Raw genomic sequence first — 110,447 nt, 5'->3', positions numbered from 1 at the left:
GTTCGCGTTGATAACGCTCTCAGCGAATTTCATTCCCGACCCGGCAAAGGGGCGTACCACGGCGACGGGGATGCCGGGGCGTACGGACCCGGAGCACCGTCTCGAACCGTCAGGCGCAAGCGCCTATCGTCCCGCAGCGACGACTGCGCCACGAAGCTTGAAAAATGCCACGAGGTCTCGCAGCGAACTCGACTGTTTCGCCATCGAATGGGCCGCCGCGCTCGCTTCCTCGACCAGCGCCGCGTTCTGTTGCGTCACCTGATCCATCTGCGCAACAGCGACATTGACCTGCTCGATGCCCGTATGCTGCTCCGACGATGCCGCCGAGATTTCCGCCATCAGATCCGCGACCTGCCTGACCGAATGCACCACGTCGTCCATCGTCTGGCCGGCTTCCTCCACCAGTTGCGAACCGGTCCGAACGTTCTCTGCGGAAGCGTCGATGAGCTCCTTGATTTCCCTCGCAGCCGTTGCGCTTCGTTGCGCCAGCGTGCGCACTTCGCCCGCGACCACCGCAAAGCCTCGCCCCTGTTCTCCGGCGCGTGCGGCCTCGACAGCCGCATTCAGCGCGAGAATATTCGTCTGAAATGCAATGCCTTCGATGACGTCGATGATGTCCGCCATTTTTGCGGAACTCGTGCTGATGTCCTTCATGGTGCCGACCACGCGGCTCACGACGGCGCCGCCGCGCGCCGCCACCTCCGACGCACTGGCCGCAAGCGTGTTGCCGCGGCGTGCATTCTCGGTGTTCTGCTTCACGGTGGACGTCAGTTGTTCCATGCTGGCCGCCGTTTCCTGCAACGAGGCCGCTTGCTCCTCGGTGCGCTGGCTCAGGTCCGTGTTGCCGGCCGCAATCTCGGCGGAGGCTGAGGCCACGCTCTCGCTGCCGTTTCGCACGCGGCCGACGAGGTCGCCGAGGCCCTCGTTCATCGTGTGCAGCGCGCGCAGCAACCGGCCGGTTTCGTCGTCTCCGTCGACGACGATCACCGACGTGAGATCGCCCTGAGCGACCGTGCTCGCAACTTCGAGCGAACGGCGTAGCGGCACCACGATAGAGCGTGTGATCAGCATGGCGGCGATGACGCTGAGTGCGATTGCGCCGGCGATCAATGCCGCGGTGAGAACGAGCGTCGTGCGATAACGGGAAGCCGCTGTGGCGGCGGCATGATCCGCACCCTGTCGGTTGAGCGTGACATCGCGCGTGACGATATCCGCAGCGGCCATGAAGCGTGGAGACGAATCGCCGCTCGCCAGCTTTCTTGCCGCTTCCAGTTGGTCGCCGCCACCCTGCGCTAACGCGTTGAGCCGGGTGTCGATGTCCAGATACGAGGACCAGGCGCCTTTAAAGTCGTTAAGCAATTGCACTTGTTCCGGCGACGAAACGACACGCTCATACTTGCCGAGCGCACTGTTTAGCGATGCAAGCGCGTCGTTTCGCCTCTGCGCGAATAATGCCTGGGTGTTCGCGTCCGACGCCATTGCCACGACCAGCGACGCGCGCCGGGCGTCATTCATGTATGCCCGGATTTCGCCCAGCGCCTGCACGCCGGGTAGCCACTGGTTTGCCAGTTCATCGGTTCCACGATAGATGCGCGACACTTGCAGCAGCGCGAGGCCGCCGATGAGACACAACGAAAAAATGGCGATTCCAAAGCCGATACTCAATTTGCCGGCGATACCGATGTTTCTCAGTCGCATTTCAGATTCTGTAGCGGTGATAATGCGCAGCAGCCTGCGCGCCCCGAAGATCTCAACGATGGCTACGCAAACCAGCGTGGGCAAGCGTAGCCGTCAACTCCGCACATTGCCCCGGTCTCAGGATTTTTCGTTTCCCGGTTTCAATGCCTGCGCCGCCGCGGTCTCCGGTTCGTCTTTCGTATGCACACCGGTGGCCCAATGCGCGCGAGGGACTTCGACGGCATAAACACTGATCGCCCCGTATGGCGCACCTAAGGTCTGATGCACTGCCTCCGCTACGGCTTTGATGCACGATTTGATGAGGTCGTCACTACGGCCCTCTAGAAGAGAGATTTGAACAAGCGGCATTGTTTTCTCCTGTTTAACAGGGGAAATCATGCTGCGACGCTTAATCGACGGTCCAATACCGTTTTAGTTAATCATCCATATCAAGCCGGCATCGAGAAAAAGGCCGCGGGTGAAATGCACATTCACCCGTGTAAATTGGAGAATTGAATTTTATTGGTAAATATCAATGACTTTGGCTCCTCGCCACTTAACCGCCCCGATTGTCGCGAATCACTTTTTCCGCCGCCGCTTGCGCTTCGCTCGCCATGCCGTCATGAACGCGCGTCGCCAGTGCGGCGAGCGGCGTCTCCGAATCGAGCAGATGCCCGTCGCGCTCGTGCGTATCCACGCGCACGCGCATCGACAATCCAATCCGCAGCGGATGCGCGGCCAGATCGCCGGGATCGATCGAAATCACCACGGGCACACGCTGCACGACCTTGATCCAGTTTCCGGCCGCGTTCTGCGGCGGCAACATCGAAAACGCACTGCCGGTCCCCGCGGAAAATCCTTCTACGCGTCCGCGATAATTGACCTTCGATCCGTAGATATCGGAATTGATCGTCACCGGCTGGCCGACCCGCATATTGCGAATTTGCCCCTCCTTGAAATTCGCTTCGATCCACAAGCCGTGCAATTGCACGATCGACATCAGCGTGAGACCCGGTCCGACCTGCTGGCCGATTTGTACGGTGCGCTGTCCCACCACGCCATCGATTGGCGCGACGATGGTGGTGCGTTTGAGATTGCGCCACGCCAGCTTGAATTGCGCGACGGCCTGAATCACGCCCGGATTGTCCTCGACGGCGAGGCGGCTGCCGAGCGCACGCGCTGCGTCCAGTTGAGCCTGCGCCGCGCCGAGCTGCGCCTGGGCGCCCGTCACGGCGGCTCGCGCACGCGCCAGTTCCTCGGGCGAGACGACTTCGACCGACGCGTGATCGCGCGCGGCCAACGCACGTTGTGCGAGATCGAGATCGGCTTGACGCGCCTTCACCGCTTCGGCGTACATCGTCGCGGAATAGCGCGCGTTGGCGGTTTGCCGCACGGCTTGCGCGAGTTGTGCCTTCGCTTGCGCATACGCGACCGAGGCTTCAGCATCGTCGAGTTGCACGAGCGGCTGTCCCGCGCGCACGCGTTGCGTATCGGCGGCGGCGACGTCGATCACCGTGCCGGCCGTTTGCGCGGCGATCTGCACGACATTGCCGGCGACGTAGGCGTCGTCGGTGTCTTCGCGAAAGCGCACGGCCATGAACCAGTACGTTGCCGCAGCGAGCGCGGTGACGGCGACGACCGCGCCGAAGATCGCGAAGCGTCGCCGCCGCGTCGCGCGCTTGCGTGCGAGCAGGGCGGCGTTTGCGGCGAGCGTGGCCGGATCGGGATGGAGGTTGGTGTGGTCGTGGTGCATTAGTCGACGCGCGCGCTGGTGAGTCGTTCGTTGGATCGATCCGTGAGCCGATCGTGGGAGGGGAAGACGACATCGAAATGCGAGATCGCGGGTCCGGGCAACGTGCGTTCGTCGAAGCCGCCGCCGAGCGCGCCGATCAGCGCAATGCGCAGCGTGCGCTGCTGCGATTGCAGGTCGATCAGTTGGGCGCGCTCGTCATAGAGCGTGAGCCTGGCCGTATTCACGTCCTTTTGCATCAGCAGACCGCGCCGGTGCCGCTCTTCGGCGATCGAGACGTAGCGTTGCGCGGCGTCGGCGGCGTCGCGCTCGCCGCTCACGAGGCGATCCACGGTCGAGAGCGAAACGAGCGTGCGCGCGACATCGCCCAGCGCCGTATCGACGGTCTTGTTGTAGAGCCCGATGGCGACGTCGGCATTGGCCGCGTCGCCCGAGAGCTTCGCCTTGAGGCGGCCGCGATCGAAAATCGGCAGCGATACCGCCGGGCCGACGGATCCCGCGAGCGCCTGGCGCGAGAACATCGCGCCAGGTGTCAGCGCGAGCAGGCCCGCGAAGCCAACGAGGTTCACGTCGGGATAAAACTCGGCGCGCGTGCCGTCGATCGCGGCGTAGGCCGCTTCGACGCGCAGTCGGGCCGCGACGATATCGGGGCGACGTCCGAGCAGATCGGCGGACAGGCGCGCGGGCAGCGGCTGGTCGGCGAGACGGGAGAGGCTCGCGGGACGCGGCCTGGCGAGCGCGAGGCCGCGCTCGGGGCCGCCGCCGGAGAGCACGCCCAGTTGCAGTTGCGCGAGGCGGATACGCTCGTCGGCGAGTTCGATCTGCGCGATGAGCTTGTTGCGGCGCACGGCGGCATCGTCGGCGTCGTAACCGTTATCGATGCCGCGCGCCGTGCGCTCGCGCAGCACGGCGGTAATCTGATCGCTCGCGTCGCGTTTCTCGACCCAGAGATCGCGCAACGCGTAGGCCTGATCCAGATCGCAATAGAGCGTGACGATCGCGATGGCGAGGGTGAGACGCGCCTGTTCCGCGTCGACGCGTGCCGCATCGCGCAGTGATAGCAGCCCGCGCGTGGCCGCCGCATTGCGTCCCCAGAGATCGAGTTGATAATCCAGCGCGACGAAAATTGAAGAGGGCGATTGAACAGGATTACCAAATAATTGTACGGGGATGTCGTAGCCGTTTGCGGAAACATTGGCGACGCCGTTTGATTGCGGCATGCGCGCCTTGTTGACGGTCGCGCCCGCCGTGGCCGTGAGTCCCGTCAACGACGAAAACTGCTGCAACTGCGATTGCGCGACGCCAATACGGGCCTTCGCGATTTGCAGATCGGGATTGTGCGCATAGGCTTCGGTCACGAGCTGGTCGAGCTGCGCATCGCCGAACTGGCGCACCCAGTCGGGCGCGGGCCACGCGGCGGCGCTGTTCGATTTCGGCGTATCGGACAGCGTGCGCGAGAGTGCATTCGCATCGGGCGTGTGCGGTTGCAAGGCTGGCGTGATTGTCGGCACACAGGCGCACGCGAGCAGCGTGGCGGTACCGAGCGCAAGCAGGCGCGTGATCGTGTGTGTCTTCATCCGCGACGCTCCTGCACGGTGGGGCGTGCGGTCCAGCGTGGATGCGAGATATCGAGCGGCCCGAGCTTTCCTGTGAGACCGTCGATCAGACCATAGAGAATGGCCTTGAGCTTGGCGCGTTTGTCCTGCTCGCCGAGCAGGACTTGCACGATTTGCCCAAGCGTGAGCAGATTCGGCACCCACGCAACCGGAAAGCGCGGGCCATATTGAAGGGCAATCTCCATCGCGTTGCGGGCGCTGTAGTAACGGCGCATCCACGGGTGATTCATGGTCGGGATATTGAGCGGGCCGATGCGTCTGCGCGCCTTGTTGCCGATGCGATGACGCAGCACGAGCGCGGGCACGAGATAGAGCGGCACGTTGTGCGCGAGCGCGCGAAAACAATACTCCGTATCGACGTGATCGATAAACAGCGCTTCGTCGAAACGGCCGAGTGCTGTATAAGCTTCGCGCGACACCAGGCTTCCCGACGAAATCAGAAACGCACAGCGGACCGGTTGCAGATCGGCTGTTTCGCCGATGTCGAGTTCGATGCGCCGCACGCCGATGCCGTTGGTCGCGAGCGCGGGGAGAAAGCGCCCGTCGTTTTCATCGAAGATGCGCGGCCCTGCAATGAAAGGCCGTCCAATCTGATGTTTTGCGAATGCGTGCATCGCCGGAAAATAGGCGTCGGGCACCACGGAATCCTGATCGAACAGCGCGACGGCATCGAGCTTGTCTTCGAGCGAAAACAGATGCGCGAGGCCCACGTTATACGCGCCCGCAATGCCGCCGCGATTGCCGTTCTGAATCAGCGTATAGCCGTCGCGTTGCGCTGCGTCGCGAGCGGCGTTGTTCGCGGCGTCCTTATAAGGCGTGTTGTCGACGACTACGAGTGCGTCGCACGCGTCGCGCAACGCGGCCAGCCGCGCGAGCTGTTCGCCGCTCGGGTGGTAGAGAATGACAAGTGCGCCTGATCGCATCGCGTGGTTCCTCTTTTTATCGTTCTGGTGTCAGTGCCCGAGGGTCATGGCGGCGCCCCGTTTGGGGCGCGTGAACCACATCATCGTGGCGAGCACGAGGCAGGTCACGGACGCCATGAAGAACATGTCGCTCGTCGCCATCATGTAGGCCTGATGCAGGGTCACCTGATGCAGTGCGCCGGCTTCGCGTGCGCCGCTGATACCCATCGCATGCAGCGTGGCGACGTAGTGTTGCGTGCCGCCCGATTCCTTCGTCACCGATTGCGCGAGGGTCGCATAGTGGAACGTCGCGCGGTGTTCCCAGAGCGTCACGCTCATTGCCGTGCCGAATGCGGCGGCGAGCGTCCGCAGAAAATTCGACAGGCTCGACGCGGCGGCAAGCTGATGATCGGGCACGCGAGAAAGCGTTGCCGCCGTCAGCGGGATAAAGAAGCAGGGCAGGCCGATGCCCTGAATCAGGCCGGGCGTGACGATCTGCGTGAACGACATGGTCAGCGTGAAATGCGTGTCCCACCACAGCACGGCGGCGAACACGAGAAAGCCGAAGGTCGTGAGCACGCGCGCGTCGAAACGATGTGAATAAAGACCGACGAGAATCGAAAACACGAGCGCGAGAATGCCGAGCGGTGCAGTCGCGAGGCCTGCGTGAAAGGCGTCGTAGCCCATCACTGCCTGAAGCCAGAGCGGGAACACCACGCCCACAATCGAAAAACTCGCCATGCCGAGCGAGATGATGAGCACGCAGAAGGAGAAGGTGCGATCGCGGAACAGGCTCAGGTCGATGACCGGTTGCGCTTCGCCCGCTTCCCAGAGTAACAGCGAGACCAGCGCGAGTGTGGCGACGATGGCGAGCGTGACGATCAGTGTCGAGTCGAACCAGCCCGCGTCGTGGCCCAGATCGAGCATCGCCTGCAATGCGCCCACGCCGACCACCAGCAGTGCGATGCCGATAAAATCCACTGGAACGCGTTCGCCGCGTTTCGCGTCTTTTCTCAACAGGGTTGCGCAGACAACGAACGAGAACAGGCCGATGGGCAGGTTGATGAGGAAGATCCATTCCCACGACAACGTGTCGATCAGGTAGCCGCCGACCACGGGGCCGAAGATCGGCGCGAGCAACACCGTCATGCCCCAGAGCGCAAGCGCGAGCGTGCGTTTCGCGGGTGGGAACGTGCGCAGGAGGATCGTTTGCGAAAGCGGCACCATCGGCCCGGAACAGAGTCCTTGCAGCGCGCGGCAGGCGACCAGTACATGCAGGTCGGCGGCGAGCGCGCACATCAGCGAGGTGAGCGTGAAAAGCAGCACCGCGCCGATGAAAAGGCGTGTTTCGCCGAGCCGTCGCGCGAGCCAGCCCGTGAGCGGAACGGCAATCGCCGCGGCGACGGAATACGAACTAATGACCCATGTGCCCTGGCTGTTGGCCACGCCGAGGCTGCCGGCGATCGCAGGCACGGCGACGTTGGTGACCGTCGAATCGAGCACTTCGATGAAGGTCGCGAGCGACAGCGCGAAAGTCAGCAGCGCGAGGCGAACGCCGCCAGGTGCACGCGCGGCGCTCGCGTCGGGGATCGTGAAGGGCGAGGCCGTGCTCATGCGCCCGCCACTTTGAGCAGGGGCGCGCGTGCCATCTCCTGCGCGGCGTGCGATGTGGCTTGCGGCACGAAGCGCTCGATAAAACGCGCGGCGTCGACGCAACCGTCGGGCGAGGTCGCGAGCTTGTTGCGTATCTGTGCGCAACGCGTGGCGATGCGTGGGTCGTGCAGGACCCGGGCGAGTGCACGGGCCAACGCGGCTTCCTTGATCGGTGCGTCGAGGCGCAGGCCGCAACCGGCGTCGGCGACACGTTGCGCGTTGTCGAACTGATCGTGCGCGAACGGCGTGACGAGTTGCGCGATACCGGCTTCAAACGCCAGCGATGCGGTGCCGATGCCGCCGTGATGCACGAGCGCGCGGCAACGCGGCAACAGCGCGCGCAGCGGCACGTAGCGGCGTTGCAGCAGGCGTTGGCGTGGCATATCGCGGCCGCGTTGCGCGTCGTCGAGTGTGAAGTCCGAGCCCAGCAGCAGGCCGCGTGTGCCGGTCGCACGCAATGCGTGCAGCACGGCGCGCGCATAGTGCTGGCCGTCGACGAGCGTCGACCCCGCCGTGAACACTACCGGCGGTTCGCCCGCGCTCAGGAACGCGTCGAGTTCCGCGTCGGGCGTGCCGTCGTCGAGATCGTTGAAGAGCGGAAAGCCGCATTGCCTGTGCTGCGCGGGCCAGTCCGGCTGCGGCGGGGCGAACCAGTCGGGGAAGAGGCAGAGCACGCCGTCGGTCGAATGGAGCCAGCGGCCCAGAATGCGTTTCGCGGGCGGCAGTGCGAGCGTCGCGCGCAATGCGTTCAGATTCGGCCCGCACACGGCGTCGAGCAGGGCGCGCTCGATCAGCGTCATCAACGCGGATTTGAACGCCAACGGCAGGCCGCGCGGAATCGTGAGACGCTTGTGCGCCGGTGGCGCGTGCGCGGAGAGCAGTGTCGACGGCGAGACCTGAATGGACACGTAAGGCGTGCCGTGCCGCTCCTGGAGCAGGCGCGCGGAGAACGCCCACAGCGTGCCGACGAGAACCGTGTCCGGGCCGCGCAGCGCGTCAAGGGTGGCGTAATGCGGTTGCAGCACGGGTGCGATCAAAGCCCACAACGTCTTGAACGACGTGCGCGGATGCCAGAGCGCAGGGTTCGCGAGCGCGGCTGCATAGTCTTCGGCAAGACCGATGGCGACGAACGTGAAACCCTCGCGGCGCGCGGCCGCTTCGAATGGCGGATGCGAATAGAACACCACGCGATGACCGCGCGCGGCGAGCGCCCGCCCGACGCCGAGCAGCGGGTGCACATCGCCAGCCGAACCTATCGCCGTGATGATGATTTGTGCCATCGGGCCGCCGTGCGTGTCAGTCGTTTATATGGTGTTCGCGACGTCAATAGATGCCGGGGATCAACGCCGCGACTTCGCGGCGGTAGCGCGCGTAGGCGTCGCCGAAATGCCCCGTGAGCCAGCTTTCTTCGATGCGCACCTTGAAGGCCAGCGACGCGAAGATCAGCACGACCCCAGCCACGCCGCGCCAGGTCTCGCCGATCAAGGCCGAACCGGCCAGCGCGATCAGGCATCCAGTATAGATAGGATGCCGAACGAGTGCATAAGGACCAGTTCGGATTAGTTCGTGACCTTCCTTGAGCGTCACCGAGACGCTCCAGTTCGTTCCCAGATGCACGCGTGCCCACACCGAAAACAGCAGGCCGGCAACGAGGACCGCGAAGCCGCCGAACTGCATTGCACCCAGGCGCGTCGGATCTGGCGAGAGCGCGTTCAATGTCGGGTCGGGCAGGATGAGGAGCGCGCCACCTGCGATCAATGGCAGCGACTGCCAGGTGCGCGCGCTGCGCGCTTCGCGGCGAGCGGTGGTCTTGACGGCCTGCGCCGTCGCGATCCAGTAAACCAGCCACGCGAGCCACGGCACGACAATGGCGATGCTTTGAGCGATATTCATGAAGAGATCTCGACGATGGAGAGGGAATGCGTGCGCGCGCGATTCGCGCATCTCACGACAGCGCGGGCACCTGGAACGGCAGACGCTGCGGCGTGCTCGAATTCGGTATCACGGCAAGCGACGCGTAGGTCTCGCGCTCGCCGCAGAAGAAGTCGCACAGCACGTTGCGCATCTGCTCCTGTTGTGTGCGCCCTTCGAGATCGAGGAAGTGTCCGGCACCATGAATCGTCGCGAACTCCGCGTGCCGCACGTAATCGCCCAGACGGCGCACGTCGGCGGCGGTGGTGTATTCGTCGAGATCGCCGTTGACGAATTTCACGTCGCAATCGATGCGGCGGAATTCGTCCAGATATCGCTCCGGCTTCATGGCAAGAATCTGGTCGACGTGAAACGCGACCTGATCCTGTTCGTCGCGCGGCAGACGCGTCAGGTAGCGATAGTTGTAGAGCTTCATGATGCGCGGCAGATGACGGCCAACGGTATCGTTGAGCAGTTGTGCCGCCTGGAGGTTCTGACCGGCCGCGATGTGGTCGCGCGCGCGCGTCACGTAATCGGTCATGGCCGCGTTGAGGAAGGGCGAGAACGACGCAATGGCGGCACGCCGTACGCTCTCGCAGCCGCGCGCGAGCGCGAATAGCGACGCCACGCCGCCCCATGACACCGACAGCAGATACGACGGGCGAAAACGATCGGCGATATGCATGAGAATGTCGATCTCGTCGTCCTTCGTGAGCGTGTAGTCGCACGCGTTGTGCTGGCGCGACTGGCCCGCGTACGGCAGATCGAAGCACAGCGCATTGACGCGTTCGCCCAGGTAACGGATGGTCTGGCCAAACGATGCCGTGGTCGCCAGCGCACCGTTGACGAGCAGGACGGTTTCGAACGATGGATCGAAGCAATGATGCTCGACGTAGACTTTCAGGCCACCCGGCAGTGGCAATAGCTGCTTCTCGACTGACATGAGACTTCTCCCCCGCATGTAGCGCTGAAAGACGAACGCACTCGCAGCCATCATGGTTGGTCCACGACTGACTGCACTCGATTTCGCCAGGGCCGCGCCGCGCATCGACGCGCGACGTTGCCGCCTATGTTGACCCGTGGCTTGAGGTGTCTCCTCCAGGCCATGTGTCGGCGCGGCGGTGAGACTGCCGCTTGCGCCTTGTATCGGCGCTCGCACGATTTGCTGCACTGCTTCTAATGCAACAGGTGTGCCATTCGACTGACGAATTCGCGAATCGGATCGCGAGGGCGGGCGAGGATCGTTGTGCAGCGGACTTCTTCAGGAGATGGTCGAGGCCGGTTTGTGCGGGCCCGGAAAATTCGATGTGCGCGCAGCGAACTGAGCGATGCGCGCGGCATCGTGCGTAACGTAATGGCTCATGTCGCTTGTTACGGAACACCGCGTAACGTTGCCGGCCTGTGTAATGCAATTCGAATTCAAAGCGAATTTTTTAAAGCAGCCGAAACAGGACGAACACGGCGATTCGTGTGTGAGCCGCGATCCATGGACCTGGATGACCTGCCAGTTTGGATAGGTTGCGTGTGTTTTGTGGCGTGTTAATGCCGCGCCGCTAGCGGCGTGTATGTCCGCGTTGAATCGTTGCTTCGATGAGCGGTCGTTTTTTATTCGTAGATGCGGGGCGTGCTGGTTGTGAACGCGCTTGAAAACTCGCTCAAGTCACGGCATCGGTCACGTTGCGAAACCTCGTAACAGACAAGTCGCGCGCCATTCCGCAAAGGAATAAGTCCTATCACCACCGCCTGCCTTCTTGGGGCGCGGCGTCTGCCCGATCATGTGTTCACCGTCAACCCACAGAGGAATCCACGATGAACACCTTCAACGCCTACACCGTCGAGACCGCACCGGCCGACTCGAAGCCCCTGCTCGAAGGCACGAAAGCCGCCTTCGGCTTCGTCCCGAATCTCCAGTCTTTCATGGCGGAATCGCCCGAATTGCTGGCCGGCTATTCGGCGCTCTGGGATCTGTTTTCGAAAAGCACGCTGACGCCGCATGAACAGCAGGTTGTCTATCTGACCTCGAACTTCGAAAACGACTGCCACTACTGCATGGCCGGTCACAGCACGCTCGCAAAGATGATCAAGATGGACCCGGCCGTGATCGACGCGCTGCGTGCCGGCACCGAGCTTCCGGACGCAAAGCTCGAAGCGCTGCATCGCTTCACGACCGTCGTGGTGCGTGAGCGCGGCTTCGCCACCGATGCCGACATCGACGCATTCCTCGCCGCCGGCTACACGCGCCGCAATGTGTTCGAAGTGATTCTCGGCGTGGCGACGAAGGTGATGAGCAACTACACGAATCACATCGTGCATACGCCTTACGACGCCTTCATGAAGGGCAACGAGTGGGTCAAGCCGCAGACGAGCGTCGCGGCCAGCGCCTGAGCGCAGGTTCTCACTCGATCACCCGATACAGGAGAAGGACATGTCACTGCAAGACAAACTCGACGCGTTCAAGGCGGACTTCAAGGGCGGCAAGCCGCCGTACTATGCACCGCCGGAGATTCACCCGATCATGGAGCGCGCCACCGCCGAACTGATCGCAAGCGGTCAGGCGACGCGCGCAATCAAGGCAGGCGAGCGTGCGCCCAGTTTCACGCTCAAGGATCAGGACGGCAACGACGTGTCGTCGGTCGAACTACTGCGTCGCGGCCCGCTCGTCATCACGTTCTATCGTGGCGTGTGGTGCCCGTACTGCAACATCGAGCTACAGGCGATCAATGACGTGCTTCCGCAGATCGAGGGATACGGCGCGAGCGTCGCGGCCATCTCGCCGCAGACCGCGGTGAACAGCCGCAAATCCGTGCGCGATAACAAGCTCGGCTTTCCGGTGTTGAGCGATACGAACGGCGAGGTCGGTGCTGCATTTGGCCTACGCTTCGCGCTGCCCGATTATCTGGTCGATCTCTACAAGGCCCTGAAAAACGATCTGCCCGCGTTCAACGCCGACCCTTCGTGGACGCTGCCGATGCCCGCGCGCTACGTAATCGGTCAGGACGGCATCGTGCTGTATTCGGAAGTGAATCCCGATTACACGCATCGTCCCGATCCGGTCGATATGTTGCCGGTTCTGGCGCGCGCGAACGCGGAGGTGTGAGCGGGCGCGCCCGTCATCGGCATCGCGCGATCGCACGCGGCGCCTCGATCGGCCAGGCTGGAATCCGATGGCCAGTTTTAGGTCTGTCCGGCAAACAGGCTTTCGACGAAGGCGACGAAGGCGCGCGCCTTCGTCGTTGCCATGCGCCCGGAAGGAAACACCGCCCATACGTCGATGCCCGGCAGCGTCCAGTCGGTGAGCGCGGCCTGCACGGAGCCGTCCGCGAGTTCCGGCGCGAACATCCATTCCGAGGCCACGGCCAGTCCCAGATCGGCGAGGACGGCGGCGCGCACGCCTTCGGCCGCGCTGACCCGCACGCGGCCCGACACCGTGACGGCCAATTCGGTGCCGTCCGCGTGTCCGAACGCCCACGCGTCTCCACCGCTGCGCATGGCGTGAACGATTGCCCGATGCTGACTGAGTTCCGCGGGCGTTTGCGGCACGCCATGCCGTGCGAAGTACGCCTTCGTGCCGACCACCAGACGCTTTCCGCTTGCGACGCGCCGCGCCGTCATCGCGGAGTCGTCGAGCCGGCCCATGCGCAACGCGACGTCGACGCCTTCCTCGAGCAGATCGATCGGACGGTCGTCCATCACGATCTCCACATCGAGTCTCGGGTGCTGTTCGAGGAACGCGCCAAGCGCGGGGATGACGTGCAGCCTCGCGAAGGTCACGGCCGCGCCCACGCGCAGCCTCCCGACCAGTCCCTCCGACGACTCGCGCACCGAATGTTCCGCGCGATCGGCTTCTTCGATCGCCAGACACGCGTGTTCGTAGAAGCGCTGGCCAGCATCGGTGGGGGTGAGGCCGCGGGTCGAGCGCAGCAGGAGGCGCGCGTTCAGATGCTCTTCGAGCTGCGCGATCGACTTCGATACGGCGGGTTGTCCGATATGCAGCCGACGCGCCGCCGCCGAGAACGAACCCGCCTCTACGACGGCGACGAAGGTTTCCATTGCGGCCAGGCGATCCATGCGGGCGGGGTCTCGGGAGTGGTAAAGGAGGGCGTCGCAGGGTTGCCGGATGCGCGCGATATCGCGTTCCGCACCGACGTCCGCGCAACTATACAGCAGCCATATTGAGCGAGCGCCGCGCGCCACGTTCGGCGAAGTGGCGCGTAGTCTCGACGACGATGGCGTTACACCGGCTTGATTTCGTTACGGATGACACCCACGCCGACAATGTCGGTTTCCATGATGTCCCCCGGTTTCAGGAATTCCGGCGGCTGACGGGCGAAACCGACGCCCGAGGGCGTGCCTGTCGCGATGATGTCACCGGCCTCCAGCGTCATACCGCGCGACAGTTCGGCGATGATGCGCGGGATCTTGAAGTACATCTGCTGGTAGCTGGCATTCTGCTTTTCGACACCGTTCACGCGGCAAATGACGCGTACATCGTCGAGCTTCACGCCGGCCGCCGTGACGATCCAGGGACCCATCGGGCCGTGGCCGTCGAGGCTCTTGCCTTTGAACCACTGGCCGCCGTGGCGTTTCTGCTGGATATCGCGCTCGGTCGTGTCGTTGAACGCCGAATAGCCGAACACGTAATTCATCGCGTCCGCCTCGGAGATATTGATGCCGGTGCGGCCGATGATGACGGCCAGTTCCGCTTCCCAGTCGGTGCTGGTGGAGTTCGCCGCATCGTAGGGAATCGGATCGAACGGCCCGTTCATGGTGTGCGTACCCTTGGTGAAGAAAACAGGGTGCGCGGGCAACGTACTGGTTTTGTTGTCGGTGCGCACGGCCTGTCCCTCCTCGAAGTGGTCGAGATAGTTCCAGCCGACACAGTAGATGTTGCGATCCGGGCGCGGGATCGGCGAAAGCAGTCGCACTGTTTCCAGCGACAGTAGCGTGGATCGCGGATGCTCGCTCAGCGTTCTGACCTGTTGCAGTGCCGGATCGCCGACCTTGATCAGCGAAAGCATCGAGCTTGGGTCGAACGCCAGCTTGAGGTGACGTGCGTGCGCTTCGGCCTTGAGATCGAGCAGGCGGCCGTCGTCGAGCACCACGCCGATGGACGGCTGCGCACCGACGCTATACGTGACGAGGCGCACGCCAGGCTGGCCCGTCAGAGGCGGAATCGATTCGATCTTCGTGCCCGCTTGCTGTTCCTGCGCGGCGAAAATGCGGCCGGAAAATACGCCCGTTGCCGTGGCGGTGATAGTGGCGCCAGCCTTCAGCCAATTACGACGACTCTTGTCCAATTTTTTATCTCCGATCCGGCAGCGCTTGTTTCGGGATTTTTGTGCGTGCGCTACCGCGCCATATTATGGCGGACTTGATTACCTCGGCGCAGATCGGCCATGAGTTTGAATGCGTTAATCAAATTGACAGTGTTTTGAAAGAACGAAAGAAGACGCGATGTCCCGCGAAACGGATCTGCACCGCTCGGTGCGATTCGCGCGCCCGGCCGCAACGTTGGCGCTACGCCGATCCCCAATCAAAGCTGCGAGTCGAGCAATTGAACCGCGCGTTCAAGCAGCTTTTCCCGCAATGGACGGTTGCGCCATGCTTCGAGCGTGATGCGTTTCGCGTGGCTGATGTCGCGATCGAAGATCGCCGTCTGTTGCCGCGCGAAGTCGCGATTGTAGACATTGAGATTGGCTTCGTCGTTGAGCCTGAAAGAGCGGCTGTCGAAATTGGTCGAACCGACCGACACCATATATTCATCCACGACCATGAGCTTGCAATGGAACATGGTGGGTTGATATTCGTACATCTCTACGCCGGCCTCCAGCAGCGGTCCCCAGCACGCGCGCGACGCTTCGCGCACGGTATGCGTGTCGATGTGTTTGCCTGGCGTAATGATGCGCACGGCCACGCCGCGCTTCGCCGCTTCAACGATTGCGTTGATCGTCAATTTGTCCGGCACGAAGTACGCGCTCGAAAGCTGTATCGAATGCGTCGCGGCCGTGATGGCCATCAGGTACATCAACTGCATGTCGTCGCTGCCGCCCGATGGCGAGCTGCTGAACATGTGGGCGAGCCCGTCGCCCGATGCGTCGATCTGCGGAAAATACGTGGGGCCGTGCAATACATTGCCCGTCGCCTTGACCCAGTTGTCCATGAATACGGCTTGCATCTGGCCGACCGCTGGTCCGTCGACACGAAAATGGGTGTCGCGCCAATGCTTGTCGTCCTGCGCGTCGCCGGTCCATTCTTCGGCGATACCCACGCCCCCTGTAAAACCGATGCGGCCATCGATCACGAGCAGTTTGCGGTGCGTGCGATCGTTCATTCTGCCGAGCCCGGTCCAGTGCGGCTTGTGATACTGAATCACCTGTGCGCCCGCTTCGCGCAACATGCGCAGATAACGCGGGTCCATCTTCGACGATCCGATCCAGTCGAGCAGCACATGGACCGCGATTCCGGCACGCGCTCTTTCGGACAGCGCCTGCGCAAGCTGCTCACCGATTGCACCGGACCAATAGATAAACGTTTCGAAGGTAATGGTGTGCTGTGCGGCGCGAATGCAGCCGAGCATGGCGGGGAAAATCCGGTCGCCGTTGACCAGCACTTCAAAGCGGTTGCCGCCGACAACCGGCGGCCCGAGCAAGAGCCCCATCGAGCGTGTGAATTGGGCATCGTCGCTGGCGTAAAGCCGCTCGATCTTGTGCTCGATCTTCTTCTCGCCGCTAGTGAGATTGGCGATCAGCAATACGACGATGAGCGTGAGTACAACGGCAAGGGCAACCAGGGCAGTCGTCGGCATGCGTGGTCCTCGCGTAGCAAACAGTCATTCGGACCGCCAAGTGTACGGTGTTTTTCAAACCGGAGTTGCACGCGGATGGGAAGCGAAGACGTTGTCCGCCAAGCGGTCTCAACGGGCGTGCTTCATACGGGGAAGGCTGTCCACGAGATACGCACAGTACGTGTAGACGCTATGGCCCAGGCAGACTGGCCACTTCTCGCGCCGTGGAAACAGCGGGTGCAGTCTGTGCGGGCACGGCGGATGCTCGCTTCGGATTTGCAGCAGACCCGTGCGCCATGAGGCGAACGCTCGCGGGCACAACGGACTGGGAGGCGAGCATGAACAGCAACTGGTTTTCCAGATTCTCCAGCAAATTGTCGAGTTTTGCCGGCCGTCCGGCGACGTTCGTTTTGGCCACCGCACTGGTGATCGTATGGGCGATCACCGGACCGGTTTTCCACTATAGCGACACGTGGCAACTGGTGATCAACACCTCCACGACCATCGTGACGTTTCTGATGGTCTTCCTTATCCAGAACACGCAGAATCGCGATACCGCTGCCATGCAGATCAAGCTGGACGAGCTGATACGCGCGCTCGCGGGCGCGCACAACGCGTTACTGGATCTGGAGGAACTCGACGAAAAGGAACTGGCGCGCTTCCGGCGCCACTATGAAAATCTTGCCGAGCGCGCGCGCGGCGAACTGCGTCTGGATCAATCCAGTGCTGCTCCGCCATTTGTCGGAGCGACCGGCGTCGACGTGTCCAGCGATGACTAGCGAACGAGGCGTTGTCGAAACGTGCGGCTTCCCAGTTTCAGGCCGCACATTCTGTATCGAGTTGCGGCACGATCGACACGCAGTTCCGCCCCAGTCGCTTCGCCTCGTATAGCGCCATATCGGCTGTTTTCAGCAGGGTGCTTGCGTCCGTCACTCGATCGACCGCCGTCGTCGACACGCCAATGCTCACCGTGAGCATGTGCAATGGCGCTTGCCGATGCTCGATCTGGAGATTGAATACCGCGCTCCGAATCTTCTCCGCCATCAAGGCGGCGCCGCGCGTATCCGTGTCGGGCAAGACGACGATAAATTCCTCGCCGCCATACCGCGCGGCGTGATCGCCGGGTCTGTCGAGACACGCGGCAATTCGCGTGGCCACGGATTTCAAGGCGACGTCGCCGGCTTGATGACCATATTGATCGTTATACGATTTGAACCGGTCGATATCGATAAACAACAGGGACAGTGGCTTTTCGTTTCGCCTTGCGCATTTCCATTCCCGGGCCAGCACGTCGTCGAACGTGGCGCGATTCTCCAGCCCGGTGAGCGGGTCGTGATGCGCCATGCGCTCCAGCGAGGCCTCGGCGCGCTGCCTGCGGCGAAGCTCGCGCACGAATAGCCAGGTCCCGGCTGCCTTGATGGCCGTGAACGCCAGAATAAGCGCGCCGAACCACGTCGCTCGCGCCCACCATTCGGCATAGACGGTGCTCATCGCGGGCGCAACGGCAACAATCAAAGGTAAATCGGGCAGGCGTTTATAGACGTAAAGCCGACGAACGCCATCGAGGTTCGGCGTGCCCACAAAGTGGCCCTCCGTGCCCGTCATCAAGCGCCGGAATATCGGGCTCTGCGCGAAATTCCGGCCGATATTTTCCGAACTGTCCGGCAAGCGGGAAATCAAGGTGCCATCCGTTTCGAACACGATGACCGAGCCGCGCTCGCCAATCGACAAGCCATTGGTCAGTTCCCGGAAGTACTCCATGCTGAGACTGCCCATGACCGTCCCCAGAAATTTTCCGTCGGGGCGATAGATCGAGCGGCCTAGCGGAATGGAGAACTGGGCGGGGTTCGTCGACGAATGGACAGGGCGGCCGATATAGAGGCCGTCCGGCGTCATCAGGTGGCCGGCGGCGTTCAGATCCGGCGCGGCGCGCTCGCGCCCGGCGGATCGGGGATCCGAGGTGGCGATCAGCGTGCCGTTCCCGGCGCTGATCGTCATCGGTCCCATATAGTGGGCCGTCGCGGCCCGGTCGAACAGGACCCGGTCGCGCAGGTTGGCCGGCAACGCCATCACCTGGCTGTCGGCCGCGCCGTCGGAGACCGCGCGCAACGAAAGGTCGTACAGATCGATGCTGCGCTCGATGTCGCGCTCGAGGACCAGCGTGAGATTGCGTGAATTCCGTAGCGCGTGGTTGAAGGCGTCGGTGCGGGACGTCATTAACATGGCGGTGCCGATGCTGAGCGTCGCCAGCCACAACACGATGCTGCAACCGAGGATGCCGGCCGGCGAGACCATGTTGCGGGCGATGACCTTCAGGATCTGCCGGAAGGCCTGTGCGGATTGAGTTTTCTGTCCGCGGAGATTGCTTGCGGCGGCATCGTGCGGCGTGCCTTTCCGTTTCACCATGAAATTGTTCGCCCGTATCTTCTTATTCTTTGAATGATAGCGGGGTTTATGCACGCTGAATGCCGCGCGCAAGCAACAGTGCGCAGTGGCAGTCACGTTTAGTGCGCGCAAGCGCGATCCGGTAAATAGTTGATCTAAGTCAATGGTGACGGAGGCGGGCGGTGCGCCACACGCTCGCCAGGGCTCAGGCGCGCTCCTTCGCGGTCGCGCGCGCCGGGATCAGCAACACCGGACGGCAGGCGCTGCGCAGCACGCGTTCGGCGACGCTGCCGAGTGCCAGCCGCTGCATGCCGCGGCGTCCGTGCGTGCCCATGACGATCAGATCGGCGTGCCAGTCGGCGGCCGCGCGTTCGATGCATTGCGCGATGTCATCGGCGCCCAGCTGGACTTCCGCCGTGCGCGGGGCGCCTCTCACGCCCGCGCCGGTCATGCGGTTCTGGGCATCGGCACCGAGGATCCGGCTCTCTTCGACGTATGCATCGCGAATGATCGACGGATCGAAGCCCGGCACGTCGTAGGCCAGCATCGGCATGTCGATGACGTACAGCGGCTGTAGTTCCGCGGCGCTGTCACGCGCGAGTTCGATCGCGGCATCGAGTGCTTTCGACGCGGTCTGGCTGCCGTCGAGTGCAACGAGAATGCGGGAAAACATGATCTGTCTCCGGGGCACGTGCGGTCGCGTGCGTTCGCTGCCGCTCAATGGGACATGAGCACGGGCAGCGTCATCGTGAGCAGAACCGAGCGCGTCGCGCCGCCAAGCACGGTTTCCTGCAAGCGGTAGTGACCATACGCGCCCATCACCAGCAGGTCGAAGCCGTTATCGGCCGCGTAGCTGAGCAGGGCGTCGCCCGTGGATTCCGAGGCGCTGCGGTCGAAACGCGTGATGTCGACGGTGTTCGCGCCATGGCGCGCGAGCATCGCGGCCAGATCCGAGCACGAGGCCGCCGAAGGCGCGGGCGTAAAGCTGCTGGAAACGGCGGCAATCGTGACATGTGCGGCGCGCGCGATGAACGGAATCGCATCGTGAACCGCGCGCGCTGCCTCGCGGCTGCCGTTCCAGCCAATCAGCACGCGTTCGCCTACCGATTCGAAGTGGCCGGTGTAGGGCATGACGAGCACGGGCCCGCCGGCGCCGAGCACGACCGATTCGACAAAGTGATTCGCCACATAGGCTTCCGGTTCGTCGAGATCGGTTTGGCCGACGATCGTCAGATCGGCGCTGCGGCTGCGCTGCATGACGGCGGCGACGGGTTCGCCCTCGGCGGCCACCCATGCGCCATTCACCTGCGCGCGCGCCAGCTCCGCATGGAACAGCCGCTCGATCGCGGCGCGCTGTTCCGCTCGCAGTCTGCGATGCGAGTCGTAGTAGTCCGCCGTGCCGGCCATGACGTGAAACTCGCGCGGGCTCGGTTCGAAAACCGCGAACAGACCGTCCAGGTGCGCGCCGTACGTGCGCGCGAGTTTCAACGCAAGCGCGAGGCGTGCGCTGGCGCGCGCACTGGTATCCAGATGAAGCAGCAAGGTCTTCAAACTCATGGCGGGGCTCCGGCGAGTGGGAACGGGCGATCGTCGCCCGGCTTGATGCAGGCCACGAATGAATTCGAGTCTACGAATGAGGACGGGCGCACGCTTGACTTAAGTCAAGCGTCCTATTCCGCCAAATCGGGCACTTCCGTGCAGCGTCGAGACGCGCTTCAGACACACGAGCATTGAGTTGGATCAATCGGGAAACGTCGCGGGTTCGTAGATTGAAGCTGATGCGCGCCCGGCGGCGATGTGCGGGCGCGCAAGGAGTGGGCATCTGCCCGCGCTGCCGCGCGGTGCGCGCAAGCGGACGGTGCGGCGAGTGACAGCTCAAAAGGAGGAATCGCGATGAGCAATCTGACACGTTACGACCCGTTTTCGGTCGAGCCGGTTTCCGATCTGTTTCAGGGGCTGTTCCGCCCTATGCGCGGCCTGCTCGCGTCGGAGGAGCACGATCTGGCGGCCATGAAAATCGACGTGACCGAGAGCGATCAGGCCTACACGGTCAAGGCGGAATTGCCGGGCGTGGACAAGAAAGACATCGACGTGAAGATCGACGGCAATGTGGTCTCGATCAGCGCGAAGGTCGAGCGCAAGGCCGAGCAGAAGGAAGGCGAGCGGGTCATCCGCCGCGAGCGTTATAGCGGCGCGTTTGCGCGCTCGTTCTCGCTGGGCGGCGATATCGACGAGAGCGCGTCGACGGCCCAGTATCAGGACGGCGTGCTGTCGCTGACGCTGCTGAAAAAGGCGCCGGCGGAGCAAAAGCGGATGCGCATCGAGTAAATCAGGCGGGCTTTGTGGGGAGGCGGCGCATCGATCCGTGCTGGCCCGCACGGGATGCGCCGGTCAGGCGCAGGGTACGCCCCTGCGCTTTTTTTCTCGCCGACGCCTGATGCGGCCACGGTGGGTCGTGCGGCAGACTGTTGAGCGCCTGGTCTTCGCGGCTGGGTGCAGCTTTCACTGAATTGATATGTGTCAACGGTTCCGCACTTCAAGACCCTATGCTGAATTCAGGCCGCCCCGTGAGCTGCGGGTGGCAGGCGAGGCAAGGAGATCTGGTCATGGACATTACGTTTCCGCCGTCGGTGCCGCAATACGACGCGCAATGCTACACCCTGGTGTTTCCGGTCTGTGTGGACGGCAAGCGGATCGAGTGCGGCATTACCGCCGAGGCGCTTGAGGATCATTTCGGCGCGCGATCGGTTCGCGAGACGGATCTCGTCGAAGCCTTCGACGAGCATCGCCACGCCATCGAGGACACGGCGGTCACGCTGATTCGGGCGACGCGCGGGGCGCCCGTGCTGCTGCACAGCGGCGTGTTTCGCGTTTATGGCAGCTGACACGCGCCGACGCGCGTGCCATTTCATTCTCAGCGACGTGCTAAACAGAGATCCGCATCATGACACTCAAGGGTACGGTCGACAGCGATACATGGATCGTGGAGGCGGTCACGTCGCCTGCGCCACAAGGCGGCTTCTCCTGCCATATCGCGATCAGGCAGCGCGCGCCGGAACAGGCGGTCTGCCACGCCTTCGATCATCATCGAACATTCGTCACCGAGACGGCCGCGATGCTCGACGGCCTGCGTGAAGGCATGCTCTGGATCGATCTCATGAATCGCCATGCATTCCACGTGCAGCGATGATCGGCGAGATGCGCGTGCACGCAGTCATGGGGCGTATGAAGAGAAGGGGCGCGGCAATGGGATTAGGCATGCAGATTGTTTATCTCGGATTCGTCGGGTCCGCCGCGATCGAGGCTGAGGCCGGTGTGCAGCTCCTGCGTCTGGAGCGGTACAGCGGTGTGCTGCAGGCGTGCCACCTGGCGATCGAGTCGATGCATATAACGGGCCCTGTTCAGACCTACGATGTGCGGCTCGATCTTCTCATGGCCGCCACAGGTCTCAAGCCCATCGTTCACTGCTCGGGCGACGATCCGCTCGTCGCCATCCGCCAGGCTTTCGATGCCGCCGAGCGTGAACTGCAACTCGCCGGTACGTCGCGCTACGCCGTTCACAGCGGTCCGGCGCGGCGCGGTCATTGAGGTGAGCATCGGGCGCGTCGCGGCGCGCTGATCTTTGCTTGCGTGTCTGACACGCACGAATGCGCACACGAAGCCGCCGCGCAGTTACTGACTCAGCACCCACTGGACGAGCGTGCGCGCGTCCTCGGCCGAAAGCGGACCGCCGCGATCGGCGGGCAACGGCATGGACATGTCGCCCCAGTGCACCTTGCCGCCATGCCGGAGTTTTTCCTCCAGCATCGTGCTGGCGTTGGGCTGGTCGCGATAGCGTTGCGCGATCTGGTGGAACGAGGGCGCGAGAAACGGGGCGTCGGAGGTGTGACAAAACATGCAATGCTGCTGATCGACGAGTTCGACGGGCTCCTGCGTTTGCGCGGCCGCGCCGGCGGCGTGCAGCGAAACGGCGACTAACACAGCCGCCTGTACGAGCAGGGCGCCTGACCGCGCGCGGCGCGATTCGCGCAGCGGTCGAATGGCAACGGCGGCGGGAAACGGTGCGCAGGCCATGAATGATCTCCTCGAGTGTCGGGCAGGCCGAAAGGCGCGCCGCCTTTGTTCATGCTGACATCGTCCGGCAGTATGGCGTTGATTTGAGTCAAGGCCAAAAGTGCGCCGCGGGAAGCGCTGCGGCGAGGGCGAAAAAACGCCCCCCGCCTGACGACCCGCGGCCAGCTTGCGGAACATTCACCCTGGATGGGTCGCGGGTCACACGCGCGCGAGACCCTGCGCATCGACGATGCGGATCTGCTTGCCGTCCGGCTCGACGAGCCCTTCCCGGTGGAAGCGCGAAAACATCCGGCTGACGGTTTCGAGTTTCATGCCGAGAAAACAGCCAATTTCTTCACGGCTCATCTTCAGGTTGAACTGCGCGCCCGAGTAGCCGCGCATGCGAAAACGGGCGGAAAGGTCGAGCAGGAAGGCCGCGAGCCGTTGTTCCGCCGTCATCGTGCCGAGCAGCATCATGAGGCTCGATTCGCGCACGATTTCGCCGCTCATCAACTGATAGAGATGATGTTGCATGCGGCGGCTTTCGCGGCACAGCGACTCCAGCTGGCCGAACGGGATGATGCAGACCGAGCTGTCTTCGAGCGCGATCGCGTCGCAATTGTGCGTACCGGCGCACACGCCGTCGAGGCCGAGCGGTTCGCCGGGAATCTGGAAGCCCGTGATCTGTTCATGGCCGTCGCGATGCATGACGACCGTTTTGAACGAGCCGGTGCGTACCGCGTAGAGGCTCTGGAAGGGATCGTGGGTGCGAAACAGCGTCTCGCCGCGCCGCACGATGCGCGTCGTGAGGACGAGGGTATCCAGTTGCTGGAGCTCCGCGGAACTGAGGTCGGCCGGCATGCAGACCGCGCGCAGCGAGCAGGTCGAGCAGCGCGAGGCGGGACGGCGCACAGCGGCCTCGCGCGCCGCGGGTTGCAGCGCGATCACCGGCCAGGGCGTGGGCGCAGGCATGGGAAGAGAGGGGTCGCAAACGGGCTCGGCATACATGAGAGTCTCCAATTCATCGCGCGAGGGTCGCGCGTTGTTTCGCAAGCGCTTCAATGGCATGGCAGGCGGCGTCGAATTCGGACGTCTTGTCGAAGAACAAGGCGGCGCCCGCCCGTTCGCAGGCGGCCTTGAACGGCGCCGCCGCATGGTTGGTCAGCACGATAGTCAGCACGCCCGGTTGTTCGCGCGACAGTCGGGCAATGAGTTCCATGCCGTTGCTCGCGTTCAGCCGCAGGTCGACGACCGCGACATGCGCTCCGCTCGTGGCGATGCCGTGCAGGGCCGTGACGGTGTCCTCGGCCTCGCCGACCACGCTCACGTCCGACAGGGCGGCGAGCGTCTCGGCGACTCTGCGGCGCACCGCCGTCGCCTCGTCGACGAGAAACACGTGCAGCGCGCGCGTGGTGGTATCGGCTGTCATGTAGCCAGTATTGGCGAGCGCGGCGCGAAAGAGAATCGGCGGCGATGGAAAGCGGCGTACGCGAAACGGAAGTTATGTAGGGCGATTCCTACAAACATGCGACGATGCGTCGCCGGGCAGGGCAGCGGAAGTTGGCTACAGCGACTGGCAACAGCGTCGGCTCAGGGTTCGTCCTGATCGTCGAGCAGCTTGTGGCGCAGCGCGTAACGCACGAGGGCGGCCTCGTGCGGCATTTCCATTTTTTCGAGGATGCGCACCTTGTAGGTGCTGATGGTCTTCGCGCTCACGCAGAGCGCCTGCGCGATTTCGCCGATGGTTTCGCCGTTGGCGAGGCGCCGGAACACTTCGAACTCGCGATCGGAGAGACGCTGGTGCGGCAAGGTGTCGCCCGGCTCGTTCAGGCTTTGCGCGAAGCGCTCGGCCATCGCCATGCTCACGTAGACGCCGCCGGCCGCCACCTTGAGCACGGCGTTCACCAGTTCCGCACTGGCGCTTTCCTTGGTGAGATAGCCCGAAGCGCCCGCCTTGAACGCGCGCACTGCGTATTGCTGTTCGGCATGCATCGTCAACACGAGAATGCGCAAGGCCGGTTTCTCTTCCTTGATCTGCTTGATGAGCTCCACGCCGCTGCGCCCCGGCATGGACAGATCGAGCACGAGCACCCTGGCCTCGCGCTCGCGCACGAGCGCAAGCGTGGTCGCGCCGTCGCAGCCTTCGCCGACGATGTCGAATTCCCGCGCGTCTTCGAGGATGCGCCGCAGACCGTCACGCACGAGCGTGTGATCGTCGGCGAGGATCACCTTGATCATGAAGCGGTCTCTGCTGGCAGGAGGGCGTCGAGCGCGAACGTGATGGCAATGGCGAATCCTTCGCCCGGCGCCGTGTCGATCTCGACTTCCCCGTTGAACATATGCGCGCGCTCGCGGATGCCGAGCAATCCGAACGACTTTTCGCGGCGTCCGTGCCGCTGCGGATCGCAGGCGGTGTGCTGCGCGCCGCGGCCGTTGTCCGCGATGCGCAGCGTGCAGTGCTGGCTGTCGACTTCGAGTTTCAAGGTGACGACGCTCGCTTCGGCGTGGCGCGCGACGTTGGTGAGCGCTTCCTGGATGATGCGAAAGAGCGCCGACGCCGCCTCGCCGGAAAACACCGTGTTGCCGGTGTGGATGGTCTGCTGCACGGCGATGCCGTAGCGGCTCGTGAAGTCGTTCGCGAGCCATTCGATCGCGGGCACGAGGCCCAGGTCGTCGAGCATGACGGGGCGCAGGTCGGCCGCGATGCGGCGCACGGCCCGCACGGTCGAGTCGATCAGCTTGCCCATGCCGTCGAGCCGCGTGGCGATGTCGTCGTCGACGGCGCCGCCGAGCCGGTTCTGGAGCGTGGAGAGATCGATTTTGAGCGCGGTGAGCTGCTGGCCGAGATCGTCGTGCAACTCGCGCGCGATACGCGTCTTTTCAGCCTCGCGCACGTTTTGCAGATTGGCGGAGAGTTCTCGCAATTCCTCGCGCGAACGCTTGAGCGAGTCCTCCGCGCGCAAACGCTCGGTGATGTCGCGCAACATGACCGTGAACAGCTTGCCGGATACATCGTGGATCTGCGAAATCGACGCTTCGATCGGGAATTCCTCGCCGTTGGCGCGCAGGCCGAACAGCGTGCGTTGCTGATGGCCCATCTGACGCTCGGTGACGCCGGTGGCGCCGAACTGGTCGACGTGGCGCGCGTGGGCCGGGCGGAAGCGCTCAGGAATGAAACGCGACAGCGGCGAGCCGATCGCTTCCATGGCGGACAGCCCGAAGACGAACTCGGCGGCGGGATTGAAGATGACGATGCGCTGCGCTTCGTCGACCGTGATGATGGCTTCCATCGACGAACGCACGATGCCCATCATGCGCGCTTCGTTCAGCCGTGCTTCGTTCAGCCGTGCGTCGGAGACCGCGGGCTCGGACGCGGGGAGACGACCGGGCGACGCGGCATTGGCCCGCGCGAGCCGATGGGCGAGGAAGGCGCTCAACGCGGCGGCAAGGACGCCGAAGAGCAGCACGGGCGCGGCGCTGAGGGCCGCGCCGGTGACGAAGGGACTGCCGTCCGCGCTCGTGTGCAGCGTGAGGGTCGTGCCGCCGAACACGATGGTATCGGTGTGCTCGAATCGCGCGCCCCCGGCGACGGCGGCATTTTCGGTGGGGGCGCTGCGATACAGCTCGGCGGCGTGCTGGCCGGCATGAACGGCAAGGGCGAGGTCCGGCCGGCTGGCGACGATCGGCTCGAAGAGGCGCTGCACATCGAGCAAGGCCACGGTGAAGCCGGCCAGCGGCCGTTGTGCGTCGCCCGCCGCCGGCGCGGCATAGACGGGCAGATACAGCAGCAGACGAGGCTGCGCCGGTTCCGGAGCGGCTTCGGCGGCGAGCCCGGCATTGCCGGTTTGCAGCGCGTAGCGGCGCGCCGCCACGGCCGCGGCGCCCGTGTCGAACGCACTGCCGGCTTCGGAAGCGGCCGGGCCCGCCCAGAGCGTGGCGAGCGTGGACTGCGCAGACTGCGCGGATGCCGTCTCGGACACGCCGAGAGGCAGCGGGAAATACCCGAGTGCGACCACCGCGAGCCGGGAATCGTCGAGAACGGTATCGGCGGCGTACTGCCGCCAGGCTGCGGAACTGGGCGCGGGCTGTTGCGCGAGCCATCCGCGCGCGCCGCGCAGGGCGGCTTCGTCGGCGACGAGCGCTTGCTCGACCGTGTCGCGCAGCGCGGCCGCGCGGCGCGCGAATCGGTGCCCGGCGGTGGTCTGCCATTGCGCGGCGACGAACGCGGCAACGACGAGCGCGAGCGTCAGGACGACAACGAACGTCAGCGCCGATGCCCCTGCCGGCCGACGTAGACGTGCGAGAAACATGCGTACTGCGCCGTGCGCGCGTGGCTGAGCGCGTGTGCTCATGGCAACTGTCCGGATGAAGTTGCGAAGATGCGCTTGCGTGGAACGGTTGTGTCAGTCATTCCCCTATGAAGTAGCGACTTCATTGGAGAACAGTCGGGAGCCGGGATGGATGGGCCGCTTGCCCTAATTTTAGGATCGCCGCGCAGATCTGTCCGGAAAAAATTGCGAGTTTGTGTGGCGCAGGGCGCAATTCTTTCGCCTGCGGGCGGCGCGCCGCGATGCCGACGCGGCGTGAACGCCGCCGCGTACGGCAAGGTCATTCGCGCGGGAGCTTACGCCGCGCTGGCGGACTCGCACGGCGGACACGGATGTTCGCGAACCGGATTCTCGGGCAGTTCGATGGTTTGCCCCTGCTCCGGCACACAGCAGTCCCAATGAAGCGTTTCGGCGATACGCCGGCGCAGGGCATCGGCGGCGGCGGGCTCGCCATGCGTCACGAACGTGCGCACCGGCGGGCAGGTCATGCCGGCCAGCCAGCGTATCGTTTCGCGGTAATCCGAATGCGCGGAGAGCGAGGAAATCGACGCCACTTCGGCGCGCACGCGCACGTAGTCGCCATGCAGTTTGATGGTCGGCGCATGGGCCTCGAGCGCCGCGCCGCGCGTGCCGGGCGCCTGGTAGCCCACCAGCGCGATCGTGTTGCGCGGATCGGGGGCATAGAGGTTCAGGTGATGGAGCACGCGTCCGCCCGTCGCCATGCCGCTGCCGGCGATGATGACCATCGGGCCGTGACGCGCGGCAATGGCCTTCGAATCGTCGACGGTGCGGGTCATGAACGCCGCATGATCGATGGCGTGCAGTTGGGAGATGCTCAGCCGGTGCTCGCGCATGTGATGGCGGTAAAGGTCCGTGACGCTGATGGCCATCGGGCTGTCGAGATAGACGGGCACGTTCGCCATGCGCCCGGTTTCCTTGAGGTGAGCGATGTAGTAAAGCACCTCCTGCGCGCGGCCGACCGCGAAGCACGGCATCACCACGATGCCTCCGCGCGCGAAGGTGCGCGCGAACAGATGGGCGAGTTCGTCTTCAGGGTCGAGGGCATCGTGCAGCCGGTCGCCATAGGTCGATTCGACCACGAGATAGTCGGCGTGAACGGGCGGCATCGGCGCCCGCATGAGCGTATCGTCGGGGCGCCCGAGATCGCCGGAAAAGGCGACGACGGTCGAGCCGCTGCACAGCACGACGCTCGCGGCGCCGAGGATATGCCCGGCGGGCAGCAGCCGGAAGGTCAGTTGTTCGCCGAGCTCGACCGGCGTGTCGAATTCGCGTGGCGCGAGGAGCCGCAGCGCCGCTTCGGCGTCTTCGAGCGTGTAGAGCGGCAGAGCGGGCTTGTGCTTCGAATAGCCGTGACGGTTTGCAAACGCCGCGTCTTCTTCCTGCAGGCGGGCGCTGTCACGCAGCATCACGCCGCACAGGTCGGCCGTGCCCGGCGTGCACCAGACCGGGCCGCGATAGCCGCTGCGCGCGAGTACCGGCAGGTAGCCGCAGTGATCGATGTGCGCGTGCGTGAGGATCACGGCATCGAGCGTATCGGCCGGAAAAGGCAAGGGCGCCCAGTTGCGCAAACGCAGGTTCTTGGTGCCCTGGAACAGCCCGCAGTCGATCAGCACCCGCTTGCCTTGCGCTTCGAGCAAGTAGCGCGAGCCGGTCACGGTTTGCGCCGCACCCAGAAAGGTCAGCTTCATCATGCACTCCCTCTCAACGCGCCCCACGGCGCCTCCGAGACAGATTGCAGCGCGCTTCTCTGTTGCGCGGTTGATCTGCGTCAGTCGTGAGGCGATCGAAGGCGAGGGACTGATTTGAGGCAGATCAATCGGGGGCGGCGGGCAATCCTTAGATTGGGCCATGCGGTCCGACTTCGCGGACCGGTTCTTTATCGGGGTCGTCAGCATGTTTCAGGGATGGTGTCAGCATCGGCTGTCGGGTCGGCTTGCTGTGCTGTTTTCGGTGTTTTCGGTACTGCTTGCGGCGTGCGCGACCGATGCGAGCCGCGAAGCCTTTCGTGATTCCGAATCGGGGCTGGAGCTCGCGCGCGAGCACGCGGCGATTCACTGCATGACGCTGCGCGATTGCGCGCAGGCATGGAACCGCGCGCGGGCATTCGTCCAGGCGCATTCGCCCACGCCGATCGAGCGGAGCACGGACGAAACGATCGAGACGCGGATGCCGCACCAATTCGGCGTGGCCTATTTCTGGGCCGCCCGCGAAACCGCGGCTGACGGAACGGCGACGATTCGCCTGAAGGGCATGTGCCGGGGCATGTACAGCGTGGATAACGGACCCGGATGGCTCTATCGCTCCTGCGCAGAACAGTTGCGCGAGGGCCAGCGCGATTTCGCGCGAGACGTGGGCGGCGCAAGCTGAGAGAAAGCGCGGCTGCCGGCTTTGCGCGGTCGCGTCCTGCTTGTGTCTCGGTTGTGTCCTGCTTGTGTCTTTGCCGCCGCGAGTCGCGCATCGCTCCTGCGCGCGCGGCAAAGACGGCGCTCAGGACATCACGTCTTCGAGCGGGCGCCGTGGCGACGCCGCGTCGGGCGTGCCGCGCCCGATCCGCAACAGAAGCTGCGGAAAGTCCGTCCTCTGAAGCCCCATCAGCACGGCGAGGCGGGAGCGTAACGTTGCGATCTCGATCGGCTGGTTCAGGTAGGAAACGCAGAGGCCATGCACGGTCGCCAGCAACAGGACCCGTTCGAGCGCCTGACCGGCGGCGAGCCAGGCCTGCGCATCGTCGACGCCGGTTGCGATGCACAGCAGCAGCGGCGAGCCCGCCGCAAGTTCGCGATGCGTGGCGGCCACGCCGCCGCCGAGGTCGAAGGTTCGAATCGCGGATGTCACGAGCGGCCTGGCGAAATCGAGCAGCGCGCCGAGTCCGGCTGCATAGACCGGCATCCCGTCGTTGGTGTGGCGCGGGTGGATCCACTTCGCGAGTTCGCGCCTGAAGCGCGGATCGGCGAATTGCTGCTGGTCGGCTTCGGCGACGAGGTCGGCGACCGCGTTGCGGGGCGCGGCGGCGCTCACGCACGCAACCTCGACGCCTTCCGCGCGCGCGGCGTCCATCAGGTGCTGCTCGATCATGGCGTCGACGGGATCGGCAGAGAAAGGATGACGCGTGGTCACTCGCTCGGGAATCGCGTTCAGCAGCGTCGACAGTTCCGGCGCGGTGACGCGCTCACGCAGCAGGCGGATTTCGGCCAGCAGATCGGGATCGGTGCTCGACGGAAAGAGGGTGATCGCGTATCCCATGCCGAGGCTCGCGATCGCCACGCGAAGATTGAAGAGCGCCGCACCGCAACTGATGACGAGTTCCCGGTCGTAAGGGTCCACGACGGGCAGCGCCCGCAGTCTGTCCGCGCAGAGCATCACGCGGTCCGCGCCGGAGACGAAGCGCCACGGCTGGCTGTTGTGGCTCGACGGCGCGAGCGTCGCATGACGCACGGCGAAGCGCAGCGCGAACTCGTGCGTGACGTCGGCGGCGCCGTTGCAGGGCGGATGGGCGGAATCGACTGCGGCTGGAGGGTTTTGCATGGTGGACTCCCGTCGGGCAGGCACGTCGGCGTGTTGGGCGCGCCGCCGTGCGATTGCATATCAGTGCGACATCAGCAGCGGAATCGTCATGGTTTCGAGCAGGTTGTGCGTCACGCCGCCCAGTACGCGCTCGAAGTTGCGCGAGTGCGCGTAAGCACCGGCCACGATCATGTCGGCGTGCAGCGCGCTCGCGCGGTCCAGCAGCGTCGCGGCGGTCTTGACGCCCGGTTCGCGCGCGCATTCGTGAAACGACGCGCCGACGTCGTGCAGGTCCAGCCATGCGGCGGCATCTTCCGCTTCCGTTGCCGCGCGTACGCGCGCCGTGCCGGGCCGCGCCGCGATCATTTCGATCGATACGCAATCGGCGCGCTGCAAAAGCGGCAAGGCGTCGGACGCGGCGCGCGCCGCGGCGCGGCTGCCGTCCCAGGCGATCAGGATGTTGCGAGCGAGCGTCGGAAAGCTGCCGGCATGCGGGATCACGACGGCGGGTCTCGCGGCCGTCATCAGGAGGTCCACGACGAGGCCGCTGGTCGGGTCGAACGCGGCGTTGCCGTGCTCGCCCTGTCCGAGCACGAGCAGGTCGGCGTGACGCGCGTGCAGCGTCGCGGACGGCGTGTCGCCCGGCTGCAGCGCGCGCCATTCGACCATCCGGCCCGCCCGCGCGCCCGCTTCGAGGAACTGCGCGTGCGTGTGCTCACGGCGATGCTCGGGCACGGACCCGTTGCGCGCCGCCGGCGCGCGCGCATGCGGCATCGGCAGATACAGCCCGATGAGATGCGCGTCGAAGCGCTCCGCCAGATCGAGCGCATAGGCCTGGCGGGCCTCGCATCGCGGCGAATCGTCGAGGTGGACGAGCAGAGTCTTGTAGCACATGACGTTTTTCCTGGAGGTGATGCGCGCCTCGCGCGCTCAGTGCGACATCAGCACCGGTACCGGCATCGAGCCGAGCACCGTCTGCGTCACGCCGCCGAGCAGCAGCTCTTTCCAGCGCGCATGGCCGTAGGCGCCCATCACGATCAGATCGCAGCCGGTCTTGCCGGCGCGTGCGAGCAGGGCGTCGCCGACCGTGATGGTCGGCGGCGGATGCAGTTCCGTGACCTGCACATCCAGCCCGTGACGCGCGAGCACCAGCCCGATGTCGGCACCCGGAATGCGGTCTTTTTCCTTGCGCGCGAGCGTGAAGGTCACGAGTTCGGTGTGCTCCGCGAGGCGCATGAACGGCAGCGCATCGAACAGCGCGCGCGTGGCCGGTTGATCCGCGTTCCATGCGACCATCACGCGCTCGCCCACGGTGGGAAAGCCGCCTTCGTGCGGGACCCACAGGACCGGTCGACCGGCGCTCAATGTCACGCGCGCCTGCAGCCGGTTGGCGAGCGACGCGTAGGGGTCGTCGGGGCCGCTTTGGCCGAGCACGATCAGATCGGCGAAGCGGGCGCGCATCAGCAGCTCGTGCTGTGCGTGCGTGGCCGTGCGCCAGTTGCCCTTGAGTCCGGCTTCGGCGAGGCTGCCGAAGAAGTGATGTTCGAGCGCGCGGCGGCACGCCTCGTGTTCATGCTGGCACTGCGACCAGTATTCGGCGTTCAGAACGAATGCATACGCCACGTCGTGCTCCTGCACGGTCGGCGCGAAAAGCGCGCTTACGTGGGCGCGGTGACGCTGTGCGACGCGCAGCGCGACGTCGAGGCGCTTGCGGGCGCTCTCGCTTTCGTCAAGGTGAACCAGAATGTTGCGGTACTCCATGTTGGGCGCTCCGCGGTGAAGGGCACACCGAAGCGGTGTCTCGTGCGGCTCAGTCTAGGCGCGGACGTCGGATTGGAATTGATTTGAGTCAAGCCTGGATCCGTGGCCGACAGAGACGCCGCGCGAGATTCTTGCGCGGCCGGACAGCGCGCCACGTCCTGTCAGTCGATGCGGATCAGCCGTTTGACGGCGACCCATGCGCGCTTGCGCCGACGGTTCGCGGTGGAACGATGCAAGCCGAGGCGCTGCTCCAGCGCGATTCAATTCGCCGCGCGCAGCGCAGCGGCAAAACGCTGGAACGCGCCCAGCGAACCCGCGATGCTCTGGTATTTTTCGCGGCCGATCTGGCCGTCCAGCGTGACCAGCATGCCGGCGGCGCGCGCGAGCGAGAGCAGGGATTCGGCGTCGTCGGGGGCAGTCGCCGTGGCGAGCGGAACGGAGGACAGCGCAGGGTGGTTCGCGGTTTGCATGACGATGCTCCGGGAGGCGGGCCTTTCGAGCCGGTTCGCTACGTCTCCAGTATGGTCAGCGCGGCGCGGCGCTCCAATGAGCGGGCGCTGAAAGTCGTGTAGGTCGCGATTTGAGGCTGTAGGCATTGTCCTACAGGCCTTGCGCATCCGATCGGCGCCCGCGCGTGACGCGTGCCTCCACGGCTCCTCAATGCGAAAGCAACACCGGAACGGTGGCCGACTCGAGCAGGGCGAGCGTGACGCCGCCGAGCAGGCGCTCGCGCCATTGCGGATGACCGTAGGCGCCCGCCACGATGAAGTCGCAGTCGTTCTTCGCGACCCACGAAATCAAGGTCTCGCCCGCGGTTTCGTCCGAGTCGCTGAAGTCTTGCGCGAAGTCCACATTGACCGCGTGTCTTGCCAGCATCAGATCGATGTCGGCAATCGCGGGGCCGGGCTTCGCCGTGCGGGACGAATTCGGCGTCGCGATATGCAACACCGTCACGCGTTTTGCGGTTTCCAGCAGCGGCATGGCGTCGTGCACCGCGCGCGCCGCTTCGCGGCTGCCGTCCCACGCAATCACGATCGTTTCGCACGTGGCGCGCAGCGCGCCCGCGTAAGGCAAGACGAGCACCGGCCGGCCGGACGTCATGACGACCTGTTCGAGAAAGCGTCTGCGCAGGGAGGCGTTGTCGTCGTCGGGAGTGGTCTGGCCGGCGACGAGCAAATCGGCGTGGCGGCTGCGGCGCACGATCGGCTGTTCGGCATGGAAGTCGAACGCGATCCACTCGCCGTCCATGCCCACGCGCCTCAAGGCGTGATGGAAAGCCGCTTCGGACGCCGACTGCTGGCCCCGCAGCGCGTCGCAGTATTCGCTGTAGTACGGGGCGCTGCCCGCGACCGTGAAGCAGGCGCGCACGTCCGGCGCGAACGGCGAATACAGGCCGATGAGGTGAGCGTCGAACCGTCCCGCGAGCGTCAGCGCGAAATCCAGTCTTGCTGTTGCGCGGTCGTCCGGGTCGAGATAGGCGAGCACGGTCTTGTACTGCATGGCGGCCTCCGCTGGGGAAAATGGCGTGGCGTGGCGTGGCGTGCGCGGCGAGGCGCGCGTGCCCGGTGGCCATGTTGTCGCCGGATGCGGGTGAATACTTGACGTACATCAAGTCATAGTTTGCGTCGGCATTCAGTGGGCGAACCACCACGCCCCCCAGACACAGACGAGGATCAGCGCCTGGCCGGGGACCACCGTCCAGGCGAATGCGTGATGGCCTGCGATCGCGGCCACCACGCATTTCATGATCGAGTTGGCCGTGAGCGCGACGATGATCGGCATGGCCGCCTCGTCTGCGCTGAGCAGCGACTGGGCGCTGAGCGCGGCGATCGAGGCCGCGGCGGAATGCGTGTCGATGAGGCCGCCCAGCACCGCGGCGATCAACAGGCCGGCCTCGCCGAACCAGCGCGCGAGCAGGGTGCCGCCGAGCGTCAGGATCATGAGCGTCGAGGCGAGCAGCAGGGCCGCCTTCAGATCCACGGCGCGGCTCACCACGAGCGCTTCCTGCATCGGCTTGCGGATCGCGCGCCAGGCGATCAGCAGACCCCAGACCAGCGCGCCCAGCATCCCCGCGGCGAACGCCGGCGCGAGGTGGCGCAGCAGCGGTTCATGCACGACGCCGACGATCAGCGCCAGTTGCACCGGCGTCGCGACCGAGGACAGCACGGCGGCGGCGGCGAACTGCGGACAGTCGGCGGGCGACAGCGCGGCGCGGCGGCCCATCGTGGTGATGGTCGCGATGCTGGAAACGAAGCCGCCGAGCAGGCCCGCGAACGGCAGGCCGACGCGCGCGCCAAACATCAGTTGTGCCAGGTGCCCCAGCGCGCTGATCGCCATGACGAGGACGGCGAAGCGCCAGACCGTCTGAAGATTGAGCGCGCCGAGCGGGTCGACGGGCCGGTCGGGCAGCATCGGCAGGATGATCAATGCGGACGCCGCCAGCGTCAGCAGATCGACCACTTCTTTGCGATCGAGACGCGCTACGACGAAGCGGTGCAACGGCGCGCGCGCCGCGAGCACGATCGTGAGCGCCACGCCCAGCGCGGCGGCGAGCGGTGCGTCGATGACGGCCAGCGCGCCCATCAGCAGTGTGGCGATCAGCGCCGTTTCGGTGGTCAGCCCCCGGTCGTCGTGCGGCCGCAGATAGGCGGCGGTGGCCAGCGCGGTGAGCGCGAGGACCAGCGTGGCGGCCAGGATCGCGCCGCCCAGGCGCATGGCGATCGTGCCGAGCAGGGCCGTGATGGTGAAGGTGCGGATGCCGGCGGCGGCGCGGGCCACGCCTTCCCCCTTGCGCCGCTCGCGTTCCGCGCCGACCAGCAGCCCCACGCCCAGCGCGACGGCAAACGGCATGTACTCGTCACTGATGGGCAGCATGGTGCGGTGTTCCGGCCGGGTGATTGATGCGAGCGCCTGCGTGGTGCGGCGAACGGGACGCGCAAGGGCGTCATCGGATCGTGGGCGGCGTCGGGCAGCAAGGCGCGACGGCGTGGCGCACGGCCGGCACAAAGGCGAATTGCACATTCGTGCCCTGGCGCCTGTTCACGACCACGACGCGCACCTGTTTCGTTCCCGCCGCGTAGGCGGCGACCTGATAGCGTCCGGGCGGCAGCGCCACGTAAAGGTAGGGGCCGAGCGTACGCGTCCTGAAGACCGACGCCCCCGAGGGCCCGACGATCTCGACATCCACGTCCGACAGGAACTGGCCGCCCTGCGCCAGGAATGTGAGCCGCAAGCTGTACTGATGCGCCACGCTGCGCAGCGCGTCGGCTTCGTCGATGCCGACGCCCCCGGTGATATAGGCCACGCCGTTCTGCATGGACCGCGTCGCCGTGGCGTTCGTATCGGCGTCGGCGATGTCCGCGGCGCCAGAACTGAAGCCGGGCGCTAGCGCCGACATCAGCGCGACGGCGAGCGTGATCTCATGGATGCGTTTCATGGCCTTCTCCTCGCATCGGCAATCGGCTGGGTGGTGAGCCAAGGATCGCTCGGGACGGGACGCCACGCCTGACGCAGGTCAAACTTTCGCCGTGTCGCAACCGCGTTTTTCCATTGATGTAAATCAATTGCGTGACGTCGGCGAATCCGAAGATGGGTTCAGGCAAGACGTTACGTAACGGGGCGTCCCGGGGAGGAGCAGACCATGTACGAGAAAATCCTGATGGCGTTCGACGGCAGCGAAACCTCGCTGCAAGCGCTTGACGAAGCGCTGCGCCTCGCTCAACTGGCTCACGCGAAACTTTACGTGGCGCATGTCATCGATGTGATCGCCCCGCTTGGCATGGGGCTGACCTATGTGCCGGCGGATCTCGTCGACGCATACCGGGAAGAAGCGAAGCGGCTGCTGGACGTCGCGTGCGCGAGGGCGACGGCGGCCGGGGTGGCGTGCGAGACGTTATTGCTGGAAGTGGAAGGGGTGACGGACAGCGTGGCGTCGTGCCTGATCCGCTGCGCCGTGCGTGTGGACGCGCAACTGGCCGTCCTCGGCACGCACGGCCGCCGCGGCGTGAGCCGCGCGTTCCTCGGCAGTGTCGCGGAGGCGTTCGTGCGCGAGGCAGACTGTCCGGTGCTGCTCGTCCGGGGCCTTTACTGAGTGTGCGGTGAGTGCGGCGAGTGCGGTGCGCGGCGGCTGATTGGCTCGCGAAGTTCACGCGCGCCGCTCGCGCACCGGTCGGGATCGTCCCGCGATGCAGGGGCGCGGTTCTGTCAACCGCGGTCAACCGCGCGTCCCAGGCTTGCGAGCGATCACGCAGCCGGTTTGCCGACGGTCTGCGCGAGGATCGGCAATTCGTCTTCGTTCAACCGCAGCACATCGGCAAGCAGCCGGTGGTTGATCCAGCCGCGCACCACGGTGGCGAGCCCCTCGGAGGCGCAGTAGAGCGAGACGTTCTGGCAAATCGCGCCGGCGGCGATGCCCGCGAACAGTTCGCGCTGCTGGCGCGGCGTCGAGAGCACCTGGGAACCGCGCAGCACGTAGACGAGATCGAGCGGCGCCTTGCCCACGAAGTCCTGATAGCCCGTCATGTTGCGCGCATCGACGGCATGCTTGAGCGCCAGCCGGTCGAATTCCGGCTCGTAGCGGTACACGCCGTGAGGCAACGCGACATAGATGTCGATCTCGTTGAAAGCCTGCGCGGACGGTGCGGTATGGCCGTCGGTTTCGGGGCGATTGATGCCGTTCGCCGCCCAGAGCAGTTCGCCGAGCGTGTCGAGCGCAATGGGCGTATCCGCGTAGTCGCGGGTGCTTCTGCGCCGCGCAAGCGCGCTCAGGAGCGGTGCGCCGGCGTCGTGCCGCGGGCGCGGCAGGTCGATGAAGACGGGCGCCTCGCCGCTCGCGCGAGCGGGCGGCAATTGCGGCGCGGGTTCGTACTCGATGCGTTGAACGGGGGTCATGAGATTGCTCCAGTCGCTGGCGTGGCGGTCGAGCCGGATTGCGCGTCGACGCACAGGGATGACGCCGATGGCGGCGCGCTGCAAATGCGCGATGCCTTGAGCGAGTGCGCGTGCCATGGCATCCGTCTGCCGTTTCAGTCTCGGCGCGCGGAACGGGGGCGCGATTGACTCAGGTCAATCAGGACTGCGCGCTCCGAGCGCGCGGCGAGGTACGCCGCAAACATCGACGCGTCCTGTGTGCTTTTCGCATCCTTGATATGTGTCAATTCGAGGTCGGCGGCGAGGCGCACGATGAATCTGCGTGTGCAGCGACGACGCCGCGCATCATCCTCAATGTGAAGGAGCCCATGCCATGCAACACCTGATCGTGGCCGCGCATCCGGTCGAAGACAGTCTCACCATGCGCCTGATGCGGACGTATGTCGGCGAACTGGTGCGGCTGGGGCATGACGTGCGCGTTCACGACCTGTACCGGATGGGCTTCGATCCCGTGCTGTCGGCGGCGGAGCTGATCGACGGAACGGCCGCGCACATCCGGACGGTCGACGTGCTGTCCGCGCAGGAAGACGTGCTCGAAGCGGCGGTGCTGACCGTCATCTACCCGCTTTGGTGGATGGCGATGCCCGCGATGATGAAGGGCTACATCGACCGTGTTTTCAGCCGCGGTTTCGCGTACACGGTGGAACAGGGCGACGTGCGCGGTTTGCTCGCGGGGCGACAGGCGGCGCGGGTGACGGTCTCCGGCTCGCCGCTGGCTTCGTTCGTCGACAACGGCCGCTGGCAGGCGATGCAGATGCTCCAGGACGTGCACGTCTTCGGCGCGGTGGGGTTCGACGTGGTCGGCCACCTCCATTTCGATGAAGCCGGCACGGCGTTGCCCTCCGCGGGCGCGCCAACCGACTTCGCACGCGTGCGCGAGTTCGTTCGCGGCCACTTCGCTTCGGTACCCGCATGAACACGTCTGTCAAACCGGAACGGCGGCCCGCGCGAAAGACACGACAGGCTCTGCCGCCGCGCGTGCGCCGCCTCGTCGAGAGCCCGACCTATGTTCAGGCCGATGAGGACGGCGCTTTCCTGCGTCGCCCGGAAATGTGTGGCGTGCGTTTGCAGCTCGATTACTGGAAAGCCGAGGAAAAGCTGCAGCAGCTCGGCATTCGTGACACGGTCGTGGTGTACGGCAGCACACGCATCGAAGCGCCCGCTCGCGCGCGCCGCCGGCTCGCTGAGGCGCGCGCGCGGCTCAAGGCCAAACCGTCCGACGCGCAGCGCCAACGCGCGGTTCGCGCGGCGGATGCAAACATGCGCCACAGCGTGTATTACGAAATCGCGCGCGAGTTTGGACGCCTGGTTGGCGCATCGGAGGGCAGCACGCGGCTTCCGAGGCTCACGATCGTGACGGGCGGCGGTCCCGGCATCATGGAGGCGGCCAATCGCGGCGCGTACGACACCGACTCGCCCACCGTCGGCATGAATATCGCGTTGCCGCACGATCAGCTTCCGAACGCATATCTGACGCCCGAATTGTGTTTCCGGTTTCATTACTTCGCCATTCGCAAACTCCATCTGCTCGAAAAGGCCAAAGCCGCGGTGTTTTTTCCTGGTGGCTATGGAACCTGCGATGAATTATTCGAAGTCCTGACGCTTTTGCAAACGAGAAAAATCGAGCCGATTCCGGTGGTGCTGGTCGGCGAAGCGTATTGGCGCAGCCTTGTCGACTTCGACATGATGGCCGAAGAAGGCATGATCGCGCCCGACGACCTCGCGCTTTTTCGCTATTGCGAGAACGCGCAGGATATCTGGTCGGCAATCTGCCAGTGGCATGACGCAAATGCATGAATGCAGCTGCGAAAAACAATCCGACAAGCTGTTCGTTTCGGCCGCATGACAGCCGATCTTTTTCATGATGCTGACGTAGATATCAGCGTGTAGATCAGGAGTGAAACGCAATGAAATCCGATATCGAACTAAAGCGCGACGTCGAAGCCGAGTTCGCGTGGGATAAATCGATCAACCCCGCGGAGATCGGGGTCGGCGTGTCGAATGGCGTCGTCACCTTGTCGGGACATCCCGCGAGCTTTGCGCAGAAACTCGCGGCGGAACGGGCGGCCGCGAGGGTTGCGGGTGTGCGCGGAATCGTCGTCGAAATGGAGGTGCGTCTCGCGCGCCATGACGTGCGCAGCGACGAGGACATCGCGGACACCGTGCGCTCGATTCTCGAGTGGACCGTCGGGTTGAACAATCAGATGGTGCAGGCGCGGGTCGAAAAGGGCTGGGTCACGCTGATGGGCGAGTGCGATTGGAGCTATCAGAGTCATGCCGCGAAAAACGCCATTGCGCATCTGCTCGGCGTGACGGGTGTCACCGATACGATTCGCGTCCGGGGCGAGGCGTCGGCGGAAGATATCGCGGTGGGAATTCGCGATGCGATACAGCGTCACGGCGATCGCGAAGCGAAGCATATTGGCATCGAGATTGACGACGGCACGGCGATCCTCACCGGCAAAGTCGCGTCGAATGCCGAACGCAGGCTCGTGTTCGGAGCCGCCAAAGCGACGTCAGGCGTGCGGGCTGTGGTCGATCTGCTCGAAATCGGGTGAATGCGCGCGCCGTTATCGTGAGAAGGCGTATTGGCGATTTAAACAATAAATCGGCAGTCGTTATTCGTCTGACAATATCATGTTATGTATCATTTTATCGGGCCGGCGGCAATGTGAAGTTCAATAAATGTCCTTTCTGAATTGACCGCTAATGGTCGGGGAATTCGCGCCGTTAGCAGGGCAGGTGACCAAAAAAAAATGCCATGCACATTCTCCAGCGGCAACAGGGAAATCATGGCGGGACATTAAAACACTCTAGCCCCAGGTAGCGACCTCTATGCCTCAGGATGTCAGCATTCGTGCCCGCCTTGCGATGGCGATGGCCTTTCTCGCGGTTTTGCTCGTCATCGGCGGACTGATGGGCGTCGGCGGCGTGTTCGTGAGCAATAACGATGTCAAGGAGTTGTACGCGAACCGGCTCGCTTCTTCCGAGGCCTTGGGGCAGGCGAACGTCGCGCTGTCGCGGGCGCGTTTGTGGCTGTATCGCATCGCACTCGACCCGACGAGCCCCGACGTCCAGCAGGAGACGCAGACCGCCCGCAATTTGCTGACCGCCGCCAGGAGCGCGTGGGACAGTTACCGCGCGTTGCCGTTTTCCAGCGCCGACGAGGCGCGTCAAGCGCGCGACGTCAACGAGAAGTTCGGCCTGCTCGTCACCAACGGGCTGGACCGGATGTTCGCGGCGATCGACACCCACGACCCGGCCAGAATTGCGGACGTGTGGAAAAACCTGCCGCCCGCGCTGTTTATCGATGTATCCGACGGCATGGACTCGCTCGGCGGAACGCAGGTCACGACCGCACGGGAATTGTTCGACGCCGCCCAGACGCGTTTTCGCTGGTTTGTGGCAATCGCCATCGTGGGTATCGCCATTGCGCTCGCGGCCGCGGTTCTGGCGTGGCGATCGCTGCAGCGTGCAATTGGCGTTCCGCTGGATCGGGCGCTCAATCACTTCAGCGCCATTGCAAACGGCGATCTCACCACGCATGTCGAGGTCCATTCGCGCGACGAAATGGGGCGACTGATGGAAGGCCTGAAGGCGATGCAGGGCAAGCTCATTCGGACCATCGGCGTCGTTCGGGATGGCTCGCGCCAGATCGAAATGGCCAGTCACGAAATTTCCGAAGGCAACGTGGATCTTTCGCAGCGCACGGAGGAGCAGGCGGCGTCGCTGGAGCAAACCGCTGCATCCATGGACGAGCTGACGGCGACCGTGCGCCTGAACGCAGAGAATGCAAAACAGGCGAGCGATGTGGTGAGAAGCACCGCGCTGCTCACCGATCAGGGCAACGAGGCCACGCAGGCCGTGGTGCGGACCATGCGCGGCTTGTCCGATTCGTCGGGAAAGATCGCGGAGATCATCGGTGCGATTGAAGGCATTGCTTTCCAGACGAATATTCTTTCCCTGAATGCCGCCGTGGAGGCCGCCAGGGCCGGTGAGCAAGGCCGGGGTTTTGCCGTTGTCGCCAGCGAAGTGCGTTCGCTCGCGCAACGCAGCGCGACGGCGTCGCGCGAAATCCGGGACCTGATTACCGATTCGTTGAATCGGGTCGGCGCGGGCGCGAAACAGGCGGATCGTGCGATTGGAGCGATGCAGGAAATTCAGGCTTCGGTGAAGCGCGCCAGTCATTTGATGGAGGAAATCGCCGTTGCCTCGGAAGCCCAGTCCAAGGATATCGAGCAGGTGAATCAGGCGGTTTCCGAAATGGACCGCGTGACCCAGCAGAACGCGGCGCTCGTGGAGCAGGCATCGGCTGCCGCGCTGTCGCTCAAGGCGCAGTCGGGGCAACTCGAAACGGCGATCTCGGTCTTTCGCATGGCTCAGGTATGAGAATGCTTCGCGGCCCGATATCGAATGCGTGCGGAATTTAAAGCGCGCCGACGCGCGTTTGTTTGCCCAGCACCTCATGGCAGACGTCCAGCCACGCCCGCGCGGCGTGCGACATGTACCGGTCCGTGGACCAGATATGCGACAGCGTCCAGTCGAGCGCGGGTTCGGTCACGCGCGCGACCGCAAGATTGCCCGTGTCGAGGTGAGCCAGGAACGGCTCGGGCAGGAAGGTGGTGCCCAGGCCTGCCGCCGCCATGGCGGCGAGAAAGTCCCAATGTCCGCTGCGTGCCACGACATGAGGTTCGATACCGGCTTCGCGAAACGCGGCAAGCACGCGGCGGGTCAGGGCGAAACCCTCGTCGAGCAGAATCAGCGGCTGGTGTTTGAGCGCGCCAAGTCGCACGGTCCGGCGTCCATGCCATGAGGCTTCACGCGGACCCACCGCCCAGATCGAATGGCGTGCAATCGCGCGGCTTGCAAGACCTTCCGGCGTGCTGCCGGGTAAAAGCACGGTGGCGCCGACTTCCAGTTCGCCTGCTATGACTTTCTGCTCGAGCAGTTGCCCACCGTGTTCGGCGAGCCGCAGTTCGAGCGTCGGGTAACGTTGCTGAAAGGCTCTGACCGCGCTGGGGAAAAACAGATTGCCCATGGGCGGCATGCCCACGGTGAGTTGTCCGCGAGCGAGTTGCGCGACGTCGGCGACTTCCAGCTGCAATTGTTCAATCACGGAAAGCGCCTGCAAGCCGCGTTCGTAAACCACGCGGCCAATGTCGGTGAGTTGAACTCGCCGACCATCGCGGATCAACAGCGGCTGACCGACTTCGTCCTCCAGTTGCTTCACCATCTTGCTGATTGTCGACTGGGTGACAAACACCGCGGCGGCAGCCTGCGTGAAGCTCCCGAGTTGAACAGTTTCGACGAAATAGCGCAGTGCGCGGATATCGATCGGCATGCTTCCCGCCTTAAAGACACATGAAAAAAACGACTGGATTTTATGACATAAAATCACGATATGCATCGCTGAATTTTCATTAAACTGGCTCTCGGCTGAAGCTCGACCAGGCGCGATTCTTCATACAAGGAAGCGAGCTTGCGGCAGCGCTTGAAATGAGCGCGGCAGCCTTTTCGCGGATCAGGCGATGTCACCCGTGGCGCGCTCGATGGTCATTCGCGAGACAAGATAACGACTGAAGGTCTGATGGATACGCTACAAAATATGCGGGTGTTTACCCGCGTGGTCGAAGCGGGCAGTTTCACTGCAGCCGCCCAGTCGCTCGACTCGACCACCGGCGCGATGTCGCGCGCGGTTTCGGAGCTTGAGGCACATCTGCGTACACGTTTGCTCAATCGCACGACGCGCCGTCTCGCGCTTACGACGGCCGGCGAGCGTTATTTGCAGCGCTGCAAGCAGATTCTCGCCGACGTCGAAGGCGCCGAAGAGGAAGCCAGTTGCGCGCATGAGCGTCCCGCGGGCGTGCTGCGTATGCATAGTTTTGCGAGCATCGGGCAGCATTACGTGCTGCCAGCGATCTCGCAGTATCGTGCGCTGCATCCGGACGTCACGGTCGAACTCACGCTTTCGCAGCGTATGCCCGATCTGTATGGCGGCAGCAGCGACGTGTCGCTGGTGATCGCGAGTTCGTTGCCCAATTCCGATCTCGTTTCGCATCGGCTGGGCGCGTCGTGCAGCATTCTGTGCGCATCGCCCGAATACATCCAGGCGCACGGCGCGCCGCGAACGCCGGCCGATCTCGCGCGTCACGACTGTTTGATCCTGAAGACTCCCACGGCGCCTGCGAACGAGTGGACGCTCGAAGGTCCCGAAGGCGTCGTGTCGATGCATGTCGATGGGCCGGTGCAGGTGAATATCGCGGAGTCGCTGGCCGTTGCGATTCGCGAGGGCATGGGCATCGGCATGCTGCCTGTCTATGCGGCCATCGACGGGCTGCGCAGCGGTGCGCTCGTGCGCGTGCTGCCGCAACACATCCTGCAACGGGTCAATGTGTATGCGCTCTATCCCTCGCGCAAATTTGTCGATGCGAAGACCCGCACCTGGGTGGAGTTTCTGCGTAACTATCTGGGCGAGGTGATTGCGCGCGACATGGCCGCGCTCGAAGCGCTGGCACGTGACCCGCTCGCGGATTGCACGGCAGTCGCGGTCGCGCCCGACTCGCCTTTGCCTGGCGCGGCGAATACCTTGACGGACACACCGGCCTGAAAAAACGGCATGACGGCGAGGCGTTCATGCAGGCGCCTCGCATCCGCGAACAATTTGTCCGGCAAATAAAAAAACGCCAACCCGGCCGGGTTGGCGTTTTGCATGAGGCGCGGTGACGATCAGAACTGATTCATCGTGTTGTCTTTGCCCGCTGCCTTCAGGGCGGCTTCGCCGCTGAAGTATTCCTTGTGGTCGTCGCCGATATCCGAGCCGGACATGTTCTGGTGCTTGACGCACGCGATGCCCTGGCGGATTTCCTTACGCTGCACGCCGGCCACGTAACCCAGCATGCCCTGGTCGCCGAAATACTCCTTCGCGAGATTGTCGGTCGACAGCGCGGCCGTGTGATACGTCGGCAGCGTGATGAGGTGGTGGAAGATACCGGCTTCGCGCGACGCGTCGGCCTGGAAGGTGCGGATCTTTTCGTCGGCGATCTGTGCCAGCTCGCTCTGGTCGTATTCCACGCTCATCAATTGCGCACGGTCGTAGGACGAAACGTCCTTGCCCGCGGCCTTCATCGCGTCGTAAGCCTGCTGACGGAAGTTCAGCGTCCAGTTGAACGACGGGCTGTTGTTGTACACCAGCTTGGCGTTCGGAATGACCTTGCGGATCTCGCTGACCATGCCGCCGATCTGCGCGATATGCGGTTTTTCGGTTTCGATCCACAGCAGGTCGGCGCCGTTTTGCAGCGCGGTGACGCAATCCAGCACGCAGCGTGCTTCGCCCGTACCGGCGCGGAACTGGAACAGGTTGCTCGGCAGGCGCTTGGGGCGCAGCAGCTTGCCGTCGCGCTTGATGACGACGTCACCGTTGCCGAGCGCGTCGGCCGAGAGTTCTTCGCAATCGAGGAACGAGTTGTACTGATCGCCCAGATCGCCCGGCGTGCTGGTCACGGCGATCTGCTTGGTCAGGCCCGCACCGAGCGAGTCGGTGCGCGCCACGATGATGCCGTCGTCCACGCCCAGCTCCAGGAAGGCGTAGCGGATTGCGCGGATCTTCGCGAGGAAATCTTCATGCGGCACGGTGACCTTGCCATCCTGGTGGCCGCACTGCTTTTCGTCGGAGACCTGGTTTTCGATCTGGATGCAGCACGCGCCCGCTTCGATGAACTGCTTGGCCAGCAGGTAAGTGGCCTCGGCGTTGCCGAAACCCGCGTCGATGTCGGCGATGATCGGCACGATGTGCGTGACGTGATTGTCGATCTTTGCCTGGATGGCGGCCCTGGCTGCGCCCTGGGCGGCATCCAGCTCGCGGAACAGACCGCCCAGCTCACGGGCGTCGGCCTGGCGCAGGAAGGTGTACAGCTCGCGGATCAGCGCGCTGACCGAGGTCTTTTCATGCATCGACTGGTCCGGCAGCGGACCGAATTCCGAGCGCAGCGCGGCCACCATCCAGCCCGAGAGGTACAGATAGCGGCGCTCGGTGCTGTTGAAGTGCTTCTTGATGGAGATCATCTTCTGCTGGCCGATGAAGCCGTGCCAGCAGCCCAGCGACTGGGTGTACTTCGCCGGATCGGCGTCGTAGGCGGCCATGTCGGCGCGCATGATTTTGGCCGTATAGCGGGCGATGTCGAGACCGGTCTTGAACTTGTTCTGCGCGCGCATGCGTGCGGCGTATTCGGGATTGATCGCGTTCCAGGCGCTGCCTTGCTGCTCTTTCAACCCGGCAATCGCCTGGATGTCGTCTTGATATTGGGTCATGAGTATCTCCTGAAGGGAAAGCGTGAGTGACTAGATAGTCGGTCGAACTGCATGACTTAATAGTAACGCCGCGGCGCCAACTCTTATATAAGACATAAGACATAATTTTTTGTTGTTTTTCAATGACTTGCGCGATGATTTTTGCGATGTAAAACATGCTCCCAAGGAGCGGAATGACGGATTCGCCGTCGATTCGTCGGAATTCCGCAATATGAAATGTGCTTTCGGCAGCTGGAGTTGGAGTGTGGGCGCTGCCGTCCGATCAGGATTGATTTGTGTCAATCGCCGGAAGTCGATCCGCGCGAGTATGAGTTCCACGTTCTGCGTTGATCGTGAGGTGAGAAATGACTCAGCAATCCGGCGCGAAGGGACTCATGCGATTCACGAGGATTCTGGTCGCGGTGGACGCCACCACGGCGTCGTCTGCGGCGCTCAGGTATCTGAAGCCGCTCCTCCACCGCGGCGTGACCGTGCGGGTGGTGTCCGTCGCAGAAAACCCGCACACGCTTGTCCCGTTGGGCGGATGGGCGGGAGCGCAGCTACAGGCTTTCCGGGTCGAATTGCTGCGTGACGCGGACGCCGCGATCCAGACCGCGCAAGCCCGGTTGCAGGGCCGCGGTGCAAAAATCGACGGCCAGCTCGTCGACCTTTGCAAAGTGGGCGGCCATCTCGTGGATGCGCTCGGCGAGGCGATTTCGCAATGGGCGCCTGATCTTGTCGTGCTGGGAACGCGTCATCATCAGGGCCTGTTGCGTTGGGTGGAGGGCGAAGTCTCCGCGCCGCTGGCCCGACTGCTTCATGCTCCGGTCCTGATCGTGCCGGCCGAATACGACGGCGCATGCGATGGTCCGCCTTCGCGGGTGCTTTTCGCGACAGATGGCAGCGACGCTTCCCGGTGCGCGCTGCGTGCAGGCGCCGGTCTCGTCGCTTCACGTTCGGAGTGGCGCATCATCCATGTCGTCGATCGTCTGCTGGCGCCGGGCACCGGGCCATTTGAAAGGCAGCTCGAGGAGACGCTCTCAGAGATCGGCCAGGTCGCCCTCAAGGCCGCAGTCGGCGAACTCGCCTCGTATGGCCAGCAAGATGAGCGAGCCGTGGAAACCGCGCTCATCAAGACGAGCAGCACCTTCGACGATGTGCCGCATGCAATCGAGCGCGACGCGGTGCGATGGAAGGCGCAACTCGTCGTCCTCGGAACGCACGGGCGACGCGGCGTGACGCGCTGGCTGCTCGGCAGCGTCGCCGAAAGAACGCTGCGATTGACGTCCGTTCCGCTTTTGCTCGTGCCAACGCCTCGCGAATAGCGGCGGCAGACAGGCACGCGCCAGTTTTCCCCGCCACCGGCGTATCACTCGCAAAGGAAAGTCTTCGCTACCCTCGCGGATAGATCGACTTTGCATGCGCGAGCGGCCCCGAAACGGCGCGCACCGCACGACTTGCGTCGGCACTTTGCGTGCACTGGCAACGTGAATCGCTGCACCGGTACGCGCCGCCAGGTGGCCCGCGATGTCCCACGATGGCGCGCGAACGACGCCGCGCGCTGTCTGTGCGGTGCGTGCCCGTTCGTCTGTGAGGCACGCCAGGCAAGCTTGCGCGGCGCGCGCGGGGTCATCTGGCATAGATGCTGCGTGTTGCGTTCCATCTTGTATTCAAGATTGAACTCATGCCACGCTTCCGCCCGTTGAAGGTTCGCGCACTGCTCGATGCGTATCGCCGTGGCGAGATCTCGCCGCGCGAGACGGTCGACACCGTGCTGCACCGCCTTGCGACCACGCATCGTCCAGAAGCGTGGATCCTGCGTGTCGCCGCGTCCAGCCTCGTCACGCGCGCCGCGCAACTCGAACAACTGCTCGCCGACGAAGGTCCTGCGCTATTCGAGCGCATGCCGCTGTTCGGCGTGCCGTTCGCGGTCAAGGACAATGTCGATGTCGCAGGCCTGCCGACCACGGCCGGTTGCGCGGCGTTCGCCTATACGCCCGGCGAAACGGCGTTCGCGGTCGAGCGTCTGCTCGACGCCGGCGCGATCCTGATCGGCAAGACCAATCTCGATCAGTTCGCGACCGGCCTCGTCGGCACGCGGTCGCCTTATGGCGCGGTGCGTCAGGTCGATCACGACGACTTCATTTCAGGCGGCTCCAGTTCGGGTTCGGCGGTCGCGGTGGCGGAAGGCATCGTCGCGTTTGCGCTGGGCACCGATACGGCGGGCTCGGGGCGCGTGCCGGCGGGCTGCAACGGCATCGTCGGCCTCAAGCCGTCGCTGGGGCTCGTCAGCAAGCGTGGCGTTGTGCCCGCGTGCCGCACGCTCGATACGCTCTCGGTGTTCGCGCACGATGTCGCCGACGCGTGGACCGTGCTCGATCGCCTGGCGGCCTTCGACGCGCGTGACGCCTATTCGAAGCCGCTCGTCTCGCGCGGCCTGGTGCATGGACCGCTGCGCCTCGGCGTGCCCGACACGCTCACGTTCTTCGACGACAGACGCGCGCAGGACGCATTCGCCGCGACGCTCGACGGCATCGCCACGCATCTGGCGCTCACGCCCGCGCGCTTCGCCTTCGCACCGTTGCAGCAGGTCGCGGCGCTGCTCTATGACGGCCCGTGGGTGGCGGAGCGGCGCGCCGCGCTCGGCGACTTCTTCGACACGCATCGCGCGCAGATCGACCCGACCGTGGCGAAGGTGATCGCTCAGGCCGAACGCTTCGACGCCGCGAAGGCATTCGACGGCCAGTACACGCTAGCGCGTCTGAAGCGCGAGGCGGACGCGCTGTTCGAACAGTTCGACATCCTGATCGTTCCGACCGCGCCGACACATCCAACCCTCGCCGAGGTGCACGCGAATCCAGTCGAGGTGAACAGCCGCCTCGGTGTCTATACGAACTTCGTCAATCTGCTCGACTGGTGTGCGCTCGCGGTGCCGGGCGTGCCGCGCGACGATGGCTTGCCCGCGGGCGTCACGCTGATCGGACCGTCGGGCGCGGACCAGCAGCTTGCGGTGCTCGGCGCGCGCATTCAGGCGCTGTTTAACGAAACGGACGAAACCACCGCAGCCGCCGCGGCACGCGATGCCGATGCGATCGCCGCGAGTCCGCTGCCGATTCAGGAACCGTGCGTCACGCTCGCGGTGGTCGGCGCGCATCTGCGCGGCGAGCCGCTGAACTGGCAACTGTTGCAGGCGGGCGCGCGCTTTGTCGAAGCGACCACGACGGCGCCGCATTACCGTCTTTACGCGCTCGCGGGCACCACGCCGCCGAAGCCGGGCCTCGTGCGGCAGAGCGTGGGCGCGGAAGGCGACGCGATCGCCATCGAATTGTGGGACGTGCCGCTGCGCAGTTTCGGCGCGTTCGTTGCCGCGGTGCCCGCACCGCTTGCGATCGGCTCGCTCGATCTCGCGGATGGGCGAACCGTGAAGGGTTTCGTCTGCGAGCCCTTTGCGGTGGCCGCCGACGCGGCTGCATCCGATATCACGGCTTATGGCGGCTGGCGCGCGTATCTGGCGCATCGCGCGCTAAAGCGCTAATGCACTCAAACGCTGAACTGAAACGCACAACGAACCCCGAAGCGAACACCGAACGCAGTGACCGATAACCATCAGGAATCCAAATCATGACGCAACGTCGCGACTTCATCAAACAGGCGGGCGCGCTCGCGCTCGGCAGCCTGCTGCCTTTCGAAGGCGTGTTCGCCGCCGAAAAACTGACGGTCGGCGTGATCTACGTCGGTTCGAAGGGCGATTACGGCTACAACCAGGCGCAGGCGCAAGCGGCGGCGGTCATCAAGAAGTTGCCGAACGTGAAGGTGGTCGAGGAAGAGAACGTGCCGGAAACCGTCGCGGTGCAGAAGTCGATGGAAGCCATGATCGAGCAGGACGGCGCGACGCTGATCTTCGCGACATCGTTCGGTTATTTCGACCCGCATGTGCTGAAGATGGCGGCCAAATATCCGAAGATCCGTTTTGCGCATTGCGGCGGCCTGTGGAAGCAGGGCAATCCGCCCAATATCGCCAGCTATTTCGGTTATATCGACGAATGCCAGTATTTGAACGGCGTGGTCGCGGGCCATATGAGCAAGACGAAGAAGCTCGGTTTCGTCGCGGCCAAGCCGATTCCGCAGGTACTGCGCAACATCAATGCGTTCACGCTCGGCGCGCAGTCGGTCGATCCGTCGATCACGACGCATGTGATTTTCACGGGCGACTGGTCGATGCCGGTGAAGGAAGCCGAGGCGGCCAACAGTCTCGTCGATCAGGGTTGCGACGTGCTGACCTGTCACGTCGACGGTCCGAAGGTCGTGATCGAAACCGCGGAGAAGCGCGGTGCGATGAGCTGCGGTTATCACGCGAGCCAGGCGGCGCTCGCGCCGAAGGGCTATCTCACGGGCGCCGAGTGGGATTGGGCGACGCCGTATCAGACGCTCGTCGCCGATGCGCAGACCGGCAAGCCGCAGCCGAACATCTTGCGCGGCGGTCTCAAGGAAGGTTTCGTGAAAATGTCGCCGTATGGGGCGAAGGTCACGCCCGATGCGAAGAAGAACGCCGACGCGATCAAGGCGCACATGATGGCCGGCCAGTTCGCGATCTTCAAGGGGCCGCTCAAGGACAACAAGGGCGGCACGGCCATCGCGGCGGGCACCAACTACGCGCAGACCGACATCACGCTCGAGAGCATGAATTACCTCGTCGCCGGCGTGGTCGGTCAGATCTGAACCATGAGCCTGTCCAGCGCGATCCCGCCGTGAAGTCCCCCATCGCTCAACCTCGCCAGGAGAGATCATGCGCGCTCCCGCTTCCTCGGTGACGTCGGCCGGCGCCCGCGCGCTGATCGGCCTGTTGCCCGCGCTGCCGACGCTTGCCGCCATCGTCGGCACGCTGTTGCTGTTCTCGCTCTTTCTGCTGATCGAGGGCCAACCGGCGGGCGACGCAATCGCGCTGATCTCGCAGGGCGCATTCGGCTCGTCGTTCGCGTGGCAGAGCACGCTGCTGCGTGCCGCGCCGCTGATGCTCACCGCGCTGTGCGTGGCGCTGCCCGCGCAGGTCGGGCTGATCGTGATCGGCGGCGAAGGCGCGCTCGCGCTCGGCGGGCTCGCGGCGGCGGTCGTGCCGTCGCTGCTGCCGCACGGGACGCCGTGGTTCGTCGCGACGCCTGTCATGGCGCTGGCCGGCATGATCGTCGGCGGCGCGTGGATCGGCGCGGTCGGGGCGTTGCGGCAGTGGCGCGGCGTCAACGAGACGATCAGTTCGCTGCTGATGTCCTATATCGCGATCGCGGTGTTCAAGTTTCTGGTCGAAGGGCCGCTTCGCGACCCGGCGAGCCTGAACAAGCCGTCGACGCCGCCGCTGCCCGATGCGTTCTCGATCGGCTCGCTGCCGGGACTCGAAGTGCATTGGGGGCTGTTCTGGGGCGCGCTGGCGTGCGTGGCCGCGTGGGTCTTCGTGCGTCACAGCACGAAGGGCTTCGCCATGCGCGCAACGGGCGGCAACGCGCGCGCCGCGCGTCTCGTCGGCCTGCCGGTGAATTCGCTCGCGTTGACGGCGTGCGCGCTGGGCGGCGCGGCGGCGGGTCTCGCGGGCATGTTCGAGGTCGCGGCCGTGCAGGGCAGCGCGAACGCCTCGCTGCTCGCGGGCTACGGTTACGCGGGCATTCTCGTGGCGTTCGCTGCACGCCAGAATCCGCTCGCGATCATCGTGTGCGCGCTGATGATCGGCGGCATCGAGGCGAGCGGCAGTCTGCTGCAACGCCGTCTCGATCTGCCCGACGCGACCACGCTCGTGCTTCAGGGCCTGCTGTTCGCCAATCTGCTCGCGTGGGAGGCGCTCGGCGGACGGCCCGCCGCATGGCGCGTGAAATTGCAGGCCGCCGCGCCGTCCGATGTCGCTTCCACGCTGGAGCAAAGCCATGTCTGATCTGCATTCGCCGCTTGCCGTGCTGCTGCTCTCGCTGATCGCGGGCGCGGTGCGCGTGAGTACGCCGTATCTGTTCGTGAGTCTCGGCGAATGCCTGACCGAGAAGGGCGGGCGCGTCAATCTCGGCCTCGAAGGCATTCTGGTGACGGGCGCGATGAGCGGTTATGCGGGCGCGTATCTGAGCGGCTCGCCGTGGCTCGGCGTGCTGCTGGCCGGTTGCGCGGGGCTGCTGCTCGGCTGTCTGCACGGTTTGATCTGTTCGCTGCCGCGCGTCTCGGACATCGCCTTCGGCATCGCGCTGATGCTGTTCGGCACCGGCCTCGCGTTCTATCTCGGCAAGCCCTTTATCGAGCCGCAAGCGCCGATGCTGCGCTCGTTCGATTTCGGCGCCTGGAGCGCGTCGCCGCAATTGCATAACGCGCTGCACGTGAACCCGCTGTTTCTGATTGGCGTGGCGATGGCGTTCCTCCTGCAATGGGGATTGCGTTCGACGCGCTGGGGCATGACGCTGCGCCTCGTCGGCGACAACGCTCAGAGCGCGCGTGCGATGGGTTATCCGGTCACGCGCGTGCGCATCGCCGCGACGGCGGTCGGCGGCTTTTTTGCGGGCGTTGGCGGCGCGTATCTGTCGCTCGTCTATCCGGGCAGCTGGAACGAAGGTCTCTCCAGCGGCCAGGGGCTGATGGCGGTCGCGCTGGTGATTTTCGCGCGCTGGCAGCCGCTGCGCTGCCTGTGGGCCGCGCTGCTGTTCGGCGCGGCGGGCGCGCTCGGCCCCGCGTTGCAGGCGATCGGCGTGACGAGCGGCTATTACCTTTTCAACGCCGCGCCTTATGTGCTGACGCTCGCGATCATGATCGTCAATTGCCGCCCGGACCGCTCGCTGGCCGGCGCGCCCGGCGAATTGAGCCTCACGCGCTGACGCTTTGCCGACGCCTTGTTCACGCGTTATTTCGCCATCGATCCATCTCGTCTCACCGGAGACCGACATGACCCGTTTCATCGAAGCCCGTCCGTATCCGTGGCCCTACGACGGCGCGTTGCGCGCCGATAACACCGCGCTCGTCATCATCGACATGCAGACCGACTTCTGCGGATTCGGCGGCTATGTGGACAAGATGGGCTACGACCTCTCGCTCACGCGCGCGCCGATCGAGCCGATCAAGCACGTGCTCGCCACGATGCGCGCGCAGGGTTTCACCATCATTCACACGCGCGAGGGCCATCGTCCCGATCTCTCGGATCTGCCCGCGAACAAGCGCTGGCGCAGCCGCCAGGCGGGCACGAACGGCATCGGCATCGGCGACGACGGTCCGTGCGGCAAGATCCTCGTGCGCGGCGAACCGGGTTGGGAAATCATCGACGAACTCGCGCCGCTGCCGGGCGAGATCGTGATCGACAAGCCGGGCAAGGGCTCGTTCTGCGCGACCGATCTCGAACTCGTGCTGCGCACGCGCGGCATCGCCAATCTCGTGCTCACCGGCATCACGACCGACGTGTGCGTACATACGACGATGCGCGAGGCCAACGACCGCGGCTTCGAATGCACGATCCTTGCCGATTGCTGCGGCGCGACCGATCAAGGCAATCACGACGCGGCGCTGAAGATGGTGTTGATGCAGGGCGGCGTGTTCGGCACGGTGTCCGATTCGCACGCGCTGCTCGCCACGCTCGGACGCTGATCATGTCGACGCTCGCCAGCATGAAAGCGCTGCCGCCGAAGCGCGGCGCGCTCAGCGTCGAAGTGCTCGGCGCCAGCAAGCGCTTCGGCGCATTCCGCGCGCTCGACGACGTCACGCTCAAGGTGCGCGCGGGCACGGTGCATGCCTTGCTCGGCGAAAACGGCGCGGGCAAGAGCACGCTTGTGAAAGGGCTCGTCGGTTATGGCCTGCTCGATAGCGGGCAGATCGTCGCCGACGGCCGCGAGGCGCGCATCGCGTCGCCGCGCGATGCGCAGGCGCTCGGCATCGGCATGGTCTATCAGCACTTCACGCTGGCGTCGGGCTTGTCGGTCGAAGAGAATCTCGTGCTCGCGCGCGGCCGCATGCCGTGGAAGATCGATTGGGATGCCGAGCGCAAGGCGCTCGACGCGTTCATGCGGGAGATGCCATTCCGGCTCGCGCTCGACGCGCCCGTGTCCGGTCTCGCGGCGGGCGAGAAGCAGAAGCTCGAAATTCTCAAGCAGTTGTATCTGCGTCAGCGTCTGCTGATTCTCGACGAACCGACGTCCGTGCTCACGCCGCAGGAAGCCGACGAAGTGCTCGGCCTGATGCGCGATCTCGCCACGCGCCACGCGCTGACGGTGCTGATGATCACGCACAAGTTCCGCGAGGTGATGGCGTATGCGGACGATGTGACGGTGTTGCGCAAAGGGCGTCTGGTCGGCAGTTGCGCGGTGCGCGACACCGACCGCGATCGCCTCGCCGCCTGGATGATGGGAACGGACGCCGACGCGGCGGCCAAAGCCGAAGCGCGCGCGACGGCGGACATCGACACCGCGCGGCCCGCGCGCAAACCACTCGCCGCTCAAGCGCCGGTATTGCTCGAACTTTCGAAGTTGACCGTGCTCGACGACCGCGGCCTCGCGGCGGTGCGGGAAGCGTCGCTGGCCGTGCGCGCCGGCGAAATCCTCGGGCTGGCCGGCGTGTCGGGCAACGGCCAGAAAGAACTCGTCGAGGCGCTGGTCGGCCAGCGCCGCGCGCAGTCGGGTGCGATGCGCGTGAAGGGCGAGCCGTATCGCGCGACCCGTGAAGCGATGACGCGTTTGTCGGTGTTCGCTTTGCCCGAAGAGCCGTTGCGCAATGCGTGCGTGGCGAACCTGAGCATCGCCGAAAACCTCGCGCTGCGCGACTTCGACCGCGCGCCGCTGCGCTCGGGCGGCTGGCGTCTGAACCGGCGCGCATTGCGCGAACGTGCGACGCAGCGCATCGCCGAATTCAACGTGCGGCCGCCGGTGCCGGAGCGCGCCATCGGCACGCTGTCGGGCGGCAACGTGCAGCGCGCGGTGCTCGCGCGCGAGCTGGGCCAGCCGGTCGACGTGCTGATCGTCGCGAACCCGGTGTTCGGGCTCGACTTCGCGTCGGTGGCCGATATCCACGCGCGCATTCTCGCCGCGCGCGACGCGGGCGCGGCCGTGCTGCTGGTGAGCGAGGATCTCGATGAACTGCTCGAACTGGCCGACCGCATCGCGGTGATCGCGCAAGGGCGGCTCGTGTTCGAAACCGCCGCCGAGAACGCGGACCGCGTGGTGCTCGGCCGCCACATGGCGGGCCACGGCGACGATCGTCAAACCGAAGCGGCGGTCCCGTCCGCCGCCTTTCATGGAGCCTGAGCAATGAGTTCGAGTGGACTCGGCGGATTGAACCGCTCGCCCGCGGGCGTGGTGATCGGCCTCGTGCAACTGTGCAATCCCGATGTCGAAACGCCCGCGCAACTCGCGGCGCAGACGCAGCGCATCGTCGATCTGGTCGGCAAGGCGCGGCGCAACAACGCGTCGATGGATCTGGTGGTGTTTCCCGAATACGCGCTGCACGGTCTGTCGATGCGCACCGACGACGCGATCATGTGCACGCTCGACGGCCCCGAAGTGGCGGCGTTCAAGGCGGCGTGCGTCGAGCATCGCATCTGGGCTTGCTTCTCGATCATGGAGCGCAATCCGCGCGGTAATCCGTATAACAGCGGCCTGATCATCGACGATCGCGGCGAGATCCGGCTTTACTACCGCAAGCTGCATCCGTGGGTGCCGGTCGAGCCGTGGGAGCCGGGCAATCTCGGCGTGCCGGTGTGCGAGGGGCCGCGCGGCGTCAAGCTCGGGCTCATCATCTGTCACGACGGCATGTTCCCGGAAATGGCGCGCGAAGCCGCGTACAAGGGCGCGGAAGTGATCGTGCGCACGGCGGGCTATACGGCGCCGATCCGTCACGCCTGGCGCATCACCAATCAGTCGAATGCGTTTCAGAATCTCGCGCAGACCGCGAGCGTCTGTCTGTGCGGCAGCGACGGCACGTTCGATTCGATGGGCGAGGGCATGTTCTGCGATTTCGACGGCACTGTCATGGTGGACGGCAGCCATCGTCCCGACGAAATCATCACCTGCGAAATGCGGCCCGATCTGGTGCGCGAGGCGCGCGTGCATTGGGGCGTCGAGAACAATATCTATCAGCTCGGGCATCGCGGCTATGTGGCCGTCAAAGGCGGCGCGCAGGATTGCCCGTACACCTTCATGCAGGACATGGTGCGTGGCGAATATCGTCTGCCGTGGGAAAGCGAGGTGCGCGTGAGCGACGGCACGTCCTGCGGTTTCGCGCCGCCCGAACGCACTTACGAGGGTTGATCGATCATGCCGACACTTGCTGGCGCGCTGCCTTCGCCGTTTGTTTTCGAGGCGCCGAAGACGGCGCTCGTGGTGATCGACATGCAGCGCGATTTCATCGAGCCGGGCGGCTTCGGCGCGGCGCTCGGCAACGACGTTTCGCTGCTGGGCGGCATCGTGCCGGACGTCGCGCGCCTGTTGCATCACGCGCGCGAACGCGGCTGGTTCGTCGTGCATACGCGCGAATCGCATGCGGCGGATCTTTCCGATTGTCCGCCTGCCAAGCGGCTGCGCGGGCAGCCGAGCGCGCGCATCGGCGACGCAGGTCCGATGGGCCGCATTCTCGTGCGCGGCGAGCCGGGTAACGCGATTGTCGACGCGCTCGCGCCGGTCGGCGGCGAACTCGTCATCGACAAGCCAGGCAAGGGCGCGTTCCATGCGACGCGGCTCGGCGAGGAACTGGCCCAGCGCGGCATCACGCATCTGGTGTTCGCGGGCGTGACGACGGAAGTCTGCGTGCAGACGTCGATGCGCGAGGCGAACGACCGCGGTTACGACTGCCTGCTGATCGAGGACGCGACCGCGAGCTATATTCCCGCGTTCAAGGCGGCGACGCTCGCGATGATCCATTCGCAAGGCGGTATCGTGGGATGGACCGCGAGCCTTGCGCAACTGCTGGAGGCCGATGCGTGACGATGCAAACCGGTGAGCAAATGAAAGAGGTCGCGATGATTGACGATCCGGCCATCGTCGCCGAAGTGACGGACGCGTTCGAAGCCTACGAACGCGCGTTGATCGACAATGATGTCGCGGCGATGAACGTACTGTTCTGGGACGCGCCCGAGACGGTGCGCTACGGCATCGCCGAAATCCAGCACGGCGGCGAGGCCATTCGCGCGTGGCGCGAAACGTGCGCGCCGGTGCCGACGTCGCGCCGCCGCCATCGTACGGTGGTGACCACCTTCGGCCGCGACTACGCGACGGTGAGCACCGAATTCACGAGCGATGCGACGCCGCTCGTCGGCCGGCAGATGCAGACCTGGGCGCGGCTCGGTTCGGCTGGCGCGCCGTTCGGAGGCTGGATTATCGTGGCCGCGCACGTGAGTCTGATCGAGCCGCCGGATGCGGCGGCCTGCGAAGCGCGCGCGTAAGCTGCAAGGCGACGAGTAACGGGCAGGAGAGTAGTCATCGAACCGAAACGGCAAACCGAAACGAAGCAGGCGGACGCGACGGACGCGCCCGACGACACGAGCGCCGGCGACGCGAAAGTGGTTTATGGCGCGAATCCGCTGGCGGAGCAGGTCTATCAGCGGCTCAAGCACGATATTTTCGATTTCCGGCTGTTTCCCGGCGATCGTTTTTCGGAAACCGATATCGCGCAGCACTATGGCGTCTCGCGCACGCCGATGCGCGATGCGCTGTTTCGGCTGCTGCGCGAAGGCTATCTCGAAGTGGGATTCCGGCGCGGCTGGAAAGTCTGCGATATCGACTTCGAGCGGCTCGATCAGCTCTACGATCTGCGTATCGTGCTGGAACTCGCCGCGATCGACCGCGTAGCGAGCGCGCGGCCGCCGCATCCCGCCATCGAGGCGCTCAAGGCGCTCTGGTGCGTCGCGCCCGACGCGCGCGAGAGCGATCCGGCGCGGATGTTCCGGCTCGACGAGGGGTTTCATCGTGGTTTGGTCGAAGCGACCGGCAACGCGGAAATGCTGCGGGTTCACAACGAAGTGACCGAGCGTATCCGCATCGTGCGGCGCCTCGATTTCCTGAAACCGCATCGCACCGATGCGACCTACGACGAGCACGCGACCATACTCTCGCTGATCGAGCGCGGCAAGACCGCCGAAGCGGGCATTCTGCTGCGCGCGCACGTCACGCAGAGCAAGCTGGAGGTGCGCAAGATCACCGTATCGATGCTTGCGCAGGCGCGACATAGCAAGCTGCCTTTCGTGACTTGAACGGCGCTATTGAATGAAGCGCCGCAATTCCACCGTCTCAGGCTGCTCGAAAATGGTCTCCGGCGGGCCGCTCTCCCACACGCGGCCTTCGTGCATGAAGACGACGGTATCGCTCACGGCGCGCGCGAAACGCATTTCGTGCGTGACCATAATCAGCGTCATGTGCTCGCGCGCGAGACTTTCCACCACGCTCAGCACTTCGCCCACGAGTTCGGGGTCGAGCGCCGAGGTGATTTCATCGCACAGCAGCACGCTCGGTTTCATCGCCAGCGCGCGGGCGATCGCCACACGCTGCTGCTGACCACCCGAAAGCTGCTCGGGAAGCGCATCGAACTTGTTGCCGAGTCCCACGCGTTCGAGCATCTGCTGCGCCGTCTCGCGCGCGGCGGCGCGCGACGTTTTCTTGACGACGGTCTGCGCGAGCATCACGTTCTGGCCGGCCGTGAGATGCGGGAAAAGGTTGTATTGCTGGAACACCATGCCGACCTTCAGCCGCAGTGCGCGCAGGTCGGCGTGGCGTGCATCGACGTGTTCGCCATCGATTTCGATCGAACCGGCGTCGATGCTTTCGAGGCCGTTCAGTGCGCGCAGAAACGTGCTTTTGCCGGATCCGCTGCGGCCGATGATGCTCACGACCTGACCGCGCTCCACGCTGAGGTCGATGCCCTTGAGCACATGATTGGCGCCGAATTGTTTTTCGACGCCCTGGGTTTTAACGAGCGGCATGCCATTTCCTTTGCAGCGAGCGTGCGTAGCGCGTGAGCGGGTAGCACAGGACGAAGTAGATCAGCGCGACGAGGCCATAAACGAGAAACGGGCGGAACGTCGCGTTCGAGATGATCGTTCCGGCCTTGGTGAGTTCGGCGAAACCGATGATCGAGACGAGCGCCGTGTCCTTGATCGCCTGCACGCCGAAGCCCACGGTCGGGCCGACGGCGATGCGCGCCGCTTGCGGCAGGATCACGTGGCGCAGTTGCTCGAAGTAATGCATCGCGAGACTGGAGGAGGCTTCCCACTGGCCTTTGGGCACCGCTTCCACGCAGCCGCGCCAGATTTCGGCGAGATAGGCGCTCGTGAAGAACGTGAGGCCGAGCGTCGCGGCGACCCAGGGCGACACGTCCACGCCCACGAGCGGCAAACCGAAGAACACGATGAACAGCTGCAACAGCAGCGGCGTGCCCTGAAACACCTCGATGTAGATCCGCACGATCGCGCGCAGCGCACGCGAACTGGACACGCGCATGACGAGCAGGACAAGACCGAGCGCCCCGCCCGCGACGAACGACACGAGCGAAAGCAGCACGGTCCAGCGCGCGGCCAGCAACAGCCCTTCGAGGATTTGCGCGAATGTGAATTCGATCATCGCGTGCCTCGCGGGCTGCGTGCGAACAGCTTGCGGCCGGCCGCGTTGAGTACGGCGCGCAGCACGAGCGCCATCGCCAGATAAATCCCCGCGATCAGGAAATACGTTTCGAACGCGCGGAAATTGCGTGACTGCACGTAGCTCGCGGCGTACGTGAGATCGGCGACGGAAATCTGCGAGACGACAGCCGAGCCGAGCATGGTAATGACGATCTGGCTCGTGAGTGCCGGAAAGACCTTCGCGAAGGCTTGCGGCAAGAGCACGTGCACGAACGTTTCGCGCGGCGACATGGCGAGCGCGGCGGCAGCCTCGCGATGCCCGCGCGGCACGGCGTCGATGCCCGCGCGCAGAATTTCCACGGCGTACGCACCAAGATTGAGCGTCATCGCGAACACGGCCGCCGTGTATTCGCCGATATGCACGCCGAGCGCGGGCAAGCCGAAGAACACGAAGAACAGTTGCACGAGAAACGGCGTATTGCGGACCGCTTCGACATAGCAGTGAACGATCGCACGCGCAGCCGCATGGCTGCTTTGGTACACGGCGGCGCCCGCCACGCCAAGACTCACGCCGAGCGCCGTGGAGGCGGCGGTGAGTGCGAGCGTGACGGCCGCGCCGGACGCGAACATGCCGCTATAGGCGGCAAGGTCGCCGAACTGAAGCTGATAGCTCATGAACGGAAAAGGAGTTTCGCGGTGATGACGCGCGTGGCGCGCGAGGCCTTAGAGATTGGCGGGCAGCGGCTGGCCAAACCACTTTTTCGACATCGCCTGGAGCGCGCCGTCCTTCTTCGCTTCGTCGATCGTGGCGTTGACCTTCGCGAGCAGTTGCGGCTCGTTCTTGTTGAGCCCGACGAAGCAGGGCGAGTCCTTGATGACGAACTTCATCTGCGGTTCGCGCGGCGGATGCTTCGCGAGAATCGCCGCCGCCACGATGTTGCCCGCGGCGATCAACTGAACCTGGCCGGAGAGAAAGGCCTGGATGGTCGCATTGTTGTCGTCGAAACGGCGGATGGTCGCGTTGGGCGCCATGTTGGTGAGCGCCACTTCCTCCAGCGCGCCGCGCGTCGCGCCCACGGTCTTGCCGGTGAGGTCGGCCGGGCCGCTTACCTTGATGTCGGCGGGGCCGAACACGCCCTGGAAATACGGCGCGTAAGGCGTCGAGAAGTCGATCACCTTTTCGCGGTCGGGCGTCTTGCCGAGCGAGGAGATCACGAGATCGACCTTGTCGGTCTGGAGATACGGAATGCGGTTGCCGCTGTTCACGGGCACGAGTTGCAGCTTCACCTTCATGGACTTCGCGAGCAGCGCGGCCATGTCGATGTCATAGCCTTGCGGCTGCATGTCGGGGCCGACCGCACCGAACGGCGGATAGTCCTCCGGCACCGCCACGCGCAGCGTGCCGCGCTTCTGGATCGCGTCGAGCGCGTCAGCGTGCGCGCTGGGCGCGGCGAAAACGGCAAGTACGGGCGCGCTCAGCAGCGCGGCGAGCAGGCGTCGGCGCGACGCGAGTGTTTGGACGAGAGCCATCCTGTGATCCCTGGAAAGGTGGTGGGCGCGACTGGGTGTTGCGCGGCAGGCGATGCTCTAAGCAAGGCGCGAGCCAACCGAAGCGGGGCGGGCGTGTACGGGAAGCCGACGGGAAATGACGGGCGAGGAATTCGTGTTAACGGCGCGCCGATTCACAGGTTTGGTGCATTGAATCGGGGGAGTTTGGGGAGATGCAAACCTGAGGCATACGGCGAGTGCGTTTCCAATTAGAGCGGGACCCGAGTGGGCCAACTTATCGAAGCACCGCACGGGTCATCGTGATGAAGGACTGCGCCGGCGCCTGATGTCGAGGCAAACTGTGAGGTCGATCGGCGGTTTATTCTCAATAATTGTCAGCCCGCAATCGCTGTAGACAAGTCTTGTCACGTATGCGTATGCATTCTTCACGTCGCGCAAGCGCGATGTCTCTGTGATCCGAATTCGACACCGTTAAAGCGCGTTCAGGGGGCGGAGAAGGCGAGGCTGCCATAGCCGCTCGCGAACGGGACATTCACTTTTCTTAAGAAGCGTTAAGTCTTCGGCTAATGACAGTCACCGGGGAGGGCGATAGATTCAGCGGTCGCGATATATCGTCGGTGATCTGGTCTCGATCACGAGGACCCGCCGCGGTGCACACCCGTCATGCTGGAATAAAGCAGCGAATGACGGTGTTAGCGACCATGAACAGCACCAGGGGAAACGCATGCGTCCAGCCAGTACATCGAGGCCACTCATACTCGTGGTCATTGCGATGGCTTCGTGTTTATCGATCGCTTCAACCGCATATTCAGGCGAATTGTTGAATCCGCCGGCAGCATCGGAGACGTCATTTCTAAAAGAAAACGACGTGGCGATGTCGAAGATGATGGACGGCATGTCCGTGCAGCCATCGGGTGATGTCGATCACGATTTCGTCGCGATGATGATTCCGCATCATCAAGGCGCGATCGATATGGCGCAAGCCGAACTCAGGTATGGCCGCAACGAGCAACTGCGCCGTATCGCGCAGGAAATCATCGTCGAACAGCAGCAGGAAATTGTGGCCATGCGCGTCGCGTTGGGGCAGTCGCTTCCGCTGTCGTCGCCGTCGCCTGACCAGATTCACCCCAGCCAGGCCACCGGGCCCGACCATTCGTCGATGCCCATGAACATGCATATGAACATGCCCATGGACTCGCCGGCATCGACGTCAAATCATGAGGAACAGAAATGAGTGCACGTGTATTGACGTTGCGGACCATCGCCTTCGCTGCGGCTTTGGCCGCATCGAGTCTCGCGTCGGCCGGGCAGGTTCCGGGCGCCGACAGTGCGCCCGACATTCGTGTCAGCCACCACGATCGGGTTTATGCGGCCGAGCAGTTCTCCAACACGGTTTCGGTTACCGATCCCGCAGACAATCGGCTGCTCGGCGTAATCCGACTCGGCGATCCCGCGCCGACGAACTTTAGTCCGCTCTACCGTGGCCAGGTTCTGGTTCACGGCATGGGTTTTTCGCCCGATCACAAGACACTCGCGGTCGTCTCCATCGGATCGAACTCGGTTTCGTTTATCGATACCGAGACCAATGCCGTCAAGCACGTGACGTACGTTGGGCGTTCCCCGCATGAGGCGTTCTTCACGCCCGATGGGAAGGAGGTCTGGGTGACTGTGCGCGGCGAGAACTATGTCGCGGTTCTCGACGGAACGACTTACGAGGAAAAGACACGTATTACCGTTCCGGCCGGCCCCGGTATGCAGATATTCTCGCCCGATGGTAAGTATGGCTACGTTTGTTCGTCCTTCAATCCGGAGGTCGACGTGATTTCGGTGGCCGATCACCAGATCGTCGGCAAGGTACCGCAAGCCAGTCCGTTTTGCCCGAACATTGCCGCCAGTCCGGATGGCAAGCAGGTCTGGTTCACGCTCAAGGATGTCGGCAAGACGCAGGTGTTCGAGGCGAAGCCGCCGTTCGATTTGCTCAAGACGCTGGACACCGGCCCGATCACCAATCATGTGAATATCGTCGAGAACGCGCAGGGGATGTTCGCGTACGTGACGGTGGGCGGCCTGAACGAAGTGAAGGTGTTCCGTACCGACAACTACGAGCAGGTCGCGACGATCCCGGTCGGCAATCTGCCGCATGGCATCTGGCCTTCGGGAGACGGTGCGCGCGTGTATGTCGGGCTGGAAAACGCCGATGCGCTCGCCGCCATCGATACGCTGACCAACAAGGTGATTGCGCAGGTGCCGATTGGCCAGGCGCCTCAAGCTGTCACGTATGTTCCCGGCGCGGTGGCCGAGGGTGACGGCATGCAAAACCTTCAGCCGCTCGGTGTCGCCGGCAATACCGCTCATCTCTATCTTGGCGCGGCGGGCGCGCACGCATCGGGCGCGGAGAATTTCCCGACAAGCGTTGCGCTTTTCGATCAGGGCTTGCTGCAGGTGCTTCAGGCGTCCGTGACGGGCCTGAAACCGAAGCAACCCTATGTCCTTGGTCTGGCTGACCGCGCGGACGGCAGCGGACGCATCGATGCGCTGGCGAACTTCATGACCAATCCCGCTGGCTCCGCCATCGTCAATGCGATTGGTCAGATACGGCAAGTCGTTTCGGTGAATGCGCCGCAAGCGGACGCGGGGCGGCGCTATCTCGTGATCGTGCCGTTGATCGATGGTCACACCGGATCGCCGGTGCAGGTTCAGGCGCTTTAATCGGGCACGTGGGCAGGGGCGCGCTGCGTGCCCCTGCTACGGGCCATGCTTACGCTGACTGTCGCTTGCATGCGCATGCTCATCGCTCCCGGCTGAAGCCGATTCCGGACGAACCGTTTCAGGTCGTACCGCCGACGCGAGGACCCGTGGACTTGCCGGAGTCGGGCATCCTCGTACTCATAGCAATTCGACAATCACGACGTCGGTGTCCTGGTGAGCCGTGAGTGAAATTTCGCGTTCTCGCCGGATAGCAACGCCATCGCGAGCGCCGACGCGCAGTGACCCGACATCGATGTCCCCGTGGTCCGAGACAAGATACGCTGTCCGCGTACCGGACATCGTTCGCTTGACGCTTGCTCCCGCTCGCAGCGTGGCAACCATGACCCGAGCGTCTGCGTTGATGGGTAACGCGCCTGTTCTCACGTCACCCGGATCGCCGCTCGCCAGCGTAACGAAGCGGCCTTCGCGATATTCGCGCGCGCAGGCTCGCGTGGCCCAGCGCGGCGTGCCGCCTGGCGTACGCGGGCGCAACCAGATCTGGAACAGTCGCGCGGGCTTGTCTTCGTCGTTGCGCTCGGCGTGAAAGATCGTCGATCCCGCGCTCATGACCTGCACGGAATCGGCGACGAGGCGCGCGCGATTGCCCGCATCGTCTTCATGCGTGATCGCGCCCGAGCGCACCCACGTGACGATTTCCACGTCGCGGTGCGCATGGAGGCCGAAACCCGAGTGCGGCGCGAATTCGTCGTCGTTCCAGACGTGCAGCGGGCCGAGCGGCGCATGCTCCGCGCGCCCGATGTCGCCGACGCGGAAGTGCAGACGCGCATGCAGCCAGTCGCGCCGGAGCACGCCGAGCGAATGAAAAGGGCGGTGTTCGATCATGATGAAACTCCGTTCGAATGTGCCGGGCGGGCAGGGCGCGCTCGATTCCTGCGCGCCCCGAATGCGCCCGCATCACACTCAGATCTGCTGCTGGCCGCCATCGACGAACAGTTCGACGCCGTTCACGAAGCTCGCGTCGTCCGAGGCGAGGAACAGCGCGGCGCTGGCGATTTCGTTCGGCTCGCCCAGACGGCCCATCGGGATCTGCGCGGCCAGGTAGTCGGCGAGACCCTGGCGCTGGGCGGCGTCGTCGCCGGCGAGGTCGAGCAGGCCGGGCGTGCGGGTCGCGCCGGGGCTGATCGTGTTCACGCGGATCTGGCGGTCCTTGAGGTCGAGAATCCAGTTGCGGGCGAACGAACGCACCGCCGCCTTCGACGCCGCATACACGCTGAACGCCGCCGTGCCCGCGCTGCCCGCCGTCGAGCCCGTGAGAATCACCGATGCGCCCTTCGTCAGCAGCGGCAGCGCCTTTTGCACCGTGAACAGCACGCCCTTTACGTTGCGATCGAAGGTGTCGTCGAAATGTTCTTCGGTGATGTTGCCGAAGGGCAGCATCGAGCCGCCGCCTGCGTTCGCGAACAGCACGTCCAGATGGCCATGCTCCTCCTTGATCTGGGCGTAGAGCGCGTCGAGTTCGTTCAGCTTCGTCGAATCGACGCGTACGCCGGTCGCCTGGCCGCCGGCTTCGCGGATGCTCTTGACGGCGGCATCGAGTTCGGCCTGACGACGGCCCGTGAGGTAGACATGCGCGCCTTCGGCGGCGAAGCGCTGGGCGGTGGCGAGGCCGATGCCGCTGGTTGCGCCGGTGACGAGGGCGATCTTGTTGTCGAGTTTGCGTGCCATGGTGAAGCTCCTTGTGTTTCGTTCAGTGGATGTTTGGGTTGGGTGTTGCGTGCTGCGATGTGAGAAGAATATCGACGGGCCGGTCTTTTCGAAATAGAATTGATTGCAATCCAACGTTGCAGAAATGAAAAGATGAGGGGAAATGGCGAAGCTGCCTGATTTCGAAGGACTGGCGATGTTCGCGAAGGTCGCCGAGGAGGGCTCGTTCGCGGCGGCGGCGCGCGTGACATTGCCTGAAGGTGTGCATGGCACGCTGCCGTGCTGCGGAGTCTCTGTAATCGTCGGCGCCCGGTCGCTCGCTTTTGAACCGCTGAGCGCTAAAACCGGAGCACTCGAATCAGGCAGCGCGCTTATCGCTACGCGATACAGAAAGGCTTGAATCGATTTCAGAACGATTAATCGGCTTTCAAAGACTCTCGGTTCGCTCGTCCGTTAATCTAGGTGTCGACAGCAGTCATCGCGCACACGCCGGCCTGAATTTAAATAGCGGGTTCTTTTATCGGCAGGCATGCGGTGTTGCGAGTATCGAGGCGCGAATTTGAAACTATCGCGCTTGCGCGGTCGCACATTGCGACGGCAAATCAAACAGAGGAAGCAATGAACACGATCGCAAACGCCAGCGCTTACAGCGCGCAATTCCCCGATCATGGCCAATCCGCAGCGGATCACGACAAGAATTTGCCGACCGCCATTATCGTTACGGCCTACTATCGCGTTCACCCGGAAGATCGCCAGATCTTCGTCGATGCGGTCATTCCGGAAATGACCGCGGCGCGGCAGATGCAAGGGTGCATTTACTACGCGTTTGCCCCCGACCTGACCGATCCCAACCTGTTCCATCTCGTGGAAGGGTGGGCCGATCAGGAGGCGTACGAGCGTCACGAGAGCGCGGACACCTTCCTGACTGCCTTGGCGACGGTGGTGAACAACGTACGCATTCTCGACCGCCAGGGCGTTCGTTACGAAGTCGCACGCCAGATCATCGACGACCCGCGGGACAAAGTGTCCTGATGCGGTCTCGCAAGAGCAGCGGCCCGCTTGGCGCGCCGCATAGGAAAACGGCCGCTGTTCTCGCGAACAGCGGCCGTTTTTTCGTGCCTCGCGGCTTCTGGCCGGGTTACTTCTGCACGAACGCCAGCAGATCGGCATTGATCGTGTCGGCGTTCACCGTCAGCATGCCGTGCGGAAAGCCGGGGTAGGTCTTCAGCGTGCCGTTCTTCAGCAGCTTGATGGATTTCAGCGCCGCATCGGCGATCGGCACGATCTGGTCGTCTTCGCCGTGCAGCACGAGGGTCGGCACGGTGATCGCCTTCAGGTCGCCCGTCTGGTCGGTTTCGGAGAACGCCTTGATCCCTTCGTAGTGCGCCTTGGCGCTACCCATCATGCCCTGACGCCACCAGTTCTGGATCACGCCCGGATAGACCTTCGCACCGGCGCGGTTGAAGCCGTAGAACGGGCCGGTCGGCACATCGAGGAAGAACTGCGCGCGGTTTTCGGCGAGCGCCTTGCGGAAGCCGTCGAACACTTCGATCGGCAGACCTTCCGGATTGCTCTCGGTCTTCACCATCAACGGCGGCACCGCGCTGACGAGCACGGCCTTCGCGACGCGTCCCGACGGCTGGCCGAACTTCGCGACATAACGCGCGACTTCGCCGCCGCCGGTCGAGTGACCGATGTGAACCACATTGCGCAGATCGAGCGCTTCGACCACGGCGAACGCGTCCGATGCGTAGTGATCCATGTCGTGGCCACCGGACACCTGGGCGGAGCGACCGTGACCCCGACGATCGTGAGCGACCACGCGGTAACCCTTCGACAGGAAAAACAGCATCTGCGTATCCCAGTCGTCCGACGAAAGCGGCCAGCCGTGATGGAACATGATCGGTTGAGCGTCCTTCGGACCCCAATCCTTGTAATAGATCAGCGTGCCGTCTTTGGCGCGCACGAAGCTTTCGTCGTGGCCGTGTCCGCCATGCTCGTTCGACGCACCCTTGCCGCTCGCCGAAGCGGCGGCCGCGCTGACCGGCGCGCTGGCTGCAGCGGCAACCGCGCCGGCTACGCCGACCGTCGCGGTCAGCATCTTGCGTCGGGAAACTTTTGCCCCGTCGATCGCAGTTTCGATATTCACGTTTTTCTCCGTTTGCCGTGTGGATGTAAAGGGCTGACCATGCATCCCAAACCCTGGCGAGGACGTTACCGAACCGGTTACACGCTGTCCTGATCGCCGTATTAAAAGTTCTTAATTCTTGTGGGCAGGCTGGCCGGGTTTTTATGCTTTTCACCTCGACGGCGGCTTTAAGAAAGCTTAACGGGCGATCAGGACTTTCAGGCTCGAGATCTCTATCGTTGCCAGCATCGACATTCACTCGAGGAGGCAACATGAGCAGCAAGCTGAACGGAAAAGTCGCATTGGTCACGGGCGGTACGACGGGTATCGGGCTCGCGGCGGCGAAGGATCTGGCCAATGCCGGCGCAGTGGTCTACATCACGGGCCGTCGTCAGGCCGAACTCGACAAGGCGGTGGCGGAAATCGGCCAGAACGCACGCGGCGTGCGAGGCGACGTCACGCAGATGTCGGACCTCGACGCGCTCTACGCACAAATTCGCAGCGAAACGGGCAAGCTGGATGTGCTGTTCGCCAACGCCGGCGGCGGCACGATGGCGCCGCTGGGCGACATCTCCGAACAGCATGTCGACGACACGTTCAACCGCAATGTGCGCGCGCTCGTCTTCACGGTGCAAAAAGCGCTGCCGCTGATGCCGAAGGGCGCGTCGATCGTGCTGACGGGGTCCACCGCCGGTTCGAAGGGAACGCCGGCGTTCAGCATCTACAGCGCGTCGAAAGCCGCGGTGCGCGCGCTGGCGCGAAGCTGGGTCTATGACCTCAAGGAGCGCGGCATTCGCGTGAATGTCGTCGCGCCGGGGCCGATCCGCACCGGTGGGCTCGCCGAACTCGGCGGGACCAGCAAGGAAGCGCAGGACGGCCTGCTCGCCTACATGGCTTCGCAGGTGCCGATGGGCCGTCTGGGCGAGGCGTCGGAAGTGGCCAGGGTCGTGACCTTTCTGGCCTCCGACGATTCGAGCTTCGTCAACGGCGCCGAAGTGTTCGCCGACGGCGGTATCGCGCAGGTCTGAACGCGCCTGATCGAAAACGCGGCTGGCGGCGTGCGCGGATTGTGCTGATTGCGCTGATTGTGCCGAGCTCGCCGCCGGTTCGCGTGGACCAGGTCAGTTCGGGAAAACGGAAGAAGCCGGAGACAATTGTGCGGGCAACCACAGCAGTAAGCGTTGCCTGGACCGGGCGCGCGCCTCGACGGGGCGCGAGGAAATCATACTTTTAGCTGGTTTCCGACTTGGGGCGCCTACAGTACCATACGACCTGACTTGCCGACTCGGGGCGTGTGCCGTTCCGCCGTCTTCAACCAGAAAAGACCAAGGACCCCCCAGCGTGTCTGCTCATCATGTCGTTTTGATCGTCGAGGACGATGCATCCGTCCGGGAGGCCACGCGCAGCCTCGTTCGCTCGCTCGGCTGGGAGGTCCGTACCCATGCGTCGGCGGAAGAGTTTTTGCGTGTCGAAACGCTGGAGGACGTGGCATGTATCATTTCCGACGTCCAGATGCCGGGCCTGTCGGGCATCGAGATGTATCGCCGCCTGCTCGAACGCGGTACGCCGCCGCCGATCATTTTCATCACTGCGTTCGCCTCCGGCTTGCTGTTGCGGCAAGCGCGTGAAGTCGGCGCGTTGTGCGTATTCAGCAAACCGGTCGATGCCGCGCAGATCGGCGAGCGCCTGGACGCCATTCGCGCCGCCGGCGCAGAAGGGCGCCAGCAGAGCCGCCCCGACGGCGTCTGAGTGTCACGGGCTCGTCCCATTCTTTCGCTGATCCGCATGACACCACCGCCAACCCAAGACAGCAATCGATGGCTCGAAGCCGGAGCGGGCGGCGGCCCGCTGGGCAACGTCCGCATCGTCTATGCGCTTGCCTTGATGGTGGGGCTCGGCGTATTCATGGTCGACGCTTTCGCGCCGCTGAATATTGCGGTCGCGGTGCTGTACGTCGTGGTCGTGTTGCTGGTGTCGTCCGTTGCGTCGACTAGCGTCACCGTCGCGGTGGCGTGGTTGTGCGTGGCAATGACCATGCTCGGATTCCTGATTTCGCAAAACGATCCGGTCGCGCCCAGTTCGATCGCGCGCTGCGCAGTGAGCCTGAGCGCGTTGATCGCCGTGTCGATTCTGGCGGTGCGCAATCAGGGCGTGCACGCCACGCTGCGCCATCACGTCGATTTGCTCAACCTCACGCACGATGCCGTCGTCGTCTACGGGCTCGATGATCGCATCACATTCTGGAGTCACGGTGCCGAGCGCCTGTACGGATGGCGTGCGGCGGAAGCGCTCGGTCGGCGCCTGCACGAACTCACCGCGACGCAAGGCGCTGTCGCCGACAGCGAAATCCACCAGCAGACCCTCAAGAGCGGTCACTGGCATGGTGAACTCAAGCGCGTGCGCAAGGATGGCGCGACCGTTCGGGTGGCGAGCCGCGTGATGCTGTCGCGCGACCGCTGGGGCCGCCCCGTCGGCATACTCTCGACCGACGACGACATCACGGAAACGCGCCGCATGGAGGTCGAATTGCGCGAGCAGAAGGAAGAACTGCTCGCGACGCTGGACGCGATCCCCGCCATGGTTTGGAGTTCGTTCGACGACGGCCGGCCGACTTACGTGAATCAGCGCTGGAGCGAATACGGCATCGACACCCGTTGCGAAGGCGATGTGTGGCCCGACATTCTGCATCCGGACGACCTTGCCGACGTCCAGTCAGCGTGGGGCGAGGCGATCGAGCGGGGCAGCCATTTCGAGCGCACCGCGCGCATCCGGCACCGGGACGGCAGTTATCGATGGACCGTCATCGCGTCGGCGCCGCTGCGTGGGGCCGACGGGCGCGCCAAGGCGTGGTATGGCGTCAATACCGACATCGATGCATTGCGCAAAGCCGAGCAGGCGCTCGACCGTTCGCGTAACGAGCTCGCGCATACGACCCGTGTCTCGATGCTCGGCGAACTGGCGGCGTCGATCGCTCACGAGGTGACGCAGCCGCTGGCTGCGATCGTCACGGCCGGCGAGGCCGGGCTGCGATGGCTCAATCGCCATCCGCCGGAACTGGCCGAAGTGCGCGCGTCGATTGAGCAAAGCACAAGCGACGCGAGGCGCGCCACCGAAGTCATTCGCCGGATTCGCACGATGGCCAGGAAGCGCGACGCGGATATCACCGATGTCGACGTCAATGGGATCATCGAGGAATCGGTCGAGCTTGTGCGCCGCGAAGTGAGCAGCCACGGTGTCGAGATGTCGGTGATGCTCGCGGAGATGCCGCTCGTCGTGTGCGGCGATCGCGTGCAACTTCAGCAGGTGGTGATCAATCTGCTGATGAATGGCGTGCAGGCGATGGCCAATATTTCCGATGGCGCGAAGCTGACGGTCATCACGGTGCGCTGCGAAGGGGCGGCCCGGGTGCAGATCGACGACACCGGTCACGGCATCAGCGAGGCCGACGCAAAAATGCTCTTTACGCCGTTCTTCACGACGCGCAAGGACGGCATGGGCATGGGACTGTCGATCTGCCGTTCGATCGTCGAAGCTCACGGCGGACGAGTCTGGGCCGAAAATAACAAAAGAAGGGGGGCGCGGATGCAGTTCACATTACCGCTCGCGCAGCGCGCGATGCAACAACCGACAGAGAATCCGGTGCTCGCAATTTCTGGGGATACAACCGATGAATGATGAATACACCGCTGCGCAACCGCTCGCGCAGTCGCTCGTTTATGTCGTCGACGACCACGACTCGATGCGTGCGGCCATTAGCACGCTGTTGCGCTCGGTCGATCTTAACGTGCAGGCATTCGCGTCGGCACAGGAGTTCCTGGCGCTCGAGAAGCCCGATGTGCCCAGTTGCCTGATTCTCGACGTGCGTCTCAAGGGGCAAAGCGGGCTCGCGGTCCAGGATCAGATCGTTGCCGGCGCATCGGGTCTGCCGATTATCTTTATCACCGCGTATGGCGACATCGCCATGTCGGTGAAGGCGATGAAGAACGGCGCTTCCGATTTCCTCGCCAAGCCGTTTCGCGACCAGGACCTGCTCGATGCCGTCTCGAACGCGTTGCTGAAAGACCGCGAGCGCCGCGCCGCGGACGGCGAGGTGGCCGAATTGCGCAACCGCTACGCGGCGTTGACGCCGCGCGAGCGCGAAGTGATGGCGTTCGTGACGGGCGGGCTGATGAACAAGCAGATCGCCGCGAAGATGGACGTCAGCGAGATCACGGTAAAGATCCATCGCAAGCATGCAATGGTGAAGATGAATGCGAACTCGCTGGCCGATCTCGTGTTGAAGGCGCAGGCGCTCGGCATTAGTGCGCCAATGACGCGTTGAATGCGCGCTGACGCCTCGCCTTCACGGATCGACTCGGCACTTCGGTAAAAGCAGTGTCAGCAGCATGCCGAGCAGCAAGCAGCCGCTGATCGCCACGACCGGCAGAAGCAGGCCGCCGGAACTCTGCTTCAAATGGCCGACCATGTACGGTCCGAAGAAGCCGCCGAGATTGCCGATTGCGCTGATCCACTCGATCCCGGTCGCTGCCGCAGCGGGGCTGAACACCGCGGTCGGCATGCTCCAGAATACCGGCGGCATCGACAGCAGGCACGCGTTTGCGATGCAGAGCCCCAATACGGACAGGTACAGGTGCTGGTGCAACAGCGCCGACATCGTCAAACCGAGCGCGGTGATCAACATCAGCACGGCCAGGTGAAGGCGCCGCTCGCGGAGCCGATCGACGCTGCGTCCGACCGCGATCATCACGCCGATGGCCACGACGTTGGGGAGCGCCGCGACCAGGCCGACCTTGAAATCGCCGCTCACGCCGAGCGACTGGATGATGGTCGGCGCCCACAGCGTGTATCCGTAGATGGCAAACACAACCACGAAATAGATCGCGCAGAATGCCCACACGAGCCCATTGGTGTAGATCGCATCGGGTGGGAACGAGGGCGCGGCCGGATTGTGCCGGAGTGCGCTCGCGAGCTGCGCGCGGTCTGCGGGCGCGTTGCGCTGGCTCAGCGTCACATCGTCGTCCAGCCGCATCCAGCAGAACAGCGCGGCGAGAAAGGCCGGCACCGACTCGACGATCAGCATCCACTTCCAGCCGGCGATCTGCATCACACCGTCGAGGTGTTGCATGATAAAACCGGCCAGCGGCGCACCGATGACGCCCGAGAGCGGCAGCGCGACATAGAAGATCGACAGCACGCGCGCGCGGTGATAGCTCGGGAACGACTGCGAGATGTAGTAGACGATGCCAGGCACGAGTCCCGCTTCGGCGATACCCAGCAGATAGCGCATCACGTAGAACTGCTTCGGCGTGGCGATCAGCGCCGTGAGCGCAATCACGACGCCCCACGAGACGATGATGCGTGTAAGCCAGCGGCGCGCGCCGACGTACTGAAGAATCATGTTGCTGGGCACTTCGAATACGACGTAGCCGAGCGAAAAGGCGCCCGCGCCGAAGCCGAATACCGCATCGGAAAAACCGAGCTGGCCATTCAGTTGTAGTGCCGCGAAACTGACGTTGACGCGATCGATGTACGCGGCGAGGTACGTGAAGACAAGTACCGGCAGGGTTTGCCACGCAAGGCGGCGGCAGATGCGCCATTCGGCGCTGGCGGCGTCGGTGGTGGGCGCGCAGGCTTCGGGGTGTGTTTGCGCTTGTGCGTACTCTTGTGCCGAACTCACGTGCAGTTCCACGTTGCTCTCCCCAAGGTATGCGGACGGTGTGGCGTCGATGCCGGTGCCTGTCCACGCCGTGGTGATTGCCATGGGATCAGGAGCGTTCTCGTTGTGTGCGTCGCTTGCCCTGCGCGAGACAGAACACGCTCGGCACACGGCAGCTTGCGGCGATTTTCGCACGTCCGTCGCAGGTTCGCTGATGCAGGTGATTTGCCGGCTCGCGCGCGACTCGGCGGTCGCGTCGTGGCGGCGACGCGCCGTGCACGGGCGACTTTCCTGGGCGTAACGGGACAACCGGAACGGCGACATCCGCGTGGGCGATTGCGGTGTGGGCGATTGCTGGGTGGTCGGTAAACGAACGGGAGGCGCAAACCGGCGGCGTGTGCAACGAATCGATTGCCGCTTCCTCGCGCGGACGCGGTGCGAACTCGATCACGATGGCAGCGTCTTCTGCCTGACTGGCTTCGCCTGGTTGCGAAACCCCGGCCACCGGCAAGCTGTGCATAAATGCTCGCAAAGTATGCGGCAGACGATAGCGCCGTCCGTTGAGATGCGATGTCGTTTCAACTTCGACGAGCGACTTCGAAACCAGCGACGCCAACGCGTCCAGCATTTGTTCGTTGTCGAGCGCGCCGTGTCCGGCGATCGCGCAAGCCGTTTCGATCGTAAAGCTGTCGGGCAGCGCTGCGAGCCGGGAGAGCGCGCTGCGTTCTTGCGCGGCGAGTCGCGCGCAGCTCCACGCATAAGCCGCTGCCAGCGAGCGATGGCGCGCGGGCGCGTCGCGTCTCGCATTGCCGAGAACCAGCCATTGCTCATCGGTCAGTTCAAGCATGCCTAATGGTCCCAGCGTGGCGGCGCGCGCAGCCGCCACTTCGAGTGCGAGCGGATTGCCGCCGACGCGCCTGCATAGCGACGCGACGACATTGAGCAGGTTCTGTCCGTGTTCGCCCGTTTGCCGCGCGCCGTCTCCGATCGTCTCCTGTAGCGTCTCTTGCAGACGCTGCATGAAAAGGCGCACGGCCGGTGCGCCGGCCACGTCGGCGTCGCTTCCTGCGGCGTCGGGGGTGCCGAGGGGCGGCACCCGCCACGTCCGTTCGGCGGAGATCTGGAGCGGCTCGCGGCTGGTCGCGACGAGGTGAATCCGCGTGCCGAACGTCGACAACGTCTGACAAAGGGACGCGACTTCATCGATGAATCGATCGCAGCCATCGAACACGATGAGCGCGGGGCGCTGCGCGACAGTGGCGACGATCGCCGCTCGGTCGTGCGGCAAGGGCAGTCCGAATGCCGTGGCGAGCGCGCCCACCACCGAGGTCCCGGGCGCCGCGTCGGCCAGATCGATGAAGAAAGTTCGCATATCGCCGGTGCTCGCGCGCTCACGCACGAGTTCGCGCGCGAGACTGCTTTTGCCGATGCCTGGCGCACCGACCAGCGTCAACAGCGCCTCGCTGTCGACAAGCGCGTGCAGTTCCGCAAGCTCGCGTTCGCGGCCGACTAGCGCATGGGGCGCCGTGAGTCCGGGAGACGCGGTGCGTGGCTCGCGCTCGCGCGGTTCAGGCGGCGTCAGGCGATAGCCACGCCCGGAATCTGTGCGAATCCATCCGTGCTTGCCGCCGAAAAGCTTGCGCAATTCGCAGACATGGACGTGGATATTATTGTCGACGACAAAAGTCCGCGGCCAGACGACGCGCATGATTTCGTCCTTGGTGACGAGACGCCCGCGAGCGTTGATTAACAGTTCAAGGATGTCGAACGCGCGCGTGCTGAGCGAATGCCGCTGGCCGCCGAGGAACACCTCGCGGCTTTCAAGACAGACGCTGACCCGGTCGAACGTGTACATGTTCGGCTCACTAGCGGTTAAGTCGTTGGAGTGTCGTTTGTGTCGCTGTTCGACGATTGCCGGGCGTTAAAAAGCGGCAATGGTCGATTGACTGTACCGATGCTATTTCCTCAAGGTGAATGGGTCCATAGTCCTTAAGTGTTAAATGCACTCAGGATGCGCCGGTGAGCCCACGGCCGGCGCGCGCGGCGCGTGGTGAAGCGTTGCAATTCTGGCCAGCCATCCTTGCATTTCGCGACGGAAATCCTGGGGAATCGCCGCTTTCATTGCATGGCTGGCGTTATACAAAAGTATAAGTAGACGTTGCTCCAGCGAATTGCCTGATTAATTGCTCACGTGCGTTTAAGCATCGTTGAAACACGCCAGGCTTATGCGTCCCACGATCTGGACATTTAAAACCCGGGCGATTGGTGCGTCGACCGTGAACATACGCAGTGCCGAGCGACGCAGTCGACGCTTAAGAACAATTAATCCGCCAGCAAGGACTGCGTGGCGCTGCATCGGTAATCTCGCTTCCGTTTGAAAAGAAGAGAACCGATCGAGCTATGCAAAACATGATTCGCCGGGTTGTTTTTATCACGGCTCTTATGGCGCCGGGCGCTACGTTTTACGTGGCACCCTGCGCCGCACACTCAGAGGAAACGACGCGTATGGAAGCCCGCGATCAAGACGCCCGTGACGCGCAGCATCTGATTGATCTGCACTTCGAGATCTGGAACGACCCCAATCCCACCAGCCGTGCCGCGAAGTTTCCGCTGGTGTATTCGCACCATTTCTTCGTCGCCGACGAATCCGGCGTGGCAACCGGCTATGAAGCGGTTGGCCGCTTGATCGAACAGTTGCGAGGCAGCCACGAGGGTTTTGTGTTCACGCCCGACCCGATCGCGTGGAATCACGGCCTGGGCCGGGTCACCTGGGGTTACGGTCCGCGCGACAACCCGAATCTGGTGCGCGGCGAAGACATTTTCACCATCAAGGACGGCAAGCTCGCGAGCGCGCGCGTCTTTCTCAATCGCAAATGAAAGAAGGAAAAGGCATCATGAAGAAGTTCATCCCCAATGTTCTGGCCGCACTGGCTCTGCTAGGCGGGGCAGGCGCGCATGCCGCCGGGGTGAAAGCGGTCGGTGTCGATCACGTGGGCGTCAGCGTGCCGGATCTCGCGCAAGCCGAGGCGTTTTTCTCCGACACGTTCGGCTGTGTGCCGGTTACGCACATTGGACCGTTCGATCTGACCCATATGTCGGGTGGCTTCGTGCCGCGCGCCGATAGCGTCGACATTGCCATGATCCGCTGTGGCACAGGCTCCAATATCGAGCTGTTCCAGTATCGCAACTCAAAGGGCAGCAATGAGATGCCGAAGGCGGAAGATATCGGCGCATCGCATATTGCGTTTTATACCGACGATATCGCGGGCGCGGTCGCCTATCTGAAGTCGCGGGGCATCACCGTGCTGGGCGATCCGGTCACGATGTCCTCGGGCGATACGGAAGGCGAAACGTGGGTGCACTTTCGCTCGCCGTGGGGATCGGAACTGGAACTGGTTAGCTATCCGCATGGAAAAGGCTACGAGAAACACGCGAAGATCAAGCTGTGGAATCCGTCCAGACCCACGGAATAATGTGGCGCGGCCTTCGTTGATCCCGGCGGCGCGCGTTTGAATGTCCGCGCTGTGCGCCGTCTGGCTGGCGCATCCATTGAATCGGGTGCGCCAGCGGTCACCGTGTGGCCGTCGGATCTGGCGGCTCAGTTCCAGTCTGCTGTGACGTCGTCGAGCCAGGCCGCGATGGCATGATTCACCTCGTCCTTGCGGTCCTGCATGATCCAATGTCCGGTATCGGACCACGCCTCGACTTTGGACTTGGGATGTGCAAACCAGGCGCGCATGAGTTCGGCTTGCTCCGCATCGCGGCTCAGGTGATAGACGGGCGTGGTGAGGCTTCGGCAGAACGCCGCGCTCGCTTCTCCCATGCCGATCTGATCGTCACCGAAATAAAGCGGTCCAAACGAATCGCGAACGACATGCAAGGGCATGCCTCGCACGCGCCGCGCGTGCCAGCACTTCAGTGCCGGGTCGGTGTCGCGATCGTAGAGGAGCGTGAACAGCGCCGGCGCCAACTCGCGGGCGTCACCCGTTTCCAGATCGTGCGTGGTCTTTGCAAGGAAATCGGCGGCAGCATTCGATACACCGAGTGATCCGTCCACCGAGACAACCGCGCCGACGAGATCCGGGCGTTGTGCGGCAAGCCGCGCGGCGACCTGCGCGCCCATCGAGTGCCCGACGAGCACGAATCGTTGGCCCGGGTAATGCGTCGTCATGAAGGCTTCGAGGTCCGCGACGTAGTGCGAGGGCGCATACGTGCCTGGCGGCGTCACCTCCGATCGGCCATGCCCGCGCAAGTCGACTGCGATCACGCGATACCGGGTTTCGAAGTACGGCAACTGCCACATCCAGTCATGGGAGTCGCACGTCCAGCCATGAATGAACATGACGCAGACGCCGCTGCCGGTTTCGGTTGCGAAAAGCGTCGCGGGAGAATGCATGAGTGTGTGAGGCCTTGCGTCGTGCGCTGGGTCGGTCGCCCGCGGCGCATCGAGTGATGAATGGACTGCTTTCGTCATCCAGGGTTTATCGATGGGTGCCGTCGACGGCCGTCGTGGGGACCGTGAAACGGAAGCACGTGCCGGCGGCCGTGGAGCTTTCGACCCAGATACGGCCGCCGTGCGCGTCGATGATCGACCGGGCCACTGCGAGGCCCATGCCCATGCCGTCGACTTTGGTCGTGAAGAACGGTTGAAATAGCGAGTCCAGCGTCTCGCTGCTCATGCCCGAGCCCGAATCGCAGACTTCGAATAGCGTTTCACCGTTGTCAATGCGCCGGACCGATAGCGACAAGGATCGAATGGTCGAACGGCTCGAATCGATTGCGTGAATGCCATTCAACAGAAGATTGGCCAGCACCTGCTGAATCTGAACGGGATCGGCGAAAATGGTGGCGTCGTCGGCAATTCGCCGTGCAACGGTAATCTCCTTTGCATTGGCTTCCGGCGAAACGAGAAAAAGCGCGGCATCTATTGCCTGGCTGGCGGGCGCGCAAATGGATTGCACGGGAACCTTGCCAAGAAATCCGCGCATTTTCCGGCAGATATCGGTAGCATCGCGCGCCCAGCGCGCCGCATTCTGAATCGACGAGAAAGCCTCTTCGACGTCCGGTATGTCGCGAGTCAGCCAACGGGCAGCGGCATCCGCATAGGTACTGGCGGCCGAGAGCGGTTGAGTGATCTCGTGCAGTATCGATGCCGAAAGTTCGCCGAATAAGGACACGCGTGCAGCACGCGCCATCTCTGCGCGGAGTGCCTGCAATCGATCGTTGTTTTCCTTTTGCTCCGTCACATCGAAAGCATAAAAGCAGAGCCGCCGATAACCTTCTGCGTCGCGGGGCAGCGAGCAGCGCCAGACGATTGGCACCTCCTTGCCCTTGAAGGTGACGAGCGTGCGCTCGCCTTGACATGCCGAACTGCCGTCGAGCATGGCCCGATAGACGACAATGTTGCTTTCGCGATTCGCTGGCAGCAGCTTCCGGGCGGCGTCGAAAAAGACCTCTTTTGAACTGGCCTCGAACAGCTCCAGCACGGCGTGGTTTGCCTCAACGAACGAATGGAGTCCCCGCAACTCGTCGATCGCGTGGGGGTGGGCATCGAAATAGTCGTCGAGATTCGTGACACCCTGGTCGCGTATCGCCTGGATCGCCAGGTAGACGCGATACCAGTCCTCCACCATGATCGGAATAGGCGCCGACAGGAACAGGTCATTGTGGGCGAAGTCCGGCGCCTGGCTGTGCGGTCCGCCGTGCGCGGCGGATTCAGCAACGAAAGGGAACGCCTGCATGCTACGTCAGAGACATAGGTTAATCGTCGAGAGTGATAGTTAGCCTGGCGCAATGGAGAACGCGTTGTGTTCTCAACACACGGGTGACTATACATTAAAAAGTATTGGTTAATCGCCGCTTCACTAATCCGGAATCTCTCCGCTTTACCCGCGCGGCTATGAGGGGGAGTGTGCGGCGGTCTGAAACAGAACCGGCTGGGTTCGATAAAGCGTGGGGAATAGATTCTTCAGTGCATTGACCTTCGGCATGTCGTTAATCGCGATATAGGGGTAATCGGGATGAAGAGCGAGAAAGTTCTGGTGGTAATCCTCGGCGGTATAAAAGCCCTTGAAGGTCTCGATGCGCGTCACAATCGGGCTCGAAAAAACATGTGCGCCCTGTAATTGCGCGATATAGGCTTGCGCCACGTTGCGTTGTTGCGGATTCGTCGGGAAGATCGCCGAGCGATACTGGCTGCCGTGGTCCGGGCCCTGATAGTCGAGTTCGGTCGGATCGTGGGCGACCGAAAAGAACACCTGCAGAATCCTGCCGTAGCTGATCACGGTGGGGTCGAAAGTAATCCGCACCGATTCTGCGTGGCCGGTATCGCCGTCGCTGACGCGTTCGTATTGGGCCGTATCGGCCGCGCCGCCGGTGTAACCGGACGCCACCTGCGTGACGCCGCGCACATGTTCGAACACGCCCTGGACGCCCCAGAAGCAGCCTCCCGCCACGACGGCGGTTTCCGGGTGAACGCCATTCGGATGCTCGTCCTGAACCGGTGCGGGAATCGAGACGGCACGTTCGTCGGAATGGGCGCTGCGCTGCCAGAGCGCGACGGCAAGCAATGCGATAGCCGCGGCGCCGTAACGGGCGAATCGGGTGGAGTGCATGAAAAGCGGTTTCACGATGTCATCCTTGCCGGCGCGAAGCGCGCCCGGCGAACGTGGTGGGTTGGGCGATTAACCGAAAGTGAATGCGAAGGCCTGCACGCCCGGATCGAGAAACTGGATCGCAAAGGTGTGATCGGCCACGTCGCCGGGTTGGCGGACGAGTTGATAGAGACGCTGCTGCGTAATCACGCCGACGCCGTCCGGCGCAACGTCGCTGCCGTGTGCGTGCTCCGGCGCCTTGCCGTCCACTGTCACGCGAAAGCGCACGGGTTTGCCGTCAGGCCCGGGGCCCAGCACCAGATGAAGGTCTCGCGCGTGGAAGCGGTAGACGATTTCGCCGCCCGGCGTTGCCAGCGTGGCGTGCTCCGCGCCGACGCTCCATTCGCCCGCGAGTCCCCAGTGGTTGAGCTCGGGATGCGAGGGCGCGCGATAGTCGCGGGCCCGGTCCTGGGCGAAGCCGCCCGGCGACGCGAAGCCTTCGGCACGCTCGAAGCCGATATAGGTTTCCGGCGAACGCATATCCGCATTGTCGGCTTGCATCTGCACGCCGCGCTCCGCGGCGCCGCCCAGACCGATCGGCACATTTATGGCCTCGGGGTGGCCCGCTTCCACGAGCAGTTGCTGAATGACGCGCTCGGACTGGTCATAGTCGCCTTCACCGAAATGCTGGTAGCGAATCCGTCCCTGGGCATCGGCGAAATAATGGGCCGGCCAGTACTGGTTGTCGAACGCGCGCCAGATCGCGTAGCGGTTGTCGATCGCCACCGGATAGTCGACGCCGAGGTCGTGCACGGCCTTGCGCACGTTGTCGATGTTGCGCTCGAAGGCAAATTCGGGCGCATGCACGCCAATTACGACGAGCCCCAGATCGCGATACTTGCCGGCCCACGCCTTGACGTACGGCAGCGAGCGCAGGCAGTTGATACACGAATACGTCCAGAAGTCGACGATCACTACCTTGCCGCGCAAGGCCTGGGCCGTCAGCGGCGGCGAATTCAACCATTGGACGGCGCCGTCGAGCGGCGGCAACTGCCCGAGCACCGGCAGTGTCGTCGTCGCCGGGCGCAGGGCGTCGGCGGCGCGCATCATCGCGCCGCCGTTGGCCGCCATCGCGCCTGCCGCCATCGTGTTTTCGCTATCCGCGCGCCCGGTCGGCGTATTCGTGGTCTGCGCGGTCTGGGTGGTCTGTGCGCCAATCGACGATTCCGACGAATTGACCGCGCCGCTCATCGCCATCGCGCCGTGTTTCGACGGTGCGAAGGTATCGACGAGATGCTGCTCCAGTCCGCCGGTCGCGACCGTCGAAATGCGTGTGAGGACGCCCGTGTCCAGCCCGAGCGCCACGGCGGCGACGCCGGCGAGCATCGCCACGCCAATCCCGCGCCGGATCCATTCGCCCGCGCCCAGCGAGCGCTTCATGGCGGCGAAGACCCGTCCGCCCAGCAGCAGCGCGACGGCCAGCGAAGTCGCGGCGCCGGCAGCATAGGCCAGCAACAGCAGAGTCGTGCCGATGCTTGCGCCTTGCAGCGCGGCGCCGGTCAGGATCAGGCCGAGAATCGGGCCCGCGCAGGGCGCCCACAACAGCCCCGTCGCGATGCCGAGCAGGAACGAGGCGCCGACGCCGGGCGCGCGCGCCTGCTGCGTCGTTTCGGTCAGCCGGTTGCCGACGTTCACGAGCGGCTGCATGATGCGCCCGGCGAGGCGCGGACTCAGCAGCGTGATGCCGAAGACGGCCAGCAGCACGATCGCGAGCCAGCGGCCATATTCATTGGCCTGGGCGACCCAACCGCCGCCCACGGCGGCGAGCGTGGCGACCGCCGCGAAGGTCGCGGCCATGCCGCCGAGCAGCGGCAGGCCGGAACGCACGAAGGGTTGATCGGCGCGGGCGAACACGAAGGGCAGCACGGGCAGGATGCAGGGGCTCAGGATGGTGAGCACGCCGCCGAGATACGCCAGGGTGATGAGTAACATGATGGTGTTGGAAGAAGCGATAGCGGATCGATCGACGCGCTCAGGCCGCGTGGGGCGTGAAGGTCATGGCGACGCCGTTCATGCAGTAGCGCAGGCCGGTCGGCTTCGGGCCGTCGTCGAAAACGTGCCCGAGATGGCCGCCACAACGACTGCACAGCACTTCGGTGCGGGCCATGCCGAGCGAGAGATCCTCGCGCTCGATCACGGCGTGCGGCAGCGGCGCGTAAAAACTCGGCCAGCCGGTGCCGCTGTCGAATTTCGTGCTCGAGGCGAACAGGTTCGCCGCGCAACCCGCGCACGCGAACGTGCCGTTGCGGTGCTCGTGATTGAGCGGACTGGTGAAGGCGCGCTCCGTCCCCGCATTGCGCAGCACCTCGTATTGGGCGGGCGTGAGGCGCTTGCGCCATTCGGCTTCGGTATGCTCCACGGCGAAATGCCCGGCGGCGCCGGACGCCGCACGCATGGCCATCGCGCCGCCGGCGGGCTGCGCGGCCTTCGCGCGCCATTGACCGAGCGCGGCCATGACGGCGAGCGCGCCGCCGCCGGATAGCAACAGGCGTCTACGAGTATTCATGAGGTTCTCCGTGTTCGTTACACGAAGCATAGGTAGCCGCCGATCTCGAAGTCCTCACGAAAAGTAAAATTAAATGTGATAACTCCGGGCCGGAATTTTCTGCACAATGAGCGATTTAATCCGGACCTTTCATCGGAGCGCGCCGCGCCGGGAACCGAAAACCCCATGGATCAGACCAAACGCGTACTCATCGTCGAGGACGACGCGGATATCGCCAACGTGCTCATGCTGCATCTGCGCGACGAGCATTACGAGGTCGTGCACAGCGCCGACGGCGCCGAAGGGCTGCGTCTGCTGGAGCAGGGCGGTTGGGACGCCTTGATCCTCGACCTGATGTTGCCGGGCGTCGACGGCCTGGAAATCTGCCGCCGCGCGCGGGCGATGACGCGCTACACGCCAATCATTATTACGAGCGCGCGCTCGAGCGAGGTGCATCGCATTCTGGGCCTCGAACTCGGCGCCGACGACTACCTCGCCAAGCCCTTTTCGGTGCTGGAGCTCGTCGCGCGCGTGAAGGCCCTGCTGCGCCGGGTCGAGGCGATGGCGAAGGATGTGCGGCTCGAAGGCGGCACGCTGATGCTGGGCGGTTTTTCGATCGATCCCGTGACGCGCGAAGCGCAGGTCGACGGCAAGCGCATCGAGCTGACGCCGCGTGAATTCGACCTGCTTTATCACTTCGCGCGCCACCCGGGCAAGGTGTTCTCGCGCATGGAACTGCTCAACGCCGTGTGGGGGTATCAGCATGAAGGCTACGAGCACACCGTCAACACGCACATCAATCGCCTGCGCACCAAGATCGAAGCCGACCCCGCACAACCGGTCCGTATCCTGACCGTGTGGGGACGCGGCTACAAATTCGACCCGCTCACGCCATCGACGTCCGGCAATGCCGCGCCTCGCAACAGCGGGCAAGGAGACGCGCCGTGAGACTGTCGTTGACGCAGCGGATATCCGTCGTGTTCTCGGCGTTGCTGCTCGCGTGCTGCGGGGCGTCGGCGTGGTTGCAGATACGGGCGTCGGATCTGCACGATCAGGAGGTCATCCAGGCCTTGTCGCACGACCTCGCGTCCCACATTGCGCATAGCTCGGCGCTCATGGGCCCGGACGGCCCGAGGCCCGCCGCGTTACGCACCTTGTTCGGACAACTGATGGCGGTGAATCCCAGTGTCGAGGTTTACCTGCTCGACGCCAGCGGCCGCATCACCGGCGACGACGCGCCGCCGGGGCACATCCGGCGCACGCGCGTCGATCTGCAACCGGTGCAGCGCTTTCTCGCCAATGACGCGTTGCCGATTCTCGGCGACGATCCGCGCAGCGTGGATGCGAAGAAGGTGTTCAGCGCCGCCGTTGTCCCGGGCGCCGACGGGCGGCTGGCGGGGTATATCTATGTCGTGCTGATCGGCGAAGCGCGCGATGCGCTGGCGACCCGGCTCGCGCACAGCACGGTGCTGCGCACGACGCTTGGTTTGATGGCCGTGGTTGCGTCGCTCGGCCTGTTCGCCGGTCTGATCGCGTTTGGTCTGATCACGCGCCCCTTGCGCCGTCTGACCGACAGCGTGAGCCGGATCGACGCGTCGATCCAGGCGGGCTCGGAGCCGGTGCCGCTCGTGCTGAGTCGCCCGGCGGCGCACACGGGAACACGCGACGAGATCGCCATTCTCGAACGCATGTTTGCGCAGATGGTCGAGCGCATCGGCATGCAGTGGCGCGAGCTCAAACGTCAGGACCAGGAGCGCCGCGAACTCTTCGCGACGATCTCGCACGATTTGCGCACGCCGCTCACGTCGCTGCATGGCTACCTCGAAACCTTGTCGCTGAAGGACGACACGCTCGAAGGCGTCGAGCGTCGCCGCTATCTGGCGATCGCGCTGACCCAGAGTGCGAAGGTGGGACGGCTGGCTCAATCGCTGTTCGAGTTGGCGCGCCTCGAACATGAGAACGTCCAGCTCACGCTGGAGACGTTTCCCCTCGCGGATGTCGTGCAGGACGTGTTCCAGAAGTTCGAGCTTGCGGCGCAGGCGCGCCGGATCCGCTTGCGAGCCGTGGTCCCGCCGCGTTTGCCTGCCGTTTGCGCCGATCTCGCCATGACCGAACGCGTGTTGACCAATCTGCTCGATAACGCGATCCGCCATACGCCCGAAGGCGGCGAGGTCAGCGTCGAGCTTGCCGGCGAGGATAGCAAGGTGAGGGTGGTCGTCAGCGATACCGGGCCGGGCATCGCGCCCGAACTTCGCGCGAATCTGTTCAGGCGTGCATTCAGCTCAGGCGACGCACGTCGCCAGGGCGGCCTCGGTCTGTTGATCGTGCAGCGGATGCTGCAACTGCACGGCAGCGTGATCGAGCTGATCGAGCGGGATCAGCGCGGCGCGACGTTCAGTTTCAGGCTCGACGCCGCGCCGCTGCGAACGGCGCCCAGAACGTAGGCGACTCGTCTGCCGTCGTGGGTGGGTGTGAGGTGTTGCGAAGGGCTTACACGCGTCGACACGACGAGCCGCAGCCTGGCCACGGCGATTCACCTCTCAGCGCACGACGTCGCGTCGCAGCATCACGCGCTTCATCGCAAGACGCATCAGGCCAAGGGCAAGCGACGTCACGACCATGATGCACGTGGAGTAAGCGGCGGCTTGCGAGACGAAGCCGTTTTCATCGAGTTGCATGACGGCCACCGAAGCGAGATTCAGCGAGGGCGTCACGAGAAAGACGACAGCCGAGAGCGTCACCATCGAGCGCATGAACAGAAAGAAAAACACGCTCACCGCCGTTGCGGCGATGAAGGGCAGCACGGCGTCCTGAAGCGCATGGCGCAGGCCGCCGCCCAGGCAATCCACGACTTCTTCGAGCGCCGCCGGCACCGCGCGCAAGCCCGTGCTCATCGTGAGAAAGCCCTGCGTGTGATAGTGGTAGAAGTTGCAGAGCACGATCACGGTGGCGCTGCCGTAGAGCCATGTCGCCAGCGGGCCGCTGTTGAACGCGAGAATATAGGCGAGGCCCACGACCATTCCCGGCACGGCGGCCGGCAGCACGGACACGGTGTAAATCAGCCGCGACACCGCGCCCGGCATGCGGCGCGCGCCATAGCTCAGCGAGAACAACAGCAGCACGCCCAGCGCGGCCGCCGCGAGCGAGATTTCCAGCGACGTGACGATCGCGCCATATCCGCCCGACAATTCGCCCCCGTAGTTGGCGAGTGTGAGTTCGAGGCGGTACGGCCACAAGCGCACAAAACTCGCAAAGACCACGGTCGCGACGGACGCGGCGATCGGCAACAGCGTGAGCAGGCAACCGACGCCGAGCAGCGCGTCACGCAGGCGATTCGCGCGCGGCGTCACCGGTACGCGGCTCTCCGATGCGCCGCCGAATTGCCGTTGCGAAGCGATGCGCTCGATATACACCGAGGCGAGCGATGGCAGCAGCAAGACCATGCCGACGGCCGCGCCCATGCCGAAATTCATCTGCCCGGACACCTGGTTATAGATCTCCGTGGCGAGCACGTGATAATTGCCGCCGATCACCACCGCATTGCCGAAGTCGGTGATCGTTACGGTGAATACAACGAAGGCGGCGGACAGCAGACCAAAACGCGCATTCGGCAAGGTGAGGGCGAAGAATTGCTGCCAGCGTCGTGCGCCGAGCACGTCGGCGGCATCGTAGTAGCGAGCGTCCGATTGTGCGAGCGCCGCGCCGATAATCAGCACGGCCTGTGGCAACGCGTAGATCACGTCGGCGATCAGAAGTCCCCAGAAACCGTAGATTTCGACGTCCCAGCCGGTCCATTTGTGCACGAGGCCGTTGCGCCCGAGCAGGAACAGCATGCCGAGGCCTTGCATCAGCGAAGGCGCGAGCATCGGCAGCAACAGCGTCGCGCGGATCGCGTTCGGCGCGGGCAGACGCGAGCGCTGCAAGGTGAACGCGATCATGAAGCCGAGCACGATGCTCACGAGCGTCGTCGCGGCGCTCAGGACGAGGCTGTGCCACGCCGCTTCGAGCATGCCGGGCGTGCGCCAGAGCGCGACGTAATTGCCCACGCCCAATCGCGCGTCGCCGTTCAGGAGGCTGTGCCACGCGATGACTGCAAGCGGATAGAGGAAGAACAGCGCGAGGCAGGCGAGCGGCACCATGACCATCGCGACGCGCAGCACGGCGCCCATCGCGCGGCCCGTGCGCTCGACGCGCGGACGATTCGTGGCGGCAAGCGAGGCGCTCATGCCGCCACCCATGCGCAGCGATCGTTGGCCACGGAAAGAGTGACCGGCGTGCCCGCTTCCATCGGCAGGCCGCGCGGCTGCTCGGCGAGCAGTTCGCGCCCGCACCAGTGCACGCGGATGCGCGTCGTGCTGCCCAGGAAAGTCGAGTCGATCACGCGGGCGCTCGCGCCTTCATTGTGCGCGCCCGGCGACACGGTGAGATCCTCGGGGCGTACGCACGCTTCGAATGCCGTATCGGCGCCGCCCGGATGATGCGCCATCAAGGCGGGGAACGCATCGCGCACCCACGTCGCCGGCAACAGATTCGAGGTGCCGATAAAGCTCGCCACGAAGCGCGTGCGCGGCCGCTCGTACAGCTCGCGCGGCGAGCCGATCTGCTCGATGCGGCCGTGATTCATGCAGATGATCTTGTCGGCGAGCGTGAGCGCCTCTTCCTGGTCGTGCGTCACCATGATGGTGGGAATGCGCAGACGGCGCTGGACGTCGTGAATTTCCCGGCGCATTTCGACGCGCACCTGGGCATCGAGCGCGGAAAGCGGTTCGTCGAGCAGGAGCAGGGAGGGATCGACGGCGATCGCGCGCGCGATCGCGACGCGTTGCTGCTGACCGCCCGAAAGCTGGCCCGGATAGCGCCCGGCGAGATGCGGCAGGCGAATTAGTTCGAGCAGCTCCTTGCAACGTGCCTCGATCTGCGTGCGCGGCACGCCGCGTATCTTCATGCCATAACCGATGTTCTGCGCGACCGTCATGTTCGGAAACAGCGAGTAGGACTGGAACACGATGCCGAAGCCGCGTTCGCGCGCGGGCATCTCCAGCAGCGAGCGCGTCCCCATCGTGACGCTGCCGCCGTCGGCGTCGAGCAGGCCCGCGATGATGCGCAGCAGGGTGGTCTTGCCGCAGCCGCTCGGACCCAGCAGGCAGACGAACTCGTCCTCCTGCACGTCGAAATGAATGCGTTCGAGCGCGACGTGCCCGGCAAAAGTCTTGAAGAGATCGGAGACGGTGAGATGCATGGGTGACTTCCCTGAGTGGCCAGGCGAGGTTGCCCGGCGTTGCGCCGGGCATGAAACGGACTGCGGGAATGCGCGGCGGCGTTTAATGCATCACGTCGGTCTTGAAGCGCTTGAGCACCGCATCGTGCATCTTCGCGGACGCGGCGAAGTCCATCGGGTACAGCACCCTGGAAACATCGGCGGGCAGGCCTTCGGCGATCTGCTCGGGCGTCGGCTTGATGCCCGGCGTCGTGACGATTTCCTTGTATTGCTGATAGAGCTTCGCGGCGTCGGGCGAGGCGACCCATTCGAGGAAGCGCTCGGTATCGGCCTGATGCGTCGAACTCTTCAGCATGCCCGAGCCTTCGAGTTCGTAACCCACGTACTTCGACGGAATCACCATCTTCACCGGAAATCCGGCCTTGATCGACTGCATGGCGACGAACGCGAACGATGCGCCCACCGCATATTCGCCGGTGCGCGCGAGCTTGCACGGCTGCGAACCCGATGGCGTGAACTGCGCGACGTTCGCGCCAAGACCCTTGAGGATCTGCCAGCCCTTGTCCTCGCCCGCGCCTTGCAGGATCGCCGCGATTTGCAGATAGCCCGTACCCGACGAAGCCGGGTCGGGCATCACCACGTTGCCCTTGTAGACCGGTTTGGCGAGGTCTTCCCACGAAGTCGGCATGGGCAGCTTCTTCGCGGCGAGCGCGTCGGTGTTCACGCAGAGCGCGGCCATGTAGCCGGTCGCGGCGAACCATTTGCCGGCCGGATCGCGGAACTGCTTCGGCAGGCTCGACACGTTCTTGCCGCTCACCGGCGCGAGCTGGCCCGCGATGCGGGGATCGAGCAGATTCGTGAGCGCTTCGCCCCAGACCGCGTCCGCGTGCGGCGCGCCGGACTCGGCGATCATGCGCGCGGCCAGGTCGCCCGTGGACAGACGCAGCACGTTGACCTGCACGTCGGGCATCGCTTTTTTCGCGGCGGCCAGATACGTGGCGATTTCGTCGCTTTCCAGCGCGGAATACACGGTGATCTGCCCGGCCTGAGCCGCGTTCGAGATCGTGCACGAGAGCAGCCCGAGGGCAAAAAGCGAAGTCAGTGTCTTGCGGATACGCATTGCGATCTTCCTGAATGAGTGAGAGGCGACCGAAGAAAGGAACCCCACAAGGTCACAAGGCGCGCGTTGCCGTCTGTGTCGAACCGTGTGTTTGCGCTGTGTGGTTTTGTGGATATTTGCAGAATATTGGCATTGGGTCTAGCAATCAAAAATATCTGCTGCCATGATGGCGACACCACGAAAGCGAGCCTTTCGCGCCCTGGGCGCGGAGGTTTTGCCACACTGTTCACATCACGGCAGCGTCAGCGCTGCCCCAGAAAAGGGCATTCAAGATGAGTCAGGAAAGCGACGATGTGCTGCGCGAATGCGAGGCATTTGCGGTGCAGCTCGCCGACGAGGCACGCGAGATTTCGCTGAGCTATTTCCGCAAGAAACTCGACATCGAAACCAAGTCGGACGAGAGCCCCGTGACCATCGCCGACCGCGAGATCGAGGCGCATATCCGCGCGCGGCTCGCGCAGCGCTTTCCCGCGCATGGCATCTTCGGCGAGGAACACGGGCGCGAGCGCACCGACGCGCAATATGTGTGGGTGATCGATCCGATCGACGGCACGCGCAGTTTCGTGACGGGCTGGCCGATCTGGGGCACGCTGTTCGCGCTGCTGCGCGACGGCGAGCCGGTGCTGGGCATCATCGATGCGCCGGTGACCGGCGAGCGCTGGATCGGCGGCATACGGGGCGCGTGCGACGGGCAGGGCGCAACGCTGCGCACGAGCGGCTGCACGCGGCTCGCGGCGGCGCACGTCTACGCCACCTCGCCCGACATCTTCGATGCAGCCGAACTGGCGGTGTTCGAAGCGGTGAGCCGCGCCGCCGCGAGCCGCCGGTTCGGCGGCGATTGCTACAGTTACGCGATGGTCGCGGCGGGCTACGTCGACGCCGTCGTCGAAGCGGGCTTGCAGCCTTACGACTACCTGGCTATCGTGCCGGTCGTGGAGGCCGCGGGCGGACGCGTGACGGACTGGCAGGGCCGCACGGTGGGCATGGGCAGCGACGGGCGCATCATCGCGGCGGCCACGCCCGAACTGCATGCGCAGATCCTCGAGATCACGCGCCGTCTTTGAGCGCGCAAACGGAGCCGGATTAGCGATGAGGGGACAAGCGATGAGGGGGCAGACAGTCCATGCTGGTTGAGGAGCGATATCGCCGCATCCGCGCGCTGTTGAAGGCGCACGGCACTGTGTCGGTCGATCATATGACGGAGGCGCTCGGCGTCTCGCGCGAAACGATTCGCCGCGATCTCGTCGAGCTCGACACGGCGGGCGAAATCCGCCGCGTGCATGGCGGCGCGATGTTCGTGGAAAGCGAATTGCCGATCAGCGTGCGCGCGGGCATTCGCGTGAAGGAAAAGCGTGCGCTCGCGCGCGGTGCGCTCGGGCATATCGGCAGCGGACAGACGTTGTTCATCGACGCCGGCACCACGACGGCGATTCTTGCCGATGCCCTCGCTTCGCTGAGCGGTCTGCACATCGTCACGAACTCGGTGGCCGTCGCCAACGAACTGGCGGGCGAGCGCGCCGCGAAGTCGGGCGGCCATGCCGTGCATCTGCTTGGCGGCGCATTCAATGCATCGGTTGGCGCCACGTATGGCGGCGCAGCGATTGCCGAGGTGCATCGCTTTCACGCCGATATCGCCTTGCTGTCGCCGGTCGGCGTGGATGCGGTGCATGGCGCGACGAGCTTTGTCCAGGAAGAGGCGGAAATGGCCGACGCCATGAGCCGCAACGCAAAGCAAACGCTCATCCTGGCGGACTACTCGAAAATCGGCGTGCGCAGCAGGGTGGTGTCGTGTCCCGTCGAGCGTATCTCCGCGATTGTGACGAACAGTCGCGCGGCGAAATCGGCTGATGCACAAGCGCTGGCCGAGGCGGTGCGCGCGATCGAATATGTTTAAGCTATTGCTTCGAATGACGCGGCGTCCAAGCCGAGTCCTGGACACATGAAAGAGCGAGCTACCGTTGTTTGCTGGCAGCGTGACCGGATCCTGCTGGTGGAAAGAGGACGGTCGCGCTGGTCACTCCCGGGCGGGACGATTTCGCGAGGCGAAACACCGCTCGAAGCCGCCGCGCGTGAACTCATCGAAGAGACCTCGCTCGAGGGCCACGCACTCGACTATGTTTTCCAGTTCGGCGGGCTGAACAAGCGCCATCACGTGTTCTTCACGCTCCTGCCGGACGATGCGCGGCCGAAGCCGAGCAATGAAATCGTGAGCTGTCGCTGGTTCCGTCCCCGGAAGGTCGGCACACTCGTGGCGAGCGTGCCGACCCGGCAGATCGTCGCGCTGCTTTTTGGAGCGGCGGGCACGGCGTCGGACTTCGACGTGGCTGCATCGAATACGCGCGGAAAGGATGATGCGAGGCTGGAGTTTGTGCCTTGAGGATTTTGGGGCACGTGGGGGCACGGCATTGCGCCTGTGAAGCCGCTCTAGGCGCCTTCACAGGTCAACGCACGCTTTTTTCGTCAACCCTTCGCACAACGAAACCCCGCGTACACATATTGATAACGCGGCTGAAACCAGTTGCGGAACGTCGGCCGCTGCATGCAGCCCGCGGTGCGCGCGGAGCCGCCTTTCATCGCGTAGTGCTGGCCGTCGAAGAAGTTGGCCGAATAGCCTTCGTAGAACGGAAACGGCGTGAAGCCGCGCAGCGGAGCGAACACCGTCGAGGTCCATTCCCAGCCGTTGCCGTATAGGCCCTCGACGCCCCAGGTGCTGGCGCTGTCCGGCGTCGAGTCGACGGCGACCGGGTCCCAGCTGCGGAAGTCGAAGTTGTCGGTTTCGCCGGGCAACGCGCCGTGCGCCGCGCGCTGCCATTCGGCTTCGGTCGGCAGCCGCGCGCCGCGCCAGCGCGCGAAGGCGCTCGCTTCCGCGTGACTCACGTAGACGGGCCACGCGAGCGGCAGCGGAATATCGTCGAACATCGTGCGCAGACGCCAGCCCTGCGCACCGCGATGCCAGAACACCGGATGCTCGATGCCTTCGGCCTCGCGCCAGGCCCAGTCGGCCTCGGTCCAGAGGTCGCGGCGGCGATATCCGCCATCGTTCACGAAATCGAGAAACGCGCCGTTCGTGACCATATAGCGGTCGATCTCGAACGCGGGCACGTCCACCTGCTCCTCGCCGAATTCGTTGTCCCAGCCGAACAGGCCGCGTTCGAGCGTCATGCCCAGTTCGGTGCGGCCGGCCGGCACGCTCACCATCTCCGGCGTCACCGCGTAAAGGTGGTCCGCGAGCGTACGCGCGGCGCCCGGCGCCTGCTTTTGCTCGAACGGCAACTGATGGAGCATGTAGGAGAGCGTCTCCACATGCATCAGACGATGCTCGATCGCGACGTTCAGCAACTGCCCCGGCGTGTCGTGCATGGAGGCGACGGGCGCCAGATCGAGCCCGGCGAGGCGCGCGTCGATACGCGTACGGGCGTCGCGTGCGTAGTCGCGCACGGCGTCGAGACTCGGCCAGTCCGAGGGGACATCGGTCGGCAGCGCGCCATCGACGGGATCGATGCCGAAGGCGAACAACTGGTCGAGCTTCGCGTCGGCGGACGGCAGATCGAACAGGCGCTGATCGAACAGATTGCGGTCGAACGCTTCCAGATGACCGATATAGAACACGATGCGATGGCGCTCGCGAATCGGGCGTTCGTAGAGAAATTCGGGCTTGACGAGGGCGAAGAGCGCGTCGCTGGCCGCACGGGCGTCGGCGAGGCGGGCGGCCAGCGTGGGCGTGATCGGGAGCTGCATTGCGGCGAGTCTCCTGGCGTGGGCGGTGAGTGAGACTCTACCGCTGCGCACGCGCTGTGCCAATGCACTTCGAATGACGGCGCGGCGTGGGGCGTGAACGCTGTCAGGAGGACGTAAACGGCCGCGCGCCGCCTGACAAGGGCGGCGCGCGGAGGAAAACGGGCTTACAGATGCCGCAGCCCTTCGATGTCGATAATCCGGATGAGCTTGCCCTGCGCGTCGATCAAGCCACGCTTTTGAAATCTTGACAGGGTGCGGCTGACGGTTTCGAGCGTCATGCCGAGGTAGCTGCCCATGTCCTCGCGCGTCATGCGCAGGTTGAACTCGGCGTGCGAATAGCCGCGCTGACCGTTACGTTCGGAGACATCGAGCAGGAAAGCGGCCACGCGTTCGTCGGCGGACAGCGAGCCCAGCACCATCATCTGCGACGATTCGCGGATCAGTTGCTCGCTCATGAGCCGGTGCAGGCGGTCCTGCATGGCGCCGGTTTCGCGGCACATGTGCTTGAGGGCCGGGTAGGGAATGATGCAGACCGAACTGTCTTCGAGCGCCACGGCGCTGCACGTGTGGACGTCGGTGCTGATGCCGTCGATTCCCAGCGGATCGCCTGCGAGACGCAGGCCGGTGACCTGCTCGCGGCCGTCGCGGTGCGCCATGACGGTCTTCAGCGAGCCGGAACGCACGGCGTAGAGGCTGTCGAACGGGTCGCCGGCGCGGTAGAGGGATTCGCCGCGGCGCACGCTGCGCGCGGTGCAGATGAGCGCTTCGAGCTTGGGCAGGTCGTCGAGCGCGAGCCCCTGGGGCATGCACAGATGACGCATCGCGCAACTCGAGCAGCGCGCCGAGGAGCGCGGGCTCGTCACTGGTGCGCGGCTGCCGCGCCTCACGGTGGTGGTATGAGTAACGACGGTAGGGGTCAGCATTTGCACGCTCCTTTAATCGGTTTCGGAGCATTCTCCCACCAGGGTTGAATCTCAAAATGGCGGCAAAAGGACGCGCTTTTGAGATGAAACCGCTTGCGCCTTGTCAGAAGGCGCTTTCGCGGCAAATGACAAGGCGCAAGTGCTACCTGAAATGCATGATTTATTCGATTATCTCGATATTATTCCGGGATATTAACCGCGCTCGCGGCACTCGGAATCAGCAATACCGGCAACGTCGATTGACGCACGCAGCGCTCGGCCACGCTGCCGAGAATCAGACGCTGAAAACCGCGACGTCCGTGCGTGCCCATGACGATCAGATCGGCGCCGCTCGTTTTGGCCGCATCGAGCACGAGTGTCGGCACGTCGTCGAGCGAGGAGGCTTCGCCGGTCAGCATTTCGCCGGACACGCCGCGCTCGCTCATCAGCTTGTTCATTTGCTCGGCGAGTTCGTTGCCCTGGGCGATCATCTGATTGCGCAGGATCGACGGGTCGTAACCGGGCGCGTCGAAATACATCGGCGTGTTTTCAACGACATAGAACGGTTGCAGCGTCGAACCCATCGCCTTGGCGAGTTCGAGCGCGGCTTCGAATGCGCGGCGCGACGTTGCGCTGCCGTCCACCGCCACCAGGATGCGTTTGTACATGGAACCTCCGCGTAAATGAGCCCGAAAACAGGCGCGGCTGCGCGCATCCGGACATCGGCGGCCGGTGCGGCATCTCGCGATCTCCAATGAGCTTAAAGGATCACTGACAAAGATGCAGTGTCGCTGTATGAAAGATGGAAGGCGAGTGCAGTCGGATCAAGACCTCTGCGTCAGACGGCCACGTGCAGCATCTGTCAGGATAAACTGACAGATGCTGCACGTTCCGCTTAATGGTCTGGTTGCGCGCACACCGTCAGGCCGCTATCGTTGCGTCTCTTTAGTCCTTGCGCGCCGCAGCAATCCCCGCCGTGACCTCTACCCACACTCCCTTGCCGTTTCGCGACGCGCTACTGGCCATGCTCGGCATCGGCCTCGTCAACATGCTGGTCGCGCTCGATCAGACCGTCGTCAGCACCGCTTTGCCCTCGATCGTCGCCGAACTGCACGGTTTCGAGTACTACGCGTGGATCGCCAGTGCCTATCTGCTGGCCTCGGTGGTGACGGTGCCGGTGTTTGGCCGTCTCGGCGATTACTTTGGCCGCAAGCGCTTCGTGCTCGCCGCCGTGATTGTGTTCACCGTGGCTTCGGTGCTGTGCGGACTGGCGACCGACATGCCGTTTCTCGCGGCCGCGCGCGCGTTGCAGGGCGTGGGCGGCGGCATGATGGTGGGCACCGCGTTCGCGTCGATCCCCGATCTCTTTCCCGATCCGCGCGCCCGCGTGCGCTGGCAGGTCGTGATGGCGGCCGCTTACGGCATCGGCACGGCGGCGGGGCCGTCGCTGGGCGGCTGGCTCAGCGAGCATTTCGGCTGGCGCTCGACCTTCATGGTCAATCTGCCGGTCGGCGTGCTGGCGCTGTATTTCATCTGGGCGCATCTGCCGAACTATCGCCATGCACGCACCGGCGAGGTGAAGATCGACTGGACCGGCGCGGCGCTGGTCGCGGTCGTGCTCGGCGGCTTTCAGACCGTGATCGAAGGCGTGCCGAAGGACGGCTTCACGACCGGCAATCTCGCCCTGATCGCGCTGGTGGCGGTGGGGGCAGTGGCGTTGCTGATCTGCGAGCGGCGCGCGACGCATCCGATCATCCCGCTCGACCTGTTTCGCGATCCGCAGCTCGTCACGCTCTTCACGCTCTCGGTCCTCTCGGGCTTCGTGATGTTCTCACTGATCTTCTTCGCGCCGCTGCTGCTGCAAGGCGGCTTCGGCCTGTCGCCGCAGGTCGCGGGGCTGCTCGCGACGCCGATCGCCGCCTGCATCGCGCTCGGGAGCCTGGTCAACACGCGCATCGTGATTCACCTGAAGAAACCCACGTCGATCCTGACCGTGGGTTTCGGCCTGCTGGTGGTGGCCTCCGTGGGCCTCGCGTTCGCGACGCGCACGACGGCGCATCTGTGGCTCGAACTGTCGATGGGCGCGGTCGGCATCGGCCTCGGCTTTATCCTCAACAATCTGAACGTGTTCGGCCAGGAGATCGCCGGGCGCGAACGTTTCGGCATCACGACGGCGCTGCTGCAATCGACGCGCATGGTGGGCGGCATGCTCGGCACGAGCGTCGTCGCGACGATCGTGAACCATCGCTACGCGGCCGGCATCGGCGACGCGCTCGCGGTGCTCGGCGCGCCGGGCGCGGCCCGCTGGCAGCCGCAGCTGTCCGACCCGCGCGTGCTGATCGATCCGGCGTTGCGCGACGGCCTGACCACGCAGATGAAGGCCGCGGGCCTCGATGGCGCGGCGCTCATCGAGGCGGTGCGGCACGTGCTGGTCGACGCGATTCACCTCGGCATCGGCCTGACCGGACTCGCGGCGCTGCTGGCGGCGTTGTGCGTACGCCGCATTTCGCACATCCGGTTTGGCAAATCCGCCACAAAAGCGGCGCCGGCCAGTTCGCCGGCGCAGCCCGAATGACGGTAAACGGCCGTCGCAAAATCGACGAGCGCCGATAAAACGGTTGCCGTGCGGTTGCCGTGTTCCCCGGATTTACGTGCCAGGCTCGCCCGCTGCGACGGTTTTCTGCCGTCTTCGACGCAATTCGTCAGACAAAAGCGTATGATGCCTGACGCCTGCGTCGCGAGCCTGGGCGCGAAATCCGGGGTGGCCGGAGTGGTTTCGGAGACTTTCGAGGCGCGCGTCAGGCGGCCGCGGCCATCGGTCCGAAGATCGCGTTATGCGTCTGCTCGCTCATGGCGATGTCGAGCGCAACGGCATTTTCCACGCCGATGCGCATCGGCGCGCCGAGGCGGGTGATCTCCATGCCGGTGCGGCGCAGCATGCGTTCGATCGGCGTGGTGGTCACCGTCACATAGCGCGAAATGCCCATGCGGTCGGCGAACTGGATCGCCGATTGGATCGCGTGCATGGTCAGTTCGGCGAAGCCAAAAGCCTGATCGTTGCCCGTTTCGATGGCAAAACGGCTCAATTCCCAGATATGGCGGCCCGTGGGCGCCGATTCGCCGTGCAGCAGCTGCGGGAAGGTGTCGCGCAGCATGTTGGGACCGTCCGTCGGCATCAGGCGCCAGCAGCCGCGCACCTGCCGCTCGTCGTCCTGGATCAGCATGTAATGCGGGCCGAGCGCGTCGTACCCGTCGATTTCCATGCCGGCGATGGTGGGAATATCCCAGCCCATCCGGTCGCGGAAAACCCGCGCCCGCAGTCGGTACATCTCGTTGATGTCTTCGTTGGCGAACTCTTGACGCAGTCCGATCCGGATCGCAGCTTGCATGACAACTCTCCCTTGAACTTGTGGAGGGGCAGCGGTATGGATCGAAAGCTATGCGTTATGAATATAAAAAAACACCTATCCAGATAGGTAGGTGCGCAGGGAGGGTCAGTTCTGGAGAATGGCTGGGCGGCAGTCACTCATCAGGCATATCTGACAGCGAGGTCAAAATGGAACTTCTGGACAATCATCAATGGCAGGCAGGCACGAATTCCCTTCATAACGCGGGGGACCTGTCGTCGGTAATCGACCGTGTCCTGATCATCGCGTATCGGAAAAAGAAGAAGGAAAGCCAGCGCCGCTTCTGGGCGCGTTTCGGCGTGACGCAGTCGCGCGGCAGCCGTTTCGAATCGGGCGCGGAGATTCCGCCGCCGGTGTCGATCCTGCTGGGTCTGTACTTCAACAAAACGATTTCGGACGGCGATCTCGGCCGTGCGGAGCGCGTCCTGCGGCGTCCCGAGGCGCCGATGATGCTTAGCCCGGGTCAATAAGACCCATCTGCGTCGCAATCACGGCTGCCGCGCGCCGTGAGTTCACGCCGAACTTCCCGCGGATATTTTTCATGTGGAAGTTCACGACGGCCTCGGAACAATTGAGGATGTGCGAAATCTCCCAAGTGGACTTGCCGAGGGCAGTCCACTTGAGGCATTCCTTTTCGCGCGGCGTGAGCTTGGGAACCAGCGACTGGGCGTGATCGTTCAGGTGACGCTGGCTCGTGTCGAGCACGAGATCCCGCAGCAGGACAAGGTTCGGCAGCGCACGGTTGACGTCCTGCCAGAACTTGTCTGACGGGTTAACATCGTTGACGAAGCACAGCATGCCGGTTTCCTGGCGCGGGCCATGGATCGGCAGCGTAATGCCTGCACGCAGCCCATGCGAGCGGGCTTCTTCATACATGGTTTGCTGCTGCTCGGTGGCAAACAGTTCCGGCGACCAGATCAGCGGCGACGAGCGCGTGGTGCAATGCGTCACCGTCGGGTCGAAATACGCCATCCCATGGTCGTTATAGGTCTGACGCCACGCGGCCGAGTAATTCGTCCGGATGAACGCGTCCTCGAGCCGCATGCCGGCGCGCGGCAGGATCGCCAGCATGACCTGGCCGAAACCCCACGAAACGGCGAGCTGAGACACCGCGTCGAACCACGCGGCCTCTTCGGGCGCGTCGAGCACGGGCGACATCTGCTCAATGAAATGTAGAGGCACGTCAACACTCTCCGTCTGCGGTGGGCCAGTCCGCTACCAGCGCCCGGGCGGGCACTGGCCTCGCTTCTTATGATGTAACAATTTATCACTAAATTCCGTAACGATCGCCTTTATCCCCCGGCGCTGTGGGCTTTGCGCCAGGGGTTTGCCCGCCTTTCGGGAAAATCCCTGGCGAGTAATTCACCGTCGACTGAACAAAAGTGCCGCTGCGCGCGAGCCGCGACCCGCTTTCGTCGCCGAAAAACGGCACTGGATTTCCGCTTTCTTTACCGATTCTGTAATTCGCTTAATCAAAATCGGTAATAAAGCAGCGAAGGCGGCGGGATTTTACCGTCGAAGCCGCGGCGCGCGAATGGCAAAAATGACAGACAGGGTTAAGTGGACGGCAGTTTTATGCCGTTTAAGGTGGGTCAATTACGTTTTTGACCGACATTTTTTAATCGGCGTTCACGCGCGCATGACAAAACCGCATGACGAAATCATGTCGTCATGCGTGCGACGGGCTATCCGCCATTACGTTTTACGATGCAATTCGACGATGCGCGTCGGTCGCAGATGATTGATCGCGTAATGCAGACGCCCTGGGCTGCGGCGCGTACCGCGCTCGGGTGAATCGGCGAACTGCTCGTCGGCGGCGACAGGCGATGCCGGCGGCGCCATGCCCTTGTCGACGGCTTCGAAATCCGCCTGCGGCGCGAACGGATGACGATGCGCGCCGCCGCGGCTGTCGAAACCCGCGAGGCCGTCGTTCGCTTCCGGCATGCTGTTGTCGAGCGTGGCGTTGCTCGTGGTGACTTCGTCGGGGCCGATGTGGCCGGCGCCTGCGAGGCGCGCGGCTTCGCGATTCTTGCCGTCGGTGTCCACCGTGCTGTCGTGCGTGCGGTCGTTGTGCAGTTCGGCGCTGCGCGGTTGCGCGGTTTGCGCGGCATCGGTTCGGTCGGATTGGTTCATGATGCCCTCCGTGAAAGAGGCGGGGCCGAAAACAGCAGGCCGGGTCAACCCCGTTTCAGCAACTGGCGTTCCACGTCTTTCTGGACACTGGAATCGGACCGAAAATCAAGCCGGTACGCCAGGAGAACGCCTCCAGCGATTTTGCATTTTTTTCGTTGGATCGCCGTATTTCCTCGGAGTATGATCCTCTTTCAACGAGTTGGCGCGCTTTAGATTAACGGCCTGAAATCACGGCCGGGCTGTGGCTTTGCCGCATCGATTCTGCACGCGCCTGACAATAATCGAACGAGGCAGTCAGGGCCGGACGAGACACATGCACTTCGACGCTGCATTCACGCATCGCGGTTACCTGCTCAACTGTGCGCCGGCGCGTGCTGGCGACGGTACGTATCAACCCTATGTCGTGATTTCGCGTTCCAGCGACGGCGAACTCGTTGCCAATCGTTTTTTCCCGTCCGATCTCCGTTTTAACGACGAAAGAGCCGCTATCGCGCACGCACGCGACTGGGCCGTGCGCTGGATCGACGCCAGCAGCGTCACGCTCTGACACTTCCCGCACGTTCCGCGCAGTTTTCGCGCGGCGACTGAATCCGCGCGCCATGCCACGGCGGACCTCGGCGAACTCTCTCGAAAAGCGGTAATCTCTGGGGTCGATACACTCCTCTGTGCGGCCCAAGTCGCCGCCTGCGCATCACCATGTCCACACCTGCCAGCCCCGACTGGGGCCTCGAACAGATCGTCGCCGACCTGCGCGCGTCGCGCGAGGAACGCCACCGCACGCGCCATCCGCTCGGCATCCGCGAATTGCCCTCGCGCGACGCCGTCGGCAATATCGTGCAGGGTCTGCGTGCCGCGTTGTTTCCAACGCATTACGGCGCGCCGGACCTGACCGACGAGAGCGTCGATTACTACGTCGGCCATACGCTGGAAAGCACGCTGCGTCTGCTCGCCGAACAGATCCGCCGCGCGCTGCGTTTCCTGCCCGAATACGCCGACGCCGCCGACGACGTGCTGCGCAAGCGCGCCTTCGAAGTGGCGCGCGAGTTCGGCCATCAGTTGCCGGGCATTCGCGCGCTGCTCGTGAGCGACATTCAGGCGGCGTTCACGGGCGATCCGGCCGCGCAGCACATCACCGAAATCCTGCTCTGCTATCCGGGCGTCTGGGCGATGACGCATCACCGGCTCGCGCACGCGCTGCATCGTCTCGGCGTGCCTTTACTCGCGCGCTTCATCAACGAGATCGCGCATTCGGCGACCGGCATCGACATTCACCCCGGCGCGCAGATCGGTCCGAGCTTCTTCATCGACCACGGTACGGGCGTGGTGATCGGCGAGACGGCGATCATCGGCGAGCGCGTGCGCGTCTATCAGGCGGTGACGCTCGGTGCGAAGAGTTTTGCGGCCGATCTCGACGGCACGCTCGTGAAGGGCAACGCGCGCCATCCGATCGTCGAGGACGACGTGGTGATCTACGCGGGTGCGACGATTCTCGGCCGCGTGACCATCGGCAAGGGTTCGGTGATTGGCGGGAACGTTTGGCTCACGCATAGCGTGCCGCCGGGCAGCAGCGTGCGCCAGGGCAAGATCCGCGAAATCGAGCGCGGCAACGACGGCCAGTAAGCGCTCAAACAGCGCGGGTAAGCACCGCGAAGGACGCCGCGAGCGCGGCGTCCGTCTGATCGCTCGATCAGGTATTCGCCACGCTCATCGCGCCGGGATTGCCGACGATGGCGAGAAACTCGCGGCGCGTGGACGGGTCGGTGCGGAACGTGCCGAGCATGCGCGACGTGACCATCGACACGCCCGCCTTGTGCACGCCGCGCGTCGACATGCATTGATGCGCGGCTTCGAGAATCACGCCCACGCCCTTGGGTTGCAGCACGTCGTTGAGCGTGTCAGCGATCTGCGCGGTCATCTTCTCCTGAATCTGCAGACGCTTCGCGAACGCGTCGACGAGACGCGCGAGTTTCGAAATACCCACCACGCGATGCTCGGGCAGATACGCCACGTGCGCGCGGCCGATGATCGGCACCATATGATGTTCGCAGTAGCTTTCGAAGCGGATGTCCTTCAGCACGATCATCTCGTCGTAACCGTCGACTTCCGAGAACGTGCGCGACAGGATCTCGCGCGGATCGAGCTGATAACCCGCGAAGAATTCCTCATAGGCGCGCACCACGCGCGACGGCGTATCGATCAGACCTTCGCGCGCGGGGTCGTCGCCGGCCCAGCGCAGCAGGACGCGCACGGCGTCTTCCGCTTCGCTGCGCGACGGGCGCGCGGCGATCTCGACAGCGTCCTTCGACGGGCGTTTCTTGCCTTTCTTTTCAGTGTTCTTTGTGTCGCTCATGCATCGGCTCCGGTCATGTGGCCGACGCCCGCTCGGCGCGCCACGAACGCGCATTGTTTCATGAATCCTGCGTGACCGTGCGAGCGCGAATGTGCGAACGCGCGGCGGCCGCGCTTACTTCGGCCACTCGTCCATCGCGTCGTTGAAGAGTTCGGCAACGACGCTGCGCAGCCACGCGCCGCGCGGCGCATTGTGATACTTGCGATGCCAGTGCTGCTTGAGATCGAAGCGCGGCAGGGTCAACGGCGGCTCGACGAGCGTGATCGACGCATGCTCGGAGACGTACGCGAAGCCGATCGCGTGCGGCACGGTCGCGATCAGATCGGTGCGCGTGAGAATGAACGGCAGGCTCATGAAGTGAGGCGTTTCGAGCACGGCGCGGCGGCGCAGGCGCTTCTTCTCCAGAAAATGCTCGAGCACTTCCTGGCTGCGTCCTTCGGCGCGGACCACGGCGTGACCGAGCGCGAGAAATTGTTCGAGCGTGATCGGCTTGCCCGCGAGCGGGTGCTGGCTGCGCATCAGGCAGATGAAGCGATGCGTGAAGAGCCGCTGCTGGAAGAAGTTATTGCCGCCGAGGTCGGGAAAGTAGCCCACGGCGAGGTCGATGTCGCCCGATTCGAGGCCGCGCTCGACCTGACTGGGCGGCAGTGACACCGAGCGCAGATTCGCATGCGGCGCGCGTTCGGCGAGCATTTGCAGCAGCCGCGGCAGGAACACGATTTCGCCGACATCCGACAACGCGATCGAAAACGTATGCGTGCTGGTGGCCGGATCGAAGGCCTGATCTTCGAGCATGCCTTTTTCGATGCGGATGAGCGCGTCGCGCGCGGCGGGAATCAGCCCGAGCGCGCGCGGCGTGGGCTCCATGCCGCGCGAGGTGCGCACGAACAGCGGATCGCCGAAATACTCGCGCAGCTTGCCGAGCGCCGTGCTTACGCGCGGCTGGCTCACGCCGAGCCGTTCGGCGGCGCGGCTTACGTTGCGCGTGTCTTCCATCGCGACGAGATAGGGGATCAGATTCAGGTCGAGGTCTTGCATGGGAAGCGCGCGAGCCGCGCCACACTATGTCTAAACGGGATAAACCATAGTGCAAACATGCGGATTCGAGATATTGGGGTATGTGCCCGGGCGAGGCGGTGGATCGGACGGATCGACGCCACCTTGCCGCCGCGCGCAGGCATTTCGGTGCATTGTGGGATACGGATGCACGCTATTTCCGCTGACGAATCGGCGCGCTTTCGGGCCTGCCCTAAGGAAGTCCCGCCTTGACAATCGCGCCTGGGCACTCCGATAATGCGCTGGACGTTCGCTAAACGAATCAGTGTTCGTATATAGAACTTTTTCGCGATCGAGTGGCGTGGACTTTCCGCGATGCGCATCGCTTTCAGGAACAGGCATGATCAACAAGATTTTCGACTCGCTTCAAGCCGCCGTCGCCGACATTCAGGACGGCGCCACGGTGATGATCGGCGGCTTCGGCACGGCCGGCATGCCGGCGGAACTGATCGACGCGCTGATCGCGCAAGGCTCGCGTGAGCTCACGATCGTGAACAACAACGCCGGCAACGGCGACACGGGCCTCGCCGCGCTGCTCAAGGCCAAACGCGTGCGCAAGATCATCTGCTCGTTCCCGCGCCAGACCGACTCGTACGTGTTCGACGGTCTCTATCGCGCCGGCGAAGTCGAGCTGGAACTCGTGCCGCAAGGCAACCTCGCCGAGCGCATCCGCGCGGCGGGCGCCGGCATCGGCGGTTTCTTCACGCCCACGGGCTACGGCACGAAGCTGGCCGAAGGCAAGGAAACGCGCTTGATCGACGGTCGCCATTACGTGCTCGAAGCGCCGCTGCACGCCGATTTCGCGCTGATCAAGGCGTACAAGGGCGACCGCTGGGGCAATCTGGTCTATCGCAAGACGGCGCGCAATTTCGGCCCGATCATGGCGAGCGCGGCGAAGGTTGCGATCGCGCAGGTGTCGGAAGTCGTCGAACTCGGCGCGCTGGACCCCGAAAACATCGTGACGCCGGGCATTTTCGTGCAGCGCGTCGTTGAAGTGCCGCAGCCCGCGCAAGCCGCGCTGCAAGCCGCTCAGGCCGCCTGAAGCTACGGAGTTATGCAATGAAACGGTTGAATCGCGACGAAATGGCTCAACGCGTGGCTCAGGACATTCCTGAGGGCGCTTATGTGAATCTCGGCATCGGCGTGCCGACGCTGGTGGCCAACCACCTCGATCCGAGCAAGGAAATCTTCCTGCACAGCGAGAACGGTCTGCTCGGCATGGGCCCGGCGCCCGCGCCCGGTCTGGAAGACGACGAACTCATCAACGCAGGCAAGCAGCACGTTACGCTGCTGACCGGCGGCGCCTTCTTCCATCACGCGGACTCGTTCGCGATGATGCGCGGCGGCCACCTCGACTACTGCGTGCTCGGCGCGTTCCAGGTGTCGGTGAAGGGCGACCTCGCGAACTGGCACACCGGCGCACCGGACGCCATCCCCGCCGTGGGCGGCGCGATGGATCTCGCGCTCGGCGCGAAGCAGGTGTTCGTGATGATGGAACTGCTCACGAAGCAGGGCGAAAGCAAGCTCGTGAGCGAATGCTCGTACCCGGTCACGGGCGTGGGCTGCGTGGGCCGCATCTACACGGACCTCGCCGCGTTCGACGTGACGCCGGACGGTCTCGCCGTGCGCGAGATCTATTCGGATATCGACTTCGACGCGCTGCAGAAGCTTGCCGGCGTGCCGCTGATCGACGCGACGCAGAATCGCCGCGCGGCGTAAACTGCGGCAACGCGCGCAACTCTCGCAGATGAACACCAGCGTGGCGCGGGTCCGGCGGCAATAGTCGCCGGGCGCCGCGCCTTCTGCGTTTGCGTGCATCGCATCCATACTTTTTCATATCGATCCATGATTGAACGCCTGACGAGCCTCATTTGCGGCACCGAGCCGATGAACGCCGCGTGGTCGACCGAGGCCACGCTCCAGCGCATGCTCGACGTGGAAGCGGCGCTCGCGCGCGCGTCGGCGCTGCATGGCGTGATTCCGCACACGGCCGTGGCGGCGATCGTCGCGACGTGCCGCGCGGATCGTCTCGACGCCGACGCGCTCGCTCGCGACGCCGCGCTCGGCGGCAATCTGGCGATCCCGCTCGTCAAGCAATTGACCGCGCGCGTGAAAGAGGCCGATCCCGAGGCCGCGAAATACGTGCATTGGGGCGCGACGAGCCAGGACATCATCGACACGGCGACCGTGCTGCAACTGCGCGACGCGCTCGCGCTGATCGACACGAGCCTCGACGCCACCTGCGCCAATCTGGCCGAACTCGCCCGCGCACACCGCGCGACGCCCGCGGTCGGGCGAACGTGGCTGCAGCAGGCGCTGCCGATCACCCTCGGCCTCAAATTCGCGCAGTGGCTCGATACGCTGCTGCGTCATCGCGAGCGTCTTGCGGCCTTGCGCGAACGCGCGCTCGTGCTGCAATTCGGCGGCGCGGCGGGCACGCTCGCGAGCTTGCGCGACGCGGGCGCGAAGGTGAGCGCCGATCTCGCGAAGGAACTCGGCCTCGCGCAGCCCACGCTGCCGTGGCATACGCAACGCGATCGCATCGCCGAAGCGGCGGCGTTTTTCGGCATGCTGATCGGCACGCTCGGCAAGATCGCGCGCGATATCTCGCTGCATATGCAGACCGAGATCGGCGAACTCGGCGAACCGGCGGCGGCAGGCAAGGGCGGTTCGTCCACCATGCCGCACAAGCGCAATCCGGTCGGCTGCGCGGCGGTGCTCACGGCGGCCACGCGCGCGCCGGGACTCGTCGCCACCGTGTTCGCAGGGATGGTGCAGGAGCACGAGCGCGCGCTCGGCGGCTGGCAAGCCGAGTGGGACGCGCTGCCCGAACTCGCGCGTCTCGCGGGCGGCGCGCTCGCGCAGATCGAACAGATTTCCGGCGGTCTCGAAGTGCGCACCGAACGTCTCGCGGCCAATCTCGACGTCACGCACGGGCTGATTCTCGGCGAGGCCGTGATGCTCGCGCTCGGCGACCGCATTGGCCGCCTCGACGCGCATCACCTCGTCGAAAAGGCCTCGAAACAGGCGGTGCAATCGCAACGCACGCTTTACGACGTGCTCGCGGCCGATCCCGCCGTCACGCAGCATCTAGACGAAAATCGTCTTGAAGCGCTGCTCGACCCCGCCAATTACGTGGGCGAAGCGCACGCGTTCGTCGACGCGGTGCTCGCGTCGTACGCCCAGCGTTCGCCCCATTCTTCATCGCAGACTCATCAGGAGTAACCGCATGCCTTATGCAGCCGTCAACGACACGCAGCTGTTCTACCGCATCGACGGTGCGCAGGACAGCACGGCGCCGTGGCTGGTTCTGTCGAACTCGCTCGGTAGCGACGTATCGATGTGGACGCCCCAGCTCGTCGAATTCTCGAAGCATTTCCGCGTCCTGCGTTACGACACGCGCGGTCACGGTCATTCGGCCGCGCCGCAAGGTCCGTACACCATCGAGCAACTGACCGGCGACGTGATCGGCCTGCTCGATCATCTCGGCATCGCGCGCGCGCATTTCGCGGGCGTTTCGATGGGCGGTCTCACGGGCGTGGGCCTCGGCGCGCGTTTCGCGGACCGCATCGACCGTCTCGTGCTGTGCAACACCGCCGCGAAGATCGGCACGCCGGAAGTGTGGGTGCCGCGCGCCGCGAAAGCGCGCGCCGAAGGCATGCTCGCGCTCGCCGCCGCCGTGCTGCCGCGCTGGTACACGCCGGAATTCATCGCGCGCAACGCGCTGGTGATGTCGCAGGTGCGCGACGTGTTCGTTCACACCGACAAGGACGGCTACGCGTCGAACTGCGAAGCCCTCAACGCCGCCGACCTGCGCGGCGAAGCGCCATCGATCAAGGCGCCGACGCTCGTGATCTCGGGCACGCACGATCTGGCCGCAACGCCCGCTCAAGGCCGGGAACTGGCGGAGTCGGTGCCGGGCGCGCGCTATGTCGAACTGAATGCCGCGCACATCTCGAACGTCGAGCTCGCCGACGAATGGAACCAGGTCGTGCTGGCCTTCCTGCAGGAGTCGAAATGAACGAAGACGATCGTTACGAAGCCGGCCTGAAAGTGCGCCGTGCGGTGCTCGGCGATGCACACGTCGACCGCTCGATCGCGAACCGCACCGATCTGACCGAAGAATTCCAGAAGCTCATTTCGCGCTATGCGTGGGGCGAAATCTGGACGCGCGAAGGTCTGCCGCGTCACACGCGCAGCCTGCTCACGATTTCGATGATGGTGGCGCTCAACCGCAACGAGGAACTCGCGCTGCATCTGCGCGCCGCGAAGAACAACGGCGTGACGCGGGACGAAATCAAGGAAGTGCTGCTGCAAACGGCGATCTATTGCGGCGTGCCCGCGGCCAATTCGGCGTTCCATCTTGCCGACCGCATTTTCCGCGAGGAAGACTCCGCGTCGGCCGAAGGTTCGCAAGGCTGATTGCCCAGCAATCGGTGCAGGTTTAGTCCATCGACGGCGAGTTCACGCCCAGCACTTCGTGCAGGTGTGTGCTCGTCGTGGTGTATTGCAGATGGATTTTCTTCTCGGGAAAGACGTGGCGCGCCGCGCCAAACGCCGCGAGCGCGGTTTCGTGAAAGCCCGAGAGAATCAACTTCTTCTTGCCCGGATACGTGTTGATATCGCCCACGGCGAAGATGCCCGGCACGCTCGTTTCGAAGCGCGCCGTATCGACGGGCAATTGCTTGCGGTCCAGTTCGACGCCCCATTGCGCGATTGGCCCGAGTTGCGGCGAAAGGCCGTAAAACACCAGCAAATATTCGAGTTCGAGCGAGCGCGTGATGCCGTCGCCGCCCGTGACCTTGATGCGTTTGAGCACGCCGTCATCGTCGTCGAAACCGTTGATCTGGCCAATGATCGCCTGCATGCGCCACGTTTCGCAGAGCGTGCGCATCTGCGCGACCGATGCCGGCATGGCGCGAAACTGCTCGCGCCGGTGCAGCAGAATCACGCTCTGCGCGACGTCGACGAGACGCAGCGCCCAGTCGAGCGCCGAGTCGCCGCCGCCGCAAATCACGATGTCCTTGTCGCGGAACTGTTCGGGGTCGCGCACGCGATAGAACAGTTGCCGGTCCCGATAGCGTTCGATGCCGCTCACTTTCAGCGTGCGCGGTTGAAACGATCCCACGCCCGCCGCGATGAACACGGTCTTCGTGAGGAATGTCGTGCCTTTCGAGGTCTGCGCGAAGAAGCGTCCATCGCCGCGCCGCTCGACGATCTGCACTTCCTCGCCCAGATGAAACGTCGCGCCGAACGGCTCGATCTGCTTCATCAGCGAATCGACGAGTTGCCGGCCCGTGCAAACCGGAATCGCCGGTATGTCGTAAATGGGTTTGTCGGGATAGAGTTCGGCGCATTGACCGCCGACCACCGGCAGCGAGTCGACCACGTGGGCGCGTATGTCGAGCAGCCCGAGTTCGAAGACCTGGAAGAGGCCCACGGGACCGGCGCCCACGATCAGCGCATCCGTTTCGATGGGCTGATCGTGCGCGGCGGCGGGCCGGGAAGGGGCGGTCTCGGGCAGGCGTTCGGCGCCGTCGGTCATGGTCACTCCTCGGGATTGCGCTCGGCCACGTAATGTTTGAGGACGGCGAGCACGGCGGCGTCTTCGGCGCGGCTTGCTTCGTCGCTCGCGGAACCGGCTTCGGCTTCGTCGCCGAACAGCGAAGCGGGCGCCGCGATGGTTTCGATTTCGCGGCCTTCGCGGAACACGCGGATTTCCAGTGTCGACGCGAGATATTCGGCCACCCAGTGCACGCCTTCGATATGCGTTCCCACGCGGATCGGTGTCTTCATCGCCATGCCTCCGGCCGCTGCCCGCGTGCGGCCCGGCAGCGCAATAATGTGTCGATAACCCCACGATACGCCGATGGCGCGGGTCTTGCCTGAACCTTGCCCAAACCGTGCGCCAACCCGGCCTGAGCGTGCCGAAGTCGCGCAATCGCCGCGCGGAGGGCGAAAAAAAGCGGCCCGAAATGGGCCGCCCGGTAGCGTTGCGCGCCGCGCGGAAGCGCGGCGGCGAAGCTGCGTTATTGAACCGTCGCGAGCACGTCGCGCACGGTGCCGAAGAGACGCTCGATCTCTTCTTCCGTGACGACCAGCGGCGGCGAGAACGCCAGAATGTCGCCGGTGAAGCGGATCAACACGCCCGCTTCGAAGCACTTCACGAACACCTCATAGGCGCGCGCGCCCGGTGCGCCGTCGCGCGAATCCAGTTCGATGCCCGCGACGAGGCCGAGATTGCGGACGTCCTTCACGTGCTTCGCGTCGCGCAGCGCGTGCGCCGCGGCTTCGAACTTCGGAGCGAGCGAATTTGCGCGCTCGAACAGCCCTTCGCGGCGATACAGATCCTGCGTGGCGATCGCGGCCGCGCACGCGAGCGGGTGCGCCGAATAGGTGTAGCCGTGGAAGAGTTCGATCGCGCCCGGCGCACCGCTGTTCACGACCGTGTCGTGGATCGTGCGGCTCACGGCCACGCCGCCCATCGGCACGGCGGCGTTGTTGATCGCCTTCGCCATCGTGATGATGTCGGGCGTCACACCGAAATATTCGCTCGCCGTGGCTTTGCCGAGACGGCCGAAACCGGTAATCACTTCGTCGAAAATCAGCACGATGCCGTGCTTTGTGCAGATCTCGCGCAGGCGTTGCAGATAGCCTTGCGGCGGAATCAGCACGCCCGTCGAACCGGCAACCGGCTCCACGATCACGGCCGCGATGGTCGACGCGTCATGCAGCGCGACGATGCGTTCGAGGTCCTCGGCGAGATGCGCGCCCCACGCCGGCTGGCCCTTCGAGAACGCGTTGTGTTCGAGATTGTGCGTGTGCGGCAGATGATCGATGGCGGGCAGCAACTGGCCCGAATACGCCTTGCGGTTCGGCCCGATGCCGCCAACCGAGATGCCGCCGAAGCCCACGCCGTGATAGCCGCGCTCGCGGCCGATCAGCTTGGTGCGCTGGCCTTCGCCGCGCGAGCGGTGGTAGGCGAGCGCGATCTTCAGCGCGGTATCGACGGACTCCGAACCCGAGTTCGTGAAGAAAATGCGGTCGAGCCCTTCGGGCATGATCTCGGCGACCTTGCTGGCCGCTTCGAAAGCGAGCGGGTGGCCCATCTGGAACGTCGGTGCGAAATCGAGCGTGCCGGCCTGCTGGGCGATGGCCGCGACGATTTCCTCGCGCGCGTGGCCGGCGTTCACGCACCACAGACCCGCGCTGCCGTCGAGCACCTCGCGGCCGTCGGTCGTGCGGTAATACATGCCCTTGGCCGATTCGAGCAGGCGCGGCGCGGCCTTGAACTGACGGTTGGCCGTGAACGGCATCCAGAACGACGACAGGTCGTCGATGACGGGGCGCGAAGTCATGGGTGTTCTCCTGAGGTGGTTTGACAGACTCTATCGCCAGGGCTTGAAGCGCGGCAGATACAGTCTCTATACTGCGCTGATAACTGTGCTGGACAATTTGTCCCAACTGTATTGGTCTGTACTCGGCACGGCAGGGTACAGTCCTCGCCACCTTATGATCGAAATCGAACTGGAACGCGGCCGCCAGGCCGCTACGACGCTCGTCGAACAGATCGTGCGCGCGTTTGCGCGGGCGATCGAGGCGCACACGCTGCGCACGGGCGCGCTTTTGCCCTCGGTGCGTCAGCTCGCGCAATCGCACGAGTTGTCGACCTATACGGTGACCGAAGCATATAACCGGCTCGTGTCGATGGGACTCGTGGTGGCCCGGCGCGGTTCCGGCTACCGTGTGGCGCAACGCGCGGAGGCGCCGCGCGCCGCCGCGGCGGGCTGGCAGCCGCCTGCGCTCGCCGCCACCTGGCTGCTGTCCGATGTGTTCGCCGATCACTCGGTGCCGATCAAGGCCGGTTGCGGCTGGATGCCGGGCGAGTGGATCAACGAAACGGGGCTGCACCATGCGCTGCGCGCGACGAGTCGCGTGCCGGCGGTGCGTCTGGGCGACTACGGCCATCCGTACGGTTTCGCGCCGCTGCGCGAGCGGGTGGCGGCGCAACTCGATCGCCAGGGGCTGCCGGTCGAGGTCGGCAACGTGTTGCTCACGCAGGGCGCGACGCAGGGGCTCGATCTGATCGTGCGCACGCTGCTGCGGCCCGGCGACACTGTACTGGTCGAAGACCCGGGTTACTGCAATCTGCTGCAGATTCTCAAGCTTGCGGGGCTGACGGTGCAGGGCGTGCCGCGCACGCCTGCCGGGCTCGATCTCGACGCGCTCGAACAGCAGATCGCCGCGCATCGGCCCAAAGCGATCTTCGTGAACACGACGCTGCAAAATCCCACCGGCGCGAGCTTCACGATGGCGAACGCGTTCCGCCTGCTGCAGATCGCCGAGCGCGAGCGCATGTGGGTGGTCGAAGACGACGTCAGCCGGGAACTCGCGCCGCCGGGCGCGCCGCTGCTCGCGGCGATGGAAGGGCTGCAGCGCGTGCTGTATGTGGGCGGATTTTCGAAGACGGTCACGCCGTCGCTGCGTTGCGGCTACGTCGTCGCGGAGCGCGACGTGCTGCGCGAACTCGCGCGCGCGAAGATGGCGGTCGGACTCACGTCTTCGCAGACGAT

Annotated in this window: 111 protein-coding genes (2 of these 111 cut by a window edge); 50 read left to right on the top strand and 61 right to left on the bottom strand. The window is 64.4% G+C overall.

Annotation, left to right across the window (positions count from 1 at the left end):
• The 10 genes from G5S35_RS16835 to G5S35_RS16790 all read right to left on the bottom strand — a co-directional run.
• Nucleotides 1–33 carry the start of an acyl-CoA dehydrogenase gene (locus G5S35_RS16835; protein WP_183039232.1) on the bottom strand. It extends 1,182 nt beyond the left edge of the window, so 33 of the gene's 1,215 nt are visible here — the first part of the coding sequence; its start codon is at nt 31–33; its stop codon lies beyond the left edge, outside the window.
• A gap of 90 nt (nt 34–123) precedes the next feature.
• Complete coding sequence (locus tag G5S35_RS16830; RefSeq protein ID WP_183039436.1) at nt 124–1,698, bottom strand: methyl-accepting chemotaxis protein; 1,575 nt, start codon at nt 1,696–1,698, stop codon at nt 124–126.
• Between the two features lie 117 nt (nt 1,699–1,815).
• The gene (locus G5S35_RS16825) at nt 1,816–2,076 is read right to left on the bottom strand and encodes a tautomerase family protein (RefSeq protein WP_234774893.1); all 261 of its coding nucleotides are present in this window, start codon (nt 2,074–2,076) and stop codon (nt 1,816–1,818) included.
• Nucleotides 2,077–2,233: 157 nt separating this feature from the next.
• A complete protein-coding gene (locus tag G5S35_RS16820; RefSeq protein WP_074987412.1) occupies nt 2,234–3,430 on the bottom strand; it encodes an HlyD/EmrA/EmrK family protein in 1,197 nt (398 codons plus the stop codon).
• Nucleotides 3,430–5,004 (bottom strand): efflux transporter outer membrane subunit, encoded by a 1,575-nt coding sequence (locus G5S35_RS16815; RefSeq protein ID WP_183039231.1) that lies wholly within the window; start codon nt 5,002–5,004, stop codon nt 3,430–3,432. Before G5S35_RS16815 ends, G5S35_RS16820 begins: the two co-directional genes overlap by 1 nt.
• Complete coding sequence (locus G5S35_RS16810) at nt 5,001–5,966, bottom strand: glycosyltransferase family 2 protein (protein WP_176080534.1); 966 nt, start codon at nt 5,964–5,966, stop codon at nt 5,001–5,003. Before G5S35_RS16810 ends, G5S35_RS16815 begins: the two co-directional genes overlap by 4 nt.
• A gap of 30 nt (nt 5,967–5,996) precedes the next feature.
• Nucleotides 5,997–7,559: a DHA2 family efflux MFS transporter permease subunit gene (locus tag G5S35_RS16805; protein ID WP_183039230.1), complete on the bottom strand. Its 1,563-nt coding sequence runs from the start codon at nt 7,557–7,559 to the stop codon at nt 5,997–5,999.
• Nucleotides 7,556–8,878, bottom strand: coding sequence for a glycosyltransferase (locus G5S35_RS16800; RefSeq protein ID WP_183039229.1), 1,323 nt, complete (start codon nt 8,876–8,878; stop codon nt 7,556–7,558). The genes G5S35_RS16805 and G5S35_RS16800 overlap by 4 nt, the downstream gene beginning before the upstream one ends.
• Nucleotides 8,879–8,921: 43 nt before the next feature.
• Entirely contained in the window at nt 8,922–9,491 is a 570-nt protein-coding gene (locus G5S35_RS16795; protein WP_110329608.1) for a methyltransferase family protein, read from the bottom strand.
• 52 nt (nt 9,492–9,543) lie between these two features.
• Nucleotides 9,544–10,452 (bottom strand): alpha/beta fold hydrolase, encoded by a 909-nt coding sequence (locus tag G5S35_RS16790; protein WP_183039228.1) that lies wholly within the window; start codon nt 10,450–10,452, stop codon nt 9,544–9,546.
• An 866-nt stretch (nt 10,453–11,318) separates the two neighbouring features.
• Here G5S35_RS16790 and G5S35_RS16785 point away from each other — a divergent pair.
• Both G5S35_RS16785 and G5S35_RS16780 read left to right on the top strand, forming a co-directional pair.
• The gene (locus G5S35_RS16785) at nt 11,319–11,894 is read left to right on the top strand and encodes a carboxymuconolactone decarboxylase family protein (protein WP_065058335.1); all 576 of its coding nucleotides are present in this window, start codon (nt 11,319–11,321) and stop codon (nt 11,892–11,894) included.
• A 40-nt stretch (nt 11,895–11,934) separates the two neighbouring features.
• Nucleotides 11,935–12,606 carry a peroxiredoxin-like family protein gene (locus tag G5S35_RS16780; protein WP_065058336.1) on the top strand — a complete coding sequence of 224 codons (672 nt, stop codon included), beginning with the start codon at nt 11,935–11,937 and terminating at the stop codon, nt 12,604–12,606.
• A 77-nt stretch (nt 12,607–12,683) separates the two neighbouring features.
• Here the strand turns inward: G5S35_RS16780 and G5S35_RS16775 are convergent, their stop codons facing one another.
• The 3 genes from G5S35_RS16775 to cls form a co-directional block, all read right to left on the bottom strand.
• The gene (locus tag G5S35_RS16775) at nt 12,684–13,577 is read right to left on the bottom strand and encodes a LysR family transcriptional regulator (protein ID WP_183039227.1); all 894 of its coding nucleotides are present in this window, start codon (nt 13,575–13,577) and stop codon (nt 12,684–12,686) included.
• Between the two features lie 164 nt (nt 13,578–13,741).
• The gene (locus G5S35_RS16770; protein WP_074987430.1) at nt 13,742–14,656 is read right to left on the bottom strand and encodes a fumarylacetoacetate hydrolase family protein; all 915 of its coding nucleotides are present in this window, start codon (nt 14,654–14,656) and stop codon (nt 13,742–13,744) included.
• A 386-nt stretch (nt 14,657–15,042) separates the two neighbouring features.
• Nucleotides 15,043–16,314: a cardiolipin synthase gene (gene cls, locus G5S35_RS16765; RefSeq protein WP_183039226.1), complete on the bottom strand. Its 1,272-nt coding sequence runs from the start codon at nt 16,312–16,314 to the stop codon at nt 15,043–15,045.
• A gap of 317 nt (nt 16,315–16,631) precedes the next feature.
• Between cls and G5S35_RS16760 the strand changes: the two genes are divergently transcribed.
• Nucleotides 16,632–17,072 (top strand): low affinity iron permease family protein, encoded by a 441-nt coding sequence (locus G5S35_RS16760; protein WP_065058382.1) that lies wholly within the window; start codon nt 16,632–16,634, stop codon nt 17,070–17,072.
• 37 nt (nt 17,073–17,109) lie between these two features.
• Here the strand turns inward: G5S35_RS16760 and G5S35_RS16755 are convergent, their stop codons facing one another.
• The 3 genes from G5S35_RS16755 to G5S35_RS16745 all read right to left on the bottom strand — a co-directional run bounded on the left by G5S35_RS16755 (nt 17,110) and on the right by G5S35_RS16745 (nt 20,235).
• Nucleotides 17,110–18,699: a sensor domain-containing diguanylate cyclase gene (locus G5S35_RS16755; RefSeq protein WP_183039225.1), complete on the bottom strand. Its 1,590-nt coding sequence runs from the start codon at nt 18,697–18,699 to the stop codon at nt 17,110–17,112.
• Nucleotides 18,700–18,883: 184 nt separating this feature from the next.
• Complete coding sequence (locus tag G5S35_RS16750) at nt 18,884–19,351, bottom strand: universal stress protein (RefSeq protein ID WP_065058339.1); 468 nt, start codon at nt 19,349–19,351, stop codon at nt 18,884–18,886.
• A gap of 44 nt (nt 19,352–19,395) precedes the next feature.
• Complete coding sequence (locus tag G5S35_RS16745; protein ID WP_065058340.1) at nt 19,396–20,235, bottom strand: universal stress protein; 840 nt, start codon at nt 20,233–20,235, stop codon at nt 19,396–19,398.
• 336 nt (nt 20,236–20,571) lie between these two features.
• Here G5S35_RS16745 and G5S35_RS16740 point away from each other — a divergent pair, with 336 nt between their 5' ends.
• The 4 genes from G5S35_RS16740 (at nt 20,572) to G5S35_RS16725 (ending at nt 22,266) form a co-directional block, all read left to right on the top strand.
• Nucleotides 20,572–21,006, top strand: coding sequence for an Hsp20/alpha crystallin family protein (locus G5S35_RS16740; RefSeq protein WP_065058341.1), 435 nt, complete (start codon nt 20,572–20,574; stop codon nt 21,004–21,006).
• Nucleotides 21,007–21,284: 278 nt separating this feature from the next.
• Nucleotides 21,285–21,563, top strand: a complete 279-nt coding sequence (locus G5S35_RS16735) for a DUF1488 family protein (protein WP_065058384.1) — start codon at nt 21,285–21,287, stop codon at nt 21,561–21,563.
• A gap of 59 nt (nt 21,564–21,622) precedes the next feature.
• On the top strand, nt 21,623–21,868 hold the full coding sequence (locus G5S35_RS16730; RefSeq protein ID WP_065058342.1) for a hypothetical protein: 246 nt from the start codon (nt 21,623–21,625) through the stop codon (nt 21,866–21,868).
• Between the two features lie 68 nt (nt 21,869–21,936).
• Complete coding sequence (locus G5S35_RS16725) at nt 21,937–22,266, top strand: hypothetical protein (protein ID WP_074987428.1); 330 nt, start codon at nt 21,937–21,939, stop codon at nt 22,264–22,266.
• Between the two features lie 84 nt (nt 22,267–22,350).
• On the opposite strand, the gene G5S35_RS16720 is transcribed toward G5S35_RS16725, so the two are convergent.
• The 6 genes from G5S35_RS16720 to G5S35_RS16695 form a co-directional block, all read right to left on the bottom strand.
• Nucleotides 22,351–22,752, bottom strand: coding sequence for a c-type cytochrome (locus tag G5S35_RS16720; protein ID WP_065058343.1), 402 nt, complete (start codon nt 22,750–22,752; stop codon nt 22,351–22,353).
• A gap of 198 nt (nt 22,753–22,950) precedes the next feature.
• The gene (locus G5S35_RS16715) at nt 22,951–23,703 is read right to left on the bottom strand and encodes a helix-turn-helix domain-containing protein (RefSeq protein WP_065058344.1); all 753 of its coding nucleotides are present in this window, start codon (nt 23,701–23,703) and stop codon (nt 22,951–22,953) included.
• Between the two features lie 49 nt (nt 23,704–23,752).
• Entirely contained in the window at nt 23,753–24,160 is a 408-nt protein-coding gene (locus tag G5S35_RS16710; RefSeq protein WP_065058345.1) for a response regulator, read from the bottom strand.
• A 161-nt stretch (nt 24,161–24,321) separates the two neighbouring features.
• Nucleotides 24,322–24,969 (bottom strand): response regulator, encoded by a 648-nt coding sequence (locus G5S35_RS16705; RefSeq protein WP_065058346.1) that lies wholly within the window; start codon nt 24,967–24,969, stop codon nt 24,322–24,324.
• Nucleotides 24,966–27,083, bottom strand: coding sequence for a PAS domain-containing sensor histidine kinase (locus tag G5S35_RS16700; RefSeq protein ID WP_080180541.1), 2,118 nt, complete (start codon nt 27,081–27,083; stop codon nt 24,966–24,968). Before G5S35_RS16700 ends, G5S35_RS16705 begins: the two co-directional genes overlap by 4 nt.
• A 272-nt stretch (nt 27,084–27,355) precedes the next feature.
• Nucleotides 27,356–28,768 (bottom strand): MBL fold metallo-hydrolase RNA specificity domain-containing protein, encoded by a 1,413-nt coding sequence (locus G5S35_RS16695; protein ID WP_176080617.1) that lies wholly within the window; start codon nt 28,766–28,768, stop codon nt 27,356–27,358.
• 160 nt (nt 28,769–28,928) lie between these two features.
• Between G5S35_RS16695 and G5S35_RS16690 the strand changes: the two genes are divergently transcribed.
• Nucleotides 28,929–29,447, top strand: coding sequence for a hypothetical protein (locus G5S35_RS16690; RefSeq protein WP_237181426.1), 519 nt, complete (start codon nt 28,929–28,931; stop codon nt 29,445–29,447).
• 120 nt (nt 29,448–29,567) lie between these two features.
• Here the strand turns inward: G5S35_RS16690 and G5S35_RS16685 are convergent, their stop codons facing one another.
• The 7 genes from G5S35_RS16685 to G5S35_RS16655 form a co-directional block, all read right to left on the bottom strand.
• Nucleotides 29,568–30,605 carry an Acg family FMN-binding oxidoreductase gene (locus G5S35_RS16685; protein WP_176080541.1) on the bottom strand — a complete coding sequence of 346 codons (1,038 nt, stop codon included), beginning with the start codon at nt 30,603–30,605 and terminating at the stop codon, nt 29,568–29,570.
• A gap of 60 nt (nt 30,606–30,665) precedes the next feature.
• Nucleotides 30,666–31,478, bottom strand: a complete 813-nt coding sequence (locus G5S35_RS16680; RefSeq protein ID WP_065058350.1) for a universal stress protein — start codon at nt 31,476–31,478, stop codon at nt 30,666–30,668.
• Between the two features lie 36 nt (nt 31,479–31,514).
• Entirely contained in the window at nt 31,515–32,345 is an 831-nt protein-coding gene (locus G5S35_RS16675; RefSeq protein WP_065058351.1) for a universal stress protein, read from the bottom strand.
• A gap of 260 nt (nt 32,346–32,605) precedes the next feature.
• A complete protein-coding gene (locus G5S35_RS16670; RefSeq protein ID WP_183039224.1) occupies nt 32,606–32,815 on the bottom strand; it encodes a hypothetical protein in 210 nt (69 codons plus the stop codon).
• Nucleotides 32,816–33,002: 187 nt separating this feature from the next.
• On the bottom strand, nt 33,003–33,845 hold the full coding sequence (locus G5S35_RS16665; protein ID WP_176080542.1) for a universal stress protein: 843 nt from the start codon (nt 33,843–33,845) through the stop codon (nt 33,003–33,005).
• A 132-nt stretch (nt 33,846–33,977) separates the two neighbouring features.
• On the bottom strand, nt 33,978–35,366 hold the full coding sequence (locus G5S35_RS16660) for an MgtC/SapB family protein (RefSeq protein WP_202035005.1): 1,389 nt from the start codon (nt 35,364–35,366) through the stop codon (nt 33,978–33,980).
• Nucleotides 35,290–35,781: a carboxypeptidase regulatory-like domain-containing protein gene (locus tag G5S35_RS16655; RefSeq protein WP_183039223.1), complete on the bottom strand. Its 492-nt coding sequence runs from the start codon at nt 35,779–35,781 to the stop codon at nt 35,290–35,292. Before G5S35_RS16655 ends, G5S35_RS16660 begins: the two co-directional genes overlap by 77 nt.
• A 204-nt stretch (nt 35,782–35,985) precedes the next feature.
• Between G5S35_RS16655 and G5S35_RS16650 the strand changes: the two genes are divergently transcribed.
• Nucleotides 35,986–36,435, top strand: coding sequence for a universal stress protein (locus G5S35_RS16650; RefSeq protein WP_065058356.1), 450 nt, complete (start codon nt 35,986–35,988; stop codon nt 36,433–36,435).
• Nucleotides 36,436–36,587: 152 nt separating this feature from the next.
• On the opposite strand, the gene G5S35_RS16645 is transcribed toward G5S35_RS16650, so the two are convergent.
• On the bottom strand, nt 36,588–37,235 hold the full coding sequence (locus G5S35_RS16645; protein WP_183039222.1) for a nitroreductase family protein: 648 nt from the start codon (nt 37,233–37,235) through the stop codon (nt 36,588–36,590).
• A 352-nt stretch (nt 37,236–37,587) separates the two neighbouring features.
• Between G5S35_RS16645 and G5S35_RS16640 the strand changes: the two genes are divergently transcribed.
• The 4 genes from G5S35_RS16640 to G5S35_RS16625 all read left to right on the top strand — a co-directional run bounded on the left by G5S35_RS16640 (nt 37,588) and on the right by G5S35_RS16625 (nt 41,663).
• Nucleotides 37,588–38,190 carry an NAD(P)H-dependent oxidoreductase gene (locus G5S35_RS16640; RefSeq protein ID WP_065058357.1) on the top strand — a complete coding sequence of 201 codons (603 nt, stop codon included), beginning with the start codon at nt 37,588–37,590 and terminating at the stop codon, nt 38,188–38,190.
• The gene (locus G5S35_RS16635) at nt 38,187–39,071 is read left to right on the top strand and encodes an LOG family protein (RefSeq protein WP_176080544.1); all 885 of its coding nucleotides are present in this window, start codon (nt 38,187–38,189) and stop codon (nt 39,069–39,071) included. The genes G5S35_RS16640 and G5S35_RS16635 overlap by 4 nt, the downstream gene beginning before the upstream one ends.
• A 110-nt stretch (nt 39,072–39,181) precedes the next feature.
• Nucleotides 39,182–39,832 (top strand): BON domain-containing protein, encoded by a 651-nt coding sequence (locus tag G5S35_RS16630; protein WP_074987398.1) that lies wholly within the window; start codon nt 39,182–39,184, stop codon nt 39,830–39,832.
• A 277-nt stretch (nt 39,833–40,109) separates the two neighbouring features.
• Complete coding sequence (locus G5S35_RS16625; RefSeq protein ID WP_074987397.1) at nt 40,110–41,663, top strand: methyl-accepting chemotaxis protein; 1,554 nt, start codon at nt 40,110–40,112, stop codon at nt 41,661–41,663.
• Between the two features lie 37 nt (nt 41,664–41,700).
• On the opposite strand, the gene G5S35_RS16620 is transcribed toward G5S35_RS16625, so the two are convergent.
• A complete protein-coding gene (locus G5S35_RS16620) occupies nt 41,701–42,615 on the bottom strand; it encodes a LysR family transcriptional regulator (protein ID WP_074987396.1) in 915 nt (304 codons plus the stop codon).
• Nucleotides 42,616–42,861: 246 nt separating this feature from the next.
• Between G5S35_RS16620 and G5S35_RS16615 the strand changes: the two genes are divergently transcribed.
• Nucleotides 42,862–43,881, top strand: coding sequence for a LysR family transcriptional regulator (locus tag G5S35_RS16615; RefSeq protein ID WP_183039221.1), 1,020 nt, complete (start codon nt 42,862–42,864; stop codon nt 43,879–43,881).
• Nucleotides 43,882–44,000: 119 nt separating this feature from the next.
• Here the strand turns inward: G5S35_RS16615 and G5S35_RS16610 are convergent, their stop codons facing one another.
• Entirely contained in the window at nt 44,001–45,581 is a 1,581-nt protein-coding gene (locus tag G5S35_RS16610) for an isocitrate lyase (RefSeq protein WP_065058363.1), read from the bottom strand.
• A 344-nt stretch (nt 45,582–45,925) separates the two neighbouring features.
• Here G5S35_RS16610 and G5S35_RS16605 point away from each other — a divergent pair, with 344 nt between their 5' ends.
• The 11 genes from G5S35_RS16605 to G5S35_RS16555 all read left to right on the top strand — a co-directional run bounded on the left by G5S35_RS16605 (nt 45,926) and on the right by G5S35_RS16555 (nt 57,744).
• On the top strand, nt 45,926–46,885 hold the full coding sequence (locus G5S35_RS16605; protein ID WP_065058364.1) for a universal stress protein: 960 nt from the start codon (nt 45,926–45,928) through the stop codon (nt 46,883–46,885).
• Nucleotides 46,886–47,244: 359 nt separating this feature from the next.
• A complete protein-coding gene (atzF, locus tag G5S35_RS16600) occupies nt 47,245–49,095 on the top strand; it encodes an allophanate hydrolase (RefSeq protein ID WP_183039220.1) in 1,851 nt (616 codons plus the stop codon).
• Nucleotides 49,096–49,181: 86 nt separating this feature from the next.
• Entirely contained in the window at nt 49,182–50,279 is a 1,098-nt protein-coding gene (locus G5S35_RS16595) for a BMP family ABC transporter substrate-binding protein (RefSeq protein WP_074987394.1), read from the top strand.
• A gap of 67 nt (nt 50,280–50,346) precedes the next feature.
• Nucleotides 50,347–51,477, top strand: coding sequence for an ABC transporter permease (locus G5S35_RS16590; RefSeq protein ID WP_183039219.1), 1,131 nt, complete (start codon nt 50,347–50,349; stop codon nt 51,475–51,477).
• On the top strand, nt 51,470–52,396 hold the full coding sequence (locus tag G5S35_RS16585; protein WP_065058367.1) for an ABC transporter permease: 927 nt from the start codon (nt 51,470–51,472) through the stop codon (nt 52,394–52,396). Before G5S35_RS16590 ends, G5S35_RS16585 begins: the two co-directional genes overlap by 8 nt.
• Before the next feature lie 67 nt (nt 52,397–52,463).
• Complete coding sequence (gene biuH, locus G5S35_RS16580) at nt 52,464–53,156, top strand: biuret amidohydrolase (protein ID WP_074987393.1); 693 nt, start codon at nt 52,464–52,466, stop codon at nt 53,154–53,156.
• Nucleotides 53,157–53,158: 2 nt separating this feature from the next.
• Nucleotides 53,159–54,805 (top strand): ABC transporter ATP-binding protein, encoded by a 1,647-nt coding sequence (locus G5S35_RS16575; protein WP_080180542.1) that lies wholly within the window; start codon nt 53,159–53,161, stop codon nt 54,803–54,805.
• Between the two features lie 3 nt (nt 54,806–54,808).
• Nucleotides 54,809–55,807, top strand: coding sequence for a formamidase (locus G5S35_RS16570; protein ID WP_124261754.1), 999 nt, complete (start codon nt 54,809–54,811; stop codon nt 55,805–55,807).
• A gap of 6 nt (nt 55,808–55,813) precedes the next feature.
• Entirely contained in the window at nt 55,814–56,479 is a 666-nt protein-coding gene (locus G5S35_RS16565) for a cysteine hydrolase family protein (protein WP_065058370.1), read from the top strand.
• Nucleotides 56,480–56,514: 35 nt separating this feature from the next.
• Nucleotides 56,515–56,937 (top strand): oxalurate catabolism protein HpxZ, encoded by a 423-nt coding sequence (hpxZ, locus tag G5S35_RS16560; RefSeq protein WP_110329599.1) that lies wholly within the window; start codon nt 56,515–56,517, stop codon nt 56,935–56,937.
• A gap of 117 nt (nt 56,938–57,054) precedes the next feature.
• Nucleotides 57,055–57,744 carry a GntR family transcriptional regulator gene (locus G5S35_RS16555; protein ID WP_065058371.1) on the top strand — a complete coding sequence of 230 codons (690 nt, stop codon included), beginning with the start codon at nt 57,055–57,057 and terminating at the stop codon, nt 57,742–57,744.
• 6 nt (nt 57,745–57,750) lie between these two features.
• Here the strand turns inward: G5S35_RS16555 and G5S35_RS16550 are convergent, their stop codons facing one another.
• Genes G5S35_RS16550 through G5S35_RS16535 form a run of 4 tightly spaced genes read right to left on the bottom strand, consistent with a single transcriptional unit; the run spans nt 57,751 to nt 60,636 of the window.
• Nucleotides 57,751–58,470 carry an amino acid ABC transporter ATP-binding protein gene (locus G5S35_RS16550; RefSeq protein ID WP_065058372.1) on the bottom strand — a complete coding sequence of 240 codons (720 nt, stop codon included), beginning with the start codon at nt 58,468–58,470 and terminating at the stop codon, nt 57,751–57,753.
• The gene (locus tag G5S35_RS16545) at nt 58,457–59,107 is read right to left on the bottom strand and encodes an amino acid ABC transporter permease (RefSeq protein ID WP_124261755.1); all 651 of its coding nucleotides are present in this window, start codon (nt 59,105–59,107) and stop codon (nt 58,457–58,459) included. The genes G5S35_RS16550 and G5S35_RS16545 overlap by 14 nt, the downstream gene beginning before the upstream one ends.
• On the bottom strand, nt 59,104–59,781 hold the full coding sequence (locus G5S35_RS16540) for an amino acid ABC transporter permease (protein ID WP_074987389.1): 678 nt from the start codon (nt 59,779–59,781) through the stop codon (nt 59,104–59,106). The genes G5S35_RS16545 and G5S35_RS16540 overlap by 4 nt, the downstream gene beginning before the upstream one ends.
• Before the next feature lie 48 nt (nt 59,782–59,829).
• Nucleotides 59,830–60,636 carry a transporter substrate-binding domain-containing protein gene (locus tag G5S35_RS16535; RefSeq protein ID WP_183039218.1) on the bottom strand — a complete coding sequence of 269 codons (807 nt, stop codon included), beginning with the start codon at nt 60,634–60,636 and terminating at the stop codon, nt 59,830–59,832.
• 703 nt (nt 60,637–61,339) lie between these two features.
• Between G5S35_RS16535 and G5S35_RS16530 the strand changes: the two genes are divergently transcribed.
• Both G5S35_RS16530 and G5S35_RS16525 read left to right on the top strand, forming a co-directional pair.
• Nucleotides 61,340–61,849, top strand: a complete 510-nt coding sequence (locus G5S35_RS16530; protein WP_183039217.1) for a DUF305 domain-containing protein — start codon at nt 61,340–61,342, stop codon at nt 61,847–61,849.
• Nucleotides 61,846–63,324 carry a YncE family protein gene (locus tag G5S35_RS16525; protein ID WP_183039216.1) on the top strand — a complete coding sequence of 493 codons (1,479 nt, stop codon included), beginning with the start codon at nt 61,846–61,848 and terminating at the stop codon, nt 63,322–63,324. Before G5S35_RS16530 ends, G5S35_RS16525 begins: the two co-directional genes overlap by 4 nt.
• Before the next feature lie 177 nt (nt 63,325–63,501).
• On the opposite strand, the gene G5S35_RS16520 is transcribed toward G5S35_RS16525, so the two are convergent.
• Nucleotides 63,502–64,206 (bottom strand): pirin family protein, encoded by a 705-nt coding sequence (locus tag G5S35_RS16520; RefSeq protein WP_065058378.1) that lies wholly within the window; start codon nt 64,204–64,206, stop codon nt 63,502–63,504.
• A 78-nt stretch (nt 64,207–64,284) separates the two neighbouring features.
• A complete protein-coding gene (locus G5S35_RS16515) occupies nt 64,285–65,049 on the bottom strand; it encodes an SDR family NAD(P)-dependent oxidoreductase (protein ID WP_080180148.1) in 765 nt (254 codons plus the stop codon).
• Nucleotides 65,050–65,191: 142 nt separating this feature from the next.
• On the opposite strand from G5S35_RS16515, the gene G5S35_RS16510 reads away from it, so the two are divergent.
• Nucleotides 65,192–65,428, top strand: a complete 237-nt coding sequence (locus tag G5S35_RS16510; RefSeq protein ID WP_065058961.1) for a hypothetical protein — start codon at nt 65,192–65,194, stop codon at nt 65,426–65,428.
• Nucleotides 65,429–65,646: 218 nt separating this feature from the next.
• Complete coding sequence (locus G5S35_RS16505; RefSeq protein ID WP_074985774.1) at nt 65,647–66,060, top strand: putative quinol monooxygenase; 414 nt, start codon at nt 65,647–65,649, stop codon at nt 66,058–66,060.
• A 106-nt stretch (nt 66,061–66,166) separates the two neighbouring features.
• Here the strand turns inward: G5S35_RS16505 and G5S35_RS16500 are convergent, their stop codons facing one another.
• On the bottom strand, nt 66,167–67,129 hold the full coding sequence (locus G5S35_RS16500) for an alpha/beta fold hydrolase (RefSeq protein ID WP_065058960.1): 963 nt from the start codon (nt 67,127–67,129) through the stop codon (nt 66,167–66,169).
• 299 nt (nt 67,130–67,428) lie between these two features.
• Here G5S35_RS16500 and G5S35_RS16495 point away from each other — a divergent pair, with 299 nt between their 5' ends.
• On the top strand, nt 67,429–68,184 hold the full coding sequence (locus G5S35_RS16495; protein WP_074985773.1) for an SDR family NAD(P)-dependent oxidoreductase: 756 nt from the start codon (nt 67,429–67,431) through the stop codon (nt 68,182–68,184).
• A 313-nt stretch (nt 68,185–68,497) separates the two neighbouring features.
• Complete coding sequence (locus G5S35_RS16490; protein ID WP_065058958.1) at nt 68,498–68,905, top strand: response regulator transcription factor; 408 nt, start codon at nt 68,498–68,500, stop codon at nt 68,903–68,905.
• Nucleotides 68,906–69,024: 119 nt separating this feature from the next.
• Here the strand turns inward: G5S35_RS16490 and G5S35_RS40275 are convergent, their stop codons facing one another.
• Nucleotides 69,025–69,192 (bottom strand): hypothetical protein, encoded by a 168-nt coding sequence (locus tag G5S35_RS40275; RefSeq protein ID WP_234774886.1) that lies wholly within the window; start codon nt 69,190–69,192, stop codon nt 69,025–69,027.
• On the opposite strand from G5S35_RS40275, the gene G5S35_RS16485 reads away from it, so the two are divergent.
• Nucleotides 69,185–70,831: a PAS domain-containing sensor histidine kinase gene (locus G5S35_RS16485; protein WP_408585168.1), complete on the top strand. Its 1,647-nt coding sequence runs from the start codon at nt 69,185–69,187 to the stop codon at nt 70,829–70,831. The two genes, G5S35_RS40275 and G5S35_RS16485, sit on opposite strands and share 8 nt — an antisense overlap.
• Complete coding sequence (locus G5S35_RS16480) at nt 70,824–71,477, top strand: response regulator transcription factor (protein ID WP_065058956.1); 654 nt, start codon at nt 70,824–70,826, stop codon at nt 71,475–71,477. Before G5S35_RS16485 ends, G5S35_RS16480 begins: the two co-directional genes overlap by 8 nt.
• A gap of 21 nt (nt 71,478–71,498) precedes the next feature.
• Here G5S35_RS16480 and G5S35_RS16475 read toward each other — a convergent pair whose 3' ends face one another.
• Together G5S35_RS16475 and G5S35_RS16470 are read right to left on the bottom strand one after the other, a co-directional pair.
• The gene (locus G5S35_RS16475; RefSeq protein ID WP_183039214.1) at nt 71,499–72,917 is read right to left on the bottom strand and encodes an MFS transporter; all 1,419 of its coding nucleotides are present in this window, start codon (nt 72,915–72,917) and stop codon (nt 71,499–71,501) included.
• A gap of 4 nt (nt 72,918–72,921) precedes the next feature.
• On the bottom strand, nt 72,922–74,667 hold the full coding sequence (locus G5S35_RS16470; protein WP_124261761.1) for an ATP-binding protein: 1,746 nt from the start codon (nt 74,665–74,667) through the stop codon (nt 72,922–72,924).
• A 545-nt stretch (nt 74,668–75,212) separates the two neighbouring features.
• Between G5S35_RS16470 and G5S35_RS16465 the strand changes: the two genes are divergently transcribed.
• Together G5S35_RS16465 and G5S35_RS16460 are read left to right on the top strand one after the other, a co-directional pair.
• Entirely contained in the window at nt 75,213–75,689 is a 477-nt protein-coding gene (locus tag G5S35_RS16465) for a nuclear transport factor 2-like protein (protein WP_237181424.1), read from the top strand.
• Nucleotides 75,690–75,706: 17 nt separating this feature from the next.
• Nucleotides 75,707–76,285, top strand: a complete 579-nt coding sequence (locus G5S35_RS16460; protein WP_065058973.1) for a VOC family protein — start codon at nt 75,707–75,709, stop codon at nt 76,283–76,285.
• A 125-nt stretch (nt 76,286–76,410) separates the two neighbouring features.
• Here the strand turns inward: G5S35_RS16460 and G5S35_RS16455 are convergent, their stop codons facing one another.
• The 5 genes from G5S35_RS16455 to msrB all read right to left on the bottom strand — a co-directional run bounded on the left by G5S35_RS16455 (nt 76,411) and on the right by msrB (nt 81,971).
• A complete protein-coding gene (locus G5S35_RS16455) occupies nt 76,411–77,286 on the bottom strand; it encodes an alpha/beta fold hydrolase (RefSeq protein ID WP_176080553.1) in 876 nt (291 codons plus the stop codon).
• A gap of 7 nt (nt 77,287–77,293) precedes the next feature.
• Nucleotides 77,294–78,553, bottom strand: a complete 1,260-nt coding sequence (locus tag G5S35_RS16450; protein ID WP_124261763.1) for a sensor histidine kinase — start codon at nt 78,551–78,553, stop codon at nt 77,294–77,296.
• A gap of 156 nt (nt 78,554–78,709) precedes the next feature.
• Nucleotides 78,710–79,426, bottom strand: coding sequence for a peptide-methionine (S)-S-oxide reductase MsrA (msrA, locus tag G5S35_RS16445; RefSeq protein WP_176080623.1), 717 nt, complete (start codon nt 79,424–79,426; stop codon nt 78,710–78,712).
• Nucleotides 79,427–79,495: 69 nt separating this feature from the next.
• A complete protein-coding gene (locus tag G5S35_RS16440) occupies nt 79,496–81,397 on the bottom strand; it encodes a cytochrome c biogenesis protein DipZ (RefSeq protein WP_110328133.1) in 1,902 nt (633 codons plus the stop codon).
• Nucleotides 81,398–81,437: 40 nt separating this feature from the next.
• On the bottom strand, nt 81,438–81,971 hold the full coding sequence (gene msrB, locus G5S35_RS16435; RefSeq protein WP_124261765.1) for a peptide-methionine (R)-S-oxide reductase MsrB: 534 nt from the start codon (nt 81,969–81,971) through the stop codon (nt 81,438–81,440).
• 165 nt (nt 81,972–82,136) lie between these two features.
• Between msrB and G5S35_RS16430 the strand changes: the two genes are divergently transcribed.
• Both G5S35_RS16430 and G5S35_RS16425 read left to right on the top strand, forming a co-directional pair.
• Nucleotides 82,137–82,898, top strand: coding sequence for a response regulator transcription factor (locus G5S35_RS16430; RefSeq protein WP_065058950.1), 762 nt, complete (start codon nt 82,137–82,139; stop codon nt 82,896–82,898).
• Nucleotides 82,895–84,394 (top strand): sensor histidine kinase, encoded by a 1,500-nt coding sequence (locus G5S35_RS16425; protein ID WP_074985762.1) that lies wholly within the window; start codon nt 82,895–82,897, stop codon nt 84,392–84,394. The genes G5S35_RS16430 and G5S35_RS16425 overlap by 4 nt, the downstream gene beginning before the upstream one ends.
• Before the next feature lie 96 nt (nt 84,395–84,490).
• Here the strand turns inward: G5S35_RS16425 and G5S35_RS16420 are convergent, their stop codons facing one another.
• The 3 genes from G5S35_RS16420 to G5S35_RS16410 form a co-directional block, all read right to left on the bottom strand.
• Entirely contained in the window at nt 84,491–86,176 is a 1,686-nt protein-coding gene (locus G5S35_RS16420) for an ABC transporter permease subunit (RefSeq protein ID WP_202035004.1), read from the bottom strand.
• Nucleotides 86,173–87,189, bottom strand: coding sequence for an ABC transporter ATP-binding protein (locus G5S35_RS16415; protein WP_074985760.1), 1,017 nt, complete (start codon nt 87,187–87,189; stop codon nt 86,173–86,175). Before G5S35_RS16415 ends, G5S35_RS16420 begins: the two co-directional genes overlap by 4 nt.
• A gap of 82 nt (nt 87,190–87,271) precedes the next feature.
• Nucleotides 87,272–88,288, bottom strand: a complete 1,017-nt coding sequence (locus G5S35_RS16410) for an ABC transporter substrate-binding protein (RefSeq protein WP_173816841.1) — start codon at nt 88,286–88,288, stop codon at nt 87,272–87,274.
• 272 nt (nt 88,289–88,560) lie between these two features.
• Between G5S35_RS16410 and hisN the strand changes: the two genes are divergently transcribed.
• The 3 genes from hisN to G5S35_RS16395 are packed head-to-tail and all read left to right on the top strand — an operon-like array spanning nt 88,561 to nt 90,665.
• The gene (gene hisN, locus G5S35_RS16405; RefSeq protein ID WP_065058947.1) at nt 88,561–89,352 is read left to right on the top strand and encodes a histidinol-phosphatase; all 792 of its coding nucleotides are present in this window, start codon (nt 88,561–88,563) and stop codon (nt 89,350–89,352) included.
• 59 nt (nt 89,353–89,411) lie between these two features.
• Complete coding sequence (locus G5S35_RS16400; RefSeq protein ID WP_074985759.1) at nt 89,412–90,182, top strand: DeoR/GlpR family DNA-binding transcription regulator; 771 nt, start codon at nt 89,412–89,414, stop codon at nt 90,180–90,182.
• 45 nt (nt 90,183–90,227) lie between these two features.
• Nucleotides 90,228–90,665 (top strand): NUDIX hydrolase, encoded by a 438-nt coding sequence (locus G5S35_RS16395; protein WP_074985757.1) that lies wholly within the window; start codon nt 90,228–90,230, stop codon nt 90,663–90,665.
• Between the two features lie 83 nt (nt 90,666–90,748).
• Here the strand turns inward: G5S35_RS16395 and G5S35_RS16390 are convergent, their stop codons facing one another.
• The 3 genes from G5S35_RS16390 to G5S35_RS16380 form a co-directional block, all read right to left on the bottom strand.
• Entirely contained in the window at nt 90,749–92,026 is a 1,278-nt protein-coding gene (locus G5S35_RS16390; protein WP_183039213.1) for an SUMF1/EgtB/PvdO family nonheme iron enzyme, read from the bottom strand.
• 164 nt (nt 92,027–92,190) lie between these two features.
• Nucleotides 92,191–92,949, bottom strand: coding sequence for a helix-turn-helix domain-containing protein (locus tag G5S35_RS16385; RefSeq protein ID WP_074985754.1), 759 nt, complete (start codon nt 92,947–92,949; stop codon nt 92,191–92,193).
• Nucleotides 92,950–93,128: 179 nt separating this feature from the next.
• Nucleotides 93,129–93,596 (bottom strand): universal stress protein, encoded by a 468-nt coding sequence (locus G5S35_RS16380; RefSeq protein WP_183039212.1) that lies wholly within the window; start codon nt 93,594–93,596, stop codon nt 93,129–93,131.
• A gap of 356 nt (nt 93,597–93,952) precedes the next feature.
• Here G5S35_RS16380 and G5S35_RS16375 point away from each other — a divergent pair, with 356 nt between their 5' ends.
• Complete coding sequence (locus tag G5S35_RS16375) at nt 93,953–95,503, top strand: MFS transporter (RefSeq protein ID WP_065058941.1); 1,551 nt, start codon at nt 93,953–93,955, stop codon at nt 95,501–95,503.
• Nucleotides 95,504–95,726: 223 nt separating this feature from the next.
• Here the strand turns inward: G5S35_RS16375 and G5S35_RS16370 are convergent, their stop codons facing one another.
• The gene (locus G5S35_RS16370; protein WP_065058940.1) at nt 95,727–96,317 is read right to left on the bottom strand and encodes an acyl-homoserine-lactone synthase; all 591 of its coding nucleotides are present in this window, start codon (nt 96,315–96,317) and stop codon (nt 95,727–95,729) included.
• A gap of 167 nt (nt 96,318–96,484) precedes the next feature.
• Here G5S35_RS16370 and G5S35_RS16365 point away from each other — a divergent pair, with 167 nt between their 5' ends.
• The gene (locus G5S35_RS16365; RefSeq protein ID WP_065058939.1) at nt 96,485–96,805 is read left to right on the top strand and encodes a helix-turn-helix domain-containing protein; all 321 of its coding nucleotides are present in this window, start codon (nt 96,485–96,487) and stop codon (nt 96,803–96,805) included.
• Here the strand turns inward: G5S35_RS16365 and G5S35_RS16360 are convergent.
• Both G5S35_RS16360 and G5S35_RS16355 read right to left on the bottom strand, forming a co-directional pair.
• The gene (locus G5S35_RS16360) at nt 96,789–97,493 is read right to left on the bottom strand and encodes a helix-turn-helix transcriptional regulator (RefSeq protein ID WP_065058938.1); all 705 of its coding nucleotides are present in this window, start codon (nt 97,491–97,493) and stop codon (nt 96,789–96,791) included. The two genes, G5S35_RS16365 and G5S35_RS16360, sit on opposite strands and share 17 nt — an antisense overlap.
• 537 nt (nt 97,494–98,030) lie before the next feature.
• Nucleotides 98,031–98,468, bottom strand: coding sequence for a DUF3005 domain-containing protein (locus G5S35_RS16355; RefSeq protein WP_065058937.1), 438 nt, complete (start codon nt 98,466–98,468; stop codon nt 98,031–98,033).
• Nucleotides 98,469–98,781: 313 nt separating this feature from the next.
• Here G5S35_RS16355 and G5S35_RS16350 point away from each other — a divergent pair, with 313 nt between their 5' ends.
• The gene (locus G5S35_RS16350) at nt 98,782–99,015 is read left to right on the top strand and encodes a hypothetical protein (protein ID WP_183039211.1); all 234 of its coding nucleotides are present in this window, start codon (nt 98,782–98,784) and stop codon (nt 99,013–99,015) included.
• 149 nt (nt 99,016–99,164) lie between these two features.
• Entirely contained in the window at nt 99,165–100,088 is a 924-nt protein-coding gene (epsC, locus tag G5S35_RS16345) for a serine O-acetyltransferase EpsC (RefSeq protein WP_065058935.1), read from the top strand.
• Between the two features lie 67 nt (nt 100,089–100,155).
• Here the strand turns inward: epsC and folE are convergent, their stop codons facing one another.
• Together folE and G5S35_RS16335 are read right to left on the bottom strand one after the other, a co-directional pair.
• Nucleotides 100,156–100,818 carry a GTP cyclohydrolase I FolE gene (gene folE / locus G5S35_RS16340; protein WP_221224358.1) on the bottom strand — a complete coding sequence of 221 codons (663 nt, stop codon included), beginning with the start codon at nt 100,816–100,818 and terminating at the stop codon, nt 100,156–100,158.
• A 114-nt stretch (nt 100,819–100,932) separates the two neighbouring features.
• The gene (locus G5S35_RS16335; RefSeq protein ID WP_065058934.1) at nt 100,933–101,856 is read right to left on the bottom strand and encodes a LysR family transcriptional regulator; all 924 of its coding nucleotides are present in this window, start codon (nt 101,854–101,856) and stop codon (nt 100,933–100,935) included.
• A gap of 358 nt (nt 101,857–102,214) precedes the next feature.
• On the opposite strand from G5S35_RS16335, the gene G5S35_RS16330 reads away from it, so the two are divergent.
• The 5 genes from G5S35_RS16330 (at nt 102,215) to pcaC (ending at nt 106,296) form a co-directional block, all read left to right on the top strand.
• Nucleotides 102,215–102,916 (top strand): 3-oxoacid CoA-transferase subunit A, encoded by a 702-nt coding sequence (locus G5S35_RS16330; RefSeq protein WP_074985751.1) that lies wholly within the window; start codon nt 102,215–102,217, stop codon nt 102,914–102,916.
• Nucleotides 102,917–102,933: 17 nt separating this feature from the next.
• Nucleotides 102,934–103,593, top strand: coding sequence for a 3-oxoacid CoA-transferase subunit B (locus G5S35_RS16325; protein ID WP_065058932.1), 660 nt, complete (start codon nt 102,934–102,936; stop codon nt 103,591–103,593).
• A 126-nt stretch (nt 103,594–103,719) separates the two neighbouring features.
• A complete protein-coding gene (locus G5S35_RS16320; RefSeq protein ID WP_065058931.1) occupies nt 103,720–105,099 on the top strand; it encodes a 3-carboxy-cis,cis-muconate cycloisomerase in 1,380 nt (459 codons plus the stop codon).
• A gap of 4 nt (nt 105,100–105,103) precedes the next feature.
• A complete protein-coding gene (pcaD, locus tag G5S35_RS16315) occupies nt 105,104–105,895 on the top strand; it encodes a 3-oxoadipate enol-lactonase (protein WP_124261768.1) in 792 nt (263 codons plus the stop codon).
• Nucleotides 105,892–106,296, top strand: coding sequence for a 4-carboxymuconolactone decarboxylase (gene pcaC, locus G5S35_RS16310; RefSeq protein ID WP_074985748.1), 405 nt, complete (start codon nt 105,892–105,894; stop codon nt 106,294–106,296). The genes pcaD and pcaC overlap by 4 nt, the downstream gene beginning before the upstream one ends.
• A 22-nt stretch (nt 106,297–106,318) precedes the next feature.
• On the opposite strand, the gene G5S35_RS16305 is transcribed toward pcaC, so the two are convergent.
• The 3 genes from G5S35_RS16305 to aptA all read right to left on the bottom strand — a co-directional run bounded on the left by G5S35_RS16305 (nt 106,319) and on the right by aptA (nt 109,232).
• Entirely contained in the window at nt 106,319–107,419 is a 1,101-nt protein-coding gene (locus tag G5S35_RS16305) for an NAD(P)/FAD-dependent oxidoreductase (RefSeq protein ID WP_183039210.1), read from the bottom strand.
• A gap of 2 nt (nt 107,420–107,421) precedes the next feature.
• Nucleotides 107,422–107,670 (bottom strand): hypothetical protein, encoded by a 249-nt coding sequence (locus tag G5S35_RS16300; RefSeq protein ID WP_065058968.1) that lies wholly within the window; start codon nt 107,668–107,670, stop codon nt 107,422–107,424.
• Between the two features lie 233 nt (nt 107,671–107,903).
• Nucleotides 107,904–109,232 carry an omega-aminotransferase AptA gene (gene aptA, locus G5S35_RS16295; RefSeq protein WP_065058927.1) on the bottom strand — a complete coding sequence of 443 codons (1,329 nt, stop codon included), beginning with the start codon at nt 109,230–109,232 and terminating at the stop codon, nt 107,904–107,906.
• A gap of 154 nt (nt 109,233–109,386) precedes the next feature.
• Here aptA and G5S35_RS16290 point away from each other — a divergent pair, with 154 nt between their 5' ends.
• Nucleotides 109,387–110,447 carry the 5' portion of an aminotransferase-like domain-containing protein gene (locus G5S35_RS16290; RefSeq protein WP_074985745.1) on the top strand. Its footprint extends 355 nt past the window's final position, so 1,061 of the gene's 1,416 nt are visible here — the first part of the coding sequence; its start codon is at nt 109,387–109,389; its stop codon lies off the right edge, out of view.

It is taken from the genome of Paraburkholderia tropica (genome assembly GCF_014171495.1).
Taxonomy (GTDB): Bacteria; Pseudomonadota; Gammaproteobacteria; order Burkholderiales; family Burkholderiaceae; genus Paraburkholderia; species Paraburkholderia tropica.
The sequence above is the reverse complement of the archived record's forward strand: the minus strand, read 5'-3'. Positions and strand labels throughout refer to the sequence as shown.

Bases quoted from the DNA above. Each gene is read 5' to 3' on its own strand.
- G5S35_RS16830 (WP_183039436.1), bottom strand. From the start codon at position 1,698: ATGCGACTGAGAAACATCGGTATCGCCGGCAAATTGAGTATCGGCTTT.
- G5S35_RS16825 (WP_234774893.1), bottom strand. From the start codon at position 2,076: ATGATTTCCCCTGTTAAACAGGAGAAAACAATGCCGCTTGTTCAAATC.
- G5S35_RS16820 (WP_074987412.1), bottom strand. From the start codon at position 3,430: ATGCACCACGACCACACCAACCTCCATCCCGATCCGGCCACGCTCGCC.
- G5S35_RS16815 (WP_183039231.1), bottom strand. From the start codon at position 5,004: ATGAAGACACACACGATCACGCGCCTGCTTGCGCTCGGTACCGCCACG.
- G5S35_RS16810 (WP_176080534.1), bottom strand. From the start codon at position 5,966: ATGCGATCAGGCGCACTTGTCATTCTCTACCACCCGAGCGGCGAACAG.
- G5S35_RS16805 (WP_183039230.1), bottom strand. From the start codon at position 7,559: ATGAGCACGGCCTCGCCCTTCACGATCCCCGACGCGAGCGCCGCGCGT.
- G5S35_RS16800 (WP_183039229.1), bottom strand. From the start codon at position 8,878: ATGGCACAAATCATCATCACGGCGATAGGTTCGGCTGGCGATGTGCAC.
- G5S35_RS16795 (WP_110329608.1), bottom strand. From the start codon at position 9,491: ATGAATATCGCTCAAAGCATCGCCATTGTCGTGCCGTGGCTCGCGTGG.
- G5S35_RS16790 (WP_183039228.1), bottom strand. From the start codon at position 10,452: ATGTCAGTCGAGAAGCAGCTATTGCCACTGCCGGGTGGCCTGAAAGTC.
- G5S35_RS16785 (WP_065058335.1), top strand. From the start codon at position 11,319: ATGAACACCTTCAACGCCTACACCGTCGAGACCGCACCGGCCGACTCG.
- G5S35_RS16780 (WP_065058336.1), top strand. From the start codon at position 11,935: ATGTCACTGCAAGACAAACTCGACGCGTTCAAGGCGGACTTCAAGGGC.
- G5S35_RS16775 (WP_183039227.1), bottom strand. From the start codon at position 13,577: ATGGATCGCCTGGCCGCAATGGAAACCTTCGTCGCCGTCGTAGAGGCG.
- cls (WP_183039226.1), bottom strand. From the start codon at position 16,314: ATGCCGACGACTGCCCTGGTTGCCCTTGCCGTTGTACTCACGCTCATC.
- G5S35_RS16760 (WP_065058382.1), top strand. From the start codon at position 16,632: ATGAACAGCAACTGGTTTTCCAGATTCTCCAGCAAATTGTCGAGTTTT.
- G5S35_RS16755 (WP_183039225.1), bottom strand. From the start codon at position 18,699: ATGGTGAAACGGAAAGGCACGCCGCACGATGCCGCCGCAAGCAATCTC.
- G5S35_RS16750 (WP_065058339.1), bottom strand. From the start codon at position 19,351: ATGTTTTCCCGCATTCTCGTTGCACTCGACGGCAGCCAGACCGCGTCG.
- G5S35_RS16745 (WP_065058340.1), bottom strand. From the start codon at position 20,235: ATGAGTTTGAAGACCTTGCTGCTTCATCTGGATACCAGTGCGCGCGCC.
- G5S35_RS16740 (WP_065058341.1), top strand. From the start codon at position 20,572: ATGAGCAATCTGACACGTTACGACCCGTTTTCGGTCGAGCCGGTTTCC.
- G5S35_RS16735 (WP_065058384.1), top strand. From the start codon at position 21,285: ATGGACATTACGTTTCCGCCGTCGGTGCCGCAATACGACGCGCAATGC.
- G5S35_RS16730 (WP_065058342.1), top strand. From the start codon at position 21,623: ATGACACTCAAGGGTACGGTCGACAGCGATACATGGATCGTGGAGGCG.
- G5S35_RS16725 (WP_074987428.1), top strand. From the start codon at position 21,937: ATGCAGATTGTTTATCTCGGATTCGTCGGGTCCGCCGCGATCGAGGCT.
- G5S35_RS16720 (WP_065058343.1), bottom strand. From the start codon at position 22,752: ATGGCCTGCGCACCGTTTCCCGCCGCCGTTGCCATTCGACCGCTGCGC.
- G5S35_RS16715 (WP_065058344.1), bottom strand. From the start codon at position 23,703: ATGCCTGCGCCCACGCCCTGGCCGGTGATCGCGCTGCAACCCGCGGCG.
- G5S35_RS16710 (WP_065058345.1), bottom strand. From the start codon at position 24,160: ATGACAGCCGATACCACCACGCGCGCGCTGCACGTGTTTCTCGTCGAC.
- G5S35_RS16705 (WP_065058346.1), bottom strand. From the start codon at position 24,969: ATGATCAAGGTGATCCTCGCCGACGATCACACGCTCGTGCGTGACGGT.
- G5S35_RS16700 (WP_080180541.1), bottom strand. From the start codon at position 27,083: ATGAGCACACGCGCTCAGCCACGCGCGCACGGCGCAGTACGCATGTTT.
- G5S35_RS16695 (WP_176080617.1), bottom strand. From the start codon at position 28,768: ATGAAGCTGACCTTTCTGGGTGCGGCGCAAACCGTGACCGGCTCGCGC.
- G5S35_RS16690 (WP_237181426.1), top strand. From the start codon at position 28,929: ATGCGGTCCGACTTCGCGGACCGGTTCTTTATCGGGGTCGTCAGCATG.
- G5S35_RS16685 (WP_176080541.1), bottom strand. From the start codon at position 30,605: ATGCAAAACCCTCCAGCCGCAGTCGATTCCGCCCATCCGCCCTGCAAC.
- G5S35_RS16680 (WP_065058350.1), bottom strand. From the start codon at position 31,478: ATGTGCTACAAGACTCTGCTCGTCCACCTCGACGATTCGCCGCGATGC.
- G5S35_RS16675 (WP_065058351.1), bottom strand. From the start codon at position 32,345: ATGGAGTACCGCAACATTCTGGTTCACCTTGACGAAAGCGAGAGCGCC.
- G5S35_RS16670 (WP_183039224.1), bottom strand. From the start codon at position 32,815: ATGCAAACCGCGAACCACCCTGCGCTGTCCTCCGTTCCGCTCGCCACG.
- G5S35_RS16665 (WP_176080542.1), bottom strand. From the start codon at position 33,845: ATGCAGTACAAGACCGTGCTCGCCTATCTCGACCCGGACGACCGCGCA.
- G5S35_RS16660 (WP_202035005.1), bottom strand. From the start codon at position 35,366: ATGTGCAATTCGCCTTTGTGCCGGCCGTGCGCCACGCCGTCGCGCCTT.
- G5S35_RS16655 (WP_183039223.1), bottom strand. From the start codon at position 35,781: ATGAAACGCATCCATGAGATCACGCTCGCCGTCGCGCTGATGTCGGCG.
- G5S35_RS16650 (WP_065058356.1), top strand. From the start codon at position 35,986: ATGTACGAGAAAATCCTGATGGCGTTCGACGGCAGCGAAACCTCGCTG.
- G5S35_RS16645 (WP_183039222.1), bottom strand. From the start codon at position 37,235: ATGACCCCCGTTCAACGCATCGAGTACGAACCCGCGCCGCAATTGCCG.
- G5S35_RS16640 (WP_065058357.1), top strand. From the start codon at position 37,588: ATGCAACACCTGATCGTGGCCGCGCATCCGGTCGAAGACAGTCTCACC.
- G5S35_RS16635 (WP_176080544.1), top strand. From the start codon at position 38,187: ATGAACACGTCTGTCAAACCGGAACGGCGGCCCGCGCGAAAGACACGA.
- G5S35_RS16630 (WP_074987398.1), top strand. From the start codon at position 39,182: ATGAAATCCGATATCGAACTAAAGCGCGACGTCGAAGCCGAGTTCGCG.
- G5S35_RS16625 (WP_074987397.1), top strand. From the start codon at position 40,110: ATGCCTCAGGATGTCAGCATTCGTGCCCGCCTTGCGATGGCGATGGCC.
- G5S35_RS16620 (WP_074987396.1), bottom strand. From the start codon at position 42,615: ATGCCGATCGATATCCGCGCACTGCGCTATTTCGTCGAAACTGTTCAA.
- G5S35_RS16615 (WP_183039221.1), top strand. From the start codon at position 42,862: ATGGATACGCTACAAAATATGCGGGTGTTTACCCGCGTGGTCGAAGCG.
- G5S35_RS16610 (WP_065058363.1), bottom strand. From the start codon at position 45,581: ATGACCCAATATCAAGACGACATCCAGGCGATTGCCGGGTTGAAAGAG.
- G5S35_RS16605 (WP_065058364.1), top strand. From the start codon at position 45,926: ATGACTCAGCAATCCGGCGCGAAGGGACTCATGCGATTCACGAGGATT.
- atzF (WP_183039220.1), top strand. From the start codon at position 47,245: ATGCCACGCTTCCGCCCGTTGAAGGTTCGCGCACTGCTCGATGCGTAT.
- G5S35_RS16595 (WP_074987394.1), top strand. From the start codon at position 49,182: ATGACGCAACGTCGCGACTTCATCAAACAGGCGGGCGCGCTCGCGCTC.
- G5S35_RS16590 (WP_183039219.1), top strand. From the start codon at position 50,347: ATGCGCGCTCCCGCTTCCTCGGTGACGTCGGCCGGCGCCCGCGCGCTG.
- G5S35_RS16585 (WP_065058367.1), top strand. From the start codon at position 51,470: ATGTCTGATCTGCATTCGCCGCTTGCCGTGCTGCTGCTCTCGCTGATC.
- biuH (WP_074987393.1), top strand. From the start codon at position 52,464: ATGACCCGTTTCATCGAAGCCCGTCCGTATCCGTGGCCCTACGACGGC.
- G5S35_RS16575 (WP_080180542.1), top strand. From the start codon at position 53,159: ATGTCGACGCTCGCCAGCATGAAAGCGCTGCCGCCGAAGCGCGGCGCG.
- G5S35_RS16570 (WP_124261754.1), top strand. From the start codon at position 54,809: ATGAGTTCGAGTGGACTCGGCGGATTGAACCGCTCGCCCGCGGGCGTG.
- G5S35_RS16565 (WP_065058370.1), top strand. From the start codon at position 55,814: ATGCCGACACTTGCTGGCGCGCTGCCTTCGCCGTTTGTTTTCGAGGCG.
- hpxZ (WP_110329599.1), top strand. From the start codon at position 56,515: ATGATTGACGATCCGGCCATCGTCGCCGAAGTGACGGACGCGTTCGAA.
- G5S35_RS16550 (WP_065058372.1), bottom strand. From the start codon at position 58,470: ATGCCGCTCGTTAAAACCCAGGGCGTCGAAAAACAATTCGGCGCCAAT.
- G5S35_RS16545 (WP_124261755.1), bottom strand. From the start codon at position 59,107: ATGATCGAATTCACATTCGCGCAAATCCTCGAAGGGCTGTTGCTGGCC.
- G5S35_RS16540 (WP_074987389.1), bottom strand. From the start codon at position 59,781: ATGAGCTATCAGCTTCAGTTCGGCGACCTTGCCGCCTATAGCGGCATG.
- G5S35_RS16535 (WP_183039218.1), bottom strand. From the start codon at position 60,636: ATGGCTCTCGTCCAAACACTCGCGTCGCGCCGACGCCTGCTCGCCGCG.
- G5S35_RS16530 (WP_183039217.1), top strand. From the start codon at position 61,340: ATGCGTCCAGCCAGTACATCGAGGCCACTCATACTCGTGGTCATTGCG.
- G5S35_RS16525 (WP_183039216.1), top strand. From the start codon at position 61,846: ATGAGTGCACGTGTATTGACGTTGCGGACCATCGCCTTCGCTGCGGCT.
- G5S35_RS16520 (WP_065058378.1), bottom strand. From the start codon at position 64,206: ATGATCGAACACCGCCCTTTTCATTCGCTCGGCGTGCTCCGGCGCGAC.
- G5S35_RS16515 (WP_080180148.1), bottom strand. From the start codon at position 65,049: ATGGCACGCAAACTCGACAACAAGATCGCCCTCGTCACCGGCGCAACC.
- G5S35_RS16510 (WP_065058961.1), top strand. From the start codon at position 65,192: ATGGCGAAGCTGCCTGATTTCGAAGGACTGGCGATGTTCGCGAAGGTC.
- G5S35_RS16505 (WP_074985774.1), top strand. From the start codon at position 65,647: ATGAACACGATCGCAAACGCCAGCGCTTACAGCGCGCAATTCCCCGAT.
- G5S35_RS16500 (WP_065058960.1), bottom strand. From the start codon at position 67,129: ATGCTGACCGCGACGGTCGGCGTAGCCGGCGCGGTTGCCGCTGCAGCC.
- G5S35_RS16495 (WP_074985773.1), top strand. From the start codon at position 67,429: ATGAGCAGCAAGCTGAACGGAAAAGTCGCATTGGTCACGGGCGGTACG.
- G5S35_RS16485 (WP_408585168.1), top strand. From the start codon at position 69,185: ATGACCATGCTCGGATTCCTGATTTCGCAAAACGATCCGGTCGCGCCC.
- G5S35_RS40275 (WP_234774886.1), bottom strand. From the start codon at position 69,192: ATGGTCATTGCCACGCACAACCACGCCACCGCGACGGTGACGCTAGTC.
- G5S35_RS16480 (WP_065058956.1), top strand. From the start codon at position 70,824: ATGAATGATGAATACACCGCTGCGCAACCGCTCGCGCAGTCGCTCGTT.
- G5S35_RS16475 (WP_183039214.1), bottom strand. From the start codon at position 72,917: ATGGCAATCACCACGGCGTGGACAGGCACCGGCATCGACGCCACACCG.
- G5S35_RS16470 (WP_124261761.1), bottom strand. From the start codon at position 74,667: ATGTACACGTTCGACCGGGTCAGCGTCTGTCTTGAAAGCCGCGAGGTG.
- G5S35_RS16465 (WP_237181424.1), top strand. From the start codon at position 75,213: ATGCAAAACATGATTCGCCGGGTTGTTTTTATCACGGCTCTTATGGCG.
- G5S35_RS16460 (WP_065058973.1), top strand. From the start codon at position 75,707: ATGAAGAAGTTCATCCCCAATGTTCTGGCCGCACTGGCTCTGCTAGGC.
- G5S35_RS16455 (WP_176080553.1), bottom strand. From the start codon at position 77,286: ATGACGAAAGCAGTCCATTCATCACTCGATGCGCCGCGGGCGACCGAC.
- G5S35_RS16450 (WP_124261763.1), bottom strand. From the start codon at position 78,553: ATGCAGGCGTTCCCTTTCGTTGCTGAATCCGCCGCGCACGGCGGACCG.
- msrA (WP_176080623.1), bottom strand. From the start codon at position 79,426: ATGCACTCCACCCGATTCGCCCGTTACGGCGCCGCGGCTATCGCATTG.
- G5S35_RS16440 (WP_110328133.1), bottom strand. From the start codon at position 81,397: ATGTTACTCATCACCCTGGCGTATCTCGGCGGCGTGCTCACCATCCTG.
- msrB (WP_124261765.1), bottom strand. From the start codon at position 81,971: ATGAATACTCGTAGACGCCTGTTGCTATCCGGCGGCGGCGCGCTCGCC.
- G5S35_RS16430 (WP_065058950.1), top strand. From the start codon at position 82,137: ATGGATCAGACCAAACGCGTACTCATCGTCGAGGACGACGCGGATATC.
- G5S35_RS16420 (WP_202035004.1), bottom strand. From the start codon at position 86,176: ATGAGCGCCTCGCTTGCCGCCACGAATCGTCCGCGCGTCGAGCGCACG.
- G5S35_RS16415 (WP_074985760.1), bottom strand. From the start codon at position 87,189: ATGCATCTCACCGTCTCCGATCTCTTCAAGACTTTTGCCGGGCACGTC.
- G5S35_RS16410 (WP_173816841.1), bottom strand. From the start codon at position 88,288: ATGCGTATCCGCAAGACACTGACTTCGCTTTTTGCCCTCGGGCTGCTC.
- hisN (WP_065058947.1), top strand. From the start codon at position 88,561: ATGAGTCAGGAAAGCGACGATGTGCTGCGCGAATGCGAGGCATTTGCG.
- G5S35_RS16400 (WP_074985759.1), top strand. From the start codon at position 89,412: ATGCTGGTTGAGGAGCGATATCGCCGCATCCGCGCGCTGTTGAAGGCG.
- G5S35_RS16395 (WP_074985757.1), top strand. From the start codon at position 90,228: ATGAAAGAGCGAGCTACCGTTGTTTGCTGGCAGCGTGACCGGATCCTG.
- G5S35_RS16390 (WP_183039213.1), bottom strand. From the start codon at position 92,026: ATGCAGCTCCCGATCACGCCCACGCTGGCCGCCCGCCTCGCCGACGCC.
- G5S35_RS16385 (WP_074985754.1), bottom strand. From the start codon at position 92,949: ATGCTGACCCCTACCGTCGTTACTCATACCACCACCGTGAGGCGCGGC.
- G5S35_RS16380 (WP_183039212.1), bottom strand. From the start codon at position 93,596: ATGTACAAACGCATCCTGGTGGCGGTGGACGGCAGCGCAACGTCGCGC.
- G5S35_RS16375 (WP_065058941.1), top strand. From the start codon at position 93,953: ATGCTCGGCATCGGCCTCGTCAACATGCTGGTCGCGCTCGATCAGACC.
- G5S35_RS16370 (WP_065058940.1), bottom strand. From the start codon at position 96,317: ATGCAAGCTGCGATCCGGATCGGACTGCGTCAAGAGTTCGCCAACGAA.
- G5S35_RS16365 (WP_065058939.1), top strand. From the start codon at position 96,485: ATGGAACTTCTGGACAATCATCAATGGCAGGCAGGCACGAATTCCCTT.
- G5S35_RS16360 (WP_065058938.1), bottom strand. From the start codon at position 97,493: ATGTCGCCCGTGCTCGACGCGCCCGAAGAGGCCGCGTGGTTCGACGCG.
- G5S35_RS16355 (WP_065058937.1), bottom strand. From the start codon at position 98,468: ATGAACCAATCCGACCGAACCGATGCCGCGCAAACCGCGCAACCGCGC.
- G5S35_RS16350 (WP_183039211.1), top strand. From the start codon at position 98,782: ATGCACTTCGACGCTGCATTCACGCATCGCGGTTACCTGCTCAACTGT.
- epsC (WP_065058935.1), top strand. From the start codon at position 99,165: ATGTCCACACCTGCCAGCCCCGACTGGGGCCTCGAACAGATCGTCGCC.
- folE (WP_221224358.1), bottom strand. From the start codon at position 100,818: ATGAGCGACACAAAGAACACTGAAAAGAAAGGCAAGAAACGCCCGTCG.
- G5S35_RS16335 (WP_065058934.1), bottom strand. From the start codon at position 101,856: ATGCAAGACCTCGACCTGAATCTGATCCCCTATCTCGTCGCGATGGAA.
- G5S35_RS16330 (WP_074985751.1), top strand. From the start codon at position 102,215: ATGATCAACAAGATTTTCGACTCGCTTCAAGCCGCCGTCGCCGACATT.
- G5S35_RS16325 (WP_065058932.1), top strand. From the start codon at position 102,934: ATGAAACGGTTGAATCGCGACGAAATGGCTCAACGCGTGGCTCAGGAC.
- G5S35_RS16320 (WP_065058931.1), top strand. From the start codon at position 103,720: ATGATTGAACGCCTGACGAGCCTCATTTGCGGCACCGAGCCGATGAAC.
- pcaD (WP_124261768.1), top strand. From the start codon at position 105,104: ATGCCTTATGCAGCCGTCAACGACACGCAGCTGTTCTACCGCATCGAC.
- pcaC (WP_074985748.1), top strand. From the start codon at position 105,892: ATGAACGAAGACGATCGTTACGAAGCCGGCCTGAAAGTGCGCCGTGCG.
- G5S35_RS16305 (WP_183039210.1), bottom strand. From the start codon at position 107,419: ATGACCGACGGCGCCGAACGCCTGCCCGAGACCGCCCCTTCCCGGCCC.
- G5S35_RS16300 (WP_065058968.1), bottom strand. From the start codon at position 107,670: ATGAAGACACCGATCCGCGTGGGAACGCATATCGAAGGCGTGCACTGG.
- aptA (WP_065058927.1), bottom strand. From the start codon at position 109,232: ATGACTTCGCGCCCCGTCATCGACGACCTGTCGTCGTTCTGGATGCCG.